Origin of the sequence: Paraburkholderia caffeinilytica, assembly GCF_051027425.1 — a bacterium.
GTDB lineage: Bacteria > Pseudomonadota > Gammaproteobacteria > Burkholderiales > Burkholderiaceae > Paraburkholderia > Paraburkholderia caffeinilytica_A.
The window spans coordinates 55,235-167,721 of record NZ_CP186553.1 but is presented as its reverse complement, the minus strand read 5'-3'; the positions used below and the strand labels follow the sequence as shown (position 1 = coordinate 167,721).

108 protein-coding genes (1 of these 108 cut by a window edge) are annotated in these 112,487 nt (G+C 60.8%); 55 read left to right on the top strand and 53 right to left on the bottom strand.

Translation table 11 applies throughout. From position 1 onward, the window contains the following. The first annotated feature begins 79 nt into the window (after positions 1 to 79). The 6 genes from ACOSV0_RS21255 (at position 80) to ACOSV0_RS21230 (ending at position 4,852) form a co-directional block, all read left to right on the top strand. Positions 80 to 643 carry an isochorismatase family cysteine hydrolase gene (locus ACOSV0_RS21255; RefSeq protein ID WP_434113305.1) on the top strand — a complete coding sequence of 188 codons (564 nt, stop codon included), beginning with the start codon at positions 80 to 82 and terminating at the stop codon, positions 641 to 643. Between the two features lie 141 nt (positions 644 to 784). Next, positions 785 to 1,750 carry a LysR family transcriptional regulator gene (locus ACOSV0_RS21250; RefSeq protein WP_434113303.1) on the top strand — a complete coding sequence of 322 codons (966 nt, stop codon included), beginning with the start codon at positions 785 to 787 and terminating at the stop codon, positions 1,748 to 1,750. Positions 1,751 to 1,907: 157 nt separating this feature from the next. Next, the gene (locus ACOSV0_RS21245) at positions 1,908 to 3,110 is read left to right on the top strand and encodes an NAD-dependent formate dehydrogenase (RefSeq protein WP_434113301.1); all 1,203 of its coding nucleotides are present in this window, start codon (positions 1,908 to 1,910) and stop codon (positions 3,108 to 3,110) included. Positions 3,111 to 3,190: 80 nt separating this feature from the next. Continuing rightward, positions 3,191 to 3,631 (top strand): HPP family protein, encoded by a 441-nt coding sequence (locus tag ACOSV0_RS21240; protein WP_434113300.1) that lies wholly within the window; start codon positions 3,191 to 3,193, stop codon positions 3,629 to 3,631. Between the two features lie 81 nt (positions 3,632 to 3,712). Next, complete coding sequence (locus ACOSV0_RS21235) at positions 3,713 to 3,850, top strand: hypothetical protein (RefSeq protein WP_434113299.1); 138 nt, start codon at positions 3,713 to 3,715, stop codon at positions 3,848 to 3,850. A 306-nt stretch (positions 3,851 to 4,156) separates the two neighbouring features. After that, a complete protein-coding gene (locus ACOSV0_RS21230; protein ID WP_434113298.1) occupies positions 4,157 to 4,852 on the top strand; it encodes a mobilization protein in 696 nt (231 codons plus the stop codon). 159 nt (positions 4,853 to 5,011) lie between these two features. Here ACOSV0_RS21230 and ACOSV0_RS21225 read toward each other — a convergent pair whose 3' ends face one another. Both ACOSV0_RS21225 and ACOSV0_RS21220 read right to left on the bottom strand, forming a co-directional pair. Continuing rightward, positions 5,012 to 6,208: an aminotransferase class V-fold PLP-dependent enzyme gene (locus ACOSV0_RS21225; protein WP_434113297.1), complete on the bottom strand. Its 1,197-nt coding sequence runs from the start codon at positions 6,206 to 6,208 to the stop codon at positions 5,012 to 5,014. Positions 6,209 to 6,227: 19 nt separating this feature from the next. Then, the gene (locus ACOSV0_RS21220) at positions 6,228 to 7,130 is read right to left on the bottom strand and encodes a LysR substrate-binding domain-containing protein (RefSeq protein WP_434116044.1); all 903 of its coding nucleotides are present in this window, start codon (positions 7,128 to 7,130) and stop codon (positions 6,228 to 6,230) included. Positions 7,131 to 7,233: 103 nt separating this feature from the next. On the opposite strand from ACOSV0_RS21220, the gene ACOSV0_RS21215 reads away from it, so the two are divergent. Next, positions 7,234 to 8,124 carry an alpha/beta fold hydrolase gene (locus ACOSV0_RS21215; protein WP_434113295.1) on the top strand — a complete coding sequence of 297 codons (891 nt, stop codon included), beginning with the start codon at positions 7,234 to 7,236 and terminating at the stop codon, positions 8,122 to 8,124. Positions 8,125 to 8,297: 173 nt separating this feature from the next. On the opposite strand, the gene ACOSV0_RS21210 is transcribed toward ACOSV0_RS21215, so the two are convergent. Together ACOSV0_RS21210 and ACOSV0_RS21205 are read right to left on the bottom strand one after the other, a co-directional pair. Beyond that, positions 8,298 to 8,960, bottom strand: coding sequence for a dihydrofolate reductase family protein (locus ACOSV0_RS21210; RefSeq protein ID WP_434113293.1), 663 nt, complete (start codon positions 8,958 to 8,960; stop codon positions 8,298 to 8,300). Between the two features lie 242 nt (positions 8,961 to 9,202). Then, positions 9,203 to 10,087 (bottom strand): LysR family transcriptional regulator, encoded by an 885-nt coding sequence (locus tag ACOSV0_RS21205; protein ID WP_434113291.1) that lies wholly within the window; start codon positions 10,085 to 10,087, stop codon positions 9,203 to 9,205. Between the two features lie 126 nt (positions 10,088 to 10,213). Here ACOSV0_RS21205 and argC point away from each other — a divergent pair, with 126 nt between their 5' ends. Further along, the gene (gene argC, locus ACOSV0_RS21200) at positions 10,214 to 11,161 is read left to right on the top strand and encodes an N-acetyl-gamma-glutamyl-phosphate reductase (RefSeq protein WP_434113289.1); all 948 of its coding nucleotides are present in this window, start codon (positions 10,214 to 10,216) and stop codon (positions 11,159 to 11,161) included. A 502-nt stretch (positions 11,162 to 11,663) separates the two neighbouring features. On the opposite strand, the gene ACOSV0_RS21195 is transcribed toward argC, so the two are convergent. Then, a complete protein-coding gene (locus tag ACOSV0_RS21195) occupies positions 11,664 to 12,209 on the bottom strand; it encodes a hypothetical protein (protein WP_434113287.1) in 546 nt (181 codons plus the stop codon). Positions 12,210 to 12,312: 103 nt separating this feature from the next. Continuing rightward, on the bottom strand, positions 12,313 to 14,133 hold the full coding sequence (locus tag ACOSV0_RS21190) for a DUF4153 domain-containing protein (RefSeq protein ID WP_434113285.1): 1,821 nt from the start codon (positions 14,131 to 14,133) through the stop codon (positions 12,313 to 12,315). Positions 14,134 to 14,520: 387 nt separating this feature from the next. Between ACOSV0_RS21190 and ACOSV0_RS21185 the strand changes: the two genes are divergently transcribed. The 8 genes from ACOSV0_RS21185 (at position 14,521) to ACOSV0_RS21150 (ending at position 23,069) form a co-directional block, all read left to right on the top strand. Next, positions 14,521 to 15,741, top strand: a complete 1,221-nt coding sequence (locus ACOSV0_RS21185; RefSeq protein ID WP_054035651.1) for an ABC transporter substrate-binding protein — start codon at positions 14,521 to 14,523, stop codon at positions 15,739 to 15,741. 107 nt (positions 15,742 to 15,848) lie between these two features. After that, positions 15,849 to 16,727, top strand: coding sequence for a carbohydrate ABC transporter permease (locus ACOSV0_RS21180; protein ID WP_434113283.1), 879 nt, complete (start codon positions 15,849 to 15,851; stop codon positions 16,725 to 16,727). Beyond that, positions 16,715 to 17,527 carry a carbohydrate ABC transporter permease gene (locus ACOSV0_RS21175; protein ID WP_434113281.1) on the top strand — a complete coding sequence of 271 codons (813 nt, stop codon included), beginning with the start codon at positions 16,715 to 16,717 and terminating at the stop codon, positions 17,525 to 17,527. The genes ACOSV0_RS21180 and ACOSV0_RS21175 overlap by 13 nt, the downstream gene beginning before the upstream one ends. A gap of 10 nt (positions 17,528 to 17,537) precedes the next feature. After that, positions 17,538 to 18,572, top strand: a complete 1,035-nt coding sequence (locus tag ACOSV0_RS21170; protein WP_434113279.1) for an NAD(P)-dependent alcohol dehydrogenase — start codon at positions 17,538 to 17,540, stop codon at positions 18,570 to 18,572. Positions 18,573 to 18,575: 3 nt separating this feature from the next. Continuing rightward, complete coding sequence (locus ACOSV0_RS21165) at positions 18,576 to 19,751, top strand: ABC transporter ATP-binding protein (protein ID WP_434113277.1); 1,176 nt, start codon at positions 18,576 to 18,578, stop codon at positions 19,749 to 19,751. 44 nt (positions 19,752 to 19,795) lie between these two features. Next, entirely contained in the window at positions 19,796 to 20,674 is an 879-nt protein-coding gene (locus ACOSV0_RS21160; RefSeq protein WP_434113275.1) for an AraC family transcriptional regulator, read from the top strand. A 49-nt stretch (positions 20,675 to 20,723) separates the two neighbouring features. Beyond that, entirely contained in the window at positions 20,724 to 22,184 is a 1,461-nt protein-coding gene (xylB, locus tag ACOSV0_RS21155; protein WP_434113273.1) for a xylulokinase, read from the top strand. A gap of 477 nt (positions 22,185 to 22,661) precedes the next feature. Continuing rightward, positions 22,662 to 23,069 carry an OsmC family protein gene (locus ACOSV0_RS21150; protein ID WP_434113271.1) on the top strand — a complete coding sequence of 136 codons (408 nt, stop codon included), beginning with the start codon at positions 22,662 to 22,664 and terminating at the stop codon, positions 23,067 to 23,069. Between the two features lie 103 nt (positions 23,070 to 23,172). Here ACOSV0_RS21150 and ACOSV0_RS21145 read toward each other — a convergent pair whose 3' ends face one another. Together ACOSV0_RS21145 and ACOSV0_RS21140 are read right to left on the bottom strand one after the other, a co-directional pair. Beyond that, positions 23,173 to 24,750, bottom strand: a complete 1,578-nt coding sequence (locus tag ACOSV0_RS21145; RefSeq protein WP_434113269.1) for a PQQ-binding-like beta-propeller repeat protein — start codon at positions 24,748 to 24,750, stop codon at positions 23,173 to 23,175. Positions 24,751 to 25,049: 299 nt separating this feature from the next. After that, positions 25,050 to 25,946 (bottom strand): LysR substrate-binding domain-containing protein, encoded by an 897-nt coding sequence (locus ACOSV0_RS21140; RefSeq protein ID WP_434113267.1) that lies wholly within the window; start codon positions 25,944 to 25,946, stop codon positions 25,050 to 25,052. A 213-nt stretch (positions 25,947 to 26,159) separates the two neighbouring features. Between ACOSV0_RS21140 and ACOSV0_RS21135 the strand changes: the two genes are divergently transcribed. The 3 genes from ACOSV0_RS21135 (at position 26,160) to ACOSV0_RS21125 (ending at position 29,023) form a co-directional block, all read left to right on the top strand. Continuing rightward, on the top strand, positions 26,160 to 26,798 hold the full coding sequence (locus tag ACOSV0_RS21135; RefSeq protein ID WP_434113265.1) for an isochorismatase family protein: 639 nt from the start codon (positions 26,160 to 26,162) through the stop codon (positions 26,796 to 26,798). A 66-nt stretch (positions 26,799 to 26,864) separates the two neighbouring features. Beyond that, positions 26,865 to 27,983: a porin gene (locus tag ACOSV0_RS21130; protein ID WP_434113263.1), complete on the top strand. Its 1,119-nt coding sequence runs from the start codon at positions 26,865 to 26,867 to the stop codon at positions 27,981 to 27,983. Positions 27,984 to 28,129: 146 nt separating this feature from the next. Continuing rightward, positions 28,130 to 29,023, top strand: coding sequence for a pirin family protein (locus ACOSV0_RS21125; RefSeq protein WP_434113262.1), 894 nt, complete (start codon positions 28,130 to 28,132; stop codon positions 29,021 to 29,023). A 228-nt stretch (positions 29,024 to 29,251) separates the two neighbouring features. Here the strand turns inward: ACOSV0_RS21125 and ACOSV0_RS21120 are convergent, their stop codons facing one another. The 3 genes from ACOSV0_RS21120 to ACOSV0_RS21110 form a co-directional block, all read right to left on the bottom strand. Next, complete coding sequence (locus ACOSV0_RS21120) at positions 29,252 to 30,337, bottom strand: porin (protein ID WP_434113260.1); 1,086 nt, start codon at positions 30,335 to 30,337, stop codon at positions 29,252 to 29,254. A 777-nt stretch (positions 30,338 to 31,114) separates the two neighbouring features. Next, a complete protein-coding gene (locus tag ACOSV0_RS21115; protein WP_434113258.1) occupies positions 31,115 to 31,264 on the bottom strand; it encodes a hypothetical protein in 150 nt (49 codons plus the stop codon). A gap of 320 nt (positions 31,265 to 31,584) precedes the next feature. Then, complete coding sequence (locus ACOSV0_RS21110; RefSeq protein WP_434113256.1) at positions 31,585 to 32,445, bottom strand: MBL fold metallo-hydrolase; 861 nt, start codon at positions 32,443 to 32,445, stop codon at positions 31,585 to 31,587. An 88-nt stretch (positions 32,446 to 32,533) separates the two neighbouring features. On the opposite strand from ACOSV0_RS21110, the gene ACOSV0_RS21105 reads away from it, so the two are divergent. From ACOSV0_RS21105 to ACOSV0_RS21090, 4 genes are all read left to right on the top strand, one after another. After that, on the top strand, positions 32,534 to 32,869 hold the full coding sequence (locus tag ACOSV0_RS21105; protein WP_434113254.1) for an ArsR/SmtB family transcription factor: 336 nt from the start codon (positions 32,534 to 32,536) through the stop codon (positions 32,867 to 32,869). Continuing rightward, positions 32,866 to 33,300, top strand: a complete 435-nt coding sequence (locus ACOSV0_RS21100; RefSeq protein ID WP_434113252.1) for a YeeE/YedE family protein — start codon at positions 32,866 to 32,868, stop codon at positions 33,298 to 33,300. Before ACOSV0_RS21105 ends, ACOSV0_RS21100 begins: the two co-directional genes overlap by 4 nt. Before the next feature lies 1 nt (position 33,301). Next, the gene (locus ACOSV0_RS21095; protein WP_434113250.1) at positions 33,302 to 33,727 is read left to right on the top strand and encodes a DUF6691 family protein; all 426 of its coding nucleotides are present in this window, start codon (positions 33,302 to 33,304) and stop codon (positions 33,725 to 33,727) included. Between the two features lie 1,353 nt (positions 33,728 to 35,080). Further along, positions 35,081 to 36,193 carry an ATP-binding protein gene (locus ACOSV0_RS21090; RefSeq protein ID WP_434116042.1) on the top strand — a complete coding sequence of 371 codons (1,113 nt, stop codon included), beginning with the start codon at positions 35,081 to 35,083 and terminating at the stop codon, positions 36,191 to 36,193. Positions 36,194 to 36,228: 35 nt separating this feature from the next. On the opposite strand, the gene ACOSV0_RS21085 is transcribed toward ACOSV0_RS21090, so the two are convergent. From ACOSV0_RS21085 to ACOSV0_RS21075, 3 genes are all read right to left on the bottom strand, one after another. Next, on the bottom strand, positions 36,229 to 38,778 hold the full coding sequence (locus ACOSV0_RS21085) for an ATP-binding response regulator (protein ID WP_434113248.1): 2,550 nt from the start codon (positions 38,776 to 38,778) through the stop codon (positions 36,229 to 36,231). Between the two features lie 17 nt (positions 38,779 to 38,795). Then, positions 38,796 to 40,022 (bottom strand): hypothetical protein, encoded by a 1,227-nt coding sequence (locus ACOSV0_RS21080; protein WP_434113247.1) that lies wholly within the window; start codon positions 40,020 to 40,022, stop codon positions 38,796 to 38,798. A gap of 529 nt (positions 40,023 to 40,551) precedes the next feature. Next, a complete protein-coding gene (locus ACOSV0_RS21075; RefSeq protein WP_434113245.1) occupies positions 40,552 to 41,430 on the bottom strand; it encodes an SDR family oxidoreductase in 879 nt (292 codons plus the stop codon). Positions 41,431 to 41,695: 265 nt separating this feature from the next. On the opposite strand from ACOSV0_RS21075, the gene ACOSV0_RS21070 reads away from it, so the two are divergent. Beyond that, positions 41,696 to 42,622: a LysR family transcriptional regulator gene (locus tag ACOSV0_RS21070; RefSeq protein ID WP_434113243.1), complete on the top strand. Its 927-nt coding sequence runs from the start codon at positions 41,696 to 41,698 to the stop codon at positions 42,620 to 42,622. 71 nt (positions 42,623 to 42,693) lie between these two features. Here the strand turns inward: ACOSV0_RS21070 and ACOSV0_RS21065 are convergent, their stop codons facing one another. From ACOSV0_RS21065 to thrS, 3 genes are all read right to left on the bottom strand, one after another. Beyond that, entirely contained in the window at positions 42,694 to 43,098 is a 405-nt protein-coding gene (locus ACOSV0_RS21065; protein ID WP_434113241.1) for a nuclear transport factor 2 family protein, read from the bottom strand. A gap of 16 nt (positions 43,099 to 43,114) precedes the next feature. After that, complete coding sequence (locus ACOSV0_RS21060; RefSeq protein WP_434113239.1) at positions 43,115 to 43,525, bottom strand: DoxX family protein; 411 nt, start codon at positions 43,523 to 43,525, stop codon at positions 43,115 to 43,117. A gap of 495 nt (positions 43,526 to 44,020) precedes the next feature. Next, positions 44,021 to 45,241, bottom strand: coding sequence for a threonine--tRNA ligase (gene thrS / locus ACOSV0_RS21055; protein WP_434113238.1), 1,221 nt, complete (start codon positions 45,239 to 45,241; stop codon positions 44,021 to 44,023). A 351-nt stretch (positions 45,242 to 45,592) separates the two neighbouring features. Between thrS and ACOSV0_RS21050 the strand changes: the two genes are divergently transcribed. Together ACOSV0_RS21050 and ACOSV0_RS21045 are read left to right on the top strand one after the other, a co-directional pair. Further along, positions 45,593 to 46,078, top strand: coding sequence for a GNAT family N-acetyltransferase (locus ACOSV0_RS21050; protein ID WP_434113236.1), 486 nt, complete (start codon positions 45,593 to 45,595; stop codon positions 46,076 to 46,078). A gap of 40 nt (positions 46,079 to 46,118) precedes the next feature. Continuing rightward, entirely contained in the window at positions 46,119 to 46,448 is a 330-nt protein-coding gene (locus ACOSV0_RS21045) for a low molecular weight protein tyrosine phosphatase family protein (protein WP_434113235.1), read from the top strand. 61 nt (positions 46,449 to 46,509) lie between these two features. On the opposite strand, the gene ACOSV0_RS21040 is transcribed toward ACOSV0_RS21045, so the two are convergent. Continuing rightward, the gene (locus ACOSV0_RS21040; protein WP_434113233.1) at positions 46,510 to 47,094 is read right to left on the bottom strand and encodes a flavin reductase family protein; all 585 of its coding nucleotides are present in this window, start codon (positions 47,092 to 47,094) and stop codon (positions 46,510 to 46,512) included. A 124-nt stretch (positions 47,095 to 47,218) separates the two neighbouring features. Between ACOSV0_RS21040 and ACOSV0_RS21035 the strand changes: the two genes are divergently transcribed. Then, positions 47,219 to 47,875, top strand: coding sequence for an aspartate/glutamate racemase family protein (locus ACOSV0_RS21035; RefSeq protein ID WP_434113232.1), 657 nt, complete (start codon positions 47,219 to 47,221; stop codon positions 47,873 to 47,875). A 134-nt stretch (positions 47,876 to 48,009) separates the two neighbouring features. Here the strand turns inward: ACOSV0_RS21035 and ACOSV0_RS21030 are convergent, their stop codons facing one another. Together ACOSV0_RS21030 and ACOSV0_RS21025 are read right to left on the bottom strand one after the other, a co-directional pair. Continuing rightward, positions 48,010 to 48,342, bottom strand: coding sequence for a hypothetical protein (locus ACOSV0_RS21030; RefSeq protein ID WP_434113230.1), 333 nt, complete (start codon positions 48,340 to 48,342; stop codon positions 48,010 to 48,012). Positions 48,343 to 48,594: 252 nt separating this feature from the next. Next, complete coding sequence (locus tag ACOSV0_RS21025; protein WP_434116040.1) at positions 48,595 to 50,088, bottom strand: PLP-dependent aminotransferase family protein; 1,494 nt, start codon at positions 50,086 to 50,088, stop codon at positions 48,595 to 48,597. Positions 50,089 to 50,196: 108 nt separating this feature from the next. On the opposite strand from ACOSV0_RS21025, the gene ACOSV0_RS21020 reads away from it, so the two are divergent. Then, positions 50,197 to 50,931, top strand: coding sequence for a GNAT family N-acetyltransferase (locus ACOSV0_RS21020; RefSeq protein WP_434113229.1), 735 nt, complete (start codon positions 50,197 to 50,199; stop codon positions 50,929 to 50,931). 19 nt (positions 50,932 to 50,950) lie between these two features. Here ACOSV0_RS21020 and ACOSV0_RS21015 read toward each other — a convergent pair whose 3' ends face one another. Further along, a complete protein-coding gene (locus ACOSV0_RS21015; protein ID WP_434113227.1) occupies positions 50,951 to 51,487 on the bottom strand; it encodes a GNAT family N-acetyltransferase in 537 nt (178 codons plus the stop codon). Between the two features lie 333 nt (positions 51,488 to 51,820). Between ACOSV0_RS21015 and ACOSV0_RS21010 the strand changes: the two genes are divergently transcribed. Together ACOSV0_RS21010 and ACOSV0_RS21005 are read left to right on the top strand one after the other, a co-directional pair. Further along, on the top strand, positions 51,821 to 54,013 hold the full coding sequence (locus ACOSV0_RS21010) for a GNAT family N-acetyltransferase (RefSeq protein ID WP_434113225.1): 2,193 nt from the start codon (positions 51,821 to 51,823) through the stop codon (positions 54,011 to 54,013). Beyond that, positions 53,979 to 54,416, top strand: a complete 438-nt coding sequence (locus tag ACOSV0_RS21005; RefSeq protein WP_434113223.1) for a transcriptional regulator — start codon at positions 53,979 to 53,981, stop codon at positions 54,414 to 54,416. Before ACOSV0_RS21010 ends, ACOSV0_RS21005 begins: the two co-directional genes overlap by 35 nt. Positions 54,417 to 54,527: 111 nt before the next feature. On the opposite strand, the gene ACOSV0_RS21000 is transcribed toward ACOSV0_RS21005, so the two are convergent. Continuing rightward, complete coding sequence (locus ACOSV0_RS21000) at positions 54,528 to 55,394, bottom strand: LysR family transcriptional regulator (protein WP_434113221.1); 867 nt, start codon at positions 55,392 to 55,394, stop codon at positions 54,528 to 54,530. Between the two features lie 124 nt (positions 55,395 to 55,518). Here ACOSV0_RS21000 and ACOSV0_RS20995 point away from each other — a divergent pair, with 124 nt between their 5' ends. The 6 genes from ACOSV0_RS20995 (at position 55,519) to ACOSV0_RS20970 (ending at position 60,327) form a co-directional block, all read left to right on the top strand. Further along, complete coding sequence (locus ACOSV0_RS20995; protein ID WP_434113220.1) at positions 55,519 to 56,463, top strand: AEC family transporter; 945 nt, start codon at positions 55,519 to 55,521, stop codon at positions 56,461 to 56,463. Between the two features lie 212 nt (positions 56,464 to 56,675). After that, positions 56,676 to 57,515 carry an AraC family transcriptional regulator gene (locus ACOSV0_RS20990; protein ID WP_434113218.1) on the top strand — a complete coding sequence of 280 codons (840 nt, stop codon included), beginning with the start codon at positions 56,676 to 56,678 and terminating at the stop codon, positions 57,513 to 57,515. A 168-nt stretch (positions 57,516 to 57,683) separates the two neighbouring features. Then, positions 57,684 to 58,646 carry a quinone oxidoreductase family protein gene (locus ACOSV0_RS20985; RefSeq protein ID WP_434113216.1) on the top strand — a complete coding sequence of 321 codons (963 nt, stop codon included), beginning with the start codon at positions 57,684 to 57,686 and terminating at the stop codon, positions 58,644 to 58,646. 55 nt (positions 58,647 to 58,701) lie between these two features. Continuing rightward, complete coding sequence (locus tag ACOSV0_RS20980) at positions 58,702 to 58,878, top strand: DUF1427 family protein (protein ID WP_434113214.1); 177 nt, start codon at positions 58,702 to 58,704, stop codon at positions 58,876 to 58,878. A gap of 177 nt (positions 58,879 to 59,055) precedes the next feature. Next, on the top strand, positions 59,056 to 59,634 hold the full coding sequence (locus tag ACOSV0_RS20975; protein WP_434113212.1) for a DUF4337 domain-containing protein: 579 nt from the start codon (positions 59,056 to 59,058) through the stop codon (positions 59,632 to 59,634). A gap of 75 nt (positions 59,635 to 59,709) precedes the next feature. Next, entirely contained in the window at positions 59,710 to 60,327 is a 618-nt protein-coding gene (locus ACOSV0_RS20970; RefSeq protein WP_434113210.1) for a LysE family translocator, read from the top strand. A 12-nt stretch (positions 60,328 to 60,339) separates the two neighbouring features. Here the strand turns inward: ACOSV0_RS20970 and ACOSV0_RS20965 are convergent, their stop codons facing one another. The 5 genes from ACOSV0_RS20965 to ACOSV0_RS20945 all read right to left on the bottom strand — a co-directional run bounded on the left by ACOSV0_RS20965 (position 60,340) and on the right by ACOSV0_RS20945 (position 63,625). After that, the gene (locus ACOSV0_RS20965) at positions 60,340 to 61,617 is read right to left on the bottom strand and encodes an RNA polymerase sigma factor (protein ID WP_434113209.1); all 1,278 of its coding nucleotides are present in this window, start codon (positions 61,615 to 61,617) and stop codon (positions 60,340 to 60,342) included. 4 nt (positions 61,618 to 61,621) lie between these two features. Further along, positions 61,622 to 62,029 carry a VOC family protein gene (locus ACOSV0_RS20960; RefSeq protein WP_434113207.1) on the bottom strand — a complete coding sequence of 136 codons (408 nt, stop codon included), beginning with the start codon at positions 62,027 to 62,029 and terminating at the stop codon, positions 61,622 to 61,624. 84 nt (positions 62,030 to 62,113) lie between these two features. Further along, positions 62,114 to 62,641 carry an SRPBCC family protein gene (locus ACOSV0_RS20955; protein ID WP_434113205.1) on the bottom strand — a complete coding sequence of 176 codons (528 nt, stop codon included), beginning with the start codon at positions 62,639 to 62,641 and terminating at the stop codon, positions 62,114 to 62,116. Between the two features lie 61 nt (positions 62,642 to 62,702). Beyond that, positions 62,703 to 63,116, bottom strand: coding sequence for a YciI family protein (locus ACOSV0_RS20950; RefSeq protein WP_434113203.1), 414 nt, complete (start codon positions 63,114 to 63,116; stop codon positions 62,703 to 62,705). Between the two features lie 155 nt (positions 63,117 to 63,271). Continuing rightward, the gene (locus ACOSV0_RS20945; RefSeq protein WP_434113201.1) at positions 63,272 to 63,625 is read right to left on the bottom strand and encodes a YciI family protein; all 354 of its coding nucleotides are present in this window, start codon (positions 63,623 to 63,625) and stop codon (positions 63,272 to 63,274) included. Between the two features lie 262 nt (positions 63,626 to 63,887). Between ACOSV0_RS20945 and ACOSV0_RS20940 the strand changes: the two genes are divergently transcribed. Together ACOSV0_RS20940 and trpS are read left to right on the top strand one after the other, a co-directional pair. Beyond that, positions 63,888 to 64,043, top strand: a complete 156-nt coding sequence (locus ACOSV0_RS20940; protein WP_434116039.1) for a glycine zipper 2TM domain-containing protein — start codon at positions 63,888 to 63,890, stop codon at positions 64,041 to 64,043. 304 nt (positions 64,044 to 64,347) lie between these two features. Then, positions 64,348 to 65,376: a tryptophan--tRNA ligase gene (gene trpS, locus ACOSV0_RS20935; RefSeq protein WP_434113199.1), complete on the top strand. Its 1,029-nt coding sequence runs from the start codon at positions 64,348 to 64,350 to the stop codon at positions 65,374 to 65,376. Positions 65,377 to 65,462: 86 nt separating this feature from the next. On the opposite strand, the gene ACOSV0_RS20930 is transcribed toward trpS, so the two are convergent. Continuing rightward, positions 65,463 to 65,915: an SRPBCC family protein gene (locus ACOSV0_RS20930; protein WP_434113198.1), complete on the bottom strand. Its 453-nt coding sequence runs from the start codon at positions 65,913 to 65,915 to the stop codon at positions 65,463 to 65,465. Between the two features lie 94 nt (positions 65,916 to 66,009). Then, positions 66,010 to 66,291, bottom strand: a complete 282-nt coding sequence (locus ACOSV0_RS20925; protein WP_434113197.1) for a hypothetical protein — start codon at positions 66,289 to 66,291, stop codon at positions 66,010 to 66,012. 258 nt (positions 66,292 to 66,549) lie between these two features. On the opposite strand from ACOSV0_RS20925, the gene ACOSV0_RS20920 reads away from it, so the two are divergent. Beyond that, the gene (locus ACOSV0_RS20920) at positions 66,550 to 67,443 is read left to right on the top strand and encodes a glutamate/aspartate ABC transporter substrate-binding protein (protein ID WP_434113196.1); all 894 of its coding nucleotides are present in this window, start codon (positions 66,550 to 66,552) and stop codon (positions 67,441 to 67,443) included. A 105-nt stretch (positions 67,444 to 67,548) separates the two neighbouring features. On the opposite strand, the gene ACOSV0_RS20915 is transcribed toward ACOSV0_RS20920, so the two are convergent. Next, positions 67,549 to 68,022: a hypothetical protein gene (locus ACOSV0_RS20915; protein WP_434113194.1), complete on the bottom strand. Its 474-nt coding sequence runs from the start codon at positions 68,020 to 68,022 to the stop codon at positions 67,549 to 67,551. A 982-nt stretch (positions 68,023 to 69,004) separates the two neighbouring features. Between ACOSV0_RS20915 and ACOSV0_RS20910 the strand changes: the two genes are divergently transcribed. Beyond that, positions 69,005 to 69,478, top strand: a complete 474-nt coding sequence (locus tag ACOSV0_RS20910) for a GNAT family N-acetyltransferase (RefSeq protein ID WP_434113193.1) — start codon at positions 69,005 to 69,007, stop codon at positions 69,476 to 69,478. Positions 69,479 to 69,524: 46 nt separating this feature from the next. After that, entirely contained in the window at positions 69,525 to 69,875 is a 351-nt protein-coding gene (locus ACOSV0_RS20905) for a DOPA 4,5-dioxygenase family protein (protein WP_434113191.1), read from the top strand. A 45-nt stretch (positions 69,876 to 69,920) separates the two neighbouring features. On the opposite strand, the gene ACOSV0_RS20900 is transcribed toward ACOSV0_RS20905, so the two are convergent. From ACOSV0_RS20900 to ACOSV0_RS20880, 5 genes are all read right to left on the bottom strand, one after another. Next, positions 69,921 to 70,235, bottom strand: a complete 315-nt coding sequence (locus ACOSV0_RS20900; RefSeq protein WP_434113189.1) for a high-potential iron-sulfur protein — start codon at positions 70,233 to 70,235, stop codon at positions 69,921 to 69,923. 29 nt (positions 70,236 to 70,264) lie between these two features. Continuing rightward, entirely contained in the window at positions 70,265 to 70,954 is a 690-nt protein-coding gene (locus tag ACOSV0_RS20895) for a nitroreductase (protein WP_434113187.1), read from the bottom strand. A 155-nt stretch (positions 70,955 to 71,109) separates the two neighbouring features. Next, positions 71,110 to 71,832 (bottom strand): PepSY-associated TM helix domain-containing protein, encoded by a 723-nt coding sequence (locus ACOSV0_RS20890; RefSeq protein WP_434113185.1) that lies wholly within the window; start codon positions 71,830 to 71,832, stop codon positions 71,110 to 71,112. Continuing rightward, the gene (locus ACOSV0_RS20885; RefSeq protein ID WP_434113184.1) at positions 71,829 to 72,512 is read right to left on the bottom strand and encodes a Fe2+-dependent dioxygenase; all 684 of its coding nucleotides are present in this window, start codon (positions 72,510 to 72,512) and stop codon (positions 71,829 to 71,831) included. Before ACOSV0_RS20885 ends, ACOSV0_RS20890 begins: the two co-directional genes overlap by 4 nt. A gap of 77 nt (positions 72,513 to 72,589) precedes the next feature. Then, positions 72,590 to 74,782 (bottom strand): TonB-dependent receptor, encoded by a 2,193-nt coding sequence (locus ACOSV0_RS20880; protein ID WP_434113182.1) that lies wholly within the window; start codon positions 74,780 to 74,782, stop codon positions 72,590 to 72,592. Positions 74,783 to 75,372: 590 nt separating this feature from the next. Between ACOSV0_RS20880 and ACOSV0_RS20875 the strand changes: the two genes are divergently transcribed. After that, entirely contained in the window at positions 75,373 to 76,368 is a 996-nt protein-coding gene (locus ACOSV0_RS20875; protein ID WP_434113180.1) for an aldo/keto reductase, read from the top strand. Between the two features lie 63 nt (positions 76,369 to 76,431). Here the strand turns inward: ACOSV0_RS20875 and ACOSV0_RS20870 are convergent, their stop codons facing one another. From ACOSV0_RS20870 to ACOSV0_RS20850, 5 genes are all read right to left on the bottom strand, one after another. After that, entirely contained in the window at positions 76,432 to 77,001 is a 570-nt protein-coding gene (locus tag ACOSV0_RS20870; RefSeq protein WP_434113179.1) for a YbhB/YbcL family Raf kinase inhibitor-like protein, read from the bottom strand. A 142-nt stretch (positions 77,002 to 77,143) separates the two neighbouring features. Continuing rightward, positions 77,144 to 77,944, bottom strand: a complete 801-nt coding sequence (locus tag ACOSV0_RS20865) for an ROK family protein (RefSeq protein WP_434113178.1) — start codon at positions 77,942 to 77,944, stop codon at positions 77,144 to 77,146. Positions 77,945 to 77,979: 35 nt separating this feature from the next. Then, positions 77,980 to 79,572: a glucose-6-phosphate dehydrogenase gene (gene zwf, locus ACOSV0_RS20860; RefSeq protein WP_434113176.1), complete on the bottom strand. Its 1,593-nt coding sequence runs from the start codon at positions 79,570 to 79,572 to the stop codon at positions 77,980 to 77,982. A gap of 173 nt (positions 79,573 to 79,745) precedes the next feature. Next, the gene (locus ACOSV0_RS20855) at positions 79,746 to 82,553 is read right to left on the bottom strand and encodes an MGH1-like glycoside hydrolase domain-containing protein (RefSeq protein WP_434113174.1); all 2,808 of its coding nucleotides are present in this window, start codon (positions 82,551 to 82,553) and stop codon (positions 79,746 to 79,748) included. A gap of 51 nt (positions 82,554 to 82,604) precedes the next feature. Beyond that, positions 82,605 to 84,575: an amylo-alpha-1,6-glucosidase gene (locus ACOSV0_RS20850; protein WP_434113172.1), complete on the bottom strand. Its 1,971-nt coding sequence runs from the start codon at positions 84,573 to 84,575 to the stop codon at positions 82,605 to 82,607. 211 nt (positions 84,576 to 84,786) lie between these two features. Between ACOSV0_RS20850 and ACOSV0_RS20845 the strand changes: the two genes are divergently transcribed. From ACOSV0_RS20845 to ACOSV0_RS20830, 4 genes are all read left to right on the top strand, one after another. After that, a complete protein-coding gene (locus tag ACOSV0_RS20845; protein WP_434113170.1) occupies positions 84,787 to 85,095 on the top strand; it encodes a hypothetical protein in 309 nt (102 codons plus the stop codon). Between the two features lie 61 nt (positions 85,096 to 85,156). Further along, positions 85,157 to 87,310 (top strand): phosphocholine-specific phospholipase C, encoded by a 2,154-nt coding sequence (locus ACOSV0_RS20840; protein WP_434113169.1) that lies wholly within the window; start codon positions 85,157 to 85,159, stop codon positions 87,308 to 87,310. 534 nt (positions 87,311 to 87,844) lie between these two features. Continuing rightward, positions 87,845 to 88,213, top strand: a complete 369-nt coding sequence (locus tag ACOSV0_RS20835) for a hypothetical protein (protein ID WP_434113167.1) — start codon at positions 87,845 to 87,847, stop codon at positions 88,211 to 88,213. Positions 88,214 to 88,289: 76 nt separating this feature from the next. After that, a complete protein-coding gene (locus ACOSV0_RS20830; protein ID WP_434113165.1) occupies positions 88,290 to 88,556 on the top strand; it encodes a cupin domain-containing protein in 267 nt (88 codons plus the stop codon). Positions 88,557 to 88,727: 171 nt separating this feature from the next. Here the strand turns inward: ACOSV0_RS20830 and ACOSV0_RS20825 are convergent, their stop codons facing one another. Next, the gene (locus ACOSV0_RS20825) at positions 88,728 to 89,843 is read right to left on the bottom strand and encodes a succinylglutamate desuccinylase/aspartoacylase family protein (protein ID WP_434113163.1); all 1,116 of its coding nucleotides are present in this window, start codon (positions 89,841 to 89,843) and stop codon (positions 88,728 to 88,730) included. A 39-nt stretch (positions 89,844 to 89,882) separates the two neighbouring features. After that, complete coding sequence (locus tag ACOSV0_RS20820; protein ID WP_434113161.1) at positions 89,883 to 90,650, bottom strand: transporter substrate-binding domain-containing protein; 768 nt, start codon at positions 90,648 to 90,650, stop codon at positions 89,883 to 89,885. A 116-nt stretch (positions 90,651 to 90,766) separates the two neighbouring features. Here ACOSV0_RS20820 and ACOSV0_RS20815 point away from each other — a divergent pair, with 116 nt between their 5' ends. Continuing rightward, a complete protein-coding gene (locus tag ACOSV0_RS20815) occupies positions 90,767 to 91,687 on the top strand; it encodes a LysR substrate-binding domain-containing protein (RefSeq protein ID WP_434113159.1) in 921 nt (306 codons plus the stop codon). 17 nt (positions 91,688 to 91,704) lie between these two features. Here the strand turns inward: ACOSV0_RS20815 and lysA are convergent, their stop codons facing one another. Then, the gene (gene lysA / locus ACOSV0_RS20810) at positions 91,705 to 92,946 is read right to left on the bottom strand and encodes a diaminopimelate decarboxylase (RefSeq protein ID WP_434113158.1); all 1,242 of its coding nucleotides are present in this window, start codon (positions 92,944 to 92,946) and stop codon (positions 91,705 to 91,707) included. A 111-nt stretch (positions 92,947 to 93,057) separates the two neighbouring features. Here lysA and ACOSV0_RS20805 point away from each other — a divergent pair, with 111 nt between their 5' ends. Continuing rightward, positions 93,058 to 93,987, top strand: a complete 930-nt coding sequence (locus ACOSV0_RS20805; RefSeq protein WP_434113156.1) for a LysR family transcriptional regulator — start codon at positions 93,058 to 93,060, stop codon at positions 93,985 to 93,987. Positions 93,988 to 94,019: 32 nt separating this feature from the next. Here ACOSV0_RS20805 and ACOSV0_RS20800 read toward each other — a convergent pair whose 3' ends face one another. The 5 genes from ACOSV0_RS20800 to ACOSV0_RS20780 all read right to left on the bottom strand — a co-directional run bounded on the left by ACOSV0_RS20800 (position 94,020) and on the right by ACOSV0_RS20780 (position 99,219). Next, complete coding sequence (locus ACOSV0_RS20800; RefSeq protein ID WP_434113155.1) at positions 94,020 to 94,436, bottom strand: rubredoxin; 417 nt, start codon at positions 94,434 to 94,436, stop codon at positions 94,020 to 94,022. Positions 94,437 to 94,795: 359 nt separating this feature from the next. After that, the gene (locus ACOSV0_RS20795) at positions 94,796 to 96,034 is read right to left on the bottom strand and encodes a Rieske 2Fe-2S domain-containing protein (protein ID WP_434113153.1); all 1,239 of its coding nucleotides are present in this window, start codon (positions 96,032 to 96,034) and stop codon (positions 94,796 to 94,798) included. 188 nt (positions 96,035 to 96,222) lie between these two features. Beyond that, a complete protein-coding gene (locus tag ACOSV0_RS20790; protein WP_434113151.1) occupies positions 96,223 to 97,674 on the bottom strand; it encodes a glycosyltransferase family 2 protein in 1,452 nt (483 codons plus the stop codon). Between the two features lie 58 nt (positions 97,675 to 97,732). After that, positions 97,733 to 98,332, bottom strand: a complete 600-nt coding sequence (locus ACOSV0_RS20785) for a cytochrome b (protein ID WP_434113149.1) — start codon at positions 98,330 to 98,332, stop codon at positions 97,733 to 97,735. A 287-nt stretch (positions 98,333 to 98,619) separates the two neighbouring features. Further along, entirely contained in the window at positions 98,620 to 99,219 is a 600-nt protein-coding gene (locus ACOSV0_RS20780; RefSeq protein ID WP_434113148.1) for a uracil-DNA glycosylase family protein, read from the bottom strand. Between the two features lie 276 nt (positions 99,220 to 99,495). Between ACOSV0_RS20780 and ACOSV0_RS20775 the strand changes: the two genes are divergently transcribed. From ACOSV0_RS20775 to ACOSV0_RS20765, 3 genes are all read left to right on the top strand, one after another. After that, a complete protein-coding gene (locus ACOSV0_RS20775; protein WP_434113146.1) occupies positions 99,496 to 100,569 on the top strand; it encodes a DMT family transporter in 1,074 nt (357 codons plus the stop codon). A gap of 185 nt (positions 100,570 to 100,754) precedes the next feature. Continuing rightward, entirely contained in the window at positions 100,755 to 100,958 is a 204-nt protein-coding gene (locus tag ACOSV0_RS20770; protein WP_434113144.1) for a DUF3562 domain-containing protein, read from the top strand. 148 nt (positions 100,959 to 101,106) lie between these two features. Next, positions 101,107 to 102,210: an NAD(P)/FAD-dependent oxidoreductase gene (locus ACOSV0_RS20765; protein ID WP_434113142.1), complete on the top strand. Its 1,104-nt coding sequence runs from the start codon at positions 101,107 to 101,109 to the stop codon at positions 102,208 to 102,210. Here ACOSV0_RS20765 and ACOSV0_RS20760 read toward each other — a convergent pair. After that, entirely contained in the window at positions 102,207 to 103,712 is a 1,506-nt protein-coding gene (locus tag ACOSV0_RS20760; protein ID WP_434113140.1) for a PLP-dependent aminotransferase family protein, read from the bottom strand. The genes ACOSV0_RS20765 and ACOSV0_RS20760 overlap by 4 nt on opposite strands. A 112-nt stretch (positions 103,713 to 103,824) precedes the next feature. On the opposite strand from ACOSV0_RS20760, the gene ACOSV0_RS20755 reads away from it, so the two are divergent. The 4 genes from ACOSV0_RS20755 to ACOSV0_RS20740 all read left to right on the top strand — a co-directional run bounded on the left by ACOSV0_RS20755 (position 103,825) and on the right by ACOSV0_RS20740 (position 108,316). Further along, a complete protein-coding gene (locus ACOSV0_RS20755) occupies positions 103,825 to 104,091 on the top strand; it encodes a hypothetical protein (protein ID WP_434113138.1) in 267 nt (88 codons plus the stop codon). Between the two features lie 49 nt (positions 104,092 to 104,140). Further along, complete coding sequence (locus ACOSV0_RS20750; RefSeq protein WP_434113136.1) at positions 104,141 to 104,602, top strand: GNAT family N-acetyltransferase; 462 nt, start codon at positions 104,141 to 104,143, stop codon at positions 104,600 to 104,602. Between the two features lie 270 nt (positions 104,603 to 104,872). Further along, positions 104,873 to 106,582: an Hsp70 family protein gene (locus tag ACOSV0_RS20745; protein WP_434113134.1), complete on the top strand. Its 1,710-nt coding sequence runs from the start codon at positions 104,873 to 104,875 to the stop codon at positions 106,580 to 106,582. Positions 106,583 to 106,588: 6 nt separating this feature from the next. Continuing rightward, a complete protein-coding gene (locus tag ACOSV0_RS20740) occupies positions 106,589 to 108,316 on the top strand; it encodes a J domain-containing protein (protein WP_434113132.1) in 1,728 nt (575 codons plus the stop codon). Positions 108,317 to 108,440: 124 nt separating this feature from the next. On the opposite strand, the gene ACOSV0_RS20735 is transcribed toward ACOSV0_RS20740, so the two are convergent. The 4 genes in view from ACOSV0_RS20735 to ACOSV0_RS20720 are tightly spaced (at most 26 nt apart) and all read right to left on the bottom strand, a layout consistent with a single transcriptional unit that may run on beyond the window. Then, the gene (locus ACOSV0_RS20735) at positions 108,441 to 109,844 is read right to left on the bottom strand and encodes an MFS transporter (protein WP_434113130.1); all 1,404 of its coding nucleotides are present in this window, start codon (positions 109,842 to 109,844) and stop codon (positions 108,441 to 108,443) included. A gap of 25 nt (positions 109,845 to 109,869) precedes the next feature. After that, positions 109,870 to 111,135, bottom strand: a complete 1,266-nt coding sequence (locus tag ACOSV0_RS20730; protein WP_434113128.1) for an NAD(P)/FAD-dependent oxidoreductase — start codon at positions 111,133 to 111,135, stop codon at positions 109,870 to 109,872. Continuing rightward, entirely contained in the window at positions 111,128 to 112,093 is a 966-nt protein-coding gene (locus ACOSV0_RS20725; protein ID WP_434113127.1) for a VOC family protein, read from the bottom strand. The genes ACOSV0_RS20730 and ACOSV0_RS20725 overlap by 8 nt, the downstream gene beginning before the upstream one ends. A gap of 26 nt (positions 112,094 to 112,119) precedes the next feature. Continuing rightward, a protein-coding gene (locus ACOSV0_RS20720; RefSeq protein ID WP_434113125.1) for an aldehyde dehydrogenase crosses the window boundary here: on the bottom strand, positions 112,120 to 112,487 show its 3' end. The gene runs 1,123 nt beyond the window's last position; only the last 368 of its 1,491 coding nucleotides appear in the window; the start codon falls outside the window, past its right edge; the stop codon is at positions 112,120 to 112,122.

Here is a 112,487-nt window from a genome sequence, read left to right as displayed (position 1 = left end):
TGGCAATAGACGCCTCGCTGCGTTCGACGTTCTCTGGTTGTGACTACGAACCGCGTGTCGAAGTAAAGGAGATGGGTCAATGGAGACAATCGCGCCGGCGCAAACCGCGCTTGTCGTCATGCATTATCAGACTGACATTCTTGGGCTCTTTCCATCGGTCGCGCCGGTCTTGCTTGCCAATACGCGCAAGCTATGCGACGCGGCGCGGGCCAAAGGCGTCAGCGTCTATTTCGCCAACCTCCGGTTCAGTCCTGGTTATCCGGAAGTCAGCCCATTGAACAGGAATGGGCAGGGAATCAAACAGCTTGGCCTCTTTGTCAACGACCGGATCGCGCCGGAGTTGGACCAGCAGGACAGTGAACCGGTCATCATCGCGCATCGCGCCAGCGTGTTCTTCGGCACCGATCTGCAGTCACGGCTTGTCGCACAGGGTATCGACTCGCTGATTATGGTCGGCATTGCGTCGACCGGTGTCGTGCTGTCGTCGGTCGCGTATGCGAGCGACGCGGACTTCCGCCTGTACACGGTCAAGGATTGCTGTTACGACCCGGATCAGGTGGTACACGAACATCTGTTCTCCACCGCATTCGATTCGCGCACCACCGTGCTGTCGCTCGCGGACGCCTTGCTGCTACTCGCCTAGACGTTCGACGTTCAGCAGAAGAAGCTGTGCGCCACACTACCGTAAAGCGTGTCCTTTCGATGTTCCCCGGCTAATTGGATCGCGTGAATCCTATCGGGACACGCGCGCTCGTTATATTCCATGTGATATAACGAAACCGGCATGTGCAAACGGCATCTGCCGGTACCCGGGAGCGCGATGTTCATCCGTCAACTTCATTATCTGGTTACGCTTGCAAAAGAGCAGCACTTCGCCAAGGCTGCTGAACTGAGCCATGTCTCGCAACCTGCGCTGTCCTCGGCGATCCGAAGCCTTGAGGCAGAGTTGGGGCTGGTCATCGTAAGGCGCGGCAGGCGTTTCATCGGCTTCACAGAGGAAGGCGAACGGGTGCTCGGATGGGCCCGCCAGACGCTCGCCGCGCTCGAAAATATGCGGCAGGACGCATCGGCCGCCCAGGTGCGGCTGACCGGCACGATCCGCATTGGCGTCATTCCAACGACGATGCCCATTGTCGGCTTGCTGCTAGGAGCGTGCCGATCGGATCACCCCGCGATCCGATATTCCGCCCGCTCGCTTAGTGCGGACACGATCCTTCGCCAGTTGGACGACTATGAACTCGATATCGGGTTCACGTATCTGGATGATCGCGTCCAGGCTGGGTTTGCGGTTCTTCCACTGTATCGCGAGCGTTATTTTCTGCTCTCCCCTCCTGACTCGCCCGCCCGGCCGGAACGGAACCGTTGGGACGCGCTCGGCGAACTGCCGTTCTGCCTGCTGGGCACCACGATGCAGAACCGCCAGGTCATCAACGCCGCATTTCGCAGCGCGGGCGTTCAACCCACCGTCGTGCTCGAAACAGATTCCTTACTCGCGCTGTATTCGAACGTTCAGCATGCCGGCCTATACAGCATCCTGCCGCACAGCCTGTTAAGCGTGCTCGACGCTCGGACCCGCGTCAACGCAACACCGTTGCTGCCTGAACTGACACGCGAGATCGGCCTGATCACGCGCAATTCTCCGTCCATGCCACCGCTGGCGGCGGCGATGTGGAGCGCGGCAGAACGGCTCGATCTGCAGCACTCGTTCGATGCATTGCTGAACAACGCGGACATCGCTGCGCCGCAATAGCGGGCGTTTGATAAGCAGCGGTTATCAGTCAATCCGTCCAAACGATTGGACCCGGCCCACATCCCTCAAAGACACTGTGCCCATCGATGCCACGCATCGACCCGGCCGGCAACGGTATGACGCCGGATCACTATTGCATTGAGCGGAGCGAGACAACATGGCCAAGGTTCTTTGTGTGCTGTATGACGATCCGGTTGACGGTATGCCGAAGCGGTATGCGCGCGACACCATTCCTGAAATCACCCATTATCCCGACGGGCAAACCACGCCGACCCCTGAAGCGATCGATTTCACGCCGGGTCATCTGCTCGGCTGCGTGTCGGGCGAACTCGGACTGCGCAAATATCTTGAATCGAACGATCACCAGCTGGTCGTGACTTCGAGTAAAGATGGTGCTGACAGCGTGCTCGACCGGGAACTGCACGACGCCGAAATCGTCATCTCGCAACCGTTCTGGCCCGCCTATATGACCGCCGAACGTATCGCGAAGGCACCCAAGCTCAAAATGATCGTCACCGCGGGGATCGGCTCGGACCACACCGATCTGCAGGCGGCGATGGATCGCGGCATCACGGTGGCCGAAGTCACCTATTGCAATAGCAATAGCGTGGCCGAACACGTCGTGATGACGACGCTTGCCCTGGTGCGCAACTATCTCCCTTCGTACGACTGGGTTATCAAAGGCGGCTGGAACATCGCCGATTGCGTCGAACGTTCTTACGACCTCGAGGGAATGCACGTGGGCACCGTCGCCGCCGGCCGTATCGGTCTGCGCGTACTCCGTCTGCTCAAGCCCTATGACGTCAAGCTGCACTATCTGGATCGTCATCGCCTGCCGGAGTCGGTCGAGAAGGAACTCAACCTTACCCACCACACCAGCCTGGAGAGCCTGACCAAAGTGTGCGACGTCGTGACACTGAACTGTCCGCTGCATCCCGAGACGGAGCACATGATCAATGCGCGGACGCTTGCAAATTTCAAGCGTGGCGCTTATCTGATCAATACGGCACGTGGCAAGTTGTGCGACCGCGATGCCATCGCCGCCGCGCTGAAAAGCGGTCAGTTGGCGGGCTATGGCGGCGACGTGTGGTTCCCTCAGCCCGCACCGGCCGACCACCCGTGGCGCAGCATGCCACACCATGGCATGACGCCCCACATCTCCGGCACCAGCCTGTCGGCACAGGCTCGCTATGCCGCCGGCACCCGCGAAATCCTCGAGTGCTTCTTCGAAGGCAGGCCGATCCGCAATGAATACCTGATCGTGCAAGGCGGCAAACTTGCCGGCGTCGGCGCGCACTCGTATAGCGCGGGCAACGCGACGAAGGGCTCGGAAGAAGCTGCCCGCTTCAAGGCAAGCTGATCCTGCCTATGTCGTCTCCGTCCGCCGCTCCCTCTGGCGTCAACGGGGCCTCGACGCGACGCGTCCGGGCCGGCAGCATCATGCTCGCCGGCCTGGGTGCGTTCGCAGCCCTGGCTTTCGTCGGCATGCTGGCCCAGAAAACCTCGCAACCGTGGATCCTCGGCTCGTTCGGGGCGACCTGCGTACTGCTATTCGGTTTTCCGGCCAGCCCGTTTTCACAACCGCGCAACATCATCGGAGGTCACGTTCTGACATCGCTGGTCGGTTTGGTGTTTCTTCATCTATTCGGTCCTGGATATCTGCCAATGGCCGCGGCCGCCGCATGCGCAACGATGCTGATGATGCTTACGCGCACCGTCCATCCACCGGCCGGTAGCAATCCAATCATCATCTTCCTGGCTCAGCCAGGCTGGTCTTTCTTGCTGTTGCCAACGCTCTTTGGGGCCGGCGCGCTGGCTTTGATTGGCTGGATGTACTGGGCGATAGTTAAACGTGGCTCGTGGCCAACGCCGCCGACGTGACTCCGCGGTCCGCCAGTGTGTACCATATGTTTCCCAGCAGCGACCTGTCCGCCTAACCAGCCGATTCACCGAATTCTCGCCATGCCCGCCGTCAAGACGCACTTTCAGGATCTGCCTGTCGCCCTCGACCCGGCCCGGCGGCTCGAAATCGCGCACCAGCGTTTCGACGTTTGCGCGCTGCCCATCCAGCAGCAGCTCCTCGCATGGTGCGATCCCTGATCGGCCCTTCATGGCCGACTGCTGCCTATGGGGCAGTAGCCGCAAAGCTGCCGTTCAACTAAATGAGCAACTCACTGATCGCCCGCTTCCGGTGAACATTGGGAACAGCGCCCCCCGCCCTGAGGTGCCGCTCACGTGCCGGCTCCTGTCACAGTCGTCTGGCATGATGCATGGGTCGCCTGTTCGGCGCGTACTGGGCCCAGGCCGGGTAAAAAAACTGCCTCCGCGAATTTTGCCCGGATAGCCTATGTGCAAGCCGCACCGCGCGCTTGCAGCAGATCCACTGGACAACGAGGAATCGAGTACATGAGCTTCGTGCACTTTATTGGCGGCGAAAAAGGCGGAGTGGGAAAATCGCTCGTCGCCCGCGTTCTGGCGCAGTACTTCATCGACCGCAATCTGCCGTTTCTTGGCTTCGACACGGACCGCTCGCACGGAGCGCTGCTGCGCTATTACGCCGATTTCACAGCGCCAGCCACGCTCGACGACCACGACAGTCTCGACCCGGTCATCGAGCATGCGCTCGCACAGCCCGAACGCCGCATCCTTGTCGACCTCGCGGCGCAGACCCAGCAATCGGTCTCGACGTGGTTCGACGACTCCGACGTGCTCGGTATAGCGCAGGAAAACGGCATTGCACTCACATGGTGGCAGGTCATGGACGCGGGCCGCGATTCGGTCGACCTGTTGCAACAATGGCTCGATCAGTTCGGCGGCAAGTTGCCCCTGGTGATCGTGCTGAACGAAATCCGGGGCGAGCGCTTCGAATTACTGGAAGCCTCAGGCCAACGTCAGCGCGCGGAAGCGCTTGGTGCAAAGATCGTTTCGCTGCGCCATCTTCCCGACACGACGATGCAGAAAATCGACCAGAAGAATTCGAGCTTCTGGGCCGCGGTACATCATCCGGATCGCGCGAGTACGGGTCTTGGCATGCTTGAACGCCAACGGGTCAAGGTCTGGCTCAGCCGCGTTTATGAGGAAATCGACAAGGTCGCGCCCTAACCGGCAAGCGGCCAGAACTGATTCGCGAACCACATGGGCGATGCCGGGCGCAGGATGCCCAGCGAAGCGCATCTCATCGCCCGGGGTCAAGATACGAACCCCGGCGCCGGCGATCACGAAGAAGCCGCCCCCTCTGCACGCTCGGGTGCGGCTTGATCGCTAATGCGCCAGTGCTCGTATTCCGTCCAGTAGTTTGCCGATCTCCGGCTCGGTGGTCAGGTAGCTGACCGAGGCACGCGCGATCTGCTTAAGTCCTCTGAATTCCATATCCAGCGGCGTGTAGCCGACGCCATTGCTACCGATCGAGACACCTTGAGCCGCAAGACTGCGCTGCACCGATACGGCGTCCAACCCCGCCACGTTGAATGCCACCAGGCCGGATCGTTCCACGCCTTGATCGAGCACCGTCACACCCGGAATGTCGGCCAGTTGCATACGCAACGTCTGTGCGATGCCGTCGATCCGCGCGCGGATAGTGTCGATCCCGATCTCCAGGGCTTCCTGCAACGCATTGGCAAGTCCGCAGCGCAGCGCCAGCGACGCTTCCGCCGATTCGAACCGCGCAGCATCGTTTCGCAAGACGGGTTCGCCGTTCACATCCAGCGGCGCGGACCACGTGTCGACGAACGCCGGCGTCAAACGGGATAGAAAATCCTGTCTGACATACAACAGGCCCGTGCCTCTCGGACCACGCAGTGCTTTACGGCCCGCACCGCTCAGAACATCGCAACCCACCTCGACTACGTCGACAGGAAGTTGACCCACTGCCTGCGCGGCGTCGATGAAGTACGGGATGCCGTGACGGCGCGCGACCTGCCCGATCGCCGCGGCCGGATTGATGAGGCCGCCGTTCGCCGGCAGCCAGGTTAGCGCAATCAGACGCACCCGATCGTCGAGCATCGCTTCCAGCGCGCGGGGATCCACTGCACCACTGGAGTCCGACGGAATGTCCTCTATCGACACACCGGCGCGCTGCGCCAAGAGGCGCATGCTGGCCAGATTGCCGCCCCATTCGTGGCGCCCGACCAGAATGCGTTCGCCGGATCGCCAAGGTCCCAATGCGGCGAATGCGGCGCTCCAACCGGGCGAATTGCCGGTGGTCAACGCAATCTCGGTCGGCCGGGCGTTCAGCAATTGCGCCGCGAGCAGACGCGCGCGCTCAGTCTGCTCGCGTCCGGCTACGCCGGCTTCCATCGGTCCCGCGGTGGCTTCGCGCCAAAGATGAGCGTGTATCGCCTCCAGCGTGGCCGAAGACGGCAGCGAGGCGCCGGCGTGGTTGAAATGGGTGGTGCTTTGCACGCCAGGCGTGCGGGCACGCAGCGCATCTACGGCAGCAGGCGAGAGAGGAGAAGGCATAGTTGTTCCAATAACGTGATCAGCCACGAAGCGCGCGTGGACTGAAGCGAACCTGCTGGCCGGCGCGGCGTGCAGCATCGATCAACGCCACGCTGGCAGGCGAGTCCGAGCGAGGAAACGCGTAGAAACGTGCAACCGGCAACGCGGGCAATCCTTGTTTGCGACCCAACTGGCACAAGCCTTCGACTCGCTGACTATCGGCGATGACCGTAACAGCAAAACCCGAGCGTGCCGCCGACAGGCAGCCTGCCATGCTGCTGCTCTCGAACACCAGCCGCCACGCCCGGCCCGCCTTGTTCAATGCTGTAATCGCCGACTCCCGATAGATGCAAGGATCGGGAAACACGGCCAGCGGCAGCGGCTGGTCAGGATCCAGTGGCTGATCCTCCGAAAACACCCAGATTAGCGGCTCTTCCCACAACAGCTCGCCGCCTTTTTCGACGCGGCTGCATTGCTTGCCGAACACAAGATCCAGACGCCCGCGCTCTTGCTGGCGTAATAGATCGGCGGTGACGCCGACTTTCAGATCGATCGTCGCCCCAGGATGCCATTGGCGAAAACGCTGCAATACCTTGGGCAGCCAGGTTCCAGCAAAGTCTTCCGATGCACCGACCCGCAGCAGCCCGCGCAGCGGCGCGCCGCGCAGTTTCGCGCGGACCTCGCGCTCCAGATCCAGGATATTGCGGCCATAGGCGTACAAGGTGTCGCCGCCCTGCGTCAACTCAAGGCGGCGAGTCGTGCGTGTCAACAGACTAACCCCGACGATCTGTTCCAGACGCTTGATATGCCCGCTCACAGCCGACGGTGTCAACGCCAGACGCTCGGCAGCCGTGGCAAAGCTGCCGCTATCCACAACTTCGATAAAGGTGCGCAGTAACACGGTATCGAGCGGAACACCGTCGGCGGTGGCCAGAATGTCCATCAAATCATTCGACACGAAAAATTATCAATGAGCAATGATTATTCACCAATCAAAACGAGAAGTCGAGCTATCGTGGTACATCCCTGTTTGCACGAGGAAAACCATGAATACCTACCGTCACGCCGTTACTGAGCGGCTCGACATCGCCTATCTCGAATGGAATCCACAGGGGTCGCACACGGCGGTGCTGCTGCATGGCTGGCCGGACAGCCCGCAGTGCTGGAAGAGCGTAGCGCCCATACTGGCCGGCTCGGGTTACCGCGTGCTCGCGCCGGCGCTGCGAGGCTTCGCGCCCACCCGGTTCCGCGATACGGCCACACCTAGAAGTGGTCAGTTGTCCGCACTGGGCCGCGATCTGCTGGATTTCCTCGACGTGCTGGGTCTGGAGCGGCCGGTTTTAGTCGGCCACGATTGGGGCGCACGCGCGGTCGCAAATGCTTGCGGCTTGCGAAACGGCGTGGCTTCACATCTGGCGATGCTATCGGTGGGATACGGCACCAACGCTCCGGACCAGTTGCTGACCCTGCAGCAGGCGCGCAATTACTGGTACCACTGGTTTATGGCCACGCCGCGGGGCGAGCGCGTAGTGCGGGACGAACGTAAAACCTTCGCCCGACAGATGTGGGACACCTGGGCGCCGGCCGGCTGGTATGCGGAAGCCGACTTCGACGAGGCAGCGCAGGCATTCGAGGGCGACGATTGGGCCGAGATCGTGCTCCATTCCTACCGCCACCGTTGGGGCTTTGTCGACGGCGATCCTGCCTATGCCGAGGACGAGGCGCGTCTGAATCCCGCACCGAGGTTATCGGTTGCAACGCTGGTGCTGCACGGCGGGGCGGACACCTGCAACCATCCCGATAGTTCCAGTGGACGGGAGGCTTTCTTCCTCGGGCGCTATGAGCGAAAGGTGCTCGATGGAGTGGGACACTTCCCGCAGCGCGAAGCGCCGCAGGAAGTTGCCGATGCCATTCTGCAGTTCTGTCGATACGACTGAGCAGAAGTTTGCCGTTTGGGGCCGACGTTGCGGACGTTCGCATATCGACATCGCATGCACTAACCGGTAACCATCGTGAACGTCGAGAACACCCGAATCGGATTGGAAAAGCGGACACTCAACGTCCAGGCTAAGGCCGCGGCCCGCCAGGGACGTCGGCCTTCAGCGAGTGGTTAGGCGCCCGTGTGCCCCTGGCGTCGTAGGACGACATGCGTGGCCTTCTCCGACGCTACGAATTCAACGCATTCGTATCCCAGAGCCCGCAAGTCGATCCCTCCGAACAGCGATTCTCCCCGGCCGAGCAGGACCGGCGAGATAGCAAAGTGCAGTTCATCAATGAGGCCTTCACGGAGATACTGCCGGATTGTGTCCGGCCCACCGCCGATCCGCACGTCCATTCCGGCAGCGGCCTCGCGTGCACGGTCGAGCGCCTCGCGAATGCCTCCTGTTATGAAGTGGAACGTCGTGCCGCCTTCCATCTCGATGGGGGGACGAGCATGATGGGTCAAGATGAAGACTGGAACGTGATACGGTGGGTTGTCTCCCCACCAGCCTTTCCAGTTTGTATCCGGCCAGTCCCCACGAATGGGTCCGAACATGTTCCGCCCAAGAATCCAGGCCCCAACATTCTGAAAGCCACGGGCGGCGAAATCATCGTCAACCCCGGTCGTACCGCCGTCCTTGCCGAACAAGGCCCGCTGGAACGTGCGTGTTGGGACAAGCCATTGGTGCAGTTCCGTCCCGCCAACACCGAGCGGATTGTTGATGTCCTGATCCGGGCCTGCTCCGTATCCGTCGAGCGAGATGGTGAAGCCAGCAACGCGAACTCGTGTCATCGTTTGCCTCCGTTTAGACGCCTAGCGTAGTGTGGACAGAAAATCCGCATGGTTTGCCGGAACTACGCGAAATATTCTGGCAGCAGATTTTTTCTTAATCCTATGTCTTTAAGAGAAATTTTCTGAGTTTGTAAGCTGGCATACAGCAGCACACATCCGCCCAGACACTGCCAGTCGTTCGTCTTGCCGGGTAATAGACTAGCGTCCCAGCCAGAACGAACCAAGGCGGTAAGAGGCAATTCCTACGCCAATCGGAAATTCCACAACACATCGAGTACGTGTTGCGTGGAACGTTCGACGTACCCCGCACGATGTGCAACGCCAAGGCGACGCCACAACGCAGGGCGCAGCGGACGCATGGCAATGCGCGGGTCGGGCAATGGCGTAGTGGCCTCATGCGGCAGCAGCGCTGCGCCGTAACCTGCCGCGACCAGACTCTTGATTGCGTCGTTGTAGTTGAGCTGAATGCGCGGTGCAGGATGGTGACCGCCAGCCGCAAACCACTCCGCGGTCAGACGCGAGAGACGCGTAGTGGTGTCATTGAGAATGAGAGGCCGGGCAGCGAGCCACTCAGGCGTGATACGAGCCGGACACCGCCAATGTGCCGGCACGAAGGCCATGACGGGGTCGCGACGCCAGGGCTTGATGACGAGTCCGGCCACCGGGGACTGAGGCAGCGCAACCAGCCCGACATCCAGCGTTCCGTCGGCCAGCCGGGTTAGCGTTTCGTGCGAAGTGAGTACCGCAACCTGAATGTCGATAGCAGGATGGTGTTGGCGCAGCACCTCGAGCGCTTGCGGCAACAGGTGCGCGATCGCGCCGGTCGATGCCCCGAGCCGCACGCGTCCGGCGAGCCCTTGCACCTGCCGATGAACGTCGTCCAACGCCTGCTCCGCGTCGGCCAGCAGTCGACGCGCGCGCCCTATCAACAACTCGCCTATCGCCGACGGCCGGACATGTCCGCGCTTCCGTGACAGGAGCGGGGCTCCAATACGGTCTTCCAGTTCAGCGATGTGCAGGCTGACCGTTGGCGGCGCCAGGTGCAGCGCACGCGCCGCGTCGGCGAATGAGCCGCGGTCGGCAATAGCGACCAGGGTGCGCAGGCGGTCCAGGCTGATCTCTCGCATGTCGGCGTCCAGATTCAGAAAAGCTGAATGTTAGCGTTATGAAATTCAACTTCACTATTCTAGCGGTGCACGGAAGATAGGGGCTCACACTATTTGTTATGACCCAGTCACCGGAGTATTTCGCACATGAGCTCTCCCGTTGTTTTTATCGACGGCGACCAAGGCACTACCGGGTTGCAAATCCATGAACGGCTTCGCGACCGGAGCGACCTGAAGCTATTTACGCTTCCCGCTGCGGACCGCAAGGATCCGAAGCGCCGCGCCGAGGCCATCAACGCTTGCGACATCGCTATCCTCTGCCTACCCGACAACGCCGCGCGAGAGGCGATGGATACCATCGTCAATCCTGCCGTCAGGGTAATCGACGCAAGTTCCGCCCACCGCACGCAGCCGGACTGGACATACGGTTTTCCGGAGATGACGCCGGGACAGGCGGAACGCATCGCGAATGCACGCCGGGTCACCAATCCTGGTTGCTATCCGACCGGTGCGATTGGCCTGCTGCGTCCCCTGCTACAGGCTGGGCTCATACCAGACAGCTATCCGATCAGCATTCATGCGGTGTCCGGCTACTCCGGACGCGGGCGTGCCGGCGTGGAGGAACATGAGGGGCAAGGTGCCGCCAATGCGCCTTCATACCAGGTCTATGGTCTGGAACTCGCGCACAAGCACACCCCGGAGATCCAGCAGCACGCCGGGCTCGCGCAACGCCCCATCTTCGTCCCTTCGTATGGTGCGTTCCGCCAGGGCATTGTATTGACCGTGCCCTTGGCGTTGCGGCTGCTGGCGCCTGACGTGGATGGCTCCGCGTTACATGCATGCCTAGCCCGGCACTATGCCGAGGCGGCCCACGTGCATGTTTTGCCGCTGCAGGAGTCGTGTGCGTTAAAGCACCTGGATCCGCAAGTGCTGAACGGTACGAACGACATGCGCTTGAGCGTATTTCCCAACGTGGAACACGGGCACGTGCTGCTAGCCGCGGTTTTCGATAATCTTGGCAAAGGTGCATCCGGCGCTGCGGTTCAGAACCTGAACCTGATGCTCGATCCAGGCTTCCGCACTATCCCGGGTTAGCTCGGTGCTTTCGAACTAAACCGCGCGTTGCGTCTTCTGTGGCCGGTCATTGTCTGACGATGATCGGCAAAACTCTCGAACGCAGAATCGACCGACATGGGAAAAGTCGTTAGAGCCCGAAAATTATTCAGGGCGGCCATGTCGGCGTGGAAACCGATTCTGGAGCGAACGCGTAGTTCATACCCTGCCATCTGAAGAAGCGTATTCCAATCCCGATCGAAACAAGAAACACGACTACCGCCGCCACAAGGAGAACCCTGGTTCCTCGACCCATGTCAGTTGCCCTCAATCCGCCCTGCATTTCGCACTCTTGATGTCGTCACTTATAGCTACATGACGCAGGTGAATGCATTGTCGACGATTCAGGCAGCGGTGTTGAATAGCTGAAACTGGCCGCACGCTGTCCCATGCCGAACTTCCGTATCAGACCTTCCAGTTCTCCAGCACAACAGGAAATCACGCCAGGCACCGCGCATTCAATTTGCGGCCGACTCCTGTCGTATCACTCAGCATGGCTAACTGGTCGCACGCGCTCAGTGATGAGCCGATAGAAGTTCTCAAACTCCTGATCGCTGCGGAACCGGTATCGTTGAAATCCATAAGGCCGCCCCTGGAACGTGAAACCGACCGTCTCCAGCGCCTTGCGGGAATAGTTCCCGCGCCGTGTCGGCGAAGACGGCTGGTAGCGCCGCAGATTGCTGATCGCGGGGTACGGAATCATCGTCGGCGGCTTTGACAGGATTGGCGGCTCGACGATGGTTAGTCCCTGCGCTGTCATCAGAATTCGACGCGCAAGCCACGGTCCTAAAAAGCACCAGCCGAAACAGGCGACGGCGATCGCTGCAAAAATCAGCCCATACAATACTTCTCGCGTCCGGTAACTCACACCCGCCGCATGCCACGCCCAACCCGTGTTTCCGATCCATGGCTTCCCCCCGTGCGCCAGCATGTACGTCGCCCCCAATGCACTAAGGACGCCTATCAGCGCGCCGAGCCAGAATCGGCCGATCAACGGGAATTCAGTCACTGGTGTTTTATCGTTTTCCATATGCCCTGTATTTTTTATCGACGAACGATCGACAGCACGTGGCCCACGAAGGACCGTCGCGCGCCTTGGCGCGGTTATTCGCGGGCCACTCGTAAGCTAGTACCTACTGTCTCGAGCACACCGCGCTGCGCGTCGGCATCGCCTCTACTTCGACGCGTTGACCATTGACCTGAATGTCTCGAAGCCGCGGTTCAACGAGCTGAAAAGTCCCCTTCGTCAAGGCATCACGAACGGCAGCGCAGTCCGGTGCGATCGAAAACTTGCCCACCAGTTGCCAATCTCCATCGCCGGCCTGATCAAACACGTAGCCAATATTTCCGCTGTTCGGGAAGAGCACAACGTTAGATTTGTGATCGCCGGTCAGGTCGACGAGGTAAGCGTCGCACTTCACCGCGCCAAAGTTCAAGCAAGCGGGGAGCATCCACTTCTGCTCGACCTGCTTCCAGTCCTTCGAGAGAAACGACGCCGGAACCGGCTGCCCGGGCGTGCGCGACACGATGTTGAGGGCGAGTGTCGCGGCATCCGGATTGGCTGCGCCCAAAACGCCTTGAACGGGCTGACGTGCGGCCTGCGTGCTCAGTTCACGAACGGTCGCGGCATTCGCTACGCTGGTCTCCCCCTGCAGGCGCGCGAGTGCCTGCAATCCGTATCTCGCGGATCTGTACCGCAAGAAGCTGTAATCGAATTTCTCGGGTGCAACCTTGCTCGCAAGGAGACGGTCGACCTGGCTGTTCACCGACAGACGTGCCGGATCGGCCAACGGCGTGAATACCGCAACGAGGACAGCGACCGATACCCACGCCGTGATCACGTTCACGGGCGCGATCCTCGCGAGGGTGTCGGTGCGAGCAAGCGCCGCCCACGTATAGCCGATGGCATAGAAGTAAGCCACGAACGTTCCTGCACACGCCAAAATGCGGTGCGGCGTGAACCCATACTGCTCGATCCGCAGCGCGAGCGCGTAGGTTGCAAGTATCACCAGCACGGGAAGCATCAGACATGAAATTCTCATGCAGACACGCAGTACTCGCGGTGCGGGATCGGACCCTGGGCCGCCCTTGAAAACAGCGTTCACGAGAATAATTTTTAACGCCGCGACGCCGAGCAGGATCCACGTAGCAGACCGTGTGGCCCATAGCAATCCGAGTCCGGTGAACGGCAGGGAGGCGAGGAATCCGCCGACAATGACAACGAGGACCAGGAGCAACCACGAGAGCAGCGACAAGGCAAGCGTGCGCGAGCCCCGGATGATGTCCGGCCTTACATCGGTGATGTGCAGGGCTGACGCAAACGCCATCGCGCTCACGGGAATGTTGAACCACGATTCGCGCAGGAGTTGCTCGAGAAAATGCAACTTCAGCAACAGGAAAAGCGCGGCGCCCAGCCAGAGCACGAGAAAGAGCGCACAGACGAACAACCCTGACAGGCAAACCTGAAGCCCAAGTTTCCAGCTAAGTTCGAAGTACGATTCGTAGGGGGCGAACCACGACCTTGCAGCCTCGCCAGCGAGAATGAGGCAATACGCGATAAATACAATCTCGCCGCTGTAGAAGGTCACGGCCATTGACGGCAGTGGAACCCCGGCGTGGCCGAATGCTTGCACTCCGGCAAGCTCAGCGCCTGCCGATCGCCATGCGTCGTGATAGCCAAGGATTGCCACCACCGCGGCGAGCACGGCGGCCCACATCGCGAGCCGGGTCCCCCTCATTCGTTGCAGCCCCACGATGAACACGGGCGGGATGAGTAGGGTGACAAGAAGCAATGGGAAAAACAGAAGCGGGATCGTTGCGATGCCGCTGCGATTATGCGCAGCGTTCAAGAGCACATACAGTACCAATCCCTGGAAAATGCCGATGAGGACCCGTGGCGCGAAGAGATCCCGACCTGGAGCAGCCTGCAGCGTCCCCTGCTGATTATTGTGCATCCCCAACCCCCGTTCTCTCGAATATATTTTCTTTTACGGCCGCGCCGGCCTGATCTCGCACGCAAACGCCGTGTTCGAGTTCAAAGCCATTATATGCGACCGATCTGGGCCCCAGTGCCGGGGAGTAGACCTCCCACGGACCCGCCTCGCTCACTGACACATTTTGTGCGCCGCACCCAAAGTGCGAGCAAAAAGTATCAGCGGCTTCCGCCTTTTGCAGTGGCTGGGCATTGGCCGCGACCACTACAGTTCTCCTCACCGTACGCTTGCTCTGCTCCCAATCGCAGCGCCCGTATGGCGATACCAAAGAACATTCCAAAAGCGGAGACGAGCGTGAAACCCACTCAATTACTGACAGCTTGCGCGTTCCTGAGCGCAAGTTTTCCGATGCTGGCGACGGCACAGACCTGCAACGTGCCCGTGCTCAAGGTGCTGGCCCAGAAGAGCCTCGGCCTGACTGTCATGGAGAAGTCGCTGCCCGACTATGAAAAACGCAGCGGCACCAAGATTGAAATCAATTACTTTGGTGAGAACGATCGTCGTTCGAAATCACGACTCGACGCGTCGACGGGTGCCGGTTCCTATCAGATCTATTACGTCGATGAGGCGAACGTCGCCGAGTTCGCATCGGCTGGTTGGGTCGTACCGCTGCTGAAGTACTACCCGAAAGACGCCGACTACGACGACTTCCTGCCTGGCCGCCGCGCAGTGGCAAGCTATAAAGGCGTCGCGTATTTCGCTCCGCTGATCGGCGGCGGCGACTTCCTGTTCTACCGTCGTGACCTTCTTGAGAAAGCGCATCTCCCGGTGCCGAAAACGCTCGACGAACTCGTTGCGGACATCAAGAAGCTCAACGCCCCGCCCAACATGTACGGCTGGGTTGCACGCGGCCAGCGCGGCTCGGGCATGAACGTGTGGCGCTGGGCGCCGTTCATGCTCGCCGAGGGCGGCACATGGACCGACAAGAGCCAGGCGCCGGATTTCAATTCGCCGGCCGCGGTGAAGGCCACCCTACTGTATCGGGACCTCTTCAAATACGCGCCCCCGGGCGCGGCGACGTACGACTGGAGCAATGCGCTCGAAGCGTTCCGTTCCGGCAAGGTCGCGTTCATGATCGAATCGACGCCGTTCGCCGACTGGATGGAAGATCCCACCAAGTCTAGTGTCGCGGACAAGGTGGGATACGTCAGGCCGCCTGCACCGTTGCCGTCCGCTGCCTACGGTCACGGCCTCGCAATTTCTTCCGTCGGCGCCAAGGATGAATGCACGCGTCAGGCCGCAGGCAAGTTCATTGCCTGGGCGACGGGCAAGGATCAGGAACAGGCCCGCCTTCGCGACAACGTTTTTAGCGACTACAACCGCTCGAGCACGATCAAGAGCGATTACTTCCAGAAACACGTCAAACCGCAGATTCTCGCCGGCCTGAACGACACCAACCCCGTAACGAAGGTCACGATCTGGTCGAGCCCGCAGTGGCCGGACATCGGCGACAACCTCGGTATCGCGCTGGAGGAAGTGTTCACGGGTACGCAGCCGGACGTTCAGGCGACGTTGAACGACGCCGTTCAATACGCTCAGGATGCGATGGAACACGGCGCGAAGAAGTAGCGTGGGCGCCCCTTGCTGCACGCGGTGTGCACCAGGGGGCAACGCAGATCCAGTCGAGGTCTCACGCGAACACCAGGTTCGCGGACTCTACGCTGTTGGAGAAGTCAATGTTCAATCGGGGCAAAACCAGCCTTCCGTTCGTATTTCTTGGACCGCCGCTTGCCGTGATGGCGCTCCTCGGTCTGGTTCCTACCATCGCGGCAATCAACCTCGCGCTGAAGAATCGCGTGCTGCGCTACCCGGACAGCGAGTATGTCTGGCTGCGCAATTTTTCCCGGTTGTTCTCGGACAGGCGGTTCCTCAATTCCATCGAGGTGTCGGCGATCTGGGAATTCGTCACGGTGGTCGGCGCAGTCGCGGTCGGCGTGCTGATCGCGATCTATCTGTTCGAGCAGATCCATGGCCGGATGCGTAGCGTCATTTCGCTGTTGCTGATCGTGCCGGTGCTGCTACCGCGCGTGTCGGCGGCCTTCATCTGGAAGTTCATGTATTCGCCGCTCACGGGCATTCTTAGCTGGTTTCTGGGTCTGCTGGGCATCGACAACACGGCGTTTCTATCCGATCCGCACCTGGCGCTGTACGCGGTGGCGCTCGTCGACATCTGGCAGTGGGGGCTGTTCTTCGCGGTCGTCGTATTGAAACTGCTCGAGACGCTGCCGCCCGAACCACTCGAGGCCGCCCGGCTGGACTATGCGCGCACGTGGCAGGTCTACGCGTATATCGCGCTGCCGATGCTCAAGGTGCCAATCATGAGCCTCGTGTTCATCAAGATGGTCGAATCGCTGCGCTCGTTCGATCTGGTCTATGTGATGACTAAAGGCGGCCCTGGGATCACGACTGAAACCCTCGATATGTACGCGTATTCGCAAGGCATCGGCTTGTCCGGCAAGGTCTCCTACGCGTCGAGCATGGCGGTGTTGATGATGGTTGCGACCACGCTGATTTTCACTTTCATCTGGAAGCGGGTGAACAAATGGGAAGACTGATTTCGCGCAGCGCCGCATGGTCGTTCGGCGCTGCGCTCGCCATCGTGGCCGTGTTTCCGATCTTCTGGGCATTTCTCAACTCGCTGAAAAACCTGCTCGACATCGTCACGCCGACGCCGCGCTTCATCTTTACGCCGACACTCGACAACTACCGGCAGGTCGTGTCGAGCCCCGAGGTTCTCATCGGACTCGCCAACAGTCTTTCTATCGTCGGTTGTGCGGTCTTGCTGGGCGCGCTGCTCGGCGTACCCGCGGCTTATGTGATCGCGCGCTATCACGTGCCGGGCAAGCGCGACATCCAGTTCTTTCTATTGTCGCTGCGGTTCCTGCCACCGGTCGCGGTCGCTATCCCCTTGATCGCGATCTGGGTCGATCTTGGGTTGTACGACACGAAGCTCTCGATGGTGGTGACCTATCTGCTGGTCACGTTGTCGACCATCACCTGGTTGTCCATTCCGGTGTTCCAGCGTCTGCCACGCGAAGTCGAAGAAGCCGCCACGCTGGACGGCTACGGCCCGTACGGCGTGTTCTGGCGCATTGCGTTGCCGATCAGCGCCACCACGCTGATGGGAGGCATCGTATTCAGCTTCGTGCTGGTCTGGAATGAACTGATGATCGCACTCGCGTTGACGTCGTCGAGAAGCGCGACGCTGCCGGTGGTTGCCTCCGCGTTCACTTCGCTCGGGCAGGAGGTGCCGTGGGGCGTGATCAACGCGTCCACGGTCCTGCTCGCGCTTCCTCCGATTATTTTCGTCGGCGTGCTGAGCCGGCTGTTGAATTCAATGCTCAAAGGCAAGTAAGGAGATCGTTTTGAAAGCCCTCGTACTCGAAGAAGCGCGTCAACTCGCGCTGCGCGATATCGACTTGCCGCTCGAAGTCGGTCCTCGCGACGTCAAGATCAAGATTCATACGGTTGGCGTGTGCGGTAGCGACATCCATTACTACACGCACGGACGCATCGGACCGTTCAAGGTCGACGCACCGATGGTGCTCGGTCACGAAGCATCCGGCACGGTGGTCGAAACCGGCAGCGAGGTCACGCATCTGCGTGTAGGCGACCGCGTTTGCATGGAGCCGGGCATTCCGCAATTCGACTCACCGGCGACGATGCGCGGCCTGTACAACCTGGACCCTGCCGTGCGCTTCTGGGCCACGCCGCCCATTCACGGTTGCCTGACGCCTTATGTCGTGCATCCGGCGGCGTTCACCTTCCGGCTTCCCGACAATGTGTCCTTCGCGGAGGGCGCGATTGTCGAACCGCTATCCATCGGGCTGCAGGCCGCCAAGAAGGCCGCGATGAAACCCGGCGATGTCGCGGTTGTAATCGGTGCTGGGACGATCGGCGCGATGACCGCCTTGGCGGCATTGGCGGGCGGCGCATCGCGTGTCATTCTGGCCGACATGGTCAAGGAAAAACTGGCGCTCTTTGCCGGCAATCCGGCGGTGACAACCGTGAATGTGCGCGAGCAACGTCTCACCGATGTCGTCCGTGAAGTCACCACGGGTTGGGGTGCCGACGTCGTATTCGAAGCGAGCGGCAGCACGAAAGTCTACGACGACCTGTTCGACCTGCTCTGCCCAGGTGGCTGCGCGGTGCTCGTCGGCATGCCGGTCGACCGCGTGCCGCTCGACGTCGTCGCCATGCAGGCGAAGGAAGCGCGCCTCGAATCGGTGTTCCGCTACGCGAATGTGTTCCCGCGCGCGCTGGCGCTGATCAGCTCGGGCATGATCGACGTGAAGCCATTCATCTCGCGCAAGTTCGCGTTCGCCGACGGCCTCAAGGCGTTCGAAGAGGCCGCAGCAGGCCGCCCGAACGATGTCAAAATCCAGATCGAGATGGACTGAACCATGGCCAAAATCGTCTGCAGAGGTCTCACGAAACGTTACGACGGCGGGCCGCCGGTGCTGCACCCACTCGATATGGAAATTACCAACGGCGAGTTCGTGGTGCTGCTCGGCCCATCCGGATGTGGCAAGTCCACGATGCTTCGCATGATTGCGGGTCTCGAAGGTATTACCGGCGGCGACCTGGCAATCGGCGACACCATCGTGAACGACTTGCCGGCACGCGAGCGTAACGTCGCGATGGTGTTCCAGAACTACGCCCTGTATCCGCACATGACGGTGTATGACAACGTCGCGTTTGGTTTGCGTCGATTGAAGGTACCGGCTGCGGAGATCGATCGTCGCGTGCGCGAAGTCGCTGCGATGCTGAACCTCGACGCGCTGCTCGATCGCAAACCGCGCGCCATGTCCGGCGGCCAGCAGCAGCGCGCTGCGATCGCCCGGGCGATGATCAAGACACCCGAGGTATTCCTCTTCGATGAGCCGCTGTCCAACCTCGACGCAAAACTGCGAGCCCAGTTACGAGGCGATATCAAGCGGCTACATCTGCGCCTGAAGACCACGACGGTATATGTGACCCACGACCAGCTCGAGGCCATGACGCTCGCCGACCGCGTGATCCTGATGCGAGGTGGGCGGATCGAGCAGGCCGGCACGCCATCCGATCTCTACCATTTCCCGCATACGCTGTTCGCCGCGGGGTTCATCGGCACGCCCGCCATGAATTTCCTGTCCGGGACGGTCGAGCGAACGGGTGAAGCCTGCTTCGTGCAGGTGCAGAACCAGCGCTGGGCGCTCGCCGGGCCACGTTTCGCAGGACTGCAGGCCGGTCAGGCGGTGAAGCTGGCGATCCGGCCGAACTATCTGAAGGTGGCGTCTGCGGACGACGAGGCTGGCTCGCTAAAACTTCGCGGCAAAGTGGAGCTGATCGAACTGCTGGGTGCGGAGGCGCTGGTCACGTTCGAATTCGCCGGCGAACGCCTGGCCGCCCTGGTGCCGGCGGATGACCTGCCCGAACTGGATAGCGTGGTAACGTTTCAGTTCAAAACCGCTGATCTGCACGTTTTTGACGCCCAGACGGAGCAAAACGTTTCATTGCCCGTTTCCCAGGGCAGCAGAACAACACTCGCCGGCCCGCCACATCAAGGCGCGAGCGTGCAGGGAGCGGCTTTGCATTAACACAAGAAGACGCGGCGTCGAGACAGCCGGGAAGGAGAAGCGGTATGAATCCAGATCTGGAGTTGGTGCACACGCGACGGGACGAGTCGTTCCGTGCCTGGGTGCATGACTATCCGCATACGGTGGCGAAATGGCACTTTCATCCGGAGTATGAGATTCACGTCATCCGGGCGTCGACCGGCAAGTTTTTTGTCGGCGATTTCATCGGCGATTTCGCGCCGGGCAACCTGGTGATCACCGGACCGAATTTGCCGCACAACTGGATCAGCGAAGTCGGCGAGCGCGACACCGTGCCGTCACGCGACGTGGTTCTCCAGTTTTCGCGTGACGCGGTTGAACGCATGGCGGCCGCGTTCACCGAATTGCACCCGATCGTCGGCCTCGTCGACGATGCGGCACGCGGCATCCAGTTTCCGGATGCGGTGGGTCTGGCCATTGCGCCCATGATGCTGGAGCTTGCGGTTTCACACGGTTGCCGCCGCGTCGAATTGTTGATGGCGATCTTCGACAGGTTGTCGTCATGCACCGAGCGCACCCTGCTGGCTGGACCCGCATACGACGTCAACGCGCATCGCTACATGCAGTCCACGATCAACCAGGTGCTCTCGTACATTCAACAGAACCTCCCGGGCACCTTGCGCGAAGCGGATGTCGCCGAGCTTGCCGGCATGAGCGTCAGCACATTCACACGCTTTTTCCGGCGACACACCGGGTGCACGTTTGTGCAGTACCAGAACCGGCTGCGGATCAACGAAGCGTGTGAACTGCTGATGTGTTCGACGCTCAGCGTGACGGAGATCTGCTACCGCGTTGGCTTCAACAATCTGTCGAACTTCAATCGTCAATTCCTTTCAACGAAGGCGATGCCGCCATCGAAGTTTCGCGCGCTGCATCAGCTTAACGAACACATGATCGCGGCTTGACGTTTTGCTTCGGCAAGACGAGCCCGCCGCAAAAACCAGGACGACACTCTTGACCTTCCTTGGAATCGACCTTGGGACCTCCGAGGTAAAAGCGTTACTCACAGACGACGAATCGCACACGATCGCCACCGGCAGTGCACGGCTCGAAGTCGAGAAAATTCATCCTCACTGGTCCGAACAGAGTCCGCAGGCGTGGTGGCACGCCACACTGGATGCCATCGCGCAGGTACGGGCATCGAATCCCGCGGGCTTTTCGGCGCTACGCGGGATTGGGTTATCCGGACAGATGCACGGCGCGACCCTGCTCGATCGCACCGGACAGGTGTTACGCCCGGCGATCCTGTGGAACGACACCCGGGCGTTTGCCGAATGTGTGGAGCTCGAAGCGCTGGTTCCGGAGTCGCGCTCGATTACCGGCAACCTGGCGATGCCGGGTTTCACCGCACCGAAACTGCTCTGGCTGTCTAAATACGAACCGGCCGTGTTCCGCGCTGCGCACAAGGTCCTGTTGCCGAAGGATTACGTCGCGTGGCGGCTAACGGGCGAGTTCGTCTCCGACATGTCCGATGCGTCGGGCACGCTGTGGCTCGATGTAGCGAAGCGTGACTGGTCGGACAGGATGCTCTCCGCGACCGGTCTTTCGCGTGAGCATATGCCGCGGCTGGTGGAAGGTAGCGAGGCGGCGGCACAGTTGAACGAATCATTGCGGCGCGAATGGGGTATTGCTGACCCTGTGCTTTTGTGTGGTGGTGCGGGTGATAACGCGGCCAGTGCGATCGGTATGGGTGTCGCCGAGGCCGGTAGTGCGTTTCTGTCGTTGGGTACGTCTGGTGTGCTGTTTGCCGGGACAGACAGGTTTGCGCCGAATCCCGCGCAAGCGGTGCATGCGTTTTGCCATTGCTTGCCGGATCGGTGGCATCAGATGAGTGTGATCCTGTCGGCGGCTTCGAGTCTCGCGTGGTTGTCGGAGGTGCTTAAGAAGGACGTCGCCGAGCTTGCGGGTTTGGCTGAGAAAGCGGATGTGCGAGACGCGCCGCTGTTTCTGCCGTATCTGAGCGGCGAGCGTACACCTCACAATGATGCAAATGCTAAGGGTGTGTTTTGGGGACTAACGGGTGCTCACGGTGAAGCCGAGCTTGCGTATAGCGTGATGGAAGGTGTGGCTTTTGCGATGGCCGATGGTTACGCGGCGCTACAAGGTGCCGGGACGACGTTGGAGACGGCGTCCTTTATTGGCGGTGGGTCGCGTAGCCGGTTCTGGGCGAAGCTTTGTGCAACGGCGACCGGGGTTGCGATGCGCCGTCATGATGGTGGAGATGTCGGTGCCGCTTTGGGTGCGGCGCGGCTTGCGCGGTTGGCGGTGACGGGGGAGAACGTTGCGGAGGTGTGCGCGGCTCCGGCAACGATTGAGGTATGTGAGCCGGATGCAGGGCAGCGAGCGATGATCGGGGATCGGCTTGCGCGGTATCGCAGGATATATGGAGCGCTTAGGGACGAGTTTTCCAGGTGAATGATGGCTATCTGCGGTTGACGCAGACGTTGGAGCGTCCGCGTCACTCTGTGGATGAACGGCCGAGGATGGCCGTTCACGGCGGTACTGAGACGGAGGAGGATCGTCTCAGTGCGTGGATCTTTGAGCAATTCAGATGCACCACCCTGCCACCTGGCGGCCTTTCCTTATCGCGCCTGGTGTGGCGTGACAATGTGCTGCTGTCATGCGTCGACTATTCATCGAGGGAAGCCCAGCCGTCGGCAGCACTTTGTCCTTCATTAAAACCGGGTGCCTTCGCAATCGGCAGCATTCCCTCGACCGATTTGATCACCTCGCCAATGCACCCTGGGCAGCGACTGGCCCAGTATGATGGCAATAGCATCACCGCACATGCAGGCTAGGAGCCCGTGCACCGCATGTGCCCGGCGAAGCCCAAAGCATCACGCCATTCAACCGATCTATCGCGCGAGATCGCGCCACTCCGAGGAGTTACCCATGCCGCTCGCCTCCGCCACTGCTCGTCTTTCCGCCGACGCGCCCGACTACGTCGTCGCCATCGAGGCTGGCCGCCACCCGCTGACGGGCGACGAAGGCCCCCACGAAGGCGGCCAGGATCGCGGCCCCGCGCCATTCGCGTTCGTGCTGTCCGGGCTTGCCGCGTGCACAGCCGCCACGCTGCGCATGTACATGCAGCGCAAGACGTGGCCGGCCGCCACGATCGCCGTTGAGGTCAGCCTGCATGCTGATCACGACGGGAACCAGTACATCCGTCGCGGTGTGGCGGTCGAAGGACCGCTCGAAGAGGCGCAACGCGCGCGCCTTGCCGAAATCTGCGAAAAGACGCCGGTCACGCTCTTCATCAAGCGAGGCACGCGCATCGACACGACGCTGCGCATTGCATGACGCAAGCGCAGTGCCACTGCTCGTCGAAAATACCGCGCCTGTATTTCTTCGCGGGCTTATATCAATTCACGCGGGTGACGCTGGGACATCCGCCAACGGGGGCTTACTGCTTCGCCAACGCGAATGCATAAAGCTTGTGGTTATCACCGGCATACGGCAGCCCGAGAACCTTGGTGTGATAGCCGGAGCCCCAGTAAACCGTTCCGTCGACGATCGCCGCACCGGACACGACCGCGCCGCCGCTCTCGAAGCTCCACTTTATTTCGCCGGAGGCGGCATCGAGCGCATACATGTTCGCGCCACTACCTGCGAGCGAGCCAGCATAAACGATGCCGTTAGCTTCGGACATGGCCATGGTGTCCATCATGTCCTGCGGATCGGCAGTGCGCCAGAGCACCTTGCCCGTTGCGGCATCAACCGCTGCCCACACGCCGCCCTTGGTCGTCGTCTTGCCCGGCGGCGAGTTGACGGAGATGGGCTCGTGATTCAGGTTGCCGATCGACACATAGATACGCTTGCCGTCGGCGGCCGTGCCCCACAGCATGCCACCCAGCAGACTGCCGGGACCGACCTGGGTATGCCATACGACCTTGCCCGTCTTCGGATCGAGTGCCCAATAGACGCCGCTCTTCGCGCCGGCGCCAAGCAGCGTGCGCTTGTGGCCGGCGACGGTCGCCGTATAGAGGTTAGGCCCCGAACCGAAGTCGTAATCCGGGCCATCGTCGTGGTCATAGTTCGTCGACATGTCGGCTGCCAGCGTGCGGGTGGCCCACGCGATCTTGCCCGTCTTCAGGTTGAGCGCAACGAAACTGTCGATGTGATTGGTCGCCACGTCCGACTTGCAATTGCTTTGCCCCGGATATCGGCAAACACCCTCCGGCACGGAAAAATTGTTGCCGGTCGTGACGTACAGCAGGCCCGTCCGATGATCGACGACGGGTGTGTTGCCCCAGACCGAACCGCCCGTATAGCCCTCGGGCACCATGTATGTTTTCCACAGCAGTTTGCCCGTGGTCGCGTCGAGCGACACGACGCTCCCGCGATACGTGGGCTTGTCCTTGAGCGCCTCGGCCCGCGACGATACCCCCACATAGATCACGCCGTCGTCGATGACAGGCGAGCTGGTGATGATGGCGCTCGGGTCCGTTTCCACCTGGGTGCGCCACAGCGGCGAACCGTCTTCGGCCTTGATGCCCAACATGTAAGCGCCAGTTGGATTGTTGGCAACCTGCGTGCCCTGGCCAATCACGAGCATCCCCTTCCAGTATGCGGGGCTGGTGCGCGATGCGTCGTTGGGAATCTCGCTATAGTCGCTTACCTTCTTGTGCCATTTCACCTGTCCGCTTGCGGCATCGACGGCCCACAGCGAGCCGCCGAAGTCCGGCACATAGACAACCCCATCGACCACCGTCGGCGTGGCGGAAACGTTTCCATCCGTCTCGACCGACCAGCGCGGCGCAAGCTTCGCCACATTGTCCGGCCGAATCGTGTGCTCGCCCTGCGCGCTACGCGTGTTGTGCAGATTCTGTCCGCCCATCGGCCAAGCCCCCGTGCCTTGCGCCACGGCGGAAGACGCGGGTATGACGCCCGCCGTCAGCGCAACGGCTGCCACGATTGCCGGAATGCGCCAGCGCAGTTGCGAAGGCCGATGAGCGCCTTTTCGATTGAACGCCTGTTCCATTTCCTTCTCCGAGAGACGTTTGACTGCATTAGCTATTCACGAGCGACATCGTGACTTCAAAGCCTGGACTAAATTCGTTAAAACAGTATAGGACGCAGTAGCGGGAATCCGGTCGCATCGCGTACGCGACCAGGTTGCCATACGTGTCAGTCATCTTCTTCATCGGGCACCTCGGCTCGTGCGATGAGTGAAGACTAGAAATTGGACGGCTGCCACGGTAGATCGTCCGGCCGTACACAGTGTTCTATCGAAGGAACGATCAACGTGCGGCCCTCAGCCGGTCATTCCATGACGAAACATCACTCGTCTTTCTGTATGTGTTCCGCGAAATAGTCGATCAACAGACGCACGGCGGGCAATAGACCCCTGCGTGACGGAAAGACGGCATGAACCAGCCCCCCTTTGGGTCGCCAGCCCGGCATCACGTCGACCAGCGTCCCTTTTGCGAGCGCATCCTCGACGACCATGTACGGCAACTGCACGACGCCCACGCCTTTCATGCCCGCCTGCCGAAGCGCGGTCATGTCGTCGGTGATGTAGCGCGGCGCATGACTTACGCGCGCTTCTGTTCCGTCCGGGCCGACGAGGGCCCACACATGATCGCGCTGCGGCCCCCAATCGAGGCTCGGCATGCCCACCAGATCCGCCGGATACGCGATTTGCCCGTGCCGCTCCACGAACCCAGGCGCTGCAACCAGACGCTGCGGACTCCCGGACAGCACACGCATGACGAGGCCGCTATCTTCGAGCGGCGGGAAGCGAACGCGCAGCGCGAGATCGAGACCTTCGCCAAGCACGTCGACCCGGCGATTCGTTGCGTCGAGAAGAATCTGCACCTTCGGGTATTGCGTCATGAAGTCGGCGACCAGATTGCCGATGCGGTACGCGAGTAGCGTCGTGGGGCAACTCATTCGCACCACGCCTTGAGGTTCGGACAACCTGCGCTCCATCACCTCGCGGGCGGCATCGGCTTCCACGAGCACCGCGACACAGCGTTCGTAGAACTCCCGTCCTGTCTCCGTCATCGAGAAATGTCGCGTGGACCGGTTGAGCAGACGAACGCCATATCTCGCTTCGAGTTCTGCGATGCGGCGGCTCAGCTTGGACTTGGGCATGTTGAGCGCCCGCCCCGCCTGCGTGAAGCCGTGGTTGTCGACCACTTTCACGAAATAGTAGATGTCGTTCAGGTCGTCCATGACTGTTCCTTCGGCAGAACAATAACGGCATCTTAGAGCATTGAAGCGCACGCGGGATCGTCATTGTTCCGCTCATAGAACACAGTCGGCTTTTTTCTGGGGCTGGAGGCCGGTTCGCCGACCGCATAGCATTGCCGTTGCATGCAGATCGGATGCATCACGCGTCGATCACCGGGATCCCCTTCCACTTACCGCAGTGCTTCGGAGACAAACATGGCAAGCGAACCGATTCGCGACCCCGCGAACGATCATCTTCTGACGCCGCAGAACGCGGCATTCATCGTCATCGATTACCAGCCGGTCCAGGTGAATTCCATCGCATCGATGGATCGTCAGCTGCTGATCAACAACATCGTGGGCGCCGCGAAGGCGGCAATTGCATACAAGCTGCCAATCGTCCATTCGACGGTCAACGTGAAAACCGGTCTCAACAAGCCGCCCATCCCGCAACTGCGCGCGGCGCTTGGCGACTATCCGACTTACGATCGCACCAGCATCAACTCGTGGGAAGACGTCGAATTCCGCAAGGCGGTCGAAGCAACCGGTCGCAAGAAGTTGATCATGACGGCGCTCTGGACGGAGGCCTGCCTGACCTTCCCCGCGCTCGATGCGCTGGCGGCGGGCTACGACGTCTATGTGGTCGTCGATGCTGTCGGCGGCACCTCCGTCGCTGCGCACGAGGCCGCGTTGCGCCGTATCGAACAGGCGGGCGGCAAGATGATCAGTGTCGCCCAGCTGTTCTGCGAGCTGCAGCGCGACTGGGCACGCGGCGAGACCGTCCCCGCGTTCATCGACCTGTTCATCCAGACGGGCGGCACGGCCGGCATTCAGTTCTCATACGACAAGGACTGACGTGTCACGCGCGCGGCCGGTTGCGGCACCCCGTCCGCGCGCATCCGCACGAAGGAAGCGATTCCCATGAAGAAACAGGCCGCGTCGACACGCCTGGCGGGCTGCGCGATCGCGGCACTTTTCCACGCCGACGTGTACGCCCAGAGCAGTGTTGCATTGCAAGGCATGATCGACGGCGGGGTCACCTATGTGAACAACCAGCATGGCCGCGCAGTCACGCTGTTCGACAGCGGGATCTTTGCACCCAACACGTTGACGTTCGATGGAAGCGAGGATCTCGGCGGCGGCACGAAGGCCGTATTCAATCTGACCTCGCAGTTCGATCTCGGCAGCGGCGCAACCATCCCGGGGGCGGCCCAGATTTTCAATCGAACGGCCTACGTGGGTTTGTCCGATGAGCGGCTCGGCGCCGTCACGTTGGGCAACCAGTACGACTTCATGTTCGACACGTTGACGCTCGGTCTATTCGACGGCGCGTTCCTGTTCGGCGGCCTTTATGACTTTCGCCAGGGACCATTCAGCGCGCTGGGCGTGCCGAACAATCCGACCGGCTCGTTCGATTTCGACCGCCTCGCCGGCGCAACGCGCGTGGCGAACGCGCTCAAGTATCGCAGTCCATCCTTTGCAGGATTCAGTGTTGGCGCGCTGTATGGTTTTGGCGGCGTTGCCGGTTCGTTTTCCGCCAATTCGACTATCAGCGCGGGCATGAACTACGACAACGGCCCGCTTGGCGCCGGGGTCGCCTACACCGAGGCCAGATATCCCGAACTGGGTAACGGTCATGACGGAATCCGCAACGTTGGAGCCGGCGCGCATTACCGGTTCGGCAACGTGCTCGGCATGCTGCTGTACACGAACACGAAGAATACGGCGAGCGGAGCAAAGATCGACGTCTACAAGGCGGGCACGTACTGGACAATCTCAACGGCCTGGTCGGCAGGACTCGACTATCAGTACATGAAGGGAAACGATGTGCTCGATAACAATAAGGCGCACCAGATCACCGCCGCGGTGCAGTACCACTTTTCGAAGCGGACGATGGCGTATGTCGAGACCGTCTATCAACGTGCCAGCGGCGACTCCGCAACGACGCAAGCATGGATCAATGGACTGCTTCAACCGGGCGCGGCCGCCAGCAACCGTTCACAGACGCTCGCACGCATCGGCTTGCAGACGAAGTTCTGACAACGGCGCGGTGCGCTTCGCACCGTTTCATCGTTCTATCAATGAGACACAGAAGGCAGCGCTCTGCCTCTACCGCTGCCATCGTCCCGTGACTACTCTGTATTCATGCAAACGAGGCCACTGGCCTTTCAACAGGAATATCGACGATGAAGAAGATTCTCGGCACTTACGGTAACGCCAACTCACATTGGGTCGGCGACGGCTTTCCGGTACGCACGCTGTTCTCGCATCACACGATGGGCCCCCATCTGAGCCCGTTCCTGATGCTCGACTACGCGGGCCCGAAGCACTTTGCACCGACGGCGCGCCGTCAGGGTGTCGGACAGCACCCGCACCGTGGCTTCGAAACCGTGACCATCGTGTATCAAGGCGAACTGGAGCACCTCGATTCGACGGGCAGCGGCGGCAAGATCGGTCCCGGCGACGTGCAGTGGATGACAGCGGGCGCGGGAATCCTGCATGAGGAATTCCATTCGCGCGCGTTCGCGAAGACAGGCGGGACGCTCGAGATGGTCCAGCTTTGGGTCAATCTTCCCGCGAAAGACAAGATGGCTGCGCCTGGCTATCAGAGCATCGTGGCGGGCGAGATTCCGTCCGTCGAGCTGCCGGAAGGCGCCGGACTTGTGCGGGTGATCGCAGGCAACTACGCGGGCAACGACGGGCCGGCGCACACCTTCACGCCGATGGACGTCTGGGATGTGAGGCTCAACGCAGGACGTGGCGCAACGCTGACGCTGCCGGCGGGCAGGACGCTCGCGCTCGTCGTGCTGCGCGGCCAGGTGCGGGTCAATGGCGACGAGCGGGTCGTCAGCGACGCGCAACTGGTTCTGCTCGAGCAGGAAGGCACTGACGTTCATCTCGATGCCATCAGCGATGCAACCGTGCTGGTGTTGAGCGGCGAGCCCATCGACGAACCCGTTGCCGCGCATGGTCCCTTTGTGATGAACACGACCGAAGAGATTCGCCAAGCGGTAGAGGACTTCAACGGTGGGCGTTTTGGATCGATGGCTGCGACGAACCAGCGGACCATAACGCACTAGGCGTTGCCAAAGTATTGGCCCATCCCGGGCATTGAGCGTGCTTAGCTGGTGGAAAATCCGAAGGTGGCGCGCCGCGCAAGAACATGAGCCGTCAACGGCGTCGCTGATCGATCCAATTTCGACCATGACGGGCTCCTGTTCGAGTGGAGCGGCCACCTGAATGACCATGCGAACGCTCTGTCGAGCGGCCGCTCCTGGGCAAAGCCGGGTTGGGCTTCTACCGCGGCCTCAGAACTTGTGTACCAGGCCGACCCCGATGCCGCGCGTGTCGGTACCGGGAGTGACAGCAAGGCCCGAATAGGCGGTGCCGGAGAGCGTGTATGGCGCCTGATTCCTGTTCTGGATAAAGCCGGCCGCTGTATAGAGCTCGGTCGATTTAGACAGCGAGTACTCGAAAAGCAGGCCCAATTGCTGCGCATTGTTGCCCGCACCCGTGCGGTCGTACAGGTAACCGTACATCAGCGAAAGCAAAGCAAACGGCGAGAGCTGATACGAATCCGATATCTGGTAGACATCGTGCTGCTTGTATTTCGGCGTATTGGTCAGGTTCTCCGTGTGATAGGCCAGCCAGATGCGGTTCGCACCGATCGCATACGACGCCCCCGCGTTGAACACGCTAAAGACCGCGCCAGGACCAGCGGCGGCACCGCCCGCCAATGTATAGCTGCCACCCGCTCCAACGCCAGGCTCGTCTCCCCGCTCATAGCCGGCCGCCACATTCAATGGCCCGTTGATGTACTGGACGACAACGTTGTAGAACCCTATACCGTTGCCCGACCCGGTCGTCGAATCGCGCAATGCCACCATGAATTTGGCATTCAGCCCATCAAACGTGGGCGTGTAGTAGGAAATACCATTGTTCGCGCGGATGATCAGGCCGTTGAAATTATTCATGGGCGACGCGATGCTTTTAACCCAGGACGGATCCATTGCCGCCTGCAGGACGTCGTATTGCGGCGAATTCTGCAAGCCGAAGCGGACCTCGCCGAATCCGCCGGACAGGCCGACGTACGCCAGACGATTAAAGGCTTCGGCCGAGTTTGTTGCCGCACCTGTCTGACCGGAGAAGGCTTGCTCCAACTGGAAATTGACGTGCAGGCCGCCGCCGATATCCTCGCTGCCCTTAAAACCGTAACGTGTCGCGAAGAGCCCGCCGGGTACCGCACGGACCGCCGAATTGTTGCCGCTCGAACTTTGATAGACAAAACCGTTGTCTATCACGCCATAGAGTGTGACCGTTGACTGCGCGAACGCGGTAGAAGCGGACGCGCAGGACAAGACTGCGCCGGATGCGAGAGTGATCAACCTTTTCATGCGAGAACTCCACTTTTATCCGCATCGGAATGCCGATGCTTTTATAGATTTATTTAGTTTGTATAACTAATATAAATGCAAAATTTGGAGAATATCGATCGTACCGATGCGTTGAGATACGCCGCGGTCCTGGTGATAGTGGGGCGGTTTCGGGGCGTCCGTTGGATTGTTGTTTTTCAGATCGGAAGCCGGTAATGGCGGGGCAAACTAGCGGCCTTAAGTAGTTCCGGTGCTCAAGGTTATCTCCTTTGACTGATTGTATTTTTTGCGTGGCCGATGTCGATTTCGCGGAAAAACGTATCGAACATCATTGCGCAAGATTAATCGCGCGGGAGGCAATGGGTCCATGTATAAAACTTAGATTGGGTGGCATTTTTTTACTTGCAACCGGGCTGGGTAAACCAGTAACGACCGGGCGAACCGTGCGCAGGTTCGCGGACGGTCTATGCGTGCAAAACGGATTCGCGGTTCGCGGCCCCAGCTATTTTGTGTGATGGGAACTTGCCTAGAGCGCCTCGGGATGTACGGATGGCGTCAGCTGTGATCGGCGGCACGCGACCCATAAGGGACCTTCGGTTTCCCCCAGAGCGGTCGTTCGGCATAGTCGATTCCATGCTAACTAGCGATCTGCGCGGCTACGGTGTCCGTCACGAATTCCCCGCCATTGGACACCTGAGAAGCCAGACGGGCTGGAGCAGATATTCGAACGCCCCCATCAAAGTCCCCAAGTCATAGATGCATCGCAGCTATTGCCTCGCAATTTAGCAACGATTGACTTCAGCGGATACCGCCTGCAGATGGGTAGTCAGGGGTATCGGCAATTGAGGTGTCGATGCCTTGCCACCTGAAGTAGTAAACGCCAATGACAATGCATATCACGCAGATCGCCAATGCTGCTCCGATCATTTTCTTAGTTGGACGACTCATGAATCGAGCTCCATAGTTAGCCCTGGTAGCAGTCGCATTGTCGCCAAGTCAGGTGCAATGGTCCAGCGCTCGCGAGCGACCGCTTTGTAGAAAGTCGAGCGTCTCAAGTAGGTCGGCTACGGAAGTTCGGCGCAGGTCGGTGGCCAGCCTCGTCGGCGGTGGTTATTTGTCTCAGTGCGACCCTAATCTACCCTTTCCTGGAGGGGTCGTGAACGTCCCCAATGGGTCCGATGCGGGCCCTTCAGGCTCCATGTAAGAGCCGCTCAGCAATGTTCCCTTGAACAGTCAGTAGATTGCGCTGTTTTGCGCAAATGCGCGCTCTACAAGGCACCAAGGGGGATTTTCAGATAACGCGTGCCGTTGTCTTCCGGTTCAGGCAATGAGCCTGCACGAATGTTGACCTGGACAGCCGGAAGAATGAGCGTAGGCATGTCAAGCGTCCGGTCGCGTGCAGTGCGCATCGCGACGAACGTATCTTCCGAGTTGCCATCATGCAGATGAATATTGCCTTTGCGCTGTTCAGCCACTGTGGTTTGCCATTGTGGTTGACGCGACTGTGGCGGGTAATCGTGACACATATAAAGCCGGGTCTCGTCAGGCAACGACAGCAGCTTACGTGCTGAGCGATAAAGCATATGCGCATCACCACCCGGAAAATCACACCTTGCGCTACCTACGTCCGGCATGAACATCGTGTCGCCGACAAAAACCGCGTCTCCGATCTGATACGCCACGTCAGCCGGCGTATGCCCTGGCGCATGTATAGCATGCGCACTCAGCTCGCCGATCTGGAACGTCTCGCCAGCGGTGAACAGATGATCGAACTGCTGACCATCGTCCGGCACGTGCGCACCCAGGTTGAAGACGCGCTTGAATACACCCTGCACTGCGCGAATGCTCTCGCCGATGGCAATCCTTCCTCCCAGTCGCGTCTTCAGATATTGCGCTGCCGACAGATGGTCCGCGTGGGCATGCGTTTCCAGCAGCCATTCGACACGTAACCCATGTGCCCGCACAAATTCCACGACCTTGTCGGCCGATTGAGTCGAGATACGGCCGGCCTTCGGGTCGTAGTCGAGCACCGAATCGATCACGGCACACGCAGAGCCATCGCCAGCGTGAACGGCATAGGTAACGGTGCAGGTGGTCCGATCAAAGAACGCTTCTACCAGTGGCTTCATCGCGTGTTCCAGTCAGTACATTGAAAAATAATATATATTTTAATATAATGATGGTCAACCTGATTGTCAGGTAAAAGGACGCCGATCAATGGGCACACCGTTATCTCCCGCCGCGCTCGACTCGCTGCGGCAATCCGCGACGAAATGCTGCGCCCTCCTCAAAGCCATGGCGCAGGAAGACCGTCTGCTGCTGTTGTGCCAACTGATCGAAGGCGAACATAACGTTGGAGAACTGGAAGAGGCGGTCGGCCTTCATCAACCGAGCCTTTCGCAACATCTTGGCGTGCTGCGCGAAGAAGGCCTTGTCAGTACGCGGCGAGAGGGAAAGTACATGTACTACAGTCTCGCGAGCGCCGAAGTCTTAAGCATCATGGAGACGTTGTCGAACCTCTATTGCGGCAAAGTCAAAGGACGCCGGAAATGAGCATCGACCTTGCTCACTTCACGCCGCTTCCCGCACTCGCCGGCGGCGTGCTGATCGGTCTCGCGGCAATGCTGCTTGTGCTCGGGAACGGCCGTATCGCCGGCATCAGCGGGATTCTTGGCGGCCTGCTCGACACAACATCCAGCGATCATGCCTGGCGCGCAGCATTCGTGCTTGGGCTCTTTGCCGCGCCCTGGATATTCAAGCTTTTCACGGCACTGCCGGTCGTCGCGATTACGTCATCGCCGCCTGTGCTCGTTGTGGCCGGTCTGCTCGTTGGCATCGGCACCCGCTATGCGTCCGGTTGCACCAGTGGTCACGGCGTATGCGGCCTTTCACGCGGTTCGGTCCGCTCGCTTGCGGCCACCGCGACGTTCATGGCAATAGGCTTTTTGACCGTTTTCGTTACCCGCCATCTGCTGGGGCTTTGACATGCTGATTCTCAACGCGCTGCTGGCCGGTCTGATATTCGCCACGGGACTGATCGTTTCCGGCATGGCCAACCCTGCGAAGGTGCTGGGTTTTCTCGATATCGCGGGTAACTGGGACCCGTCACTGGTCTTCGTCATGGCCGGCGCGATCGCAGTTGGCAGTGTCGGCTTCGCGATAGCACGCAGGCTCAAGCGGAGCCTGTTCAACGCACCCATGTCGCTGCCGACCGCGACGCACATTGACCGCCGCCTGCTTGCTGGTAGCGCCATGTTCGGTGCCGGCTGGGGCCTGGCAGGATTCTGCCCGGGACCGGCTCTCGTGAGCGCCGGAAGCGGTGAGTTTAAAGCGATGCTGTTCGTCATCGCCATGCTCGTCGGCATGAAGATTTTCGCGTTGGTCGAACAACGCGTTACCCAAACCAACTGACCGTAACCTCGCACACGTTCGTGTGTGCGGCCGCCCGATGAGTTGAACGCAGAACGTTACGGCGGTCGTCTCATATTCGCCCAAACCCGGACGGCCAAGAAACTTGTCTGAGTGGCTGAAACTGGCCGCACTGAGCCTGACGACGACTCGCTCAGGTCGACCCGAAGCGGACCTTGCAATTCGCTCCAAACTGACGCCACTTCGCTACAGCGACCAATGCTTCATTTCTCAGTCTCAACTTAGGGTGCGAGTTCGAAATTCACGTTAATGACACCGCCTTCAGTCGATATCGACTTGGTCTCGTGTGGCGCTGGCCCCTGTTCCTGGCATGATAGGATGCTTTCCGTTTCATACGACTGTCGACGGCAAAGGTTGTCAATGGACACTTCGCTTAGGCCATCTGCACGAATGAAGGTTAGGCCGCTTATCCCAACCTTACCCGCGTTTTCGCCTGGAATGAATATGGCGAGGTAAGTGCCAAAGGGCTGCCAATTGCACCTGCCCGGTTTGTATCGGTCAAGATAGAATCTGACTGAAAATTCACGATCCCCCTTCGGCACCCGAACATAATCATCAGTAGTCTCCGCAATGTCCGGCGCGCCCGCAATGCGCCCCCAAATTGTTTGGGACTGGCACTCCCGATTTGTAGTCCCATAGGCGACGCCAAGCCATAATTCCAGGTCAGAAGCCTTTTGACCACGGATGACAAGAATGTGCTGAGGAGAAGGATTATTCGTGGGCCGATCAAAGGATCTATTTTGTTGACCTTCAACGTGCGATTGGAACTGCGTGGGCGCTGCCGTGCATTGCGCGGATACCAATGCTGCTAATGCAAACAAGACAGCGCTGCATTTAATTTGTCTCAGGTTCACGGCAAAGCCCCCAGGGTTGTGAAACCAACGTGGCCGGAATACTACACCGCACGGATCGAGCGTCTTCTGTAGGAAAGCGAACGTGCTTTTTACACGAGCTTATCTAACTCCATCGTTAATGCAGCCAGCCGCTTCTGGCCGCGCACGCGCCCTATGCCGAATGGATAAAACGGCTCGCGATAGATCAGTCTCGGCGACGTGGAATCTCAGGTGCCACCAATCGGTGACTGTTGCCCCATCCTTTCAAATACTGCCTATGGGTAGTTTGAAGCGGAAAATTCCACTGCAACGGACCAGATAGGTCAGTGCCATTTGCCAGTTGTGCCTGTTCGATCCTCCGGTATGCCTCGCATATCATGCTCTCTTCTGAAAATCGCTTACGATAGTCACCAGCCACTGCGGCGTCAGCCGACGTGTATCTGTTCCGACTTTTATCACCCAGGAAATGGGCTATGTGCAGATTCGATCTGCCAGCAATTCGATGAGTGACACCATACAAGCGCCTCTTTCCATCCTCTTCGTCGACGACGACGAGATGTCGCGCAACCACTTCGCACGCGCAATCCGTGAAGACTACTGTGTGCGTATCGCCCAAAGCGTAGACGAGGCAGTAACCGTGCTGCATGAGCACGCAGCGGAGATTGCCGTACTGGTGACTGATTTCCGCATGCCGGGGCGCCGTGGGGATGATCTGCTGCGTCAGGTCGCGCGGGAGTATCCGCAGATCGTGCGGATACTGGTGACCGCCTATGCCGACAAAGACATGCTGTTGCAAACGGTCAATACCGGTGACGTATTCCGCATCCTCGAAAAGCCGCTTCGGGTCGAAACGGTGCGCGAGGTCTTGCGGGAGGCAACCGCACGCTATACCGAGCGGGAAACGCGTCAACAGCGCCTATTGGCCATGGATGAGACGCTTGCTTTCCTCGCCCATGAACTGAATACGCCCTTGGCAACGATCTCGCTTTTTGCACGTGCAGTCGAAACCGACGTTGCTGAGCAATACGATCCGGAGCGTCAAAGGGCGATCGGCCAGGCGGCAATGTCGATGCAGAACAACGCGCAATACTGTCTGACGCTGATCTCATCTTTCTGGGCGGCCGTACACAGGAACGGAGGCCAGCCGTTCGCATCGGGCGCTGGAACGCGTAAGGTCAAGGCGGCACAATTGATCACTACGTTGCTCGATACCTATCCGTTTACCGCCTCGCAGGGCGACTGGATACAGGTCGACGTGCAAGGGGATTTCGTCGTGCACTCAATGCCAAATTGCGTCGCACTCGTACTCTCTTCGCTATTGTCCAACGCGTTGCGTGCGCTCGACGGTACAACCGCGCCTTCGTTGCGCTTCGAGGTCGTGGATACCCCCGAACCTGAGATCCGCATTCGCGACAACGGCCCAGGGATTGCACCAGAGGTCAAGGCGCGTCTGTTGCAGGACCCCGTCACGACCTACGCAGGGTCGGGCGGCCACGGCATGGGCATGATCTTCTGCAACCGCATCATGCAATCTTTAGGTGGACGCCTCGGAATCGAATCCACCTTGGGTGCGGGTACCACAGTAACGATGAGTTTTCCCCGCTTCAGAAGCTGAACGCGCATCGCAGATGCTGAAGATCCACCCGACGGCTACCCACCGCTCAGCACGTCCCGATGATCGCGACGTGCGTTCGCCGAAGCGAAATACGTTTGCAGCGCGTCGGCTGAGCGCTCGCCCAACATGCAAATCCATTCAAGCCAGTCCGGCTCTAAAGGCCATTCGCCTCCAACCACACGCGGATAAATCTGCCTCGTGAACTGGTACAGCGCCTTTGCCCCGATATTGCCGCTGATGCCAAGAAGGCGGTGCAATGCATCGTGTGTCGATTCGAGGTCGCGAGCCGTCACACTGGCTGGGAGTCGCGCCACGAGCAAGCGAATCTGTTCGATGCCGTTAAGAAACGACTGATCCAGCAAATCAAGCGTCACCAGCTCTTCGAGATGTTTCTCGTCGAGCAAGCTCGCTTCAGGGACGGTCGCGAGCTTTCCGGTCGAGCCAGCCGAGGTTTGCGATAAATCCGCCTTCGCTGAAGCAGCCAATGCACGTTGCTGGGCAAATTGTCTTGCAAGCGAGGCATACAGGGAACTGACCTGCACCGGTTTGATCATGACCTCGTTCATTCCCGCAGCAAGGCATGCCTGCACGGCGTCCATATCGGATTGGCTGGTCAAGGCAATGATGGGGACTTTGGCATACGAGTCGGCACGATTGCGAATCAACGCCGTCACTTCCACTCCGCCCATACCTGGCATATTCAGATCCATCACGATGGCATCAATGGCGTCGTTCTCCTCCAGTCCGGCCAGCACAGCCTGCCCATGTTCGGCCTCGACGACGCTTGCGCCGCATCGCTCCAGATAGCCTTTGGCAACCAGCCTGCTGTAGGTGTCGTCGTCCGCCACCAGGATAGTTTTGCCAGCGAACCCGTCGAATCGCTCGGTCAGATGATGCCGGCTACCGTTTTCGAAGAGTGTCTGCAGGGTGCTGATCAATTCCACGACGCTGCAGGATTTGCTGATGAGTTCGTCCATGCCGGCTCGCCGCGCGAGAACGCGCGCCACATTGCTGGGCTCTACCGTATAGGCGACGATCAGAACATTCCAGTTGGGATCCTGATGACCGGCGCGGATTCTTTCGCTGGTCGTGTAGCCATCCAGAACCGGCATGTTGATGTCCATCAGCACAAGATCCCACGGTACTGCCTGTCGAAGCATGCGCAGCGCCGTCTCGCCGTTTGCCGCCTCGTTTACGTCCGCACCCACCTTCGAGAGCGCGCGACGGATTCTCGCCCGTTGGCCGGCATCGTCGTCGACAATGAGAATGCGCTTCCCGTTGAGAAATGGCGTGGCGCGTTCAAAGATCCTGTGCTCATGGTCCACGACTTCGCTTTCCTGAACGGCCGGAAATTGCAGTGTGAATTGGGTGAATTTCCCGACTTCCGACCGGCAACTGACGGTGCCGCCGAAAGCGCGCATCGCGCGCTGGCAATAGGCCAGTCCTAACCCTGTGCCCGCCGAATTTCCCGCTGTACGGAAGGGCTCAAACAGATGCGGCAGGATGTCCGGCGAAATCCCTGGGCCCGTGTCGTGAACGATAACCGACTGCCGGTCGATCGTGAGTGTGAGCGTTGCCGAAGGATGCGTGGCAATGTGGTGGAGCGCGTTCTTGATCAGATTGAACAGGGTGAAAAGATAGACGGTCTCGTCGACTTTGAAAGTGAAATCTTCCAGCACCACGAGTCTGACCTTGCTACGCTCTCTTTCATCGCCGAAGCCGTATTCGTCCAGCGCTTTACGTGTGGTATTCGCCGCACTCAGGTAGGCGAGGTAATCTGAGCGAATAGGTTTCGCGCCGACCTCGTCCAGCGTCATCGCGATGATGCGCAGGCCTCGCTCAATCGATAATTGGCCGTGGGCGACATGACGATAAAGCAGCGCTGCATTGTCGTGGGCCAACGCCGGCGACCGGTCGGATTCCGCCGTTCCAGGCAGCGCTTCTTCCACGCGATCAAGAACGTGTTTCAGCTGGCTGAGGGGATTACGCATTTCATGGGCGATCGAGCCCGCGAGGGCCTGCAAAGCCCGGTTTCGTTCGACAAAGATGCGCCCTTTGCTGATCGCATAGCTAAAGGCCATGCTGCACAGGACGACGACGGGCAACACGGCGAGATCCGACTGGTTGGCCGCGCTTAGAACGATCGGAGCCGGTGAGGTAACCACCGCGGCCAGCGTGCCGGAAAAAATACCGATCCCTATGCAGGCCATCAGTAAAAGCGGGTTATCGATGCACAGCGCCATGATGAAAAGCATCATGACCTCGGTCATCATCCACATAGTGGAGAATGAATTCCTGATCGCGAGGAATGTACAAACAAATGGCAATACGTAGATCAGGCAGCAATGCCAGTAGATCAGCAGGTAATTGTTAAATCGCTTGGGCCAGCGTGCCTGAAAAATCAAGGGAATACAGATAACCGCAGCACTCAACCGGAGGAAAAGGTTGTCGTACGGCTGCGGCAGGACATAGGTCCAGACGACGTAGTAAATGGGGTGGCACAGGAGGCCCAGTATGCCCCCCCATCGAATTGCAAGCCTGCTTCGTTCCAGCAAATCCCGCATGCTCTCGCGCGGCATCACCATCTGGCCTCCAATGACGTTCACGACCCCATCAGTTCGTGCTTGCCACGACGTTGGGTATTTAGAGCGATCGTCGAACCGTCTTTGCCGTGAAAAGGTCCGACCGAAAACCCGTACTTCTTCAGGAGACCGTGAGTATATGAAACGGACCACACAGGAGGGCTGCCGATGATGAAATCGGAAACGATGCCTTCCTGCCAGGCTGCGTAGCCTTCGGCGAAACAGGTATAGCAGTCGCGGGTGGTCGGCAATCTGAATGGGAATACGGTGTTGAGTCCGGCAGGACCACGTGCGAAGCACTCAATATATAGCGTGTGGGCCCGTGACGCGAGTTCAGCTTCAACGCTCGCTGCCCGGGGATGAGAATCGTCTATCCAGAACTGCGCCCGTTTGAGGTCGGAAGACGTGAGGTAAGGAACGCTGGTACTGCTGGCCAGGATTGCACCATCGAACTGCGGCAACGGCGTGTCTGGACCGAAGGTGTGTACCGAGACCCGGGTGCGTCCCAGCAGATCGGTTGCCAGCAGTTCCTTTGCCTGCTCCGCGAGCAGGTTCACCTTGTCCGGTAAATCGATCAGAACAAGCTCCTTCGGTGCATCTTTGTACAGCAGGTACTTAGCCACCGTGGTGCCGAGCCGGCCAGCGGCCCCGAATAGAGCGAGCTTCGTCTGGTTGAATTCGAGAGCGAGTTCGTTGCAGCAGTGGATGGCCCAGTCTTTCAGCATCGCCGCGGTGGCGGCATGCCCCGTGGTGATATGGGGCGGCTTTGTATGCCGGGGGAGTGCGCCATACTTGCAGGCGTAGGGCGTGGAGGCGCCCATCGCCACCATGCTCAATCCCGCCTGCCTTGCCAGTTCCAGCGCAGGAAAGAATTGCGTCTCCCGAAATCGCTTGATACCGCGTGGGCTTCCAAGCCACAACTCGAGGGGAACCGGACATGCAATATTGGCCCCGATGACCTGGGATCCCGAATAGATAGGTGATGCGATAAAAGGCTTTGCATTCCACAGCTCTTCTTCGAATAACGCATGTCTGTGCTTCACATTGTGAAATGAAAATGAAAGCGTATCCCAGTCCGTCGCGTGAAACAGAAATCCGATGCCGCCTTGACCGGCGGGAAGGTTGTCCCGTATTTCCTCGGGATGAATGGCGTGTTTGAGCGTCAAGGGCGCACTGTTGGAGGGCAGGCTTAGATTGGCCTGCTCACCGAAACCAGTCGAGATTTCCTTGTGAAAAGACGTTCTCATTTGTTTTCCTCTAGGTTGAATCAACGCTGAATGGCCAGCGCAGCGTCGCAAGTCAGGATTGACCGACGATCCGTCAACTCTAGAGAAATCCGGCACGGTGTGTCCGTCTGTTCGGTCGCATCGCAAAGTTTGCACGATTGGCCGGAAACCATAGTTGGGACATAAGCACAGGGCTGCCACGAGGCCCGCGTCGATAACATTCAGGGTATCGAACGTACCGGTAGGAGAAGTTGCCTTGTCAGGCGAATGCGACGTTGGAACAATGCCTGTGAGTTAGCGGGCCGAACCACGGGCGCCGAAGCGACAAATCTGACATGAACACTCTAACGAAGGTATGCGGCAAATTACTTGCTCGTATTCCTTTCCGGCGTACAGGACGTCGGCAGCTTGTTGTTTGCCGACGCAGATCCAACAAGTCCGGCTGAGATCGACCCTCAAGCGACATGCGGTTTTCCGGGAAGCGGCCATTCGAGCTACACGACACCGCGTCCCATCAACTCAAAGCAAGTCGATACAGGCAACTTTATGCCTATACGCTTTTCCAGGCCGCGGCCAATTCACGAGCAAAGTCGCTATAAGAACGGGGCGAATGACCGAGTAGTCCTGTTAGTTTCTCGATCTCAGCCGCGCTCGCGATAGCACCATCCGTCTGATAGCGGCGCATCATGATTGCGATATCGTAGGCGCGCGAATTCGGAATGAACGCTCTGAGACGCTGTTCGAACGTTACGAGATCGTCATCGCCATAGGCAATCGGACGACCAAGTTGCTCGGACCACACTGCGGCAATGGCCGGTCCCGTCAGCACATCAGGCCCGACGAGCGCGTATGTTTCGCGCGGCAACGACGTTGCGGATTGCTCACGACGAAGAAGCTCCTTCGCCGCCGCCTCGCCAATGTCGCGTGTATCGACCAGACATAGCCCTGCTCGACCAAGCGGCATTCCGTACACCCCGTGAGTCAGCAGCGCGTCCTTCTGCTGCGCATCGTTCTGGAAGAAGTAGCACGGCCGAAGAATGGTAGCGGGCAAGTCGTAGACCTCGATCATGCGTTCGATTACGACTTTACTCGCGAAATGCGGCACGTCGGCGTAATGCTCGCCCTTGAATACTGACAAGTAAACGATCCCCTTGACCTTGGCGTCACGGGCGACGTTCAAGGTCAGCATCGCCTTGCTCAATTCATCCGCCGTGTTACTGACCACCAGGAAAAGCGTGCTCACGCCGTTCATTGCGGCACGGATGCTGTCCACGTCGTCGAGATCGCCCTGGACAGCAGTTATGCCAGCCGGAAGTTTCGCCTTATCCGGGGAGCGCGTCAGTGCGCGAACATCTGCATCGCATCCATCTAGAAAATGAAGCACCTGGCTTCCAACCGTGCCAGTAGCTCCGGTGATTAGAATAGTCATGTCTATCTCTTTGCTGTTGAGAGGGTGAGTGTTTCTGTCCGTTACCGTAGGGCCTCGATGCGGGCTTCCCCTGCCTTCAGCGCAGTGGTCGACGTGTGGACGGAGTAACGGCCGAGAACGGAGCGAGGAAGCGGTGGACGTCCCGAACCCTCCGTCTGCGTGACTTGTGACATGGCATTTCTCCTCGAATTCTTGCATTCTGAACCGAGGACTTCCATCAAAGAAGCCACTTATATTTGATCCGAACCATCACTATAATTAATGGATGATTGAAAGCGTCTCGATCGACCAATTGCGGATGTTTGTCGCAGCCGCCGATGCCGGCAGTTTCTCCGCTGCTGCCCGGCGGCTGAATCGCGCGCAATCCGCGATCAGCCAGGCCATCGCTGCTCTGGAAACATCATTGGGGATTTCACTGTTCGACCGATCCGAGCGCTTTCCCAAACTCACGCCCGAGGGCTCCAAACTTCTGGCGACGGCACGCGGTATCGTGCGTGATACCGATGGCCTCAAGGCGCATGCCCGAAACCTCGCGGGTGGACTGGAGCCTGAACTTGCGATCGTCCTCGACACGATGTTCCCCCAGTCTCTGCTGACCACGATTGCACAGGGATGGGCCGCCGAGTTTCCAGAGACGCCGTTGCGCGTTCATTTCGAAGCATTGGGTGCCGTTGCCCAGGCGGTGCTCGATCACCGAAGCAGCATCGGTGTGATTGGAACGCTCCAGACGGTTCCACCCGATCTCTCCAGGGAGTGGGTGTTCGATCTGCCGCTGGTCACTGTCGTGGCACCCTCACACCCCCTGGCAAGTGCAATTGGCGCGATCAAGCCCGAACAGGCAGAGCGGCATGTCCAAATCGTACTGACGGATCGATCCGCACTCAGTGCCGGTCAGGAGTTCGGCGTGTTCGGCCGACAGGCCTGGCGCGTCACGGAGCTTTCGACAAAACACGCATTCCTGTGCGCGGGACTCGGCTGGGGAAACATGCCGTATCCGTCTGTCGCCGACGATGTCGCTGCGGGACGGCTCGTGATCATTAAACTCGAAGGCATCCCCTCAGGTTATGGATTGCCCATGTCAGTGGTCTACCGTTCGGACAGCCCACCGGGATTGGCAGGCCGCTGGATGATCGACCACATGCGATCGATCATGCTCGCGCACCACAGCGGTAGCGCATCCCGGAAACGTTGAAGCCCGCCGCGCAATGCGGCAGGCTTGCATAGCAAGGATCGCGGCTGGCCGGACGCTGCGCTGCGACCGATCTAGCTGGCGCTATCGGGGGTGAACGCCGCGACGATGCGTGACCCGTCGAAATACTCACGGTAAAAGGCGATCTTCCCGTTCTCGGCCCGAAGATACAGGATGTAGTCCTGGCTATAGGTCTTGCCGGTCGGAATCACAGTCGCCTTCGCGGCGAACTCCGCGATAGCGGCGTCTTCACCCTCGATGCGATAGATCTTCTTCACCTCGATATTGAAGTCGCTGAACTGCGAGAAAAAGCCGCTGACGCTCTGCGCGATTGCGTCGATACCTTTCAAGACGCTCGGGACGTGCGAGGGCGCATAGGGCATTTCCAGCACCGCGTCGGGGGCGAACAGCTTGCGCCAAGCCTGCGGGTCAGACTTGATGGTCCGGAAATGCTCGTTGAGGAGTTCGGGAGCGTTCATGGTTTTCTTTCTCCAGTTAAGCCGAAGTGGACGTTGAGCGGGCCGAGCTGAGCAAGCTGGCAAGTTGGTCGCGCCGCAGCCAGGCAATGGCTGCGCTCAGTACGAGCAGGACGAAGGCCGGAGCAGGATTGCCGCCGATCCGCAGAAGGTGGACGCAAATCGCGCACGCCATCGTGACCGCCAGCAGCACGCCACCGAACGGTGCTGTCCGAGGTAGTAGGACCATGATCCCGCCAGCTACCTCGACGATGCCCGTCACGTAACGGAACCATTGGCCAACGCCGATGTGGTCGAAGATCTGGACCATCATCGGTGCACTGGCGAGCTTCGCGCTACCGGCCCCGATGAAGGCGGCCGCGACCAGAATCTGAAGCGTCCAGAGGGTGATTGTTTTGCCGCGAGAGCGGGTTTGTGAGGTGGTCTTCATAAGAAACTCCGTAGGTTCACGGAGCATTCTCTAACCACAGGGAGTATCGAAGAAGCCTTTAATATTTGATGCTATCCATCACATTTCATGATGGGCTTCCTTCCGTGGATGAAAGGAATTCAATCAAATATCGGCCTAGGCCACCCTTCGCGCATCACGAAGCCATAGCGGGTATTTTCTGATTGGTTGACGTGAGTTTGAATCGCAGCTAGCGCGTCAAGTGAAAGCGAGCGGGCCTGATGTTCTGCCGGCGATTGTCGCCGAACTAGACGGCAGAGTTGAACGTCTCTTCCTGGCCGAACCAAGACGAATAGCGACTGCCGCAGTTCAAGCGAATCCAGCCTGCAATCATGTCTGAATCGGCAGACAACCGAGCGCGTCGCGTTAGCAAGAAACGTTGTGGCTTGGACCACACTCTTCCATTGCCACCACTGCTACCGGCCAAGCGTCGACCCGCCGGTCAATTGCATCGATAAATCGATGCGACAACCTTCGTCATGCGATCGGTCTCCGCGGCCTGACAGGCGGCAACGCAGCCAGCCTCAAATGCTCAATACCCGCCGCAATCGCAAGCGTCGACTGCTGCCCGTCACGCATGCGAACGCTAATCGTCCGGTCACGCTCATCGCGCGAACCCACCACGACAAAAATCGGCACCTGCTTTTCGCGAGCATCGACGATCTTCTTCTCCAGCCGCTCCGGCCGGCTATCGATCAGCGCTCGTATGCCGGCTTCATCAAGCGCCTGCATCACCTCATGCGCATAGCCCGCGTTCGCGTCACTGATCGTCGCCACCACAACCTGTTCCGGCGCGAGCCATACCGGCAACCATCCTTCGTGATGTTCAAGCAGCATCGCGATGAAACGCTCCATACTGCCGAGCACAGCGTGATGAATCATAACCGGCCGCTCACGTTCGTTTCGCTCATTGACGAACTCCGCGTCGAGCCGCTCGGGCAGCACGAAATCGAGCTGAATCGTGCCGCATTGCCAACTGCGTTGACGGCTGTCCGTCAGGTGAAACTCCAGTTTCGGGCCGTAAAAAGCGCCCTCTCCTTCGAGCACGTCGAATTCGAGGGCCGCCGCACGCGCGGCATTGGCAAGTGCCTCTTCCGCGCGATCCCACGTTTGATCGTCGCCCGCTCGCATCGCGGGCCGCGTGGCTAACGCGACCTTGAAATCGGGAAATCCGAGGTCCGCATAAACAGCACGTAACAGCGAACAGAAGCGGCCGACCTCGGCTTCGATATGCGCCTCCGTGCAGAACACATGCGCGTCGTCCTGCACGAAAGAGCGCGTACGCTTGAGCCCTTCAAGCGATCCCGAAGGTTCATCACGATGACACGCGCCGAACTCGCTATACCGAACCGGTAACTCGCGATACGACCGCACGCGCTGATTGAACACCTGCACATGACACGGACAACTCATCGGTTTCAAACACAGCGCGCGTCCTTCCTCCGCGTCGGCCAGCGAATACATCGCCGCGCCGAACTTCTCCCAATGCCCGCTTTTCTCCCACAGCGAACGCGCCAGCAATTGCGGCGTACGAATCTCACGAAAGCCCGCGCGCCGCATACGGGCGCGAATGTAATCTTCCAGCACGCGATACAACTCCCAGCCGCGCGGGTGCCAGAAAACCATGCCGGCGCCTTCTTCCTGCTGGTGGAAGAGGTCGAGTTTGTTGCCCAATACACGATGATCGATGTCGTTCACGATGACGCTCCGTTTGGTTTGATATTGCGGATACTGTGAATTAGTGCCGCAAACGGAGGTCCAGAAATGCCAAAGGCCCCGTCCGTTTCCGGCGGGGCCTTTGGTGGTCTGCCACTGCTTCCTGCTTCTAGCGTGCGCAACCTCCAGACGACCCGCCTGTGAAGGTGGTCGTCGTGGTGGTGACGGCAGCGAAGGGAATCGAGTGGAAGTCCATGGATCGACAGTAAGCGATTTTGCGAGGGGACGTCAATCGTAATTTCGACGAACCCAGGTGCGCGCTGTTATTGCTGACGCAGCCGACGCATCTTCGTTAAACTTCGATCCACTATCCAACTCGCCGAGCACCTCATCTTGACCATCCACATCCGCCCCGCCCACGCGCCCGACGCCGCCTTGATTCTCCGCTTCATCACCGAACTCGCTGTGTATGAAAAGGCGGAGCAGGAAGTTGTCGCTACCGTTAGCGATATCGAAACGAGCCTGTTCTCCACCACGTCCACCGCGAAGGCTTTGATCTGCGAAATGAACGGCGAGCCGATTGGCTTCTGCGTTTACTTCTTTTCTTATTCGACGTGGCTCGGCAAACAAGGGCTTTATCTGGAAGACCTGTACATATCGCCGACCTCGCGCGGCAGTGGCGCGGGCAAACAGATGCTTCGCCACCTCGCACAAATTGCATGCGAAACAGGCTGTGGGCGCTTCGAATGGAGCGTGCTCGACTGGAACGAACCGGCAATCGGTTTCTACGAATCGATCGGCGCGAGCGCGCAAAGCGAATGGGTTCGCTACCGACTCGCAGGCGATGCACTCAAGGCGTTTGCCGATGGCAAGGTATGAGACACGCTTGCTCCCGAACAGAAACGCAGCCGGCTAATCCGTGATACGCGCCTTGTTTGTTTGCAGCAAGAACCGCCTGCGCAGCCCAACGGCCGAGCAGGTGTTCGCCGCGTGGCCTAACGTCGAAACCGACTCGGCCGGACTGGGTGCGGATGCCGACGTGCCGCTTTCGCCCGAACAGCTTCGCTGGGCCGACATCGTCTTCGTCATGGAGAAGGCGCATCGAGCGAGGCTATCGGCAAAATTCCGCGCGTGTCTGAATGGCAAAAAAGTGATCTGCCTCGACATCCCCGACGATTATGCGTTCATGCAGCCCGAGCTCGTCGCGCTGCTGGAACAGAAAGCCGGCAAGTTTCTGCGGCAGAAATAGCGGGCGCAGCGAGTGGGTGCTGCGAGCACTCACGCAATGCCGGCGCGCCGCCACAGACCAATCAATCTGCCGCGCCGTTCACTACCGGGTCAACCTCAAACGCATCGCCGGTGGCAAAGAAGGTCCCGCCCGCCACGTAATGGCACGTGCGCAGATTGGGGTCATCGCCGAAATGCCAGCGATTGTTCGAATACACGCGACTGTCCGCGTATGCAGCGACCACTTCGCCGATGATCAGATCGTGTCGCTGGCTATCGTCCGGAATGACCTTGCATTCCATCCACGTGATGCAGCCGGCAAGCATCGGTACATCGATTTCCTGTGCGGGAAACGTCTCGAGGCCGAAGGCGGAAAACTTGTCGAGTTCAGCGCCGGCATTCGAGCCCACCGCCAGCGTCTGCGCGGCAAACCCGCGGCTCGGCAATTGCAGTCCGAACACGCCGCTCGCTTCGATCAGTTGCCGCGTGAGCGTACGGCTGTCCACTACCACCACGACTTTCGGCGGAGTGAAATCGAGCGGCATGGCCCACGATGCCGCCATCACGTTCGAGCGGCCGCCGTGCGCGCTGGTGATGATCGTGACGGGGCCATGATTCAGTAACTGCGTGGCCCGCGACAAGGCGACGGGTTCCCGGGTAACTTTCATACGTGTTTTCCGCTTCGAATGGATCAAGCAGATTGTAGCGGGGACACGCAAAGCGGGTGCGACGCACACTTGTGCGCCGTTTCCAGGAGAGAATGCAAAACCGCCGTAAACCGCTGGAGAAATCGTGCGCATCGTCTGCTTGCATACCGCCGACAGCAATATCGCCTTGTTCGACGCAGCCGCCCGTGCCGCGGGATTCGAGGCGCTCGAACTGACCCATGTGGTCCGGGCCGACTTGCTCGCCGCCGCTGAGCAGGCCGGCGGCTTGACCGAGGCAATCGCAGCGCAAACCCGCGAGGCGCTCCTCGCGCTGAGGGACAACGCGGACGCCGTATTGCTCAACTGTTCGACGCTCGGCCCATCCGTGGACGACACGCTCGCCGCGCAAGCCGCACCGGTGCCCATTTTGCGGGCCGACGCCGCGTTGGCGCAGCGCGCGGTGGAAGGCGGCGGCAAGGTGGTCGTGCTATGTACCGTATTCACGACACTCGTCCCGACCACCAACTTGTTCGCGCACGCCGCCGCGCGTACCGCCGCGGAAGTCGAAGTTCAGTTGGTTAACGGCGCGTGGGAACGTTTCAGAGCCGACGACGCAGCGGGCTATCTGTCCACGATCGCCGCGGCTGCGAATAAAGCCTACGAAAGCGGCGCGGACGTTGTGGTGTTCGCTCAAACATCGATGGCCGGCGCGGCCTTGTTGGTCACGAGCGCGGCGAAACCGCTGACGCCGCCGGCCATCGCCCTCGCCGCTGCAGTCCAGGCGGCCAGACTCACAGCCTGATCTAAGGCGCAGGGTTCGCCGAATAGATCGTCAAGTGAGATTTGCTGCGCCGGTACGCCGGCTTCGCGTATCGGCTCTGCAGGCAGACATCGCAGGGCGGCAACCGAAAAGCCGCCGCCCCGGCATTCTGTCAGTCAATGCGGGGCTTTACCGTTCGGCAACGCGTCCAGCGGTTTGTGCTGTTCCTCGCCGAGTCCCGGGAAAAATGCGTTCCATGCGGCGCGCACACCCTGAGCCGCAGTGGCCTCCGCGGCGATCGATCCGGTTTCACCTTCGGCCGTTTTCGCTGGGTCGGCGGACAGGCCACGCCAGTGTGTGAAGACCAGCAACGGTTTCTCGGTCCATATCCCGTCGCCGTACTTCGCAAATGCCGTGTCCCCGCTCGTCAACTGCACTTCGTACCAGCCTTCACGGACGGGCGTGTGAGCGGCAAGCTCAAACCACTCAGTCGGTTCGATTTCCTTCATGTCGTCTCCGGTCGGATAGATCGTCATAGATAACCACAACAAAGGCATTCTTCATGCCCGAGCCAGCAGCGGCGCGGCAGGCGCGCGCCGCCTGTCGCGCGATATTGCACGGCTGCGCGCTGGGCATGACCTGCGGGCGATTCGTCGACGTCGCGTATTTCCAAATCGCCGCGCATAAACGACACGATAGCGCGACATGGGTCACGCGGACAAACGCAAAAACTTACACGGCGTGTCCGGCGGCCGCCAAGCTTACCGACCGCTACCCGACTCGCTCGCCATCTCGCGTATCAGCTCGGCCAGAACGCGGACAGCGAGCGTCAGTTGCCCGGCCGACGTGCTGCCGTAACCGATCACCAAACCATTCGTTTCCTCGCGCTGCTGCAACGCAAAACCCGATAACGCACGCGGGTTGAGCCGCCTCGCGAGCGCGCGTTCGGCGAGGGTCCGATCGGAAATGTGCGGCGGCAGGCGAAGTGTCAGATGCATGCCGCAATTGCCACCCAGAATCTGCGACGGCGCGAAATGCGCGGTAAGCGCATCGCGCAACGCCTGCTGGCGCTCGCGATACAAGCGCCGCATGCGGCCCAGATGCCGCCCAAACTCGCCACTGTCGATGAAATGCGCCAGCGCCAGCTGCTCCAGCCGATGCCCGCCGCGCAGCATTTCCTGCAACGCGACAGCCGTGTGCGCAGCGATTGCCCGCGGCAGCACCACGAAGCCGATGCGCAGCGCCGGAAACATCGTTTTGCTGAAAGATCCGACGTACAACACCGGGGCATCCTCGACCAATCCTTGCATGCTGGCGATCGGCTCGCCGGTATGGCGGAATTCGCCGTCGTAGTCGTCCTCGATCAGCCAGGCGCCGCAGCGGCGCGCTTGCGCGATCAGCTCCAGGCGGCGCGCCACCGACAACACCGAACCGGTCGGATACTGATGCGCGGGGGACGTGTAGATCAGCTTCGGCGTGTGCGTGCGCCACGCGTCGGGCGGCACGGCGATGCCCTCGGGATCGACCGGTATCGGCACCATGTTCAGGTCGCCGAGGTTGAACGCGGCCTTGGCGCCGCGATAGCCCGGATCCTCGACCCACGCGACGTCGCCAGGATTGGTGAACAGCCGCACGCAGAGGTTCAGCGCTTCCTGCGCGCCTTCGGTGATCACCACCTGCGAGCCCCCGCAGCGCACGCCGCGCGCCATACGCAAATGGGCGGCGATCGCGTCGCGCAGCGCCGGTTCGCCCGCCGGCGAGCCGTAGCCAAGCGCGAGGGGCAACGCGTGCTCCATCGAACGTTCTAGTGCGCGCCGCCACGCAGCCAGTGGAAAGCGGTCCAGCGCGGGCGTGCCCGGTGTGAGCGGCAAGGTGCTGTCGGCGTGGGTGCGAGTCTCCGCGAACTGCTCGACGCGCGCCGCGTAGCTGACTTCCAGCGCGGCCGACGGCGTCTGCGGTTCGCCCCGTGCGGCGGGGCTGGAAAGCGGACTGACGCGCGTGCCCTGTTTGTCGGCCACCACATAGCCGACGGCGGCCAGATGCTCGTAAGCGATCACGACCGTGTTGCGCGACACGCCCATTTCGGCCGCCAGCAGGCGCGACGAAGGCAGCAGCGACCCCGCCGGCAAACGCCCGGCAAGAATCGCCTGCTGCAAACGCTCAGTCAGTTGCTTCTGCAGCGGCGCGGCCTTTTCGCCGTTGCCGGCTGCAGCCGTGGCGGCCGGGTGGGTAAGCGGACCAATGATCTCGATCATCTCGACTGGATCTATCAAATACCGTTCTCGTGGATCTTTTTAACATACCACGTTTGCCGTATTGTTCTCCATAACGGACGACCATCCACGACTAACAGGAGAGCACGCATGGAACCCACACGTAACGCATTCGAGCAGCCGATCGGCGCGCCCGTCCCGGGCTGGAAAGGCGCCCAGGCGCCCGGCCGCGCGCCGCTGGTGGGCCGCTATTGCCGGATCGAGCCGGTGGACGTCGAGCGCCATGCGGCCGACCTGTACGAGGCCTACAGTGCGGCGCCCGACGCCCGCGACTGGACCTATCTGAATGTCGGGCCGTTCGAGAGCCTGGCCGCGTATCGCGAGCATCTGACGCGCATGGCCGCATCGCCTGATCCGCTGCACCACGCGGTGATCGATCTGGCGACCGGCAAGGCCGTCGGCACGCTCGCGCTGATGCGGATCGACCGCGTGAGCGGCGTGATCGAAGTCGGGCACGTCACCTATTCGCAGCGCCTGAAGCGCACGCGCGTCGCTACCGACGCCATGTTCCTGCTGATGAACTACGTGTTCGACGACCTCGGCTATCGCCGCTTCGAATGGAAGTGCGATTCGCTGAATGAACCGTCGCGCACGGCCGCGTTGCGTTATGGCTTCACGTTCGAAGGGATCTTCCGCCAGGCGATCGTGTATCACGAACGCAATCGCGATACCGCGTGGTTTTCGATCATCGACAGTGAATGGCCTGCGTTGCGTCCGAGCTATGTGCGCTGGCTCGATGCCGGCAACTTCGATGCACAGGGCAAGCAGATCGAGCGGCTAGTGAACCTGATTGCGCAGCAACGGGCCGCAGCAAACGAAAAGTGACGATGTGCCGCGCGAGCGATCAGGCAGCGCCTGCCGCTCGCCGCAGCATGATGGTCGGATTGCCTTTGTATGTCGTGCGAAGCTGTTCGCGGTATCCGCACTTGTACGCGACATTTAGCGACGGCTGGTTTTCCGGCGCGATGATGCAGGCAGTCTCGCCATCCGGCCAATGCGCATCGGCCCACGCGAGTGCGGCGCGCACCGCTTCAGTTGCGTAGCCGCGGTTGTGCACGGCGGGGTCGAGTGCCCAGCCGATTTCAGGCGTATTCACCAAAGAAGGCTCGATCTCGCGGTGGTAGTCGGCGAAGCCGACTTCGCCCAGGAAACGGCCACCCTCTTTTTCCCGCACCACCCAGTAGCCGTATCCCAGCATCGCCCAATGTCCGGCGTAGCGCAGCAGACGTGCCCAGACTTCTTCACGCGTGAACGGCTTGCCGCCGATGTAGCGGATCACCTCGGAATCGGACCACATCGCATAGCTCTCGAGGAAGTCGTCGCGCGTATGCGGACGCATGATCAGGCGGTCGGTGGTGAGGAGCGTGGGGCGGGTGGGCATGGGCGGGCTGGTGGTGGGCGTGGTGGCTCGAAAAATCGTGTGTTCGATGATTGCAGATTTTAGCAATGTCGCCGTCGCCTCGTCGCGCAAAATGCGGCTCGCATGGGAAAGCTTAGCAACAATGCAAAACTCTTCCATTCATAACGTTCTCCTACTACATACCATTATTATGTTTCCCTAAATAATGGTATGTTTACGGTCCTCTTCTTACAGAGGCTGACATGCCTCGGTTGAGAACAGTTCAATCAAAATAGTCCGCAACAGCTTCCCGCAAGTCTTCGTCTTGCAGGGAACATCTGCTTGCAGACAATACGCTGGGGGCCAAGCACCGAGATGATCGTCGAAAAACACTCCATTGAGATTCTGGATCGTTATAGCGACGTTGCTCCGTTTGTAGATTCAGTCAACGAGGCAGCAGACAGCGATAAAAATGCACTTGGATTCTTCCCATCACGCGTCTTTGAGGACTTCGCCCGAAAGGAGCAACTCTTCGTAGCAGTTGAACGTCATGCAACGGGCATGTCATATGCCGGCCACTTGCTGTTTGAAGCCAGACATCCGAAGGGGCGGGTCCGGCAGATTTTCGTCGCACCGGCACTCCGAAAGCATGGAATAGCGACTCGCCTACTGCAGCACCTCAAGAAACATCTGACAGACCACGCTTTCATTTCCATGTATGCACGGGTGGCGGAAGATCTCACTCAGGCCAATAAGTTCTGGGAAGAGCAAGGTTTCTATGTTCAGAGCATCGCAAAAGGTGGCGAAACAAGAAATCGAACGATCGTCGTTCGCAGTCACGAGCTCGATACGCCGCAATTGTTCGCGCCAAGCGGGCTTAGCGCCGCCGACCCCCTAGGTTTGAACTCGACATACGGCGCATCGACTCCACTCTTCCTGCTAGACCTGAACGTACTGTTCGACCTTGGTCCGCGCAGACGCAGAAACGAAGAAATCCTTGATCTGTTCCGGATTGAAAGAAGCGGTTCTTGCCAGTTGGCCTTGAGCACAGAGATCACGGCTGAACTCGCCCGAACAGCAAGCGTTGGCGTGACGGATCCGATGCTGGCGTATGCTCGCATATTCCCCTCGTTTCCTACCCCCAGTACAGAAGAGTGGGATGCACTCAAGCCGGAATTGGCGTCCATCGTATTCCCGGACCGCTATCGAGCCGATGCATTGAGCAGCAATGACCTTTCCGATCTAAGACATTTGGCCACCGCTATCCAGAATGGGCTCACCGGTCTGATCACAAACGATTCGTCGATACTCAACGCGGCCGCAAGGCTATACGACAAATGTGGAATCCAGGTCATTTCGCCGGGTGCTTTTGAAGACTTGAACGCTGGCGAAACAAGAGAAGAGGTGTTTCAGACCCGAGGAAGTGATGCCCTCTCGTTCGCCCCCGTTTCGCAGGCCGACGAAGCCGAAGTCCATCGGCTTTTATCCCGGCTTGGAATCCCGGTCGCTGCTATCGTCACCGCGTGGGCCGCAATCGACTCGAATGAGAGAGTCTGCAACCGTCACGGTGTCTGGTCTGACGGCGTTCTGGTCGGATATCTGATGTGGCCCAGGACAATGGCTGGCGTCGATCTGAACGCGCGCGTGGCCGTCGATGAAACCCAGCCCGGTGCGATACATGCCGCACGCCTCCTGCTTGGGTACCTGATAGAGCAAGCCACGATAGAGGGCATGTCGCAAATCAGACTGACATTTCCTGCACAGCAAGCCCAAATCCGCGAGGTAGCGTCTGCGCTAGGGTTTGGCGGATTGACGGGCCAGACATCGCTAGCCAAGATTGCCGTTGGACGCGTCGTTACCACATCTAATTGGGCTGACTGCAAGGACCATCTTTTCCGGGTAGCACGCGTGCGCCTGCCCGACGCTCCACCGGTTTATCGGGACGTCGACCAGCAGATTCGCCTCGTCAGGCCTGATGGAAACGTGGGGCATGTCTCCTTGATGACCCTGGAAACGCTGCTCTCGCCAGCACTATTTTGTCTCCCCGGACGAGTGGCTGTGATTTCGCCGGTGCGACACAAGTTTGCCGAAGACTTACTGGCACACTCACCCCAGAAAAGCCTCCTTCCGCATGCCCGAGCCAGACTATACAAAGAGCGTCACTATTTGAGCGGGATGGCGACGCTTAGGCACTTTAAGCGTGGTAACCTGATCTTATTCTACGAATCCGCGAAGAATAAAGGTCTCGGCGCCATTGTCGCGATCGCACGCGTGCAGCGCGCGTATTTGAAATCCCAAGAAGCAATGGAAAATTCGGACCTCGACCCATCAGTTCTCGATTCAGCGGGACTCGAAGCGATTGGTCGATCCAAGACGAAAACCGTGACGGTGTTCGACAACATTATCTGCCTTGAACGTCCAGTTCCGCTCGCCACGCTGCAGCGGTTGGGTTGCGGCCGTCCGCAAGACCTGCTTACCACGCATGCCATCAATAACGCACAGCTTCAAGGAATCCTCCAGCAAGGGTTTGGCTATGGAACATCCGGAACATGTACTCATTTCGCTTGAAGAGCGGCATGCCGAAAACATACTTGCGGGTACCAAGCATGTGGAACTTCGGCGCCGTGCAATGAACGTGAAAACGGGTACCGTCGTATGGATTTATGTGAAGTTGCCCGTTGGTCGTGTGATCGGTTGCGCCACGGTGAGTGCTGCCCATTCGCTTGCCCCTGCTACCCTATGGCGGCGATTTGCGAATGTGTGCGGCATCACCCGGCGCGAATTCTTTGACTACTTCGAAGGGCGATCAAAGGGCTTTGCCTTGGGCCTGCACGAACCGCAGCGACTCTCTGGGAGCATTTCTCTGACGGAACTGAGAGAAGTATCGGCGGGTTTTCAGCCTCCACAGTTTTTCATTCGCATTGCACCTGACAGCCCCCTCCTTCACGCCATCGAGGGCAAGCGCGTGTAGGTATAACTTTCTGCAGACAACGCCTCGAGCAGGACACCATGCGCTATCCTGCCGGCCTGGAAGACTCCGCGGACGCCACGGACCGCTGAGCGGATCCATGACTCAGCCCCCTCACGCCAACTCAAGAAACCGCGCCAGACACGGATTGCGATTAGCCGGAGACCACGCCAACACCTGCTCGATCAGCGGCGCATCGACCAGCGGCCGGAACACCACCCCCGCGAGTTGCGCCTTGCGCATCGAAGCCGGCACCAACGCCACGCCCACGCCTTCATCGACAAGACTGAGCACGGTCTGCTGCAACTGCACTTCAAAGCGGATATCCGGTTCGAAGCCGCCCGAGCGGCAATGTTCGAGGATAGTCGCGCGCAAAGTGGGGGCGACATCTTCAGACGCCAGCACGAACGGTTCACCCGCCAGTTGCGCGATTTTCAACCGCCGCGCGCGTGCCCGCGGATGGCTGCGCGACAACGCCACGCACAGCGGTTCGCGGAGGATCGTCCGCGTGGCGATGCCCTTGTCGGGCACGTTCGGAAACATGATCGCCGCGTCGATCTGACCGGCCAGCACTTGCGCGGCCAGATCGTTCGAGACGACCTCGCGCAAATTCAATGCGACCTCGGGAAACGCAGCGCCGAAAACGCGCGCGTAGCCGGGCACGACGTTGTACGCGGCGCACATCGTGAAGCCGATCGTGAGCTTGCCGGCGTCGCCATGCGCCGCGGCTTGCGCATTGCTGACCGCCTGTTCCACCGAGGCGAGGATCGCCTTCGCATCGACGTAAAAGCGCTCGCCTGCCGCAGTCAGCGTGACGCTGCGCGGACTCCGTTCGAGCAGCGTCACGCCCAGGCTCCCCTCCAGTGCGGCCAGTTGCCGGCTCAATGGCGGCTGCGACAGATTCAGGCGTGCCGCCGCGCGGCCAAAATGGCGCATCTCGGCGAGTGTCACGAAGTAGCGTAGCGGCTTGATATCGATCACGACGCCCTCAGGCTGAATGACGATGCAAAAAAGGTATTGCTGGAGGCAAAAAACAGTATTGGATTGTATCAACGCAAGCCACTACGCTGGCGCATCGTTTTGTCCGCCCACACCTTGTGTACCGATGTTAGCCACTCTTGAGATTCTGCTTCCCGTATTCGGCCTGATTTTCGCGGGCTTCGCCTGCCGCCGCCGCGGCGTGCTCGGACCGAACTCCGCGTCCGAACTGAACCGCTTCGTGGTCTGGCTGGCGCTGCCGGCTCTGCTGTTCGACACGATGGCGCACGCCACGTGGCTGCAGCTTTATCAGCCGGCCTTCGTCGCGGCGTTTTCGATCGGCTGCATCGGCGTATTTCTGCCAATTCTCGTCATGCGCATGGTAAGCGGCCGGCATCTGGCCGACGCGAGCGTCGACGCGATTGCGGCCTCGTATCCGAACACCGGTTACATCGGCTTTCCGCTCGGCGTGATCGCGTTCGGCTCGGCCAGCCTGACGCCGACCACGATCGCCACGATACTCGTCGCATGCGTGCTTTTTGCGCTTGCCATCGTGCTGATCGAAGTCGGCTTGCAGACCGAACGCACGCCGCACAAGCTGGGCTTGAAAGTGCTGGGTTCGCTGGCGCGCAATCCGCTGATCGTGTCGCCGATTGCAGGCGTGTTGTTCGCGAGCACCCACGTCGCGTTGCCGCAAAGCGCGGAGACCTTTCTGAAGCTGTTGAGCGGCGCCGCCAGTCCCTGCGCACTGGTGAGCCTCGGCTTGTTCCTTGCGGAAAAGCGTCCATCCGAAGCCGGCGAGCGCGGCATCTCGCTGCTGCTGACCGGCGTCAAGCTGCTGGTCCAACCGGCGCTGACCTGGTGGCTCGCGGCGCGAGTATTCGGGCTCTCGCCCGCGCTGGTGGAGATGGCCGTCGTGCTGGCGGCGCTGCCCACCGGTACCGGCCCGTTCATGCTCGCCGAGTTCTACGAGCGTGAGGCGCACATCACGTCGCGCACGATTTTGCTATCGACGGTGGGGTCGGTCGCGACCCTGTCGTTGCTGTTGCTGGTGATGGGACATCGCACGTAAGCAGCGCGGCGCGCTGTAGCTCTTAAACGCTTTCAGCGCAGTTGCGCGTGTCTTGTCTGTGAAACGGCGTCGCTGCCGCACAGCAGCCGACTGCTCATCCGGTCGCGAAACGCGAGAATATCCGCCGCCCCACGCCTCGCGCTATGCTTCGCACACGGACCATCAAGGTCCGCAATCTCCATGCGCGACCGCGAACCGCAAACCGAACCGCCGTGCCCAAAGCCCGCCCACCCGAACTCCGCGACGACGACAACGCCCGCTCGCTAGCGCGGCGCTACCCGCGCGGGCTGCGCATCGACCCGCATTCGCACACGTGGGCGCAGGTGCTGTATGCGGTATCGGGCGTGATGTGGGTGGAAACCGGCCGCGAAGCGCTGGTCGTGCCGCCGCAGCGAGCGGTCTGGCTGCCCGCCGGCACGGTCCACTCCATCCACATGATGAGCGAAGTGGAGATGCGCAATATCTATCTGCACGAGCGCAACGTCGGCCATCTGAGCCGGCACAGCGACGTGTTCGAGATCAACGGACTGCTGCGCGAACTCATCACATCGATTGCGGAATACGAGCACACCCACGCTCGCGACGAAACCTATCTCGAAGCCGCGTATCGTCTCGCGATGCTGGAGCTGGGGCACGCACCGCGCTCGTCGCTGCGCATCGCGCTGCCCGATGCATCGGACCGGCGGCTCGATGCGTTATGCCGCGCGGTGATCGACAACCCGTCGAACGCGATCAGCTTCGAGCAGCACGCGGCATCAGCCGGCGCGAGCGTGCGCACGCTGGCCCGCCTCTTCACGCGTGAGCTGGGGATGGGCTTTGCCGAATGGCGGCGCCAGGTGCAACTGGCGGTGGCCATGTCAGGCCTCGCCGAGGGACGCCCGGTCAGCAGCATCGCGCACTCGCTGGGTTTCCGGCCGAGCAGCTTCAGCGACATGTTCCGGCGCGAGTTAGGTGCGCCGCCGACCGGCTTCGATCCGAGCGCCACGCTGAGCGAAGCCGCTTCTGACGTTTCGCCAGAGCTAGCGCAAGACAAGCCGTCCGCTGGCAGGTGAGCCCTTCGCGCTGACGACCAAACCGCTCCCAGCGCGATCCGTAGGCTAATCCACAGCATGTCTTGTCCGAAATTCGAAAGCTTTTGTCTCAACGCCTTTGTACCGGCCATCTAGACTATGTTCACTGGCTGCACGACGCGGCGAACGACCCGACAGGAGCGATACGCAATGAAAGCGATTCAGTTCAAGACTTTTGGCAATCCCGAGGTGCTCGAATACGTCGATCTGCCGACGCCCCAAGCCGACGCGGACAGCGCCGTCGTGCAGATCAAGGCGGCCTCCGTGAATCCGAGCGACGTCAAGAACGTGTCCGGCCATTTCGGCCATACGACCCTGCCGCGCACGCCCGGCCGTGATTTCAGCGGCGTCGTGGTGGACGGCCCGCAGGCATGGTTCGGCGCCGAAGTCTGGGGCACCGGCGGCGACATCGGCTTCACGCGCGACGGCACACACGCCGAGTTCATCAGGATTCCGCTCACCGCCCTGTCGCGCAAGCCGGCCACGCTCAGCCACCTGGAGGCCGCCGCGATCGGCGTGAACTTCGTGGTCGCGTGGCTCGGCACGGTCGAGTACGCGCATCTGCAAGCGGGTGAGACGATTGCCGTAATTGGCGCGGGCGGCGGAGTCGGCGGCGCGGTGGTGCAGATCGCGAAAGCGCGGGGCGCCCGCGTGATCGCCATCGACCGTCATCCGCTTTCCGCCGATACGCCCGCAGGCCGGTTAATCGACGACTACGTTCCGTTCGACGAGAACGTGACCGCCGGCCTGAAGGCATTGACCGGCGGCGGCGCGGACGTGGTGTACGACTCGGTCGGCGGTGTCGCATTCGAAACCGCACTGAGTCTCGCAAAGCGCCGCGGCCGGGTGCTGGAAATCAGCGCCACGGGCAAGCGCCGCGTGGAATTCGACGTGATCGACTTCTATCACAACGAAACGCAACTGCTCGGCGTGGATAGCGCCAAGCTGGGCGTCGCCGAATCGGCGCCGTTGATGACCGCACTGGTGGAAGGCTTCGAAAGCGGCAAGCTGCAAGGGCCGGCGATCGCTCAGGCATTCCCGCTCGAACGGGCACGCGAAGCCTACGAGGCGGTGGCCGCCGGCACGCGCGGCCGTGTCGTCATCACGATGTAATGGCCAAAACGACCGGCGGGCGTGGCTGCCCGCATTTCAGATGGGTACGACAAACATGAAAGCGTATTTGATCTCGCTCGTTGCCGGCGTCGTGGTCGGTTTGGTCTACAGCGTGATGCAGGTGAAATCGCCCGCGCCGCCCACAGTCGCGCTGGTCGGGTTGCTCGGCATGCTCGCCGGCGAGCACGTGATCCCGTTCGTACGGACATGGCTGATCGCCGGCATTCATTGACGTCTTTCAGTCGATGTCTGTCATCGGCATCTCTTCGCGCCGATAGCTTTTCCGTCACCGGGCGCCGCACGCTAAGATGGAGGCCGCCGGGCTGCGCTTGCAGCATCGCCCACGCATGTGCCACCGCCATGCGCGCCGCCCGGAAGACCACAAGAAAAGCTTCGCTCGGAGAATCGGATGTCTGAAGAATATGAAGTGCATGGTCCGCACGACCATGCCGTTGAACACGCCGGCCACCACGACGCCGACCCCTTCGCGAGCCGCATGGCCGTGATGACGGCGATCCTCGCGACGATCGGCGCACTGTGCGCCTACCAGAGCGGCAACAGCGAAAACCTGGCGCTGTACTACAAGAACGAAGCGGCCATCAAGAAGACCGAAGCGTCGAATCAATGGAATTATTACCAGGCCAAGGGCGAGAAGGAGAATCTCGCGGAACTCGGCGCGGCGCTGTCGCCCGGCAATGCCGATGCACACGCGAAGTTCCTCGCCGACGTCGACAAATACAAGCAGCAGAAAGAGCCGATCCGCGCGAAGGCTGAAGCGATCGAAAAAGAAGTCGTGGACAACGACGCTAAAAGTGAAGCGCTGCTGCACGGGCATCATCGCTGGGCCCAGGCCACCACCTTGATTCAGGTCGCGATCGCCCTGTGCGCGATCACCTTGCTGACCCGCAAGAAATGGCTGCGCAATCTGTCGTTCGGCGTTGCGGCTGCGGGCGTGGTCACGGCTGCTGTGGCATTCTTTTCGGCTTGATAGCGTGAGCGATGCAGGGAGCACAGGGAGCGGTTGCGCTACGCCTTGTCGCATGAATGAATTAAGGAGCAGGGTGTGATTGATGGGTCCGCAGTTCTAGGCGTTTTCTCGGTCTACATTGCCGGCGTGGTGATCCCCGGCCCGAACTTCGTCGCGGTTGCGCACAAAGCCGCGTCGGCAACGCGCATCGAGGCGCTCGCGATGGTCGCCGGCATTGTGCTCGTCAATCTGTTCTGGGCGAGCTGCGCGATTCTCGGCGTCGGTATCGTGTTCGCCGCGTTCCCGTGGCTCGCGCTCGCGGTGAAGATCGCCGGCGCTGCTTACCTGATCTGGTTCGGCGGACGCCTCATCGCGAATGCATCCGCGAGTCAATCCACGCAAAGGGTGCAGGCTCCGGCAGGCGGGTTTCGGCAAGCATTCGCACAGGGCTTCGCGACCAACATCGCGAATCCAAAGTCGATGGCGTTCTTTGCCGCCGTGTTCTCGTCCGCCGCGCCGCCCCATGTGAACGTGGGGACATTTACCGCCATGCTCGGCGTGGTGTTCGTCGTGGCGAGCAGTTGGTATGGCTTCGTCGCGCTGACGTTGTCGCATACGCTGATTGCTTCGGCGTACCGGCGTGCCAAGGCGTGGATCGATCGCGTGTGCGGCGGCCTGATTGTGGCGCTGGGTGTGCGTCAGTTGATCCGATAATTTGCGTACTGTTCAATGCGCGATGCCACGAGCAGCACGCTCGAGCAACAGTTCTCGCTCGCGCGCATTGCGCGTCATCGCGGCCGCGCGTTCGAATTCGGCGCGCGCTTCTTCCACCCGGCCGAGTTTCTCCAGCAGATCGCCACGCACGCTCGGCAGCCAGTGATAGTTGGCGAGCGCGGCATCGGCTGCTAGCGCATCGACGATTTCCAGACCGGCGGCCGGGCCGAATGCCATGCCGACCGCCACCGCCCGGTTCAGCTCGACCACCGGCGAAGGCGCCACTTCCGCGAGTGCGTCGTACAGCGCGACGATCTGCGCCCAGTCGGTCTCTTCAGCACGGCGGGCGCGCGCGTGACACGCTGCCAGCGCCGCCTGCAATGCATACGGGCCGCTGGCGCCGCCCAACGCATGCGACGTGCCGAGCGCCGCCAGCCCGCGACGGATCAGCAACGGGTCCCAGCGGCTGCGGTCCTGATCGAGCAACAGCACCGGCCGGCCTTCAGCATCCGTGCGCGCGTGCGTGCGCGACGCCTGGATTTCCATCAACGCGACGAGCCCATGCACTTCGCTCTCATCCGGCACGAGTCCGCTCAGCACCCGCCCAAGCCGCAGCGCTTCCTCGCACAACGCCGGCCGCATCCAGTCATCGCCGCCAGTGGCCGAATAGCCTTCGTTGAAAATCAGATAGATCACCTGCAGTACCGACGCGAGCCGCGGCGCACGCGCGTCCGCCTGCGGCACCTCGAACGGCACCTTGGCCGCCGACAGCGTGCGCTTGGCCCGCACGATGCGTTGCGCGATAGTCGGCTCGGGCACGAGGAACGCGCGGGCGATTTCGTCCGTGGTGAGGCCGCCGAGCAGGCGCAGCGTCAGCGCGACGCGCGCGTCGGTGGACAACACCGGATGGCACGCCGTGAACACCAGCCGCAGCAGATCGTCGCCGATATCGTCGGCACGCGCGGCATCGAGGGTATCGACGAAATCCGGCACGAGGTGCGCCTCCTGTGCGTCGAGATCGTGGCCCAGTTCCTCGCGCTTGCGAGCATGCAGCGCTTCCTGCCGCAAGCGGTCGAGGGCGCGGTTCTTCGCGGTCGCCATCAGCCACGCTCCCGGATTGTCGGGTACGCCCGCGTCCGGCCAATGCTCCAGCGCCGCGACCAGCGCGTCCTGCGCCAGCTCTTCGGCAAGCCCCACGTCGCGCACGATCCGTGCGACGTGGGCGATGACCTTGGCGGATTCGATCCGCCAGACTGCCTCGATGGCACGATGGGTGGCCGGTGTAGTCACAGGATCAGCCCGCTGCCCTGGCGTTCGGGTCCATGTAGATCAGCTCCCAGATGTGGCCATCGATATCTTCAAAGCCATGCCCGTACATGAAACCATAGTCCTGCGGCGCGCGCGGCACCGTGCCGCCGGCGGCGAGCGCCTTCGCGACCAGCGCGTCCACCTCGCCCCGGCTCTCGCACGACAGACCTAGCAACGCTTCGGTGCTTTCCTTCGGATTGCAAAGCGACTTGCGCGTGAAGGATTTGAACAGGTCCTTGACCAGCAGCATCGCGAAGAGATTCTCGCCGAGGATCAGACACGCGGCCTGCTCGTTGGTGAATTGCGGCTCGAAGCTGAAACCGATCGTGTGGAAGAATTCCTTCGACCGTGCGAGGTTCTCGACGGCGAGATTGACGTAGATCTGCTTATGCATGATGAAATCCATGGGTCCAGTTATGTGCTCGCTGGGGCGGCGCGTTGCGCCGCAGTGTGCCGCCCACGCAGCGATCCCACGTGTTCAGCTCGCCTCGGCAAGCGTTTTCAGGTTGCTTAGTCCGTCTTCGAAATCCTTGCCGACCATCTTGTCCATGCTGACGAACACCTGCATCAGCTTCGACAGAAACGGCGCAGGCCCATGCATCGCCCACGTGACTTGCGTTGCGCCCGCCTCGGGCTTCAACTCGAATTCGGCCATGTTGTGCGCTTCGAACGGCTTGAGGAAATCGAGCTGCATCGTCACGCTCGACGGCGCCGTCGTATCCACGATCTCCATCTGCCCCACGCCGATCTTTTCGCTTTGCCACGCATAACGCGCGCCTTTGCCGCTTGACGTGCCGCTATAGGTGCCTTGCGTCGCGGGATCTTTGCGCAGGAACGGATTCCAGCGATTGAATTGATGCATGTCGTCGATCAACGCGTAGATCCGCTCAGGCGGCGCTGCAATGCGCACGCTGCGTTCAATGCGAAAGTTATCGGGCCGCGTCGCCGCATAAATGAATAGCAGCGCTAGCGCCGCGACGACGACAATCAGAATGGTTTTGAGCATGACAAGTCCTTGCGATGTAGCCGGATCGACGCCTCGTTCGGCGCTCGGATCGGCCTCGGGGTCAATGTTTGGCGGCGTCCAGTTTGTGGAAACGGTCCAGTTCCGGACCCGGCTCGAAATCCTCGAGTTCGTAAAGTTGCCGCACTTCGATTTCGCCATCGGCCTGCTCGCCGAACGGCGCTGGAAACCGCCGCACCCATTCCATGGCTTCTTCGCGGGAACGAACCTGAATCAGCGTGTAGCCGGCGATCAGTTCCTTGGTTTCCGCGAACGGACCGTCGATCACCGTGCGCTTGCCGCCGCTGTAATGGATGCGCCAGCCTTTCGAACTCGGTTGCAGGCCGGTTGCGTCGAGCAGCACGCCGGCTTTGGCCAGTTCTTCGTGGTAGGTGCCCATCGCAGCCATCAGAGCTTCGTCCGGCGGACTGCCGGCTTCGCTGACGGCAGTCGCCTTCACTATGATCATGAATCGCATCGCGATCGCTCCTTGGGTGGTGTGTGGTGAGTGGCGAGCCGTTATCTGTTTGCTGGCTTCTTACTCACACGACGAGCGATACGCAACCGGATCGACATATTTGTCGCAGGTTTAGGGAAAACCCCAGGCAATTAGCCGCGACGGTGCGAACCCGCTTATAGGAAACACGGCCCGAGCTTGCGGACTTCGACGGTGCACCACGAGGCCGCCGGGCAGGCTTGCGCGATCGCCACCGCTTCTTCGCGAGTTTCGCAATCGAGCAGGTAGAAGCCGCCGATCATTTCCTTGGCTTCGGCGAATGGGCCGTCGAGCAATTTCGGCTGTCCGTCGCGCACCTGCACGCGCACGGCGTCGCTCGTGGAGGTCAATGCTTCGGCGGCGATCAGCTTGCCGCGCTCCTTGAGGCCGGCGGCGAAACGCACCATCTGGTCGTAGAGCTCGCGCCCGGCCTGCTCGCCGCGTTCGATGCGCTGATTCGGGGGTTCGACGATAAGCAGCATGTAGGACATGACGTCTCCGATTTATCGCGCCGTGGACGTGAACGCCAGGCGGGCGTACGACGGCAAAAACGCGCTTGCAGTTAGGGGAGAAAGGCAGTCTAGCAAGCACGGATGACTCCAGCAAACCCGTTTCACCGCCCCAGTGCCGATGGCGCGCAAGCCCTACGGACACTCGTAATACGAACGCGGCATGTGGATTGCTGCTCTGCTGGTATCGACACACGTCCGAGGTGACATCATGCGAAATCGATCTGGTCTGGGCATCATCGCAATGTTATTGGCGCTGGTGACACTCACCACCGGCTGCACGCTTGGCGGTGCGGCGGCGGGCGGCGTTATCGGCAACGAGGCGACCAATCACAGCGCGATCGGCACGGTCGGCGGCGCGGTAGCCGGTGGCATTATCGGGCACGAGTTGGGCAAGTAATGGGCAAGTAAGCGACGCGTCGCCGTGGCCTTTGTCTTGATCCAGCAGAGCGATTGTGGCGGCCGCAGTCCGCGTACCACGATATTACGAAGTACAACGATTAGATTGGGGCGAGCCAGGGTGGCTGCGCTATACTCGCTCCATGGATACGAACCCGACCTCGCTGAATCTGCATCGTTGGTGGCACGCCTGACCTGAGCGGCCCGATCCTCTTCGACCATCGAAATCGTGATGCCGCCAGTCCTGGCGGCATTTTTTTGTGCGTGCCGATGACTGGTGGTGTTGCAAACACGGATATTTGACCATGTCGCACGCAGCCAGATCTGAGAAGCAACCTGTCATCCTCACAGGCGACCGCACCACCGGCCCGCTTCACCTGGGCCACTACATCGGCTCGTTGCGCTCGCGCGTGCAGCTCCAGCACGAAGCGCAGCAATTCCTCCTGCTTGCCGACGCGCAGGCCATGACCGACAACGTCGGCCGGCACCAGAAGGTCACCGAAAACGTCATCGAGGTGGCGCTCGACTATCTTGCCGTCGGCATCGATCCGGCCAAGTCGACAATCCTTATCCAGTCACAGGTGCCGGAGCTGGCGGAACTGTCGCAGTATCTGCTCAATCTCGTGACGGTCGCGCGCCTCGAACGCAACCCGACCATCAAGGCGGAAATCGTGCTTCGCGGTTTCGAGCGGGATATCCCCGCCGGCTTCCTGACCTATCCCGTCAGCCAGGCTGCCGACATCACCGCGTTCAAGGCGACGCACGTGCCCGTCGGCGACGACCAGTTGCCGATGATTGAACAAACCAACGAACTGGTGCGCCGTTTCAACAACACGGTCGACAAGCCGGTGCTGGTGGAATGCGAAGCGGTGCTCTCGCACGTGGCGCGGCTGCCGGGCATCGATGGCAAAGCCAAGATGAGTAAATCACTGGGTAATGCGATTACGCTGGGTGCGAGTCCGGACGAAATCACCAAGGCCGTGAATAACATGTACACCGACCCTAACCATCTGCGCGTCAACGACCCAGGTCAGGTTGAAGGCAACGTTGTGTTCGCGTTCCTCGACGCGTTCGAACCGGACGTGCCGATGGTCGACGAACTCAAAGCGCACTACCGCCGTGGCGGTCTTGGCGACAGCGTGGTCAAGCGCGCGCTCAACGAACGTTTGCAGGCGATGCTCGCCCCCATTCGGGAGCGCCGCCGCGAGTTGGCAACTGATCGTGCTGAGGTGCTGAATGTGCTGCGCCGCGGAACCATGCGCGCGCGGGAAGTGGCAGGGGCGACGATGTCGGAGGTGAGAGGCGCGCTCGGTTTGAATTACTTTCAGAGCTGAGCGGCCGACAGTCTTCGGCTCTCACTTCTCCTTGCGCGCGTGATGTGAACGCCGGATCCCATTCCGGTGGTGACTCTGCTATTCGTTCATCCGGTAGAACCGGCCTCAGCCCACGCCTTGAAACAATTCAAGCGTGCGCGTGTCTCCCGCTCGTACCAGAGGCCGGCAATCGGTTCCATCACCCAGCGCAGCCAATTCGGCGACGTCCTGAAGTTATAGGTGAACGTTACACCGCAGTGCGTGGGGGAGATCTGCCGGAATTTCCATCCGCCGCTGAAGCTGGCCAGCAGACGTGGCCCTTCAACCATCGAGACCGCCGCCACGTGCGGCGGCTGGAACGACACATAGCGCGACACCATAACCAGACCACCGGCACTTTCGATGTATTCGTCGACTCCGACCGCGGGCACCGCCGCCCCATTCAGTAATTCCGAGCGGGATGCAAACGGGTCCCACTCTCGTCGGCGGGAGTAGTCCTGAGAAAGCGCGAAGAGCCAATCGACGCTTCCCGACACCATTGTGCTGACAGAAAATTTCATTGCAGTTTCTGGACGCTCGCAATAGCAGGCCGGCCAATACTAATACCAGTCGCGTCTGACGCAGATAACACCTCCCGGCGTGCCACAGCGGCTTTCATCTCACGGGCAGAAGCGACCGGGCCTGCTCAAGCAGCGCGTGTGACGCCGGAAATTCATTACGCCCCGCCATGGTAAGCGCAGCCTTCGCAGTAAGCGCGAACAACTCGTCGTTGGACGTTACGGCCATCTCCAAACCAGAACCAACCTGATCGTATCGGCGGAAAAACGCGAGCATCTCGGACGCATCGGATCGGCGGTCTTGAGGGCCGCCCTTGGCCAGAAGCTCGGCGGCGGCTGCCAGTTGTCGAGTGGCCGCAAGGAAATCAGAACGCTCCATGACATTGACCTCCTTCGTCGTCGCCAGATGTTCCTGGAGTGTAGCGCAGGTCTTTGGCAACCCCAGGGATACAGCGCGCGGGCGCTAAAGGGAGGCGATTCGGCCGCCTGGCGACTCACGACGCCCACACGCGCCAAGCCGTGAAAGGCTCGCATTGGGTGTTAACATATGTTGTTGTTAATTTTGATATGGCAACATATGTATCAGGCCGGACGTCAATTCGACCTATAGTTCCGCCGAAACCGATAGGAGATTGTCATGAAACACGCGTCGCTACTGGCTCTCGCAGCTTTTGCGATTTTCTCGCAAGCCGTCCCGGCCCAGGAAGCACAACCGACCTTGGCGAAAGTTCAGAGCGTGAACCTGATTGCAATCGGGCACAGGGAAACGTCTGTGCCGTTCTCCTATGTCGATGCCAATAACCAGGTCATCGGATTCTCCCAGGACCTGTGCAACAAGATTATCGATGCGGTCAAAGCAAAGACGGGGCATCCGGACCTGCGCGTCCGCTTCATCCCTGTCACCTCGCAGAACCGGATTCCGCTGGTTCAGAACGGCACCGTCGACCTTGAGTGCGGCGTCACGACCAACCTGACTTCGCGGCAAAATCAGGTTGCGTTTTCCGATACGTTCTTTGTCGCCACGACACGTCTGCTTACGCGCAAAGACTCCGGAATCAAGGATTTCTCCGATCTCGCCGGGAAAACCGTGGTGACCAATCAGGGCACGACGTCTGAACGCCTCCTCAGGAAGATGAACGAGGAGAAGAAGATGAACATGCAGATCATCAGCGCGAAAGACTACGGCGAAGGCCGTGTCACGCTCGAAACGGGGCGTGCGGTCGCCTACATGATGGACGACGTCCTGCTTGCCGGCGCACGTTCGCTGACCGCGCAGCCGGCCGACTGGGTTATCGTGGGCACGCCTCAGTCCTCGGAAGCGTACGGTTTCATGCTTCGCAAGAATGATCCCGAGTTCAAGAAGCTGGTTGACGACGCAATGACCGGCGTGATGAAAAGCGGCGAGATCAAAACCTTGTACGACAAGTGGTTTATGAAGCCCGTGCCGCCGAAAAACATCAACTTCGATTTCCCGATGAGCGACGAAATGCACAAGCTCTATGCGTCACCGAACGACAAGGCTTTTGATTAGGGAGATGAACGTTGAAATAGCGAAACGCCCCATGAAGGGGCGTTTTTCGTCTCAGCGGGTTCGCGTAACGTCGAGCGTTCCCGAAACAGAAATCCGACGCGGGTTTTAAACCACCGCTTCGACGATCGCCTGCGTATGGGCGGACCTCATCAGCCCTTCGATCATCTTCGCTTCCGCGTTCGCGATTTCGCTCAACGATGCGACGGACAGTTGCCCGTCCAGAATCGCCAGCCCGGTGCAAAGACGGGCGTATTCGCTGTCGTCGAGAATCCATGCGCCGTCGTGATGCTCACGTGCGTCGAGCTGCACCATCGCCGCATGGGCGCTTTCGATGTCGGCAAGCACGTCTTCGCCAAGACCCAGACGCGCCAACTCCTGCGACACCAGCAAATGCCGGCTCAGGGTCAGGTGCAAATCCCGCGAGCCTTGCCCGCGCCGGAATGCATCGAGGGCGGTGTAGCACTGCAGGAGCATCGCCGCGGTGACGGGCTCGTGGGCGGTGCGGCTATAGGTCAATGCCCGCAACAACGGGGACATGGCCGGCTGGGTGTGCTTGCGAACTCGCGATTTACTGGACATATCGATTCAACCTCCTTCGCTAACTCTCGGCTTTGCCACCGAATGCTGTGCTCTCCGGTGGCAAACGCCGCCGATGCGCCGGCGGCTTGACAGGCCCTTAACGTGAGTCTGTGTAAGCATCATGGCAAGCAACTATTAAGACAAACTTAAACAAACCAAAGTCTCAATTGCGTGACATCTCGCTACGCCAGAGCAGATTTTCCGCCGTGACGCATTCGACATGCAACGCTGTCATATAAGTTCAGACCGGCCAAATACAAGCCGCACGTATTGTACGGACGAAAAAAAACCCTGTTCCCGCAAGGGAACAGGGCCAGACAGGATGGAAGAACCGTACAGGCGCGTGGATGCTTGCCGGCCTTATAACCATCACAAACTAACAAAGCTGTTGCTTCCTGAACTGCTACTGCTACTACTGCTATTTCTACGGCTACTACCACTGCTGTCGCTACTACTGCGTTACAGCTCGGTCCCTCGTATTCAACCTCACCTCGCTGCAACCCCCTGCTGATTCACGCGCATGATTACTCTGATTGCGCGCTGTTGCATTGCTTCGACTTCCTACTGCTTTACTGCCCTGCCACGTGGGACAACCGCGGCAAACTGCCATCAACGGTACGGTTCAAAACAACGCGGGGGAAGACCGCGTCGATGGGCTCGGTGACTTGTCGCTCCATGGAAAACAGTTTATGTGAGCACGCCCGAATGCAATTGCGCGAAAGGAGGGGAATTGGCAGGTTAGTTCGCCGAATCGGCACGGCGTGGCGATTTCTTCAGACTTGAGCCGGAAAAAAATACATGTGGCGACACATCATCCGGCCCGATTACTCCGTCTCACAGCGCCCACGTGTAGGGCCGAGTAATGAAGCTGGCAGGCCGACGCATAGGCGTGTAGTGCGCGTGGCGTGGTAAAAAAGCACTGCAGGCGCGACAATTCACAACCCTTCTTTCTAGCCGCCCGCGCACAGGAAACGTCACCCGCATGTCTGCTCAAGAACCTTCGCTCACCCTGCGTCCGGCGCTAGCGGCGGACGAGCCCTTTCTGTTCGAATTGCGCAAGGCCACCATGACGGAGCACCTGGCGCGTGCCGGCGAATCGACTGACGATGCCGAGCATCTCGCGCGTCTGCAGTACCGTTACGACGCGGCGCAGGTGATTTGTATCGACGGCACGCCGGCCGGTTTGCTGAAAGCGCATCTCACCGAGAACGAATGGTTCGTCGTGCAGTTGCAGATCGCGCCGGCGCATCAAGGGCGCGGCATCGGCGAGCGGGCGCTGCGCACGGTCTTGCTGGCCGCGCAGGCCGACGCGTTGCCGGTTGCGCTAAAGGTGCTCAAAGGCAATCCCGCCAGGCGCCTGTACGAACGCCTCGGCTTCGAGATCGTCGGCGAAGATGAAATCCAGTTTCATATGAGACGCGTGCCGCACGCGTCGGCGGAAACTCAAGCAGAATGAATGTCCGATCACCGCTGATACAGAGCGACACGCAATGGACCCTGCTATGACTTTTCGCGACACCTCGGCAATCGCAAGCTGGCACGCTCACATTTACTTCGATTCAGGCAGCCGCGACGCCGCGTGGTCCTTTCGCGAGCAGATCGAAGCACATTGGGACGGCAAACTGCAAATGGGTCGCTTTCACGAGCGCCCCGTCGGGCCGCATCCGATGTGGTCGTATCAGCTCGCATTCACGCAAGAGCAGTTCGCAGAGCTCGTCGGTTGGCTCACGCTGAATCACGGCGCACTCGACATTTTTCTCCATCCGAATACCGGCGACGCCTTGCGCGACCACCGTGATGCAGCGGTGTGGATCGGTCATTCACACGACCTGGTGCTGAGCGCCTTGAACTGACCGATGCCGGCGCGTGCCCGATTGCCCGATTGCCCGATTGCCCGGTCAGATATTCGAATACGAACTGCACCAGCCGCGTGCGGCGACCTGCTTGTCGCCGAATAATGTGCAGCCGCCGTAGGCGTCGGTGGTCTTGCCCTGAAACAGCGAGCAGTTACCGCAGGTTTGTCCCGCGACGTAGTCAGGGAATTTTGCCTTGTCGACCTTCGATGCGTCTTCTTTGTAGCCGAGGGCTTGCGCCTTCGGATCGGCTTCGCTCAGTGTGTTCGCGGGGTCGGCGGCAAACGCGGTGCGGGACAGCAGGAGCGATGAGCTCACGCCCACGCTCAGCATCAGAAAATTGCGGCGCGAAGTTTTCATAGTGGTCCGATGGGGAGTAATGACGCTCGTCAATCGATAAACCGCGTGAACCGTTCAACCGGTTCCCGGTCGGTCCTCAGCGTATTGACCTGGGCATTTTCGTCGGCGAAACCGAGCGACATGCCGCACACCAGTTGCTCCTCAGGCGGCAGCCCGAGATGCTCGGCAATCACGCGATGAAACGGCGTGAACGCTGCCTGCGGACAGGTGTCGAGGCCACGGCCGCGCGCCGCCGTCATGATGGCTTGCAGGAACATGCCGTAGTCGAGCCAGCTACCGCGCTCCATCACCCGCTCGATCGTGAAGAACAAGCCGACCGGTGCGCCGAAGAAGCGGTAGTTCTGCGCGTGCTGTTCGTGCATCCGCGCCTTGTCGCCTTTCTGGATGCCCAGCAGGCCGTACAGATCCCAGCCGATCTTGCGGCGGCGGTCGATATAGGGCGACACCCATTCATGCGGGTAGTAGCAATATTCTTCCTGATACAGCGCGTCGCGCTGCGGGTCGTCATGTGCCGCGACCAGAGCCTGCGACAGGCGCGCCAGAGACTCGCCCGTCACCACGTACACTTTCCACGGCTGGGTATTGGTGCCGGAGGGCGCACGGCTGGCGGCTTCGAGAATCGCTTCGATATCGGTGCGCGCAACCGACGTGGGCAGAAAGGCGCGAATCGAGCGCCGCGACATGAGTGCGGCGTCGACAGGGTTGGCAGGTGTGGTCATCGGCGGAATCCCGGCAGGGCCAACAGTTTGGCGGTCTGCGAAGATTCTAGCGCGAGCGGTGGGTTTTCCGCTTGCAGGCTTGCAGCATGCGCGGGCAAAGCGATCTTGGGCGAGCGCCCCTATTCCGCTTCAACCACGCCGGGCCCGCAGCGTTTCTACATCAACCCCATGCAGACGGCGGCGACGATCGACCCGATCACCAGCACCGCGCCAACCGTTTTGCGTTTGTTCAGCTCTGTCCACAGCAGGACACCGGTGAGCGACAACAGAATGATGCTGCCCGCCAGCGTATCGATCAACAGCACCCAGCCGACGCTCAAGCCGACGCCCTTGTGCAGATTTGTCAGCGTCGCGAGAAAGGAGTTCTCGCTGCGCTTGACCGTCACGTAACCGTTGCCGACCCAATACTCGGCGGACGTGTTTTCATGCGGCGACGCGAAGCTGAGCTGCCAGTGCTCGGGCTGGATCACACTGCGCTCGCCCCACGCAACCGGATGCGCGGGTTCTTTCTGCACGCGTCCCGGGTTGCCCGCCAGGCTGAGTTCGTGCTTGAGCCATTTGCTTAACTCACGCGGCGTCTGCGGCGCCGGTTGCGGCAGCGGCACCTGCACGACCGACACCTGCGGCTCGCCGGTCGACACTTTGAGCGGCCCGCCGCGATGATTCAGAAAAAAGCCCGTGGTGCCGAACAGCAGACCCAAGGCCGCGCCCCACAAACCGATCCAGCCATGGACCTTGCGCAACCATTTGACGAAGGTCGCGCGGCGCGAACGCTGCTGCCGTGCCTTCAGTTCGCCGCGATCGAGCCGCTGCGGTTCGACCGCCTCGGCGTCGACGGTCTCATCCGGTCGGAATTCAATAGCCTCGGGTACGCTCACGTTTCGCTCCAGGTGCGCAACAGGTTGTGATAGCAGCCGACCAGACTGCGGCGCGCAGCGTCGTCGGCATGTGTGGCGTTCAAACGCTGAATCGCCGTGTCCATATCGAATAGCAAAGCGCGCTGCGTGTCGCTGCGCACAAGGCTTTGCACCCAGAAGAAGCTGGCGAGGCGCGCGCCGCGTGTAACCGGTGTCACCTGATGCAGACTGGTGGCCGGATAGACAATCATGTCCCCCGCCGGCAGCTTGACCTGTTGCACGCCGTAGGTGTCTTCAACAACGAGTTCACCGCCGTCGTATTCGGACGGTTCGGAGATGAACAGCGTCACCGAGACGTCCGTGCGCAGCTTCACGCCATTGGGCAGCACACGCACCGCACCGTCGACGTGACTGCCGAACTCCATGCCGCCTTCGTACCGATTGAAGAGCGGCGGATAAACCTGGTTCGGCAACGCCGCGCTGATGAACAGCGGATTGCGCTCGATCGACGCGAGAATCACGTCGCCGAGCTCACGGGCGAGCGGCGAATGCTCGGCGATCTGCTGATTGCGTTTGACCGGCGCGCCCTGATAACCGGCAGTCGCGCGGCCGTCTACCCACACGTCGCCGGCGCTGTCGAGCCGCTCGCGCAGAAAGCGCAATTGCTCAGCGTTCAGTACATTCGGAATGTGCAGCAGCATCTTGAGTTTCCCTGGCCTCGTTCAGTCGGCCTGCCGTTTGCGAGAGCAGCAAGCCTACCGTATCAATGCGGCACGCTTCAGAACCGGTAGTCGAACGTCGCCAGCAACGTACGTCCGATGCCCGGCACGGAACGGCCACCGTCCGATTGAATAAGCGCGTCGTAGTACATCTTGTTGGTGAGGTTCAGCAGATTCAGACGGACGTCGTATTTCTTCGCGTGATAGGCCGCAGTCGCGTCCCAGCGCGTGTAGCCCGGCACCTGCACGTAGTTCGTATTCGACGCGTAGCGCGGCGACATATAGGTCGGGCCGCCGCCGATTTCCCAGTGCGGCGTGATCGCGTACGTGCTCCAGAGCGTCAGCGTGTTACGCGGCGTGTTGGCCGGCACGTGCCCTTGCGTCCCGTCGAGCGCCTTCAGAACGATGGCGTCCATGTACGTATAGCCGCCAAAAATCTGCCACTTGTCGGTGATGTGACCGGTCATGCCGGCCTGGAATCCGTCGACGCGGATGTCGCCGTCGAGTTCATATTCGGTCGGCGAAACCTGCGTGCGGGCGTTGGTCATTTCCTCGCGGAAGAACGCGGACGTCACCGAGATATTGCCGCCCAGCAGATCCCACTTGCCGCCCACCTCGTATGATTTGGTCGACTCGGGCGCCAGGTTCTGCGTCAGATTGGTCACCGTCAAGGCTTCGAGCGACGGATCGAACGACGTGCCGTACGACACGTAGTACGACTGCCAGTCGGACGGCTGATAGATCACGCCCGCGCGCACGCTGGTAAAGAAGTTGGTTTGGCTTGCGTAAAGCGGCGCCGTGATCGTGTTGTGAATCTGCGCCTGAAAGCGGTCCCAACGCAGGCCACCGATCACCTTCCAGTGTTGACCGAGCGACACCGTGTCGTTGACGTAGCCGGCGATTTCGTTCGACCCGGAATCGGCATAGTTGCCGACCGTCGTGGTCACGCCCGCGGGCGACGACAGATACGCCGGGTTCACCATCGAAACGACGGGTAAATTGTTGCGCGTGTACGCCTGGTTCGAGTAACTGTCGTGCCCAAGCTCGACGCCGGCGATCAGGTCATGCTTGATCGGACCGGTGTCGAACTTGTATTCGACCATCGTGTCGTTGTACAGCGAATGGTTTTCGATCACACGGTCGTGGCTCTGCAACTTGATGAACAGTTGCGACGGCGACAACGTCGTAAAGTTGCCGTTGGTCAGCGCCGTGCTGGTGGCGAGCGGCCCCGTCAATACCGCTTGCGGCGCGGTTTCGCGTGCATCGGTCAGCGAATGCGAGAACTGCGTCTGGTTGCTCAGCGTGAGACTGTCGGAGAACTTGTGCTTGATCGCGGCGGTGAAGGTTTGCACGTCCTGGATCGTGCGGTCGGTGGTCAAGCCATAAAAGGTGTTCTTCGGCACCGGCGACGGATGTCCGTTCAACGCCTGCACGCCGTAGTCGGGCATGTCGTAGTTGTGCTGGATCAGCGCGGAAATCGTCACTTCGGTTGGCGTGCCGATGCCGAAGCGCACTTCCGGCGCGATGCCGTAGTCCTTGTTCTTCATCTCGTCGCGCGTCGAACCGAGACTTTGGCCGAATGCATTCAGACGGATCGCCGAGGTGTCGGTCAGCTTGTGATTCACGTCGACGGTGCTGCGATAGCGATCGTCGGTGCCGACCATGGTCGAGACTTCCGCCGAGTCGGTCAGGTTCGCTTTCTTGCTGACCTGGTTGATCACGCCACCCGTCGAACCACGGCCGAACAGCATCGACGAAGGACCGTACAGCACCTCGAGTTCTTCCAGATCGAAAGTGTCGCGATAGTACTGATTGCGATCGCGGAAGCCGTCCAGATAGATGTCGTTCTGCGCGGTGAAGCCGCGCAGGTTGATGTTGTTACCGATCTGGCCGCCTTCGGCGCCGCCGATCGTCACGCCCGGCGCATTGCGCAGCGCGTCCTGGAACGACGTGGCGCCTTGCGAGGCGAGCACCGACTTGTTGATGACGGTGACGGTTTGCGGAATATCGCGCAACGCGGTGGGCGTCTTCGCACCGACGTTCGAACGTTCCGCCTGGAAGTCCTGTTGTTCTGCTTGCCCCGCGACGCCGATGGTCGGCAAGGTCGCGTTATCGGTTGCCGCGCTCGTCGCCGCGTCTTGAGCCGATGGCTGCGACGCGGCTTGCGGCGCGGTCTGTGCTACGGCAGGCGTGGCGAAGGGGACGGCAAAAGCTAACGCTAACGCAGTCGCAAGCGGCGTGTGATTGAACATGGGAAATCCCGTCGGAAGTGCGCTTGCCAACTCCGCATGCTCGGCATGGGATCGATGACAAAGTCGCAACTGGCTGGCTGCCTGTCTCCTGCTTGAAGCGAAGACGACGGGATGGCTGGCTGGTGGTTAAATGAGAATCGCTATCATTCCATATGCATAAAGACGCATCAATCGCACGAAACCTTACCTGGCGTAATCTATTTATTTCTGTTTTTTACTATCGTATGGAATATGTAATTTCAAATGTCTCGTCGCCAGCTATACATTACGCATTTGTAATATTTAGTCGCCCACGGCAAGACGATTTTGGCTATTCGTTAGATAAATAAGCTCACGCGCGTATCTCAGAGATAAGCGCCTAAACTTCTGCCAATTGGCGATTAAACCGACGTCACGCCTCAAGTCATGTACACCGGCTGCACGTGCTTTTCCCTCGCGCGTCTATAAATTGAGCAGCACGACAAACTTTCTAAATACTGACGGTTTGTCAAACCTGCATGCGCCCGCGACCGAACACGAAATCGCCACACCGTTTATCCTTTTTGCAACACCGCATCCCGCAACTGTTCCGTCCATCTTCGGAGTTGACCATGCAATACCGCAAATTCGGCCACACCGGCCTGACCGTTTCGCGCCTGTGTCTGGGGACGATGACCTTCGGCCTGCAGACTGAAGAAGACGTTTCGCATCGCATCCTCGACACGGCGGCGGATGCCGGCGTGAACTTCATCGATACCGCCAATGTTTATCCGCTCGGCGGCGGCGAGAGTATCGCGGGACGCACGGAGGAAATCGTCGGACGGTGGCTGAAGGGCAAACGCGACCGGTTCATTCTGGCGACGAAGGCCGTGGGCAAGATGGGGCCGTCCGCATGGGATCAAGGCGCATCGCGCAAGCATCTGCTGGACGCCGTCGATGCATCGCTGCGGCGGCTCGGCACGGATTACGTGGACCTCTACCAGCTCCATTCCGACGATGCGAACACCCCGCTCGATGAAACGTTGGAGGCGCTGGACGTGATCGTCCGCTCGGGGAAGGTGCGCTATATCGGCGTGTCGAATTTCCTCGCCTATCGGCTGGCGCGAGCGTTGGGTCGCGCTGACGTATTGCGCGTGTCGCGGTTCGTATCCGTGCAGCCGCGGTACAACTTGTTGTTCAGGCAGATCGAGCGGGAGTTGTTGCCTTTGGCGGCCGAAGAGCAGTTAGCCGTGATGCCTTATAACCCGCTGGCGGGTGGCTTGCTGACGGGCAAGCATCGGATGGATGCCGCGCCGGCGGCCGGGCGCTTTACCGATGTTGTCGGAAAGGCCGGGGCGATGTATCAGGAGCGGTACTGGCATAAGCGCGAGTTCGAAACGATCGAGAAGTTGAAGGCGATCGCCGCGCCGACCGGCGAGCCGTTGACTCGGGTTTCTGTGGCGTGGGTGTTGGCGAATCCGCTGATTACGTCGGCGATTATCGGCGCCAGTCGCGTTGAGCAGTTGAGCGATACGCTCGCGGCTTCAGAGCTTGTGCTCGATGCAGACGTCAAGACGCAGCTTGATGAAGCGAGTTTTGAATATCGGTGGGGTGACGCGGCGAGGTAATGCGTTTGGATTAATTCGACGGCGGCAGCGCTTACCCGGCCGCCGCCGTCAAAAGCGGAAAAATCACCGTCCGTATCGCAGCACCGTACTGGTGGCCGCAAGCACATGATCCTTCATCGCGGCCAGCAAGGCGTCCCGTGTCAGTCCTGCCGGCAACGCGTCGGGCGCTAGATCAAGCGCATAGATCTGCGCGACATAATGATGCGGCACATCCCCAACCGGCGGGCAGGGTCCGTAATATCCGGGGCCGCCAGTCCGGTTCGTGCCGGCCACACTACCGGCCGGCGGCGTAGCACCGGCACCCAGTCCGGTAGTGGAAGGCGCGACGCCATATAGCACCCAGTGCACGATCCCCAGTCCCTTAGCGCCATCCGGGTCGAAAATAGTAACCGCGTAACTCTTCGTGCCGGCCGGCGCATTTCGCCATTGCAGAGCCGGCGACACATTCCCGCCGCCGCAATTATTCGCGCTGGCCGCATGGCTCGAATCCAGCGTGCCGCCGTCGGCCAACCCTGGCGACGACACCGCGAATCCATCCGCCGCGCGGGCCGTGGCCGCAGAAAAAGTCAGCACCGCAAACAGGCCGACGTATAACAGGCGTCGTGCAACGCCGGCGTTTTCGCTTCGAGTCATCGTGAGTCGCCCCCGGGACTAAGTTAGCTAACCTGAAAAAGACCGTAGCGCAGCAACCGCGCGCCACGGCCATTGATGGCAAACGCCTCGACCGGGTGCTTTATTCCGCCGACGAGCAACGAATCCATCAGCCGATCACGTATCACTTGAACGGGCCGGTCCGCTTATTGGCCTCCGGCAACTGCCGCGTCTCGCGAAAAGACTTCGGATGCCAGAGGCGTGCGCCGCCTTCGATCCCTGCATCGTTCGATACCGTCGCGACGTTCGCGGGCAACTTGAACGTCAGCCGCGCCGCGTTGCCACCGCCAATCCACAGCTTGTCGTAGTTCACCAGCGAATCGAGAATGCCGATTATCTTCTCGACCCGGCGATTCCAGCGCTTGTTTCCTGCCTTGGCGCGTGCCGCGTCGCCAATGTACTCGTCGTACGCCACGCCCTTCTTGCTCACCGGATGATGCGCAAGCTCGAGGTGCGGCATCAACTCGCCATCGCGGAACAGCGCCGTGCCCGCGCCCGTGCCGAGCGTCAGCACGAGCTCGATCCCATGGCCTTCGATCGCGGCAAAGCCCTGCATCTCCGCATCGTTGATCATCCGCACCGGCAGGCCGCCAAGGCGCTGCGCCAGCGAATCCGCGAGCGGAATGTCGTGCCAGCCTTCAACGCCAAAGTGCGGCGCCGTCAGAATGCGGTTGTTACGCACCACGCCAGGAAAGCCGATCGACATCAGCGTGGCCGGCTCCTTTTTGACGAGCGGCTCGACCAGCTTCGCCAATGCATCCACCAGTTGATCCGGCGTGCACGGATGCGGCGTCGCCACGCGCAAACGCTCGGTTTTCATCTGTCCGTCTGCATCGATGATCGCGGCTTTCAGGCCAGTGCCACCGACATCGATCGCCAGAATCCGCTCAGCATTGCTTTTTACTTTCGTCTTACGTGTGGCCACGGTGTCCCCCGATTGTGTTGGTGCATCTCATGGAGTTACTTCTTTTCGACTGCATTCTTTTGCAAAGGCCGCCATGCGTGGCCGTTGCGTGCGAGCAGCGCGTCGGCTTCCGCGGGACCTTCGCTGCCGGCGGCGTAGCCGCATACGGGTATCGCGCCGCCGGTCTTCGGGTGCAGCACATCGTCGACCGCGGCCCAGCTCGTTTCAATGCTGTCGGCACGCTGGAACAATGTCTCGTCGCCCAGCATGCAGTCGTACAGCAAAGTCTCATAGCCGACGTTGGCCTGGTCAGCGAAGAAGTCCGCATAGTCGAACGATGATTGCACCGCGCCGATCTGCATCACCGGCCCCGGCGTTTTCACATTGAAGTCGAAACTCGTGCCGTGCGCGGGATCGATGCGCAAGGTCAGCACATTCGGCGTCAGCGCGTCGACCGGCGTATCGCGGAACAGCCGGAACGGCACCGGCTTCAGTTGCACGGAGATCTCCGTGCGGCGCGCGGCGAGCCGCTTACCGGTGCGCAAATAGAACGGCACGCCGGCCCACCGCCAGTTCTCCACATACACGCGGGCGGCGGCGTAGGTTTCGGTTGTGCTGCCCGGTGCGACGTCCGGTTCCTCGCGATAGCCGACGCCCGCCGGACCCTTTGCGTATTGACCGAAAACGACGTCGTCGGCGGTCAACGGCTGGATCGCGTCGAAGATTTCGGCTTTCTTGTCGCGCACGGCTTCGGCATCGAACGAATTGGGCGGCTCCATGGCGACCATGCCGAGCAACTGGAACAGGTGGTTCGGCAGCATGTCGCGGAACGCGCCGGTCTGCTCGTAGAACTTGCCGCGCCCTTCCACGCCGATCGTTTCGGCCGCGGTGATCTGTACGCTGTCGATATATTCGCGCCGCCAGATCGGTTCGAACAACGCATTCGCAAAACGCACCGCGAGAATGCTCTGCACAGTGTCCTTGCCGAGAAAGTGATCGATGCGATACACCTGCGACTCGTTCGCGTACGAGAGAATGTGTGCGTTCAGATCGCGCGCCGAAGCGAGATCGGTGCCGAACGGTTTCTCGATCACGATGCGGCGGAAGCTACCCTCGCCTTCTTTCAGCAAGCCCGCCTTACCGAGATGCTCGACGATCGGTTTAAAAAAATGCGAACTCACCGCCAGGTAAAAAATGACGTTGCCACCCGGCGACTGATCGAGCTTTTGCTTGAGCTTCGTGAAGGTGTCGTCGGTTTCGAATTCGCCAGCCATGTATTCGAGCCGTTGTGCGACCCAGTCCCACGCTTTGTCGTCGAGCTTGCCGGCGTGGAAGGTGCTGGCTTTGTCGGCGGCGAACTGTTGCAGCGAATTGTGCAAGTCTTCGCGCCATACGCTCGTCTCACGTTCGCCATGATTCACACCGATGATCTTCATGCCGTCGTCGAGCAGGCCGTCCACAGCAAGGTTGTACAGCGCGGGCATCAGCAGCCGCTTGGTCAGGTCACCGCCCGCGCCGAAGATCACCAGCGTGCAAGGTGGCGTGGGCCGCTTGCCGGCCGGCGACGGCGGCGCATCATGCGGACTCGCGCTGACTTTGCAACTGGGCTCGCGGCTGGCGGAGGTTGGGGTGTTCGGAGTAGTCGACATGGGATTCGCTTAAGGAAGCCAATGGAACGGACGTGGCGGTACATAAAAGACCACGCTTGAACCCACACAGTTCAAAAACAAGCACTAAACCTGCCGCCCCGCGCGCTGTATGGCTTATGTAACTTCGCGCGGTTGGGTCGCTAGTTGCTACCTCGCTACCTGGCCACCGCTCGCTACTTGGTCACCGCCGTTGTCAGCGCAGGCGCGGGTTCGGGCGCGGACTCGGGCGGGCATGCCGGCGCCGGCGCGGAAGTCGACATAGGAATGGGCGCCTGCTCCGGCTCGCCTGTCAGCGGCACATTACCGGACGCAGCCATCGCCCGCGGTTGCAGGAGCAACGCCACCAGCCCGGTCCAGCCGGTTTGATGCGACGCGCCCACGCCACGCCCGTTGTCGCCATGGAAATACTCATGGAACAGCACGAGATCGCGCGAACGCGGGTCGGCTTGCAATAGCGGATACGCGCCCATCGCCGGACGTTCGCCGTCTTTGTCCTTCAGGAACAGGGTCGTCGTGCGGCGCGCCAGGTCGTCGCCGATTTCGCTGAGCGAGAGCTTTTGTCCTGAGCCGGTCGGATACTCAACGCGAAAATCGTCGCCGTAGTAGCGATGAAATTCGTACAGCGATTCGATCAGCAGATAGTTCACCGGCATCCACACCGGACCGCGCCAGTTCGAATTACCGCCGAACACGCGCGTATCGGATTCGGCCGGCAAATACTTCACGGTCACGCTGGTGCCGTTGTGGTTGAACACGAACGGATTGTCGCGATGGAAGCGCGACAGCGCCCGCACGCCGTGATCGGAGAGAAATTCGCTTTCGTCGAGCGCACGGCGCAGCAACGCTTTCATCCGATGCCCACGCAATAGCGAGAGCAGAAGCGCATTGCCTTTGCCGGGTTCATTCCAGCGCGAGACCAGCTTCGCCAGATCGGGCCGATGTTCGAGGAACCAGATGAGCCGCTCGCGCAGACCCGGCAAGTGACCATGCAGACGCTCTTCGAGCACGTGCACCGCGAACAGCGGAATCAGGCCGACAATCGAGCGCAGGCGCATCGGGATATTGCTGCCGTCGGGCAGGCGCAGTTTGTCGTAGAAGAATTCGTCTTCGCTGTCCCATAGACCGGTATCGCAGCCGTCATCGCAACTCACAGCTTCGGCGATATACAGAAAGTGCTCGAAAAACTTCACGCCGATATCGACGAACACGTGGTTTGCATACGCGAGTTCGAGCGCGATCCGCATCAGGTCGAGCGCATACGCGGCCATCCATGCGGTACCGTCGGCCTGATCGATATGACCGCCGGTCGGCAACGGCGACGAACGGTCGAAGATGCCGACGTTGTCCAACCCGAGAAAGCCGCCCTGAAAAACGTTGCGGCCGTCCGCATCCTTGCGGTTCACCCACCACGTGAAATTCAGCAACAGCTTGTGAAAGACGAGTTCCAGAAAATCGCGATCCGCCTTGCCGGTGAGCGCACGGTCGATTTCATAGACGCGCCACGCGGCCCAGGCATGCACCGGCGGATTCGCGTCGCCGAGCGCCCATTCGTAGGCGGGCAGTTGGCCGTTCGGATGCTGATAGCGGTCCTTCACCAATAGCAGCAATTGACGTTTGGCAAACGCGGGATCGATCAGCGCGAACGCGGCCGCATGAAACGCCAGGTCCCATGACGCGTACCACGGGTATTCCCACTTGTCGGGCATCGACACGATGTCCGCATTGCACAGATGCCGCCACTCCGAATTACGGCCGCGTTTGCGGGACTCAGGCGGTTTGGGTTGCAGCGGATCGCCGTCGAGCCAGCGTTGCACGTCGTACTGGTAGTACTGCTTGGACCACAGCATGCCGGCGAGCGCCTGACGCTGCACGAGGCGCGCGTCGGGATCGACGATTTCGTGTTGCAGCGCGCCATAGAACTCATCGGCCTCGGCGATACGATGAGCGAACACCGCATCGGCATCGAGTTGCACATCATCGGGGCTCGACTGCGGACGCCAGCGCATATACACCACGGCGCGTCCATGCGGACCGAGTTCGATCGACGCGTGCGCGGCCGCCTTGGTGCCGGCGTCGCGGCGTACGGCCTGTTCATCGCCGTGTACGAGGTAATTGTTGAAGCCGTCCTTGAACGGCCCGGGACCGTCCATGTTGAACAGGCGCTTGACGTTGGTGTCGTTTTCGCAAAACAGCCAGGCCATCTGCGGCACGTCTTTCGACCACGCTGTCACGACAATCGGCTCATGCCCGTGCTGCTTGCCGACCACATGGATTTCACCGTTGTGGTCCCGGCCGGCCACAAGCGACGGTTTGTCCTTGTTCTCTTTCCACGACCACGAATTGCGCGCCCAGATCTGCGGGAGCACGTCGAGCGACGCCGCCTCGTCCGCGCGATTCTCGATAGTCACGCGCATCAGGATGTCGTCGGGCGCATGCTTCGCGTATTCGACCTGCACGTCGAAGTAACGGCAATCGTCGAATACGCCCGTGTCGAGGATCTCGTATTCCGGCATGTCGCCGCCACGCCGCGCGTTTTCCTGCACCAGATCGTCGTACGGAAACGCGGCATGCGGGTACTTGTAGAGCATCCGCATGTACGAATGCGTAGGCGTACCGTCGACGTAGAAGTACAGCTCCTTCACGTCCTCGCCATGATTGCCCTGCGCGTTGGTGAGACCGAACAGACGTTCCTTCAGGATCGCGTCCTTGCGGTTCCACAGCGCGAGCGACACGCACCAGCTGAGTTTGTCGTCGCCGAAACCCGCGATGCCGTCTTCGCCCCAACGGTAGGCGCGGCTGCGCGCATGGTCGTGTGGAAAATTGTCCCAGGCGGTGCCGTCCGGACTGTAATCCTCGCGCACCGTGCCCCACTGACGCTCGCTGAGATACGGCCCCCAACGCTGCCAATGGGCGCAATCGGCGGAGTGCAGGCGTGAACCTTCAATAGTGGCGAGCAGATTGGCAGCGCGCAGCGGTGGCATGACTACGTCCTTGCGTCGGACCTGGCGGCGGGACTCACATCGTAGCGCGGTTTAAGCGGCGACGGACGCCCACCGGGCAAGCAGGTTTTCAATGCGTAGCAACTCTCCCAGCGACCACGCCTGAAACGGCGTGCCGGCGGGCGTGTGCGGCGCGTCGCCATCGGCGATCTCGGAGAGATGGTCGAGGCCGGCGTGATCGAGATGCGCGTATAGAGGGTCGAGGAAGCGCGCTTTGGCTTGTGCACGGGCATCCGCTTCGGCGCCGTGAACCCGCAGCCATGCTTCGACGAACGGTCCCAACAGCCACGGCCAGACCGTCCCCTGATGATAGGCGCCATCGCGTTCCAGCGGCGAACCGCCGTAGTGCCCGCGGTAGGCCGGATCAGACGGGGCGAGCGTTCGGAGGCCGAGCGGCGTGAGCAACTGCGCTTCGACCTGATCGACCACCGCGCGCGCCGCCGCGCCTTCGAGTAGCGGAAACGGCAAGCCGCCTACGGCGAAGATCTGATTCGGACGAATCGAGCGATCCACTGCGCCTTTGACAAAATCCACGTCGACGGTGTCGACCAGCGCTTGCGTCGACGGATCGGTAAAGCGGTCATGAAACGCTTGCAACGCGCGCTCCGCAGGCTGCCGCCACTGCGGATTCCACATTGCTGCAATGCGCAATGCGTTGATCCAGAGCGCCTGCACTTCCACGGGTTTGCCGATGCGCGGCGTGACCACCCAGTCGCCGACCTTGGCATCCATCCACGTGAGCTGCACGCCGGGGGTGCCGGCGTTCAGGAGGCCATCGTCGGTGGATGCCTTGATATTGAAGCGCGTGCCGTTCGTGTAGCCGGTGAGGATGGTTTCCACGGCTTGTTGCAGGCGTGTTCGGGTCTCGGCCTTTGCGTGGTTCGTCGCCAGATAATCGTGAACGGCGATGATGAACCACAGCGATGCATCGACGGAGTTGTATTCGGGTGTGTCGCCGTAGTCGGGGAAACGGTTCGGCAGCATGCCTTCGGATAACGTGCCCGACCATTCGAGCAGGATCGCTTCGGCTTCGGCGAGGCGGCCCGTTGCGATCAGCAGGCCGCGCATGGCGATGAACGTGTCGCGGCCCCAGTCGGTAAACCAGGGGAAGCCGGCGAGGATCGTGCGGCCTTCGTTACGCACTGCGACGTAGGCGTCGGCGGAACGCTGCAGGCGCGAGCCGAGTGCGCTGCGGCGTTGTTGTTCGATGCGCGCGAGGTTGGTTGCGTGGGTAGCGGGTTGTGTACTTGCCGACGACGGCACAATCGACGCACTAAAGATCATCACCGCTTCGCCATCGGCGAGATTGAAGCTGAACACACCGGGCGTGGCGAGGTCCTCGCTGAAATCGAGACCACGCTCGCGCTCGCGAACGTAGCAGAAGTTTCGATACCAATCAGGTGCGTGCGTGTAGATGCCATTAGTCGCTGCGTTGATGACCGGCAGATCGCCGTAGGGCTGCCAGCTCACACATGCCTGATCGCCACTTATCTGCGCGTTGAAGTTGAACGCCGAATTTTCATGGTGCAGCGCGTGATAATCGCGACCTGAGAGCAAAGGCCTCACCTTCAGATTGAACACACCCGCGCCAGATGCCGCGTCTGCACCCTCCAGCCGCCAGCGCAGAACCGTTTCGCGCGTCGCCTTGCTCACGAATACATCGGCCGTCAGTGTCTTCTGCGAATCGAGTTGGACACGCCATGTCGGCCATGGCTCCGTGTTGAACCCGAGGAGACTCGCGGTCAGATCCGGATAGATCACGTCCGGCACGTATCGCTGCATGCTCAATGGATAACGCTTGCCACCCGCCTCAAGCCAGGCTTCAACACCGTTGACGAGCACCACACGCCCGCCGGGCGCGCGCGTGGCCGTGAGCAGCAACGCGTGATAGCGGCGCGTGCGCAGCGTGCCGACGGTTCCCGATGCGAAGCCGCCAAATCCGTCTGCTTCGAGCCATTCGTCTTCGAGACGTGTGACGTCGAAAGGTCTTTCGATGCGTGTCATGAATTTACCGCAGTACGCAAAGCCGCCAATCTTTCGGTGTGCCTGGGCTTCAACCGTATGGCACTGACATGACCATTCTCCTGCTTACCGCTTTCCATCGTCTTTCGAAAAACTGACATTACGACGCAAATTAAACCACTCGCAAACGTTTCACAATTATTTCTTGAAAGGATTGGAGACTGCATCCGCCATCACGAAACTGGATGCGGACATGAGAACAAATGCAAGCCTCGCTTTCACCGTTCTTGTTGCACTCGCAGTTTTCACGTTAAGCGGTTGTGGCGCGGACGACTCCGCGTCAGCACCCTCATCGCCGAGCGTCGCCAGTCACGATACCGCGCAGAACGCTGCCATCAAGCCGCTGCCCGGCATGCCTGACGCATCGGCGCCACTCGCAGCCGGCCCGGCCGCAGCATCCGACGCGATCACACAGAACATGCAAGCCAGTCTCGCCGCCGACAGCCAGCAAGTCGCGCCCGTGATGCATTACGCACCGGGCGACAACGCTAGCAGCAACTAACCCGATTCCACCGGCGCGCGCGAGGCGCGCTATTCTTCCCCAACGCAGAGGGTGATATTCGATGACATCAAATAGCCGTCGCCGTTTCCTGCAGACAGTGGCTTCATCCGCCGGCGCTGCTGCCGCGCTGACCGCCCTGCCCGAGTCCATTCGCAACGCGCTTGCCGTGCCCGCGTTTTCGCGCACCGGCACGATCCGCGATGTCGAGCACATCGTCGTATTCATGCAGGAGAACCGTTCGTTCGACCACTACTTCGGCCATATGCGCGGCGTACGTGGTTACAACGACCGCTTCCCGATTCCGCTGCCGGGCGGCCAGCAGCCCGTGTGGTATCAGCCGTCGAAGGAAAATGCGGCACAACCCGTGCTGCCGTTCCACCTGAACACGCTGACGACCAGCGCACAGTGCATCGGCGATCTCGACCACACGTGGTACGCGACGCACTATGCGATCAACAACGGCGCGTACAACCAGTGGCCCCAGTACAAGACCGACATGACGATGGGCTACTACCTGCGTAGCGACATTCCGTTCCACTACGCACTGGCCGACGCCTTCACCGTTTGCGACGCTTACTTCTGTTCGCTGCCGGGACCGACGCACCCGAACCGCTCGTATCTGATGACCGGCATGGTGGACCCGACCGGCACGATGGGCGGCCCGCTGCTCGACAACAACGATTTCGTCGACGGCGACGGTCCGCCGAATTATCAGTTGCTCTCGTGGACCACCTACCCGGAACGTCTGCAAGCTGCGGGCATTACGTGGCAGATCTACCAGCAAGGTCTCACAGGCGCGGACCCGTTGAACGGCAACTACGGCACCAATGTGCTGCAGAACTTCGCGAACTTCATCAACGCGCAGCCGGGCAGCCCGCTGTACGAGCGCGCGCAAACGGTGCGTACGATCGCCGACCTGAAGAACGACGTGCTCGCCGGCAACCTGCCGCAGGTATCGTGGCTGTGCCCGCCTGCTGCTTACTCGGAACATCCGAGCTATACGCCCGCTTACGGCGCCGAATACACGTCGCAGATTCTCGATGCGTTGACGTCGAATCCGGAAGTGTGGAGCAAGACCGTACTGTTCATCATGTACGACGAGAACGACGGCTTCTTCGACCACTACGTGCCGCCCCAACCGGCAACGACGCCGGCACAAGGCCAGTCGACTGTCAGCGTAGCCGGCGAAATCCACAACGTGGTGAACCCACAGCGCGGCGGCACGTACACTGCGGACGGCTTGCCGTACGGCCTCGGCCCGCGCGTGCCGATGACGATCGTGTCGCCGTGGAGCAAGGGTGGCTTTGTGTGCTCGCAGGTGTTCGATCACACCTCGGTGATCCGCTTTATCGAAACGCGCTTTGGTGTTTATGAGCCGAACATCACGGCGTGGCGCCGCGCGGTGTGCGGCGATCTGACAACCGCGTTCGACTTCCGCACGCCGGACGCCACCGTGCCGTCGCTTCCGGACACGAGCAACTATCAGCAGATCGCCAACGAGTGTACGTCGCAGCCGAAACCCACGGTGCCCGCCACGCCGGTCGCATTCGATCCGCAGGAATCGGGAATCCGTTTTGCCCGCGCGCTGCCGTATGAGCTGCATGTGAACGGCCACGCGGATGTGAGCAAGAACACGTTCGAGATCATGCTCGCCAACAGCGGCGAACAGGGTGCGCATTTCTACGTGTACTCGGCGAATCGTACGGATGGTCCGTGGCGTTATACCGTCGAGGCGGGCAAGTCGCTCAGCGAAACTTTCGATCTGACGGCGACGAAGGGCGTGTATACGTTCGAAGTGTTCGGGCCGAATGGTTTCGTACGCAAGTTCGCGGGTAACACGCAACAGGCCGCCGCGCAGACCGCCCAGGCTGCGGGTTGGCACGGCAACGGTAAGCCTGCACAGCCGGAAATCAAGGTGCAATACGATGTTGCGAACGGAAATGTGTTTTTGAAGTTCAGCAACAAGGGCGGAGGTATTGCACGGTTGACGGTGACCGATAACGCGTATGGTGCACGGACGCGTCCGGTGCTGGTGCCGGCGGGCTCGCATATCGAAGAGGCCTGGGTGCTGGCGTCGAGCCATCACTGGTATGACTTGACGGTGACGAGTAACGATGACGCCAGCTTCTCGCGTCGCGTGGCTGGGCACGTTGAGAATGGCCGGCCGAGTATTAGCGATCCGGCGGCGGTGGCGCCGGTGTTGGTAGTGAGTTAAGCGCGGGTGATGCGCGCTGGGCTTCGGTTGGGTGGCTGTTATTTGGGTTGCTTGATCGAAGCTCAGTGGCGTGAGGTTGATGAGCAGCAGAAAAATGCTTGCTTGGCGGAGGCTGGGCTTCCGTTGAATGACTGCGCTAACGAGGCGCGTGATCGAAGCTCAGCCGCGCAACGTGATCGCGGCGAAGAACAATAGAACGATCTTAGGCCGAACGGCTAAAGCTAGATAGTTAGCTTAACAAAGTGAATTTTAAGAGAAGGGCGCACTTATAATTTCGTGGTCGTCAAAACAATGATGACCGGGTGTGAGAGCCCGACCGCCTATGCCCAATCAACCTGCTACGCAGGTCGTTTGCCTCTGCGCGTCCGTTCAACGGGCGGGTCGCGGCGAGGGAGCCGCAAGGCTCGCCGGTTTGGGCTGGCACCGGTCTCTCAACCTCGCTACGTGCCCGCCCACCCGTTTGCAGCGAGTGTCGGGCGATTTCGAGAATCCACCGGAAATCGCGCCATGAGTCAACCCGCTGAAGCTTCATTCATGAACCCACGCCTGTCGGCAAAGCCCGCTGAATATAAGCGTCTTGCCGCAGAGGTACTGGAAGCAACCCGCATGTATGTGGAACGGCTTTCGTCGCTGGCTATGCTGGCGAGAACGCTGCGTAAAGGTATCGCAATGAACCATTGCGACCGTCGCGACCAGATGTTGCTTGCAGAGCTGTTGGAGCGCACAGCGCATCAGTACGAAACCGAGGCGAACCTCGAGCGAGGAAAAATGTCGGTCGTGATGGCCGATGCGGAGGAAGCGGAATCGAATGCTGCGCGCCGCAGGAAAGGAATGGGTGAATCAGCAGCGCCGCGCACGCGAACGCGCTTGAAGGTCGGCGCTGACGTTACCGCATCGGCGTAACTCACGGCTACGCTCTGCACGAATTGACGGATAGCGTTACAGTGAATCTCCGCAACTGCTTGCCAATGGAGACACCATGGACCGCGAAGCATTCACTGAAAGCCTGACGAAAGACGGATTCCCTGAAGCCGTCGTTGTAACGCGAGAAGCGAACATCGAGATGGATGTACACGAACATTCATTCGAAGCGAAAGCGCTGATTCTTGAAGGCGAGTTGCACATACGCGTGGACGACGTGGTGCAAGCATATAAAGTCGGCGACGTCTTCCATTTGCCTGCAAACAAACCGCATGCGGAACGGTATGGCCCGAATGGGGTGACGTATCTGGTGGGACGGAAGTAGGAAGGCGGGCGGCGTGGTCCGACGCAACAGCAAAGCTAACGATGCGGCTACGGTAAGCCGACTCCAGTGTGGTTGCAAAACGGCGCAACCCCGTGTCAGACACGCCTGACTCTCTCAGCGGAATGCGCTCCGTACGCAGGTTCCACGAGTCAAGGCGTCCCACCCGAATCCTCACGCCCCCAACAAAACCCCCGTCCTAAAAGCCCGCGCCCCAGTCACCCGCCCCAACGGCGCCCCAGCCGTCACAAACCGAATCGCCCGTCGCATATAAAACACACCTTCCGTGCTACTCGACAACGTAGTCGTCTCATCAGTCAACGGATCAACAATATCGAACAGCGCCTGCCCAACTCGAATCGTGTCCCCGATCTTCGCCCGATGAATCAGAATCCCGCTAACAGGTGCATAAAACTGCTCGCTCCCAGCGAGCGGCGTCGCGGGCAACAACAACTCGGGCAAAGGCTTCGCATCGAGCTTGATGGCCTTGCGCCAAGCCAGGTAATCAATCAACGCGTCCGCATCTTCCTGCGCGACTTCATAAGAAACATCCCGCTGCCCACGGCACTCCACCGTCACAGCAATCGTCCCATTAGGCACCGGCTTATCCGCAGGCATTTCCTGCTGCAACCTCCACCACAACAAGCTATGTGTCTCATCGAACGACTCACCGCCCGAGTTAGTCGCCAGCAACGAAGCCTGCGCGCCCAGATACCGTGACAGCGGTTCAAACTCAGGCCACGCAGCCTCGCTGGTATAGAGATGCATCGCCGCTTCCAGCGAGCAATGCAGATCGATCACCACATCCGCATCGAAAGAAAGCTTCAGCAACGCCAATTGCAGCGACTCGAACTCAGTCAACGGTTTCTGTTCAGCCAACTCGGCAGCGATCAACTCGCGAACAATCCGCCGATTCTCCGCCGCATCAGAGCCCAACGCCTCCTTGGCACGCGCCACCAGCTTCGAAAGCTGCAGGAAGTGTCGATTGAAGTTCTTGCCGCTGCCCAGATCGAAGCGCCCGAGAAACTGCCCAAGCACGTACTGCCCGAGTCCGACAGGATTCGCCACCGGCACCAGCACGATTTCGGCATTCAGCGCACCCTGCTTCTCCAGTTCGAGCAATCGACGCTTAAGCAACACCGTCGTCAACATCGCCGGCGTTTCATCAGCATGCAGCGACGACTGGATATAGATCTTTTGACCACTATCCGCAGGGCCAAAATGAAACGACACCAGTTCGCGGTGCGTGCCGATAGCCGGCGAGAGAAGCGGAATCGATTGCTTGTTCATGAGAGCAGGAAGTCTGTAAAAGAGAGGTAAAACGAAAAATCAATTGCCGTACGGGTCGAAGTCAAAGTACTTCTTCGCAATCTGCGCGTATGTACCGTCCTTGCGCATCGAAGCAATCGCCTCGTTAATGGACGCCTGCACCGCAGTCTCATCCTTGCGCAGGCCGATACCCACGCCACGATCGCCCATCGAAAGCGGCTCGCCGACAAATGCAAAGCCCTTGCCCGCCGGCGTACGCAAAAAGCCGTAGTCGGCTTCGACGGAACCAAGCAACGCGCCATCGAGACGACCGTTCTCCAAGTCGGCGAACACCTCCTCCTGACTCTTGTACGCGACCACATGCACACCAATCGGTGCCCAATTCTTTAACGCATAACTTTCGAACTGCGTCCCCGATTGCACGCCGATCTGCTTACCAGCCAACGCATTCAACCCACCCGCGAGCGCCGACCCTTGACGCGCAATCAGCCGCGATTTGAACTGAAACAGCTTCGACGAAAACAGGATCTGCTGCTCGCGCTTCTCCGTGATCGCCATCGACGAAAGAATCGCGTCGATCTTGCGCGCCTGCAGCGCCGGAATCATCCCCGAGAACTCGAGTTCGACCCACTGGCAATGCGCATGGATGCGCCGGCAGATTTCGTTGCCGAGATCGACGTCGAAACCTTTGAAGCTGCCGTCGGGCGCCTTGGAGTCCATCGGCGGATAGGTCGGATCGATACCGAGGCGCAGCGTGGCGGGGTCGGCGGCAAACGCACCACTGCTGAAAGCCAGCGCGGCGCTCAAGATCATCAGCGAGATTTTCATGGGAGGCGGGTGTGGGTTGGGCGGATGACTACATCGCGATCCTATGCCGTCGCCGCGCCTCAAAGAAGCCCCGAAAGTAATATCATGATCACTTTTACCGATCACTGAGATTCTTCATGGCGTTGACGATCTCCCAGTTGCGCGCGTTCACCGCCATTGCCGAGCACGGCAGCATCCGCGCGGCGTCGCGGGCGCTCGGCATTGCCCAGAGCGGCGTCACGCAGCAGTTGCAAAACCTCGAATCGATGCTGGGCGCGACCCTATTCACCCGCACGAACCGCGGAATCACGCTGACCGAGCTTGGCCAGCGCCTGTTGCAGCGCGCCGGCGCGATTCTCGGGGAATGCGAGCGCGCTGAGCAGGAGGTGCAGCAACTGCGTGGCGATTACACGGGCGAGGTCACGTTCGGCATGACGACCGAGCCGCTTATCGACGCCTTCGTGCCGGTGCTGATGGAATTCCGCGCGCGCTTTGAGCGGGTCGCGGTGCATCTGCGCACCGGCACCTCGCGGATGATGATCTCGCGGATTCGCGAAGGCACGCTCGATTTCGCCGTCGCGCTGGTGTCGAAACATACCGACACGGCCGATCTGTCCGTGACGCCGCTCTATCCGTCCGATCCGGTGGTCGTTTGCCGCCGCGGTCATCCGAAAGCCGGTGCGACCTCGCTTGCCGAACTCGTCGATTGCACCTGGGTGGCCACGCGCTCGCCGAATCTCACCGACGATCCGCAACTCAACCGCCTGAACTATCTGTTCGAGAGCCACGGTTTGCCGCCGCCGAAAATCGTCGCGACCGTTGAAGGCTTGTACGAGACGTTGCATCTGGTTGGCGCAACGGACTGTCTGTCGCTGGAGTCATCGATTGTCGCGAAGCGCGGGCCGTTTGCGAGCACGCTTGCAGCGATCGAGGTGCGCGAGCGCGCGGTCGAACAGAACGTGTGTTTGTTGCAGCGCGCGGCGATTCCCATCACGCCCGCCGCGCAGGAACTCGCTACGATGATTGCGTCGTACACGCGCACGGTGCGGGCGCGATAAGGCCAGGCCCGCCGGAATCACTCCACCGTTTCGAGTGCGATCAACTCCTCGATGGTTTGGCGACGCCGGATCAAACGCGGCTTGCCGCTCTCCAGCAACACCTCAGGCGCCAGCGGCCGGCTGTTGTAGTTCGATGACATCGATGCACCGTACGCCCCCGCGTCGTGAAACACGATGAAGTCCCCCACTTCCGGCGTCTGCATCGTGCGGCTCGTGACGATACCGCCCGCCGCCTGGGTGAACACATCGCCCGCTTCGCACAACGGCCCGGCCACCGCGAAAGCATCACGCGGCGCGACGCTCGGCATGCCATTGCTTTTCACTACCGTCATCTCATGATGGCTGCCGTAAAACGACGGTCTCATCAGATCGTTGAAACCCGCGTCCACCAGGGCGAACTGACGGTTCGGCCGCCGGTTCAGTGCGTGCACCTCGGCAACCAGCACGCCGGCTTCGGCGACGAGAAAGCGCCCCGGCTCGATTTCCAGTCTCACGCGATGTCCGAGATGCGCTTCGATCTGCCGCCGCGCGGTGTCCCAAAGACGGAAATAATGCTCGACGTCGATCCGCGGTTCGCCTTCGCTGTATGGCACCGATAAACCGCCACCCGCCGAAATCGCTTCGATATCGTGACCTAGGCCTTGCACGGCTTCGACCATCGCATCGCACACACGCGATAGATGCGTGTAGTCGACGCCAGAGCCGATATGCATGTGCAATCCGACCAGCTTCAGGCCGTAGCGGCGCACGATGGCTATTGCCAGCGGCACGTCGTCGAGCCAGATGCCGTGCTTGCTATGTTCGCCGCCCGTGTTGGTTTTGTTGCTGTGTCCGTGGCCGAAACCGGGATTGATCCGCAGCCACACACGGTGACCTTCAGGCGCGTGCTGCCCCACGCGCTCAAGCATATCGAGCGAGCCGGCGTTGACCGTGATGCGATGTTCAAGCACGGTGGCGAGCGTCGTGTGATCGATAAGATCCGCTGTGAAAACCACGCCCTCGGGGTCGCCATCCGGCGTAAAACCTGCTGCGAGACTACGCGCGATTTCGCCTGAAGACACCGCGTCGACCATAACGCCTTCGTCTCGCATGAGCTTCAGGATGTGGACGTTCGAACACGCCTTTTGCGCATAGCGGATCACGTCGAAGCTGCGTAATTCGGCAATACGTTGGCGGATCACGTCGGCGTCGTAGACCCAAAGGGGTGTGCCGTGCTGTTGCGCGAGTTCGACGAGTTGTTGTGGGTTAAAAGTGGTCACGATTCGCGGTTTCTATATCGAAGCATTAGTGTGAAACACATAATGCTTAAAACCGTTCATTCAGTAAAATACCTATTCTTTGCCAACTCATTCATTCCTGATATAGGTACCATGGCGCTCACTCATCGACACATCGAAGTCTTCCGCGCGTTGATGACGGCAGGCAGCGTCACCAAAGCGGCCGAGATGCTCTTCACCTCGCAACCCACGGTGAGCCGCGAACTTGCGCGCATGGAGCAGAGCATCGGTTTTGCCTTGTTCGAACGTGTGCACGGTCGATTGCGGCCAACCATGTCCGCGTTGACACTGTTCGATGAAATCAAGCGCGCGTATATCGGACTAGAACGGGTGGCGTCCACCGCAGCAAGCTTGCGCGAATTCCAGGGCGGCCAGCTTTCCATCATCGCGTTGCCCGCGTTTTCGCACTCGATCCTGCCGGGAGCATCGAAACGCTTTCACTCCGAGCAGCCCGGCGTCAGCCTCTCAATAGCGACGCAGGAATCGCCGTTCCTCGAAGAATGGCTGACCGCGCAGCGCTACGACCTCGGCTTAACCGAACACGGCGCGCCGCCGGCTGGAACACGCCTCACGCCCTTGCTCGAAGTGGACGAAGTCTGCGTACTGCCCGACGGGCATCCGTTGCTCGCGAAGCGCGTGATCGAGTTGAAGGATTTCGCGAATCAGCCGTTCGTCAGCCTGTCGTCGAACGATCCCTATCGGATTCAGATCGACGAAGCCTTCACGCAAGCCGGCATTGCGCGCCGCCAGATCATCGAGACGCCCACCGCCGTCTCCGTTTGCAGTTTCGTGCGGCAAGGCCTCGGCGTGGCCATCGTCAATCCGCTTACCGCGTTGGATTTCGCGGGCCGTGACCTGCATATCCGCCCACTCGGCATGTCGCTGCCGTTTCGGGTGAGCGTGGTTCATCCGGAGCATCGTCCGAGCCATCCGCTGGCTGGCGCGTTCGTTGAAGCGCTGCAAAGCGAAGCCGACTCGCTACGGCTACAACTAAAAACCCACACAAAACGTAAGCAGCATTAAAGGCGCTGTTCGGTCGGCGCGGATTTTCCGGCTTAAAACTCGACCAGCGCGAAATCTTCCTTGCCCACGTCGCACAGTGGGCAGCGCCAGTCGGCCGGGACGTCCGCCCAGCGGGTGCCGGGCGCAATGCCTTCTTCCGGCAAGCCGGCGGCTTCGTCGTAGATCCAGCCGCAGATCACGCAGACCCATTGTTTGAAGTCGTCCGCGGATGCGGCACTTTCCAGCGCTGCGTGCGGTGCAGCGACCGCTTGCGACGCCGGCGTCTCATCCAGACTCACCACCAACGGCGCAACCGTCCCTACATTGCTTTCAGCAAGGCGTGCCTGCAGGCTTTCCAGCAGCCGTTGCGCCTCGACCTGCGTCAAATCGATCCAGTACGGATCGCCGGCGCCGTCGTTGAGCCGCTCGGGTGAAAACTGGATTTCTACGGCTACGCCCTTCTTGTACATGGCAAATCGAAATATCGAAGAAGCCGGCGGCGAGCGCCGGCATAGGGTCGGATGCGTGAAGCGAAGGCTTCCCGGCAGGCTTAGGCGAACTGGTTCAGCACGATGGCTGCGATCAGTCCAGCGGCGCCGATGAGGCCCAGCAATTGCAGCAGAGTGAGGGATTTACGGGGTGCGGAGGGGATGTGTTGCGTAGTCACGGGGCGTTCTTAGAGATCGGAAAAAGCGAAATGGTACACGGGTATGAGGCCGGCGCATCTCGATTGGCGCAAACCCGCGTGTGTTAGATGCCATTATCGCTGCTCGATCGGCCTGGATTCCCTACCGGGTGGAGATGGATTAATTCCCCACCGGGCGGAAAATCAGGTGTTCGACAACGGATTGCCATGACGCGAATCCCAGAAGCGGATTACCGCGCCGCCGCCCGTGCCGGCGCCCACCACCTTATCCGGCGCGCCGCTCTCGCGCAGCAGGGCGCGTAGTTCGTTGATGACCGGAAACACCTCGTGATTCCAGTCCGCGCCCTGCGAATCGTGCGCGCGTTGTTCAGCTTCGACGATCTCGCGATCTTCCTTGAAGATGCGCTCGGTGAACCATACGAGCAGCGGCCAGGCGAGATTCAGCACGCCCGGAATACCCGGTTTGCGAATCGACAGCAGCCCAAACGTGCGGTTCGTACGCTGCTCGCGATCGAGCGGCACGTAGACAATCCACAAATCCATCACCAGCGTCTGATCGGACGTGCGGATCTGCAGCGTCTGATACGGATACTCGGTGCGGATCGTCATCACGTCCTTGTCGTTGTCGCCGCCGGTCTTGCGGCTCTGGCCGAACACGATCGCCTCGCCGATCGGCTGCTGGCCGGCCATGCGGGCAAACGTGTAATCGACTTCGACCCAGCCTTCGCCGCGCCGCCGCCCCAGCGAGCGCGCGCGCATCTGACCCATTTGCCGGCGATGCAGAAACTGATGGTTCATATCCATCAGGTTCTCGTGCATGAACGAATAATGGCAATTCACCGGACGGCCGAAACGGCGCGTCTTGTACTTCTTGTCCGATACGGAGCCGAACGCGGGCAGCGGCCGTTCTTCGGCCAACGCAGCATTGCCGGGAAACACGAAAATCAGGCCTTCGACTTCGCGGCACGGATAAGAACGCACGCCGTTCGGCAGACGATCGCGGCCCAGATAGGGCACGTCGATACACGCGCCCGAACAGTCGTAGGTCCAGCCGTGATAGCCGCAACGAATCGATTCGCCGTCCACCACGCCCTGATGCAACGGCACCTGACGATGCGCGCAACGATCTTCGAGCGCGAACACCTTGCCGGACTCCGTACGCGCCAGCACGATCGGGTCGCCCGCGAACGTCACACCATGCGTCTTGCCCCGCTTCACTTCATGCGACCACGCCAGCGGATACCAGTAATCCGCGTGAATACCGACGCGGCGCAGATCGCGCACCGGGGCGCCGTTGGCGGCCTGATCCGGCGCGTGTGCATTCGCGGCTGTTGAGGTGTGGGTTTGCGCGGCTGCATGAGCAGGTGACGCATCGACCGGCGCATCGACGGTGTCTTGTTCGAGCGGGGGAACAGCATGCATAGGTGGAGCCTCCGTGCACGAGCGGATAGAAGGTTGGCGCCCTGCATTTTGCAGGCCGACATCGTTGCACAGTCTACTCGAACCTGCAGGGGCACGGTTCCATCCGCCGAACGCCACTCCCCATTGCGCCGCCAATAGGCACAGTGGGGAATGGCGCGCTGCATGCGTCAGATAAGGTGGACCGCCCGCTAGTTTTCGTCGTGCGTCACAAGCCCGGAGCGGCGTTGCACGCCCCACGAACGGCCGCCACGCAGGAAATGCAGCCAACCGAGCAGAGCGCCGACATGACGCACCAGCTGAAACGTAAACGGCTCGGAGATCGCCGCGAGCATCGCCATCCACAAACTGGCGCGGGTGCGCTCGCCGGTCCAACGGCGGTACAGATGGATGCACCAGAGATAAAACGCGAGATCGATCGCCGTTTTGAGGCCGATCACGCTGAAAATCGACACGACGATCGCGCCATGTCCACCGAACAGAAAGCCGAGCAGCAGCGCGAAGGCGGTCAATCCGTAGATCGGCTGCATCGTATCGATGGCCTTGACCGGCAGCATCAGCATGCCCATCGTGCCGTAACGCGGGTTGCCGGTCATGTCGCGATTCCAGTACTGCGTTTGCAGGAAGCCCGCAAACCAGCGGCGACGTTGCCGCAGGAAACTGCCAAGGTTGTCCGGCGCATCGGTATGCGCATGGGCATTGCCCACCACGCGCACGTCCCAGCCGAGACCATGGTCGACCGAATAGCGGCGCAGCCGATGAATCAGTTCGTAGTCTTCGACCAGACACTGCGGATCGAAGCCGCCCACGTCCACCAGCGCGTCGCGCTTGAACGACGCGAAGGCGCCTGAAATCAGCAGCAGACTGTCGGCGCGCATCCACGCAAAACGGGCGATGAAGTTGCGCATGTACTCGTAGGTCTGGAACCACTGGAACACGCGGCCCGACACCGATTTGCCGCACACCGGCACCAGAATGCCGGCTGCCGCGACCAGCTTCGGTTCGCTCGCGAAGGCGGCGCGCATCGCGTAGGTGGCGTCGTCGTCGAGCAAGGTGTCGGCGTCGACGGTCATGACGGTGTCGGTGGTCATGAGCGTGATGGCTGCGTTCAGCGCACGGGCCTTGCCACCGTGCGGCACGCGCAGCCAGTACAGATTCGGGTACAGCGAACTCGGCGCGCTCAGCACGCCGTCGGCTACGGCAACCAGGCCGAAGCGTTCGGTGAGCAGCGCCTGGGTGGTGTCGGTGGAGCCGTCGTCGGCAATTACAATCTGCGCGGGACCATGCGTCTGACGCAGCAGCGCGGCGAGCGTGACCGGCAACACCGCCGCCTCGTTATGCGAGGCAACGATCACACCCATGCTCGGCAAGCTGCGCGCATCGAAGTCGGGCTCGAGCGGCGGCGTGGGCCGCATCAGCGGCAGCGTTTTCCACGTGACGAAGGCGAGCAGCAACGTGTCGTACACGACATACGCAATCCCCGTCGACCACGCCACCACACCTTGCAGAAAGAAGGCGCGGGCGAACAGCAACAGCCACAACACGACGACGCTGAAATGAATCAGCGTGCTCAGCAGCGTAGTGGGACGCGGCAGAATGCGCGGCGATGCAAGGGCAAGCGCCTGTTCCAGAGTTTTCTTCAAAATGACTGCTGAGTCCGTCGAAGGTGCGGTTATTAGAGGGAAAGCCATGTAATGGTGCTTACGGCACCATGCGTTTCAGAACCGACTTGCGATCGATCCATTGATGCTTCAACGCACCGCCGATATGCATTGCCAGCAACGCATACAGCGCGTAGCCGAGCCATGTATGCAAGGCGCCGAAGCGGTCGTGCAAGGTTTCCTTGAGCGTGGGATCGAGATTCATCACATAGCCGATGCGCGGCCAGGGGAACAGGTTGAACAGGCGCATCGGATGCGTGGCTGCGTCTTTCCAGGCGGAATCGTGCAGCCAGCCGGACAGCGGCAGCGCAATCATTAGCAGATACAGCAGGAAATGGGCGACATGCGCGGCGATCTTCTCCCATGACGGAAACTCGCGCGGCAACGGCGGCGGCTTGTGCGATACGCGCCACAAGATACGCATCAGCGCGAGACCGAGCACCGTGATGCCGATCGACTTGTGGGTATCGACCACCGGACGCACCCAATCGTCGGGCCATGATTCCGCAGTCAGGCCAAGGACGACATTGACGATCATCAGCAGCGCGATCAGCCAGTGCAGCGTTATCGCCGTGCGGGTATAGCGCGACGGCAGCGGCGTGCCGGTCGAATCGGTCAGGGAGTCGGCGTGAGTATTCATCGGTCGTTCCGTCTGCAAATGGATTTCTTGCGAAAGCTGTTTGAAAATGCAGCCATACCGCAGCTCTGTCTGCGCGCGCCGACGGTATGAAGCAAACGCATTAGTGTGACGTTTTATTCCACCAGGCGCTGAGCGATGTGTTTCAGATTATTTCGACAGCACATGGCATGGATCGCCCGAGATGCGTTGAGCGCGCATGCCGCCGGGCGCTGCGCGATCAACACGATCAACATGATCAACGCGGCCAACTCGATCCGCTCGTCGAGCCGGCACGGCGCAAGGTGGGATCACGCCTGGAGCGCCGCGGCAACCCGAGTCCGCAAAGTCGGCAGCACCTCGGCTTCGAACCACGGATTGCGCTTGAACCACGCGATATTGCGCGGCGATGGATGCGGAAGCGGCATCACGTTGGGGCCATATTCCCGCCAACGCAGCAGCGTATCGGTTAGCGTCGGCCCGAACGCGTCACCGAGACCATAACGCTGCGCGTATTGGCCAATCAGCACCGTGAGACGCACCTCGCGCAATTCGGCGAGCAAGGCCTGATGCCAGTGCGCGGCGCATTCGGGCCGCGGCGGCAGATCGCCGCTCGCGCCTTTGCCCGGGAAGCAGAACCCCATCGGCACGAGTGCAAATTTCGAGGCGTCGTAGAAGGTCTCGTCGGAAACCTCGAGCCACTTGCGCAAACGTGCACCGCTCGCGTCGCTCCATGGAATGCCCGAAGCATGCACACGCGCACCGGGCGCCTGCCCGATGATCAGAATGCGCGAGCCGGCAGACGCCGCCACGACCGGCCGCGGCGCATGGGGCAGAACCGGCGCGCACACCGTACAGGCGCGAATGTCGCGCAATAGCGTGGTCAGTAAAATGGGTTTCCTTACGTTCATACCATGGCGCGGATCAAGATTCGGTTTAGCGCTTTGCAAACCGGTAGTGTCCCACGCCCCACTCGTTCCCGTTCGCGTCATCAAACAAGTCGGCCGCGGCCATGTGGAACATTCGCCACCTTGAAGCCACACGGATGAAGCGGTAATGAACGTATTACGTTCTGCGGGGCCGGATCGATGCGCACGAGCGGAATTGTGTGCTTACCGAAGTTAGGCATCCGTGCCTCGATAGCGGTATCGTGTCGGCAACGTCCGCCTCCACCGAATTTCCCGCTCATGCCGACCCGCTTCAACGCCGCCTTCACCGCGCTGCTCGCCGCCGCCCTGTTCGGCGCGACCACTCCGCTCGCCAAGGCGCTGCTCGGCTCGCTATCGCCGTTTCTGCTCGCCGGACTGTTCTACCTCGGCAGCGGCATCGGCCTTGCCGTCGTGATCCTGGCGCGCCGGCTGAACGGCCGCGCGCACGGGCAGCCAGCCAGTCACAACCGTTTCCCGTTGCGCGAGGTGCCGTGGCTCGCCGGCGCAATCGTGGCCGGCGGCGTCCTGGGGCCTGCGCTGCTGATGCTCGGTCTGAAGACGACGCCGGCCGCCATCGGTTCGCTGCTGCTGAATCTCGAAGGCGTATTCACCGCGCTGATCGCATGGATCGTGTTTCGCGAAAACGTCGATATTCAGGTGTTTCTGGGCATGGCCGCGATCGTCGCGGGCGGCGTAGCGTTGTCGTGGGCACCAGGACAACCGGGCGCGACTGGCCTTGCGGCCGGCACGCTGCTGCTGGTCGGCGCCTGCGCATGCTGGGCCGTCGACAACAATCTCACCCGTAAGGTGTCGACTCACGACGCCATGTTCATTGCCTGCATAAAAGGACTCGTGGCCGGTTCGGTCAACGTGGCGCTCGCGCTCATCCTCGGCGCCGCCTGGCCGAAGGCCGCGACCGTCGCGCTCGCCATGCTGACGGGTTTCGCGGGCTACGGCGTGAGTCTCGTGCTGTTCGTCGTCGCGCTGCGCAACCTCGGCACCGCGCGAACCGGCGCCTATTTCTCGGTTGCGCCGCTATTTGGCGTGACCTTGTCGTGGTTGCTGTGGCCGGAAATGCCGCCGCTGCTGTTCTGGGTGGCCGCTGCCCTGATGACACTCGGTGTCTGGCTGCACATCCGCGAACGTCACGAGCATCCGCACACGCATGCGCCGCTTGACCACACGCATCGTCACCGGCACGACGCGCATCACCAGCACGAGCACGATTTCGCATGGGACGGCGACGAGCCGCACACCCATCCCCACTCTCATGCGCCGATTACGCATGCGCACGCGCATTTCCCGGATATTCATCACCGGCATACGCATTGATTTCCTGCGGCATCGCGTGTAAGGGCAGTTTGCCGCAGTGCAAGACAAAAATCTCTGTGGAACGGTTCACGTGATAGATCGATTCAATTGGCATCGCGGCCAATCGCATCCTGTAATGAAACTCCTGTCGTGCGTGCCTGTTCCTTGCAGTTCCCCTACCCACCCCGCTGTCCCCGGAGAGACCCATGTCCCAACCCGAGCCTAATATCGACGAAGTGGTGAGAAGCATCGCAGAGGAAACCGACACGCCCGCGGAAACGGTTTCGAAGATGTATGCAGACACACTCGCCGACTATCGGCACGAAGCGCGTGTGTTCGACTACGTGCCGCTGTTCGCCGCGAAGAAAGTACGCGACAAGCTGCGTCATCCGTCGAACCACCAACATTGATACGGCGGCGCGCGGAGACCACCGCCTTGCCTGACAGCACGATGAATCGACCCCGCTGACTCGCGTGGCGATTCGCTAGAACACATACTGATTTATTTTTCCCACTGCTAGACTCTGACCCGGATACACCGACTCGGGGGAAGATGGCATGCGGGTAACAATCGTAGGCGCCGGCATTGCCGGCTTGAGCACCGCATGGTCGCTCACCAGGCTCGGGCATGACATCACGCTGATCGAGCAGGGCTCGATTCCGAATCCCCTCGCCGCTTCGGGCGACCGGCATCGAATGATCCGTCGTGCTTATGGTGATGCCGACGGTTACGCACGCACCATCGCCGAGGCATTCGATAGTTGGGACCTGCTGTGGAATGACCTGGGTGTATCCCACTATGCGAACTGCGGCGTACTGGGCATTTCGCAGCACGCAGGCGACGGCGCCGAACGCTTCCGCGCCGGCCTCGACCGGATGAAATTCGACTATGAACGGTTCGACCCGCGCGAAGCGGCCGAGCGTTATCCGTTTCTCGACCCCGCCACGTTTCGCTACGCCTATCTCGACCAGGATGGCGGCGCGCTGTTTAGCGAACGCATTGCACGCGACATGAAAGCATGGCTCAAAATGCGTGGCGCCGAGATTCGCACGCATACCAAGGTACTCGCCGTCGATGCGCGCGCGGCCTCCGTGCGGCTCGACGACGACACGCTTATCGCCGCCGACCGGCTCGTGGTCGCCGCCGGCGCGTGGACGCTGCAACTGTTCCCCGCGCTCGCCGAAAATCTGATGACTTATCGCAACGCGGTCGCGTATATGGAGCCGCCTGCGGATCTGGAAGACGCCTGGTCGAATGCGCCCGCTATCGTCGATATCGGCGGCGATAGCGACGGTTATGTGTTGCCGCCGATTGAAGGCGTCGGTCTGAAGTTCGGCGCCGGCGTGCACAAATCCAGTGCACCGGATCCTGACGCCAATCGTGTCGCGGCGCCTGGAGAAGGCGATCGTCTGCGCCGGTTGTTTTCACCGCCGTTCAGCCGCATCGACGAATATACGGTGTCCGAAGTCAAAACCTGCGCCTACACGTTCACAGCGGACAAACGCTTTTTTTCGAAACGCATCGGCAACACGCTGGTGGTGTCGGCATGCTCGGGCCACGGCTATAAATTCGGCGCGGCCGTCGGAAACCGGATCGCGCAAGCACTGGAAAGCGATGACGACGCCATGCTCGCGCGTTGGCTCAGGGCGGAAACGGTCTAGCCGGCTTTCTTCACAACAATAAGACGCTCGCGGTCCAGCCCACGCACCACGGCGGCAAGCCGTGCCACCAACGCGTCTGCTTCAAGCGGTTTGATCCCCGCGTAGCCGAGCATAAAACCGTTGTAGCGCGCGGCGTCTTTAGACGGTGCCTGACAAAAAGCGCTTAACGGCGCGATACGCAAACCGTGCTCGCGCGTCGCCGCGCTCACGTCCTGGTCGCGCAGCGGCACATCCAGCCGCACCGTCAGATGCATGCCGCCGCCGTCGGACGAAACCGTCACCAGGTCGCCCATATGCCGCTCGATCGCGCTCACCAATGCGGTGCGGCGCTGCTGATAGAGACGCCGCATGCGCCGCAGATGCCGCGCATATTTCCCACTGTCGATGAAATCCGCCAAGGCGATCTGTTCCGCCACGCGCCCTTGTCGGGCGATCTCGCTGAGTGCCTCGTCAATGTCGGCGACGAGATGCGCCGGCACGACCATGAAGCCCATGCGCAGCGCCGGGAACATCGTCTTGCTGAAAGTGCCGAGGTAAATCACCGGCGTGTCGGCCGCGAGGCCCTGGATCGACGGCAACGGCGGACCGCTGTGGCGCAGCTCGCTGTCGTAGTCGTCCTCGATGATCCACGCGCCGCGCGCTACCGCGTTCTCGATGATCGACCAGCGCCGTTCCAGACTCAGCACACTGCCGAGCGGATATTGGTGCGAGGGCGTGATGTACATCAGGCGTGGCGGCGTCTGTTCCCAGTGATCGGGCGTCGGCGCCATGCCGGCGGCATCGACGGGAATCGGCACCAGGTGCAAACCAGCGGCCTGAAACGCAGCCTTCGCGCCGTGGTAGCCGGGGTCCTCGACCCAGACGCTGTCGCCGGGATCGGCCAGCATGCAGGCGCATAGATCGAGACTCGCCTGCGTGCCTGAAGTGACGAACACTTGCTCCGCGGAACACCGCACCCCGCGCGACACGCGAACGTATTCCGCTATCGAGCGGCGCAGTGCGGGGTGCCCGGCATTATTGCCGTAGCCGAGTTCGCCCGGCTCGACCGAGCGCCATGCGCGCTCCATTGAGGCACGCCATTGTGCAAGCGGGAATTCGTCGAGTGCGGGCACGCCGGGACGAAACGGCGTGGGGTCGTCGGGACTCGCGCGTTCACGCGGCAAATCGGCGACGCGGCGCGACAGGCGGTTTTCGGGCGTCTGCACGCTGCCGCCTGCTGTGGCGAGTGACGTGCCCGAGCCGCTCACCATACTGACAATGGAGCCATGCCGGCTCGCCGTGATGAAGCCCTCGTCGGTGAGCCGTTCGTATGCGTAGAGCACCGAGTTGCGCGCAATGCCCAACTGTTCGGCAAGCGCTCGCGTAGCGAGAAGACGGCTGCCGTGGCGGATATCGCCATCGAGAATCGCGCGGCGCAAACTCTCGTAGAGCAGGTCCTGCTGCGTGAGCTTGCGACCACCCATTGCGCGCTCGACGTTCGACATCAACAGGCCGTAGTCCAATTCGTGGCTCCAAATTCTGGTCGCATTGTGGAACTAACAATGGTGCCACAAATTTCTTATGCTGACGGTTCCAGAGTCGCCACCCATGAATATCGCAAGAGGGGCCGCTACCATGAACACGCATGCACGCCGCGCTGTGACCGTCCGCCTGGGCTACAGCGTCGCGGTGAAGTGGTGCGTGGCGCTCGCTTGCATGGCTTATGCCTATGACGCGCTCGACCCCGCTGCAACCGCGCGGGCAAGACTGGATGGCTGCGTAAAAGAAAGTCTCGGGCAACGCGGTAATGCGGCAGACGCAGCCGTCGCAACAGCCGCCAGCAAAGAAGATCGTGAGCAGGCGTTCAGCGCCGCCGTCTACGCTTGCTCGACTCAGCCCTAGCAATGGCGGTCACTCGCCCGCGACCCTAACCCAACAAGGAGCCACACCCATGTCCGATTCGATTCAAATCCGCCCCGTCACGCCAGCCGACTTCGACGCCTGGCTGCCGCTGTGGGACGCCTACAACGCGTTCTACGGCCGCTCGGGCGAAACGGCATTGCCGCGCGAGATCACGCAGGTTACGTGGGGACGTTTCTTCGACAGCTACGAACCGATGCATGCGTTTGTCGCCGAACGCAACGGCCAGTTGCTCGGCCTCGTGCACTTCCTGTATCACCGTCACACCACCATGGTGGCGCCGACCTGCTATCTGCAAGATATCTACACGCTGGAGTCGGAGCGCGGCAAAGGCGTCGGCCGTGCGCTGATCGAAGCGGTATATGCGCGGGCCAAGGCCGACGGTTTGCAGCGGGTCTACTGGCAGACGCATGAGACGAATCACACGGCGATGAAGCTGTACGACAAGGTCGCGGAGCACTCCGGCTTCGTGGTGTACCGCAAGGCGCTGTAACGTCGAGCCACGCGCCCGCCCGGCAGGCGTTCGACCTCCCTCCTCGCGCCGCCAGCCACGGGCGGCGCGCCGCATTCGCATGCCTGGCCGTCTTCCCGGCCGCCATGTGAATCGCATCTCTTGCACCGATTCGGTTCGCAGCCGCTCCCCGCGCCGCTCAAGTTTGCATGCGGCCTGCCGTTATCGCCATTGGACGGAGCGCCATCTGGCTCCCACGCGACCTTGGGCGATCTCCTCACGGAGGGCCGCAAAACGAATCGGAAACTGTACATGCCTTCGATCATCGGCATCGATCTTGGAACCACACATAGTCTTGCCGCGGTCTGGCACGACAACAAGGCTGTCCTCATCCCGAATGCATTGGGCGACGTGCTGACGCCGTCGTGTGTCTCTATCGACGACGACGGCTCGATCCTCGTCGGCCGCCCCGCTCACGATCGCTTGCATACGCACCCCGAACGCACCGCCGCGAACTTCAAACGCTACATGGGCACGAATCGCAACGTGTCGCTCGGCGCACAGACACTGCGTCCGGAGGAGCTGTCTTCGCTTGTGCTCAAATCGTTGAAAGCCGATGCCGAGGCGTTTCTCGGCGACGCGGTACGCGACGCCGTAATCGCCGTGCCCGCCTATTTCAGCGACGCGCAACGCAAAGCCACGCGCATCGCCGGCGAACTGGCCGGCCTCAACGTGCTGCGCCTCGTCAACGAACCCACCGCGGCGTCGCTCGCATACGGCGTGCATCAGCGCGACAGCGAACGCAAGTTCCTGATCTTCGATCTGGGCGGCGGCACCTTCGACGTCTCCGTGCTCGACTTCTTCGACGGTGTCATGGAAGTGCGCGCCAGCACCGGCGACAATTTTCTGGGCGGCGAAGATTTCACCGAGGCGCTTGTCGAGTTGTTTTGCCAGCGCAATAACCTTCGCGTCAAATCGCTCACGCCGGTTGCCGCGCAACGTCTGCATCAGCAAGCCGAACGTGCGAAACGTCTGCTCACGCAAAGCGGCGCTGGGAGCGTCACGCTCAAACTCACGGTCGGCGATGAAGAGCACGCACTCGAACTCGACGCGGCTGCCGCGGAACAGACCTGCGAGCACCTGCTGCAACGGTTGCGCAAACCGGTCGAGCGTGCGTTGCGCGATTCGAAGATCGCCGTCGATGCACTCGACGAAATCATCCTCATCGGCGGCGCCTCGCGTATGCCGATGGTGCGCAAGCTGGTCTCGAAGATGTTCGGCCGTTTGCCCGCCGCCAATCTGAACCCGGACGAAGTCGTGGCGCTCGGCGCCGCCGTGCAGGCCGGGCTCGTCACGCGGGACGCAGGGCTCGAGGAAATGGTGCTGACCGACGTCGCACCGTATAGCCTCGGCATCGATACCGCAATGCAGGTGGGCGCCAATCAATACGTGCCGGGACACTTTCTGCCGATCATCGAGCGCAACACGATCGTGCCGGTGAGCCGCATGCAGCGCATTTTCACGGTGAGCGATCGTCAGCAGATGCTGAGCATCAAGGTGTTTCAGGGCGAAGCGCGTTTGACCGTCGACAACGTGCCGCTCGGCGAATTCACGCTCGACGTGCCTGTCAAACCGGCCGGTCAGGCAGGCGCGGATGTCCGGTTTACCTACGACATCAACGGCGTCCTGGAAGTGGAAGCCACGGCCTTTCCCGGCGGTGTGAAACGTGCGATGGTGATCGAAGAAAATCCCGGCGTGCTGACGCCGGAAGAAATTAGCGCACGCCTCGCCGCATTGAGCGCTTTGAAGATTCATCCGCGCGATCAGTTGGAGAATCGCACGCTGCTCACGCGTGCCGACCGCGTTTATGAGGAAACACTGGGCGAGCATCGGCAGTATCTGGCCGCACATATCGCGCGCTTCCAGTCGCTGCTCGAACGGCAGAACGCCGACGAAATCGCGCATGTGCGCAGCGAACTGAGCGCGCTGCTGGATCGCTTCGATGTGCATGTGACGTACTGATCGGCTATGGATACGACTTCTGCTTATCACTGGCCGTGGGACGTGCTCGGCATTGCGGCGAACGCCGACGAACGCACCGTGCGCCGCGCCTATGCGCGTCTTTTGAAACAGCAACGCCCGGATGAAGACGCCGAGGCGTTTCAGCGGCTGCGGTATGCGTATGAGTCTGCTTTGCAGATGGCGAGCCAGGGCGCGACGGAGAAGATAGGTGAGGCGTCGGTGCCAACGCCTGGATCGACGCCTGGCCCGGTAGCGGCGCCGGTTTCGCGTACGACACCCGCCGCGCAAAAGACGCCGCAACCATCCGGCTTCATTGAGGCGCAGCCTGAAGCGCAGCCTCGCGAACCCAACGCCTTCGAAAACGCCGTTCAACTCTGGCAAGACTTCGCCGCACAACGCGATCAGCTCCAATCGCGCCGTGCCCTGCAGGATCTGTTCGCCGCCATCGTCAACATCCAGACGCGCGACGAACTCGAATGGCAGGCGCTGGTTCATTGCCTGAACGAGGATGCGCCGGCCACGCTGCGCATGAACTTGAGCGCGGTCCTCGGATGGCGGGACAACGCCGCCCATCTGCGAAGGCGCAACGCTGCCATCGCGACCCTCGCGCTAGACCGCGTGTTCGCCGACGAAGACTACAACTCGCTGCGACTGCGCTTCACGAATGCAATGGCACTGCTCGAAGGGCCTCAACCGCTGTTGGCGGCCGGTGCACACGCCCTGCTTCGTGCAGGCGTGCGGACCGAGATGGAACAGCTGCTGACTGCGCTTGGCCGCTATCATCCGAATGTCGTTCGCCTGCGGCTCGACAGCGAGAAGCTCGAATTCTGGACTCGTTGCCTGACGTTCCGGATTGGCGTGGGCCGGTTGTTCGGTCCGGCGCTCGCGCTGAGCGCCTGGTGTGGTTTGCTGTTCGCGAATGCGTCGATGAACCTGAATAGCGATCGATGGTTCGATCAATGGACGCCCGTTCAATGGGCCGTGCTGCTGGCCACCTTGATGGTGACATTGGTCACCAACGCGGCGACGACCGTCCTGCTATCCGAATCGCAGCAACAGCGACTGCGGGCGCTGCGCTCGATGGGCTGGCTGCGTTATGGCTGGATTCCGGTGTGGCTTGGCGCGACTGCCGCCTCGTTGTGCGACGACGGCAGCGGGCGCTCGACCTCGATCGCAATGGGAACACTCGGCCTCTGCACGATATGGGCCGCGTTGATCTACGGATGGCCGCGCATCAAGCCGCTTGTGATACTGGCCGCAGTCGGTGCGATTGGATTTGGCTTCACCGGTCATTGGTTCGCCACCGATCCTCGAGCGTGGTCAATGCCATTCGCGCACGGGGTGCTGTTCGCTTTCTTTTTCTCTTTCGCGCAACAGGAGTGCCGCGGCTGGCTTGCACGCCGTCCGCGCCTCGCGTGGTTCGGGGCGGCGATGTGGTTGACGGGCTTCGTCGCATTGATCGTTCTGCTATTGCAACGGGACGAACGTTCGACGCAATTCGCGTGGGCGCTCTTCACGGTCATGGCCGCGACGGGTGGCGTGCTGGCGACGACGCGTTGGAACGATCTGCGTCGGGCCGTACCGGGGTTTTTCCGCGGCTATGTTCACCTCGTCTGGTTCGCGCTGGCACTTTCCAAGCCGGCCATTATCGCTTGTGTGAGTGCGGGGTTGATGAGTGTCTGGATTATTGAGGAGCTGAAGCTGCGGCGCTTACCGCGGCGAACGGCGCCTTAAAGGTCGCCTCTAATGAGGCCGTCAAAAAACAAAGGGCGCACCACCCAGTGCGCCCTTCGTCTCCCTGCTATCGCGGTACTTCTACATCAACCGCCCACCAAACTCATCACACGCTAAAAGAACCTCAAGCCTCAAGCTGTTCCAGCACCTTCCCCTTGGTTTCGATTCCCAGAAAGTGCACCGCGATTGCCGCAATGAACGGCACAGCCGCGAGAATATAAAACGCCACTTGCAGATTGCCGCCGATCATCGTCTTCGACACGATTGCCGGTGCGAAAATCGCCGCCACCTTCAGCCACGCGCCGCCCACACCGCAGCCCATTGCACGGATGCTGGTCGGATAGAGCTCTGGCGTGTACACATAAGCCGTGATGAAGCCGCAAGCGAGGAAGCCGAGCGAAAACGCGCAGCACGTCGCCACCACATACACTGACGAATTGTGGAACACGCCTGCCAGCAGCAATGACAGCGCGCACGCCACAAACGACAAATTGATGATCGGCTTACGCCCCACCTTGTCGACCAGCAACGCACAGGTCAACGAACCCACCACGCCCAGCACCGAAGCCGCCACCGCCAGATTCAACGCCAGTTGCAGCGGCGCGTGATAAACCGTGCGATAGATCGTCGGCAACCAGGTCGACAGGCCATACTGGATGAAGCCGCAGGTGATCCACAGCATCGCCACCGCCATCGTGCGCTTCAGATACGCCGGACCGAACAGATCGCTCATACGGCGCTTCGGATGGCGATTAGCCATTGCTTCGAACTCAGCCGAATTCGCGGGCACAGGCAGCGGACCTTTCACCGCGCGTTCGAAAGCGTGCACGGCAACATCGGCGTCGGCCATCCGTTCGCGTTCGGCCAACCAACGCGGCGACTCCGGCACCAGCTTGCGCAGCACGAAGAACAGAATCAACGGCATGCCGCCGATAAAGTACATCGCCTGCCAGCCGAAGCGCGGCACGATCCACGCACCCAATGCGTTCGAAGCGAGCAGACCAACCGGAAACACGATCTCATACAACAGCACGAAACGGCCACGCCCATGTGCGCGACTAATCTCGTTGATATAGGTCGCGGCCACCGGCAATTCGCCGCCGAGCCCCAAGCCCTGAATCACGCGCAACACGACAAACGCGGCGAAGGTCGGCGCAAAACCGCACGCAATGCTCGTAATGCCGATGATCCCCGAGCTCAACGCAATCGCCTTCACCCGCCCCTTGCGCTCCGCATACCACGGGAACACGAACGCGCCGATCAACTGCCCGACCGAACCGGAGCCGATCAGAAAGCCGATTTCCCACGGCGTCAGATGCCATTTCGCGATCAGGATCGGCAGCGTGGCCGCGATCGCGATTACGTCGAAACCGTCGAAGAACGTCGCGAGACCGATCAGTATGCGCGCGCGCACCTGCATCGCATTCTTCGGCAAACGCTCGAGACGCGCGATGATCGAGCCCCGGGTCACGGGGCCTGAGACACCGGCGCTGCTGCGGTCCCCCATGGTGTTGTCGATGGTTCTCATGCCGTGGTGCCGTCCATAGGTGGGGTTAGGCAAGCGCCGTTGAGGCGTCGGTCAGGGTGGCAAGGTCGATCGTCCGGCCCTGGTTCATCCATTTGCGCGAGAGCTTCAGCTCGCGTGGCGTGTTGATGGCGATCACGCCGCGAATCGCGCCGTCTTCCAGATGGAAAAGCGTGGCGCGTTTGCCCGGCAAATCACCGCGCACCGCGAGTTGCGCATCGCCCGGAATGTCGCCGAGAATTTGCAGATTGATGTCGTATTGATCGGACCAGAACCACGGAATATCCGCGTAGGGTTCGAAGGTGCCGAGCAAGGCTTTCGCCACCGAGATCGCCTGGTTCTGCGCGTTGGCCCACGATTCGAGCCGCACGCGGCGCTTCAACCACGCGCTCGGATGATTCGCAACGTCGCCGCAAGCGAAGATGCGCGGGTCGTCGGTCGCGCCGAAATGATCGACGACGATGCCGTCTTCCACCTTGATACCCGCGGCTTCAGCCAATGCCGTGTGCGGCGCGAGGCCGATACCGGCGACGGCGAAGTCGGCGTCCAGAGTGGAACCGTCGGCAAACGTTGCGCGGATAACGTTGGCGTCGTTCGGATGATCCGCGATCGACACGAGCGATGCGTTCAAACGCACGTCCACGCCATTCGCGCGATGCAGTTGCAGCAGGAAATCCGACACCATCGGCGGCAACGAGCGAGCGCACAGACGCGGCGCGCCTTCCACTATCGCCGCTCCAACGCCGAGTTTACGGGCGGTGGCCGCGACTTCGAGACCGATCCAGCCGCCGCCGACTACCAGCACGCGCTTGCTTGCGCGCAGCCGTTCGCCGAGCGCAATGGCTTCGTCGAGCGTACGCAGATAGGTGATGTGCGAGGTCTTCACCAACGCATCCGGCAAGCGGCGCGCGGCACCACCCGTGGCGATCACGAGACGGTCGTATTGCACTTCACGGCCCGACTGCGTGCGCACGATACGCTGTTCACGATCAATCGACGTCGCGCAGTCCGGCTGCCATGCCTCCACGTTCAACGCGTCGAAATCGTCGGGTTTAACAAGCCGCACGGTTTCGATATCTGCCTCACCGGCGAGCACGGCCTTCGACAACGGCGGACGCTCGTACGGCAGATGAATCTCATCGGCGATCATCACGAGGCGGCCGTCGAAGCCCTCTTTGCGCAATGTCTTCACGACCCAACCCGCTGCCTGCCCCCCACCGATCACGACAATCGTGCGCGGCGCTTCGAGTCCGGCATGCGCGGCTTGCGCCTTTTCAGCAGCAGCGTCAGTCATTTTTCCGCTCCGTCATGAACTTGCCTTCCGGCGCCTTCGCGTTTTTCTGGCGACGTGTATTGCCGTCGATGCCACCGTCGATCGCCCATTCGGCGAAGACGGTCGGACCCGGCTCGAAGTCGCGTGGCTGCCATTCGGGCGTGAGTTGATCTTCGTCGGCGTAGTACTCGATCAGGCCGCCAGCCGGATTCTGGAAGTACCAGAAGTACGCCGACGACACCGGATGACGTCCCGGACCGAGTTGCGTATCCCAACCGCAACGGCTGATATGCATGCCGCCGCCGAACACTTCGTGGATATCGCGCACGGTGAACGCCACGTGATTGAGACCACGCTTACCGCCCGGCAAGGCCAGCAGGAAAATATCGTGGTGGCCACCGTGCGGCGCGCAGCGCATGAACGCACCGCGGCCCGGATAACGGTCCGACATTTCGAAGCCGAGCAGTTCCTGGTAGAACTTTTCCTGTTCCGCGAGTTGATTCGTGAAGAACACGACGTGACCCACTTCAACCGGTTCAGCACGCTCGTAAATCGGCGACGGTTGATCGACGCGCAGCGTTTGGCCCCACACGTTCGAGGGCGACCCGTGGATATCCAAAGCACGCTTGCGCGTTACTTCAACGCGAATCGCCATGCCGTTCGGATCGATGCAGCCCACAGCGTCTTCCGTTTCGAAGTGGCCCGGCTGACCCGCAAAGCGGCCGCGCAGTTCGTCGAGTTCCGCTTTCGTGGCTACGCCCCACGTCACTTCACGCAGGGTCGGACCTTCTTCGAAAGCGGGCGGCAGCGACGGGTCGTTTGCGTCGACCACAAGAATCGTGCAACCGTTCAGCGTTTCGAAGCGTGCGTGTGTTTCGTCGTGCGCGACTTCCTTCAGGCCCCAATCCGCGAAAAACCGCCGACAGGTGGCAAGATCCGTCACGCCGTAAATAATCTGTTCAATGCCGAGAATCGTCATCACGTGCCTCTTGCGTATTTCGCGTATTAGTTCGCCCACGCCAGCGGCGCGTCGTTCAAGCCCCAGTAGAGGCTCTTCTGCTGCATGTATTCGCGGATGCCGAGACGGCCTTTCTCGCGTCCCATGCCGCTCTCTTTCCAGCCGCTGAACGGCGTCGAGATCGAGAACAGCTTGTAGGTGTTGATCCACACGGTGCCGGCTTCGAGCGCGCGGGCGATCCTGTAGGCGCGTTTGTAGTCGCGCGTCCAGATGCCGGCGGCAAGGCCGAACACACTGTTGTTGGCTTCTTTCAGGAGCGATGCTTCGTCGTCGAACGGCATTGCGACCAGCACCGGGCCGAAGATTTCTTCCTGGCAGATGCGGGCGTCGTTCGTAAGACCTTCGAGTATCGTCG

What these genes read in the sequence shown, in the direction of transcription:
- ACOSV0_RS21255 (WP_434113305.1), top strand. Translation starts at nt 80, where the DNA reads ATGGAGACAATCGCGCCGGCGCAAACCGCGCTTGTCGTCATGCATTAT.
- ACOSV0_RS21250 (WP_434113303.1), top strand. Translation starts at nt 785, where the DNA reads ATGTGCAAACGGCATCTGCCGGTACCCGGGAGCGCGATGTTCATCCGT.
- ACOSV0_RS21245 (WP_434113301.1), top strand. Translation starts at nt 1,908, where the DNA reads ATGGCCAAGGTTCTTTGTGTGCTGTATGACGATCCGGTTGACGGTATG.
- ACOSV0_RS21240 (WP_434113300.1), top strand. Translation starts at nt 3,191, where the DNA reads ATGCTCGCCGGCCTGGGTGCGTTCGCAGCCCTGGCTTTCGTCGGCATG.
- ACOSV0_RS21235 (WP_434113299.1), top strand. Translation starts at nt 3,713, where the DNA reads ATGCCCGCCGTCAAGACGCACTTTCAGGATCTGCCTGTCGCCCTCGAC.
- ACOSV0_RS21230 (WP_434113298.1), top strand. Translation starts at nt 4,157, where the DNA reads ATGAGCTTCGTGCACTTTATTGGCGGCGAAAAAGGCGGAGTGGGAAAA.
- ACOSV0_RS21225 (WP_434113297.1), bottom strand. Translation starts at nt 6,208, where the DNA reads ATGCCTTCTCCTCTCTCGCCTGCTGCCGTAGATGCGCTGCGTGCCCGC.
- ACOSV0_RS21220 (WP_434116044.1), bottom strand. Translation starts at nt 7,130, where the DNA reads ATGGACATTCTGGCCACCGCCGACGGTGTTCCGCTCGATACCGTGTTA.
- ACOSV0_RS21215 (WP_434113295.1), top strand. Translation starts at nt 7,234, where the DNA reads ATGAATACCTACCGTCACGCCGTTACTGAGCGGCTCGACATCGCCTAT.
- ACOSV0_RS21210 (WP_434113293.1), bottom strand. Translation starts at nt 8,960, where the DNA reads ATGACACGAGTTCGCGTTGCTGGCTTCACCATCTCGCTCGACGGATAC.
- ACOSV0_RS21205 (WP_434113291.1), bottom strand. Translation starts at nt 10,087, where the DNA reads ATGCGAGAGATCAGCCTGGACCGCCTGCGCACCCTGGTCGCTATTGCC.
- argC (WP_434113289.1), top strand. Translation starts at nt 10,214, where the DNA reads ATGAGCTCTCCCGTTGTTTTTATCGACGGCGACCAAGGCACTACCGGG.
- ACOSV0_RS21195 (WP_434113287.1), bottom strand. Translation starts at nt 12,209, where the DNA reads ATGGAAAACGATAAAACACCAGTGACTGAATTCCCGTTGATCGGCCGA.
- ACOSV0_RS21190 (WP_434113285.1), bottom strand. Translation starts at nt 14,133, where the DNA reads ATGCACAATAATCAGCAGGGGACGCTGCAGGCTGCTCCAGGTCGGGAT.
- ACOSV0_RS21185 (WP_054035651.1), top strand. Translation starts at nt 14,521, where the DNA reads ATGCTGGCGACGGCACAGACCTGCAACGTGCCCGTGCTCAAGGTGCTG.
- ACOSV0_RS21180 (WP_434113283.1), top strand. Translation starts at nt 15,849, where the DNA reads ATGTTCAATCGGGGCAAAACCAGCCTTCCGTTCGTATTTCTTGGACCG.
- ACOSV0_RS21175 (WP_434113281.1), top strand. Translation starts at nt 16,715, where the DNA reads ATGGGAAGACTGATTTCGCGCAGCGCCGCATGGTCGTTCGGCGCTGCG.
- ACOSV0_RS21165 (WP_434113277.1), top strand. Translation starts at nt 18,576, where the DNA reads ATGGCCAAAATCGTCTGCAGAGGTCTCACGAAACGTTACGACGGCGGG.
- ACOSV0_RS21160 (WP_434113275.1), top strand. Translation starts at nt 19,796, where the DNA reads ATGAATCCAGATCTGGAGTTGGTGCACACGCGACGGGACGAGTCGTTC.
- ACOSV0_RS21150 (WP_434113271.1), top strand. Translation starts at nt 22,662, where the DNA reads ATGCCGCTCGCCTCCGCCACTGCTCGTCTTTCCGCCGACGCGCCCGAC.
- ACOSV0_RS21145 (WP_434113269.1), bottom strand. Translation starts at nt 24,750, where the DNA reads ATGGAACAGGCGTTCAATCGAAAAGGCGCTCATCGGCCTTCGCAACTG.
- ACOSV0_RS21140 (WP_434113267.1), bottom strand. Translation starts at nt 25,946, where the DNA reads ATGGACGACCTGAACGACATCTACTATTTCGTGAAAGTGGTCGACAAC.
- ACOSV0_RS21135 (WP_434113265.1), top strand. Translation starts at nt 26,160, where the DNA reads ATGGCAAGCGAACCGATTCGCGACCCCGCGAACGATCATCTTCTGACG.
- ACOSV0_RS21130 (WP_434113263.1), top strand. Translation starts at nt 26,865, where the DNA reads ATGAAGAAACAGGCCGCGTCGACACGCCTGGCGGGCTGCGCGATCGCG.
- ACOSV0_RS21125 (WP_434113262.1), top strand. Translation starts at nt 28,130, where the DNA reads ATGAAGAAGATTCTCGGCACTTACGGTAACGCCAACTCACATTGGGTC.
- ACOSV0_RS21120 (WP_434113260.1), bottom strand. Translation starts at nt 30,337, where the DNA reads ATGAAAAGGTTGATCACTCTCGCATCCGGCGCAGTCTTGTCCTGCGCG.
- ACOSV0_RS21115 (WP_434113258.1), bottom strand. Translation starts at nt 31,264, where the DNA reads ATGAGTCGTCCAACTAAGAAAATGATCGGAGCAGCATTGGCGATCTGC.
- ACOSV0_RS21110 (WP_434113256.1), bottom strand. Translation starts at nt 32,445, where the DNA reads ATGAAGCCACTGGTAGAAGCGTTCTTTGATCGGACCACCTGCACCGTT.
- ACOSV0_RS21105 (WP_434113254.1), top strand. Translation starts at nt 32,534, where the DNA reads ATGGGCACACCGTTATCTCCCGCCGCGCTCGACTCGCTGCGGCAATCC.
- ACOSV0_RS21100 (WP_434113252.1), top strand. Translation starts at nt 32,866, where the DNA reads ATGAGCATCGACCTTGCTCACTTCACGCCGCTTCCCGCACTCGCCGGC.
- ACOSV0_RS21095 (WP_434113250.1), top strand. Translation starts at nt 33,302, where the DNA reads ATGCTGATTCTCAACGCGCTGCTGGCCGGTCTGATATTCGCCACGGGA.
- ACOSV0_RS21090 (WP_434116042.1), top strand. Translation starts at nt 35,081, where the DNA reads ATGAGTGACACCATACAAGCGCCTCTTTCCATCCTCTTCGTCGACGAC.
- ACOSV0_RS21085 (WP_434113248.1), bottom strand. Translation starts at nt 38,778, where the DNA reads ATGGTGATGCCGCGCGAGAGCATGCGGGATTTGCTGGAACGAAGCAGG.
- ACOSV0_RS21080 (WP_434113247.1), bottom strand. Translation starts at nt 40,022, where the DNA reads ATGAGAACGTCTTTTCACAAGGAAATCTCGACTGGTTTCGGTGAGCAG.
- ACOSV0_RS21075 (WP_434113245.1), bottom strand. Translation starts at nt 41,430, where the DNA reads ATGACTATTCTAATCACCGGAGCTACTGGCACGGTTGGAAGCCAGGTG.
- ACOSV0_RS21070 (WP_434113243.1), top strand. Translation starts at nt 41,696, where the DNA reads ATGATTGAAAGCGTCTCGATCGACCAATTGCGGATGTTTGTCGCAGCC.
- ACOSV0_RS21065 (WP_434113241.1), bottom strand. Translation starts at nt 43,098, where the DNA reads ATGAACGCTCCCGAACTCCTCAACGAGCATTTCCGGACCATCAAGTCT.
- ACOSV0_RS21060 (WP_434113239.1), bottom strand. Translation starts at nt 43,525, where the DNA reads ATGAAGACCACCTCACAAACCCGCTCTCGCGGCAAAACAATCACCCTC.
- ACOSV0_RS21040 (WP_434113233.1), bottom strand. Translation starts at nt 47,094, where the DNA reads ATGAAAGTTACCCGGGAACCCGTCGCCTTGTCGCGGGCCACGCAGTTA.
- ACOSV0_RS21030 (WP_434113230.1), bottom strand. Translation starts at nt 48,342, where the DNA reads ATGAAGGAAATCGAACCGACTGAGTGGTTTGAGCTTGCCGCTCACACG.
- ACOSV0_RS21025 (WP_434116040.1), bottom strand. Translation starts at nt 50,088, where the DNA reads ATGATCGAGATCATTGGTCCGCTTACCCACCCGGCCGCCACGGCTGCA.
- ACOSV0_RS21020 (WP_434113229.1), top strand. Translation starts at nt 50,197, where the DNA reads ATGGAACCCACACGTAACGCATTCGAGCAGCCGATCGGCGCGCCCGTC.
- ACOSV0_RS21015 (WP_434113227.1), bottom strand. Translation starts at nt 51,487, where the DNA reads ATGCCCACCCGCCCCACGCTCCTCACCACCGACCGCCTGATCATGCGT.
- ACOSV0_RS21010 (WP_434113225.1), top strand. Translation starts at nt 51,821, where the DNA reads ATGATCGTCGAAAAACACTCCATTGAGATTCTGGATCGTTATAGCGAC.
- ACOSV0_RS21005 (WP_434113223.1), top strand. Translation starts at nt 53,979, where the DNA reads ATGGAACATCCGGAACATGTACTCATTTCGCTTGAAGAGCGGCATGCC.
- ACOSV0_RS20995 (WP_434113220.1), top strand. Translation starts at nt 55,519, where the DNA reads ATGTTAGCCACTCTTGAGATTCTGCTTCCCGTATTCGGCCTGATTTTC.
- ACOSV0_RS20985 (WP_434113216.1), top strand. Translation starts at nt 57,684, where the DNA reads ATGAAAGCGATTCAGTTCAAGACTTTTGGCAATCCCGAGGTGCTCGAA.
- ACOSV0_RS20980 (WP_434113214.1), top strand. Translation starts at nt 58,702, where the DNA reads ATGAAAGCGTATTTGATCTCGCTCGTTGCCGGCGTCGTGGTCGGTTTG.
- ACOSV0_RS20975 (WP_434113212.1), top strand. Translation starts at nt 59,056, where the DNA reads ATGTCTGAAGAATATGAAGTGCATGGTCCGCACGACCATGCCGTTGAA.
- ACOSV0_RS20960 (WP_434113207.1), bottom strand. Translation starts at nt 62,029, where the DNA reads ATGCATAAGCAGATCTACGTCAATCTCGCCGTCGAGAACCTCGCACGG.
- ACOSV0_RS20955 (WP_434113205.1), bottom strand. Translation starts at nt 62,641, where the DNA reads ATGCTCAAAACCATTCTGATTGTCGTCGTCGCGGCGCTAGCGCTGCTA.
- ACOSV0_RS20950 (WP_434113203.1), bottom strand. Translation starts at nt 63,116, where the DNA reads ATGCGATTCATGATCATAGTGAAGGCGACTGCCGTCAGCGAAGCCGGC.
- ACOSV0_RS20945 (WP_434113201.1), bottom strand. Translation starts at nt 63,625, where the DNA reads ATGTCCTACATGCTGCTTATCGTCGAACCCCCGAATCAGCGCATCGAA.
- ACOSV0_RS20940 (WP_434116039.1), top strand. Translation starts at nt 63,888, where the DNA reads ATGTTATTGGCGCTGGTGACACTCACCACCGGCTGCACGCTTGGCGGT.
- trpS (WP_434113199.1), top strand. Translation starts at nt 64,348, where the DNA reads ATGTCGCACGCAGCCAGATCTGAGAAGCAACCTGTCATCCTCACAGGC.
- ACOSV0_RS20930 (WP_434113198.1), bottom strand. Translation starts at nt 65,915, where the DNA reads ATGAAATTTTCTGTCAGCACAATGGTGTCGGGAAGCGTCGATTGGCTC.
- ACOSV0_RS20925 (WP_434113197.1), bottom strand. Translation starts at nt 66,291, where the DNA reads ATGGAGCGTTCTGATTTCCTTGCGGCCACTCGACAACTGGCAGCCGCC.
- ACOSV0_RS20920 (WP_434113196.1), top strand. Translation starts at nt 66,550, where the DNA reads ATGAAACACGCGTCGCTACTGGCTCTCGCAGCTTTTGCGATTTTCTCG.
- ACOSV0_RS20915 (WP_434113194.1), bottom strand. Translation starts at nt 68,022, where the DNA reads ATGTCCAGTAAATCGCGAGTTCGCAAGCACACCCAGCCGGCCATGTCC.
- ACOSV0_RS20910 (WP_434113193.1), top strand. Translation starts at nt 69,005, where the DNA reads ATGTCTGCTCAAGAACCTTCGCTCACCCTGCGTCCGGCGCTAGCGGCG.
- ACOSV0_RS20905 (WP_434113191.1), top strand. Translation starts at nt 69,525, where the DNA reads ATGACTTTTCGCGACACCTCGGCAATCGCAAGCTGGCACGCTCACATT.
- ACOSV0_RS20900 (WP_434113189.1), bottom strand. Translation starts at nt 70,235, where the DNA reads ATGAAAACTTCGCGCCGCAATTTTCTGATGCTGAGCGTGGGCGTGAGC.
- ACOSV0_RS20895 (WP_434113187.1), bottom strand. Translation starts at nt 70,954, where the DNA reads ATGACCACACCTGCCAACCCTGTCGACGCCGCACTCATGTCGCGGCGC.
- ACOSV0_RS20885 (WP_434113184.1), bottom strand. Translation starts at nt 72,512, where the DNA reads ATGCTGCTGCACATTCCGAATGTACTGAACGCTGAGCAATTGCGCTTT.
- ACOSV0_RS20880 (WP_434113182.1), bottom strand. Translation starts at nt 74,782, where the DNA reads ATGTTCAATCACACGCCGCTTGCGACTGCGTTAGCGTTAGCTTTTGCC.
- ACOSV0_RS20875 (WP_434113180.1), top strand. Translation starts at nt 75,373, where the DNA reads ATGCAATACCGCAAATTCGGCCACACCGGCCTGACCGTTTCGCGCCTG.
- ACOSV0_RS20870 (WP_434113179.1), bottom strand. Translation starts at nt 77,001, where the DNA reads ATGACTCGAAGCGAAAACGCCGGCGTTGCACGACGCCTGTTATACGTC.
- zwf (WP_434113176.1), bottom strand. Translation starts at nt 79,572, where the DNA reads ATGTCGACTACTCCGAACACCCCAACCTCCGCCAGCCGCGAGCCCAGT.
- ACOSV0_RS20855 (WP_434113174.1), bottom strand. Translation starts at nt 82,553, where the DNA reads ATGCCACCGCTGCGCGCTGCCAATCTGCTCGCCACTATTGAAGGTTCA.
- ACOSV0_RS20850 (WP_434113172.1), bottom strand. Translation starts at nt 84,575, where the DNA reads ATGACACGCATCGAAAGACCTTTCGACGTCACACGTCTCGAAGACGAA.
- ACOSV0_RS20845 (WP_434113170.1), top strand. Translation starts at nt 84,787, where the DNA reads ATGAGAACAAATGCAAGCCTCGCTTTCACCGTTCTTGTTGCACTCGCA.
- ACOSV0_RS20840 (WP_434113169.1), top strand. Translation starts at nt 85,157, where the DNA reads ATGACATCAAATAGCCGTCGCCGTTTCCTGCAGACAGTGGCTTCATCC.
- ACOSV0_RS20835 (WP_434113167.1), top strand. Translation starts at nt 87,845, where the DNA reads ATGAACCCACGCCTGTCGGCAAAGCCCGCTGAATATAAGCGTCTTGCC.
- ACOSV0_RS20830 (WP_434113165.1), top strand. Translation starts at nt 88,290, where the DNA reads ATGGACCGCGAAGCATTCACTGAAAGCCTGACGAAAGACGGATTCCCT.
- ACOSV0_RS20825 (WP_434113163.1), bottom strand. Translation starts at nt 89,843, where the DNA reads ATGAACAAGCAATCGATTCCGCTTCTCTCGCCGGCTATCGGCACGCAC.
- ACOSV0_RS20820 (WP_434113161.1), bottom strand. Translation starts at nt 90,650, where the DNA reads ATGAAAATCTCGCTGATGATCTTGAGCGCCGCGCTGGCTTTCAGCAGT.
- ACOSV0_RS20815 (WP_434113159.1), top strand. Translation starts at nt 90,767, where the DNA reads ATGGCGTTGACGATCTCCCAGTTGCGCGCGTTCACCGCCATTGCCGAG.
- ACOSV0_RS20805 (WP_434113156.1), top strand. Translation starts at nt 93,058, where the DNA reads ATGGCGCTCACTCATCGACACATCGAAGTCTTCCGCGCGTTGATGACG.
- ACOSV0_RS20800 (WP_434113155.1), bottom strand. Translation starts at nt 94,436, where the DNA reads ATGTACAAGAAGGGCGTAGCCGTAGAAATCCAGTTTTCACCCGAGCGG.
- ACOSV0_RS20795 (WP_434113153.1), bottom strand. Translation starts at nt 96,034, where the DNA reads ATGCATGCTGTTCCCCCGCTCGAACAAGACACCGTCGATGCGCCGGTC.
- ACOSV0_RS20785 (WP_434113149.1), bottom strand. Translation starts at nt 98,332, where the DNA reads ATGAATACTCACGCCGACTCCCTGACCGATTCGACCGGCACGCCGCTG.
- ACOSV0_RS20780 (WP_434113148.1), bottom strand. Translation starts at nt 99,219, where the DNA reads ATGAACGTAAGGAAACCCATTTTACTGACCACGCTATTGCGCGACATT.
- ACOSV0_RS20775 (WP_434113146.1), top strand. Translation starts at nt 99,496, where the DNA reads ATGCCGACCCGCTTCAACGCCGCCTTCACCGCGCTGCTCGCCGCCGCC.
- ACOSV0_RS20770 (WP_434113144.1), top strand. Translation starts at nt 100,755, where the DNA reads ATGTCCCAACCCGAGCCTAATATCGACGAAGTGGTGAGAAGCATCGCA.
- ACOSV0_RS20765 (WP_434113142.1), top strand. Translation starts at nt 101,107, where the DNA reads ATGCGGGTAACAATCGTAGGCGCCGGCATTGCCGGCTTGAGCACCGCA.
- ACOSV0_RS20755 (WP_434113138.1), top strand. Translation starts at nt 103,825, where the DNA reads ATGAACACGCATGCACGCCGCGCTGTGACCGTCCGCCTGGGCTACAGC.
- ACOSV0_RS20750 (WP_434113136.1), top strand. Translation starts at nt 104,141, where the DNA reads ATGTCCGATTCGATTCAAATCCGCCCCGTCACGCCAGCCGACTTCGAC.
- ACOSV0_RS20745 (WP_434113134.1), top strand. Translation starts at nt 104,873, where the DNA reads ATGCCTTCGATCATCGGCATCGATCTTGGAACCACACATAGTCTTGCC.
- ACOSV0_RS20740 (WP_434113132.1), top strand. Translation starts at nt 106,589, where the DNA reads ATGGATACGACTTCTGCTTATCACTGGCCGTGGGACGTGCTCGGCATT.
- ACOSV0_RS20735 (WP_434113130.1), bottom strand. Translation starts at nt 109,844, where the DNA reads ATGAGAACCATCGACAACACCATGGGGGACCGCAGCAGCGCCGGTGTC.
- ACOSV0_RS20730 (WP_434113128.1), bottom strand. Translation starts at nt 111,135, where the DNA reads ATGACTGACGCTGCTGCTGAAAAGGCGCAAGCCGCGCATGCCGGACTC.
- ACOSV0_RS20725 (WP_434113127.1), bottom strand. Translation starts at nt 112,093, where the DNA reads ATGACGATTCTCGGCATTGAACAGATTATTTACGGCGTGACGGATCTT.